Raw genomic sequence first — 115,343 nt, forward strand, 5'->3', positions numbered from 1 at the left:
CGGGGAGCGGTCGTCGGCATGCACACCTACGGCGCCTCGGCCCCGCTGAAGAGCCTGACCACGAAGTTCGGGTTCACCCCGGAGCGGGTCGCCCAGGTCGCGCGCGAGGTGCTCGCGGCCGGCCGGCGCCCCCGGTCCGCCGCCTGACCGCACCCGCCCGGCGCACAGCGCAGAGCGTACGGAGGAACGCCACCATGAAGCGACGGGGAGGCACACCGTGACCACCAACACCCCCATGCAACTCGGCATGGTCGGGCTCGGACGCATGGGCGCCAACCTGGTGCGCCGCCTCATGCGCGACGGCCACACCTGCGTGGTGTACGACCTCGACACCGACGCCGTCGGCAGGCTGGAGCAGGAGGGCGCCGTCGGGGCGTCCTCCCTGCAGGACTTCGTGGGCCGGCTCGACCGGCCGCGGAACATCTGGCTGATGCTGCCCGCGGGCGTCGTCCAGCGGACGGTCGACGAACTGGCCGGCCTGCTCGCCGCCGACGACGCCGTGATCGACGGAGGCAACTCCTACTACCGCGACGACATCGCCCGCTCGCGTCAACTCGCCCCGCAGGGCGTGCACTACGTCGACTGCGGCACCTCCGGAGGCGTGTGGGGCCTGGAGCGCGGCTACTGCCTGATGGTCGGCGGCGACGAGGGCGCGGTCCGGCGCCTCGACCCGCTGCTGCGCACCATCGCCCCGGGAGCCGGCGGCGCGGAGCCCACCCCGGGCCGGACCGCGACCACCGGCACCGCACCCGAGGGCTATCTGCACTGCGGGCCCAGCGGCGCCGGCCACTTCGTGAAGATGGTCCACAACGGCGTCGAGTACGGGATGATGGCCGCCATCGCCGAGGGCCTGAGCATCATCAGACACGCCGACGCCGGGCTGCGCGGGCGGACGGTCGACGCGGAGACGGCCCCGCTGCGCGACCCCGGTGCCTACGCCTACGAGATCGACGTGGCCGAGGTCGCCGAGGTGTGGCGGCGCGGCTCGGTCGTCGGCTCCTGGCTGGTCGACCTGGTCGCCGACGCGCTGGCCCGGTCCCCCGGACTCGACGGCTTCGCCGGCCGGGTGTCCGACTCCGGGGAGGGCCGCTGGACGGTGCTGGCGGCGGTCGACGAGAGCGTGCCCGCACCGGTGATCACCGCAGCGCTGTACGAGCGGTTCGCCTCGCGCGGGCTGGGCGAGTTCACCGGCAAACTGCTGTCCGCGATGCGCGGCGAGTTCGGCGGCCACGCCGAGAAGGCGGGCTGAACGGTGCCCCGGCCGACGTCGACGACGGGCCGCGGGCCGCGCCCGGACGACCATGTGATCGTGCTCTTCGGCGCGACCGGCGACCTGGCCCGCCGCAAGCTGCTGCCCGGGCTGTTCCACCTGGCCCACGCAGGACTGATGCCCGAGCACTACCGGATCGTCGGGTCCGCCCCCGCCGCCGTCGCCCTCGGCGACGACGCGTTCCGCGCCCACGCGCGCGAGGCGGTGACGGAGTTCGGCCGGAGCAAGCCGGAGGGCGAGGCCTGGCAGGCGTTCGAGGCGGCGCTCGGCTTCGGCGCCGCCGACCCCGAGGACCCGCAGCCGCTGATCGCCGCCGTGCGGCGGGCCGAGCAGGCGCTCGGCGGCCGGCCACGCCGGCTCTGCCACCTGGCGGTGCCGCCGGCCGCGTTCGCCTCCGTCGTCGGGACCCTCGGCGACACCGGGCTCGCCGAGGACACGCGCGTGATCGTGGAGAAGCCGTTCGGCACCGACCTGGCGTCCGCCCGCGCCCTCGACGGCCTGCTCCACGCCGTCTTCGACGAGTCGCGGATCTTCCGCATCGACCACTTCCTGGGCAAGGAGTCGGTGGACAACATCCTGGCCCTGAGGTTCGCCAACGGCATGCTCGAACCCGTCTGGAACCGGGACCACATCAGCCATGTGCAGATCGACGTGCCGGAGAGGATCGGGATCGAGGGCCGGGCCGGGTTCTTCGAAGGCACCGGCACCTTCCGGGACATGGTCGTCACCCACCTCTTCCAGCTCATGGGCTTCGTGGCGATGGAGCCCCCGACCGCCCTGACCGCCCACGTGCTGCGGGACGAGAAGGAGAAGGTCTTCCAGTCCCTGCGGCCGGTGGACCCCGCCCACGTCGTCCGCGGCCAGTACACCGGCTACCGCGACGAGCCGGGGGTGGACCCGCAGTCCGACACCGAGACGTTCGTGGCGTTGCGCGTCGAACTGGACAACTGGCGGTGGGCCGGGGTGCCGTTCTTCCTCCGCACCGGCAAGTCCCTCGCCCAGGGCCGGCACATGGTCACCCTCGGCTTCCGCGAACCGGTGCTGCGGATGTTCCCGCAGGCCGCCGGCGCCCGCCGGCCGCGCACCAACGAACTGGCGATCGACTTCGACGACCCCGGGAGCATCACCGCCCGCTTCCTCACCAAGCAGCCGGGACCCGCGATGCGGCTGGAGCAGGCCGAGATGGTCTTCGGCTACGCCGGCTCGTTCAACGAGGCGCACGCGCTGGAGGGCTACGAGCGGCTGATCCTGGACGCCATGCTGGGCGACCAGTCCCTGTTCACCCGCTCCGACGGCATCGAGCGGCTGTGGGAGGTGGCCACGCCGCTGCTCGACGACCCGCCGCCGGCCGAGCCCTATCCGCCCGGCTCCTGGGGGCCCGAGCGGATCCACCGGCTCATCACTCCGTACCACTGGAGTCTTCCGGACCGCTGAGCAGCGGATCCGGCACCAGCTCGCCCCGGGAGTCCAGCCGGTAGAGCAGCACCAGGGCCGGCCCGACCAGCACCACCGCCACCAGCGAGACGATCACCAGCCAGTCCAGCGTGGACGCGGCGCCCGCCCCCTCGGCGACGGTGAGCGAGGTCGGCAGCAGATACGGCCGCTGGGCCAGACCCCAGGCGACGACCACCGCGCCCACGGCGCCGACGGCGGCGGCCCGGGTGAGCTGGGTGGGCGCGCCGCGGACCAGCAGCCAGGCGGCGGCCAGGGCGCACACCGCCGCCCCGCACACCAGCGCCAGCCCCCATCCGCTCGTCAGCCGCTCGTGGACGTAGCGCGCGTCGTCGCGGGTCAGCCCGATCCCCGCACCGGCCAGCACCGCCAGCGCCGCCAGCGTGCCCAGGGCACGCCTGCGGAAGTAGCCGACCAGGTCCGGGGCCCCGTAGGCGCGGGCGTCGCCGGACAGGAAGACCGCGCCCAGGAAGGCCGCGGCCGCCACCGTCATCAGCCCGGCCAGCACCGAGGTCGGGTTGGTCCACGCCGACACCGAGGCGGAACCGCCCGGCGCGACCCGCCCCGAGGCGACCCCGCCCACCGCCGCGCCGAAGAAGTACGGGGTCAGCACCGAGGCGACGGCGAACGCGGCCCCGTACACGCGGCGTTCGGCGAGCCGGCGGGTCGGCTTGCGGAAGGCGAACCCCGCGCCCCGGAGCAGCAGCCCCGCCGCGGCCAGCGTCAGCGGTGCCCAGAGCACGGTGAACACCGCCTGGAACATGACCGGGAACCCGGTCCACATGACCACCAGGACGAAGATCAGCCAGACGTTGTTGACCTCCCACACCGGCGCCATGGAGTGGTCGATCAGCCAGCGCGGACGCCGCCCGCGCCGCGCCCCGCCGGCCACCAGGTCCCAGAACCCGGCGCCGTAGTCGGCGCCGCCCCCGCAGGCGTACGCGACCACGGCCAGCACCATCACCCAGGCGACGAGGTCGGCGGTCACCGGCGGCCTCCCGGGGACGGGGCGTGCGGGGGACGCGGCCCGTACGGTGTGCCGTGCTCCGGCGGCTCGGCGGCCGACGGCCTCGCGCCCTCGCGCACCCCGCTGCCCTCGTCCTCCAGACGCCAGCGGGTGCGCATCCGCAGCAGGACGGCGACGAACACCGCCAGCACCGCGACATAGCCGACGACGACCACGCCGAAGACCCCCCACAGGACGCCGGCGGAGGTGTCGGTGACCGCCTCCGAGACCCGCATGTACCCGTACACGATCCAGGGCTGGCGGCCCACCTCGGTGGTGACCCAGCCGGCCTCGACGGCGGCCAGGCACGCCACGCCGGACCCGGCGGCCGCCCGCAGGAACCAGCGCGACCGGGGCAGGTCGCGGCGGCGCCACCACGCCCAGGCGTACCAGAGCGCGAGCAGCAGCAGCAGGCTGCCGATGCCGACCATCAGGTCGAACGCGGTGTGCGCGATGGTCGCCTGGACCGGCGTCGGCCGGTCCTGCGGCGGCACCGAGGTCAGCCCCGTCACCTCGGTGTCGGGGCTGAACCCGGCGAGGATCGAGTCCAGTTGGGGGATCCTGATGCCCCCGGACACCGAACCGTCCGGGTTCAGCCGGCCGAAGAGGTACTCGGGGACGTGCGTGTCGGTCTTCCACACCAGCTCCATCGCGGCGAACTTCACCGGCTGCTGGTGGAAGACGGCCCGGGCGATGAAGTCCCCCAGGAACATCTGCACCGGCGTGAGCACCGCGGCCGCGGTGAAGGGGACGGTGAAGCCCAGCCGGTGGTAGCGGTCGCGGCGCCCGCGCAGCATCCCGGTGGCGTACACGCCGGCCACGACGAACCCCGCGGTCATGAACATCGCCACCACGAAGTGCCAGTACTCCGGGCCGAACATGGGGGTGAACACCGCGGTGCGCACGTCCACGCCCACCGGATCGCCGCCGGCGCCGAGCCGGAACCCCTGGGGGGTGTTCATCCAGGAGTTCGCGGCCAGAATCCCGAACGCCCCCATCAGCGCGACCAGCGGCAGCGGCACACCGAGCGCGAAGTGGGCGCGCCGTCCCAGCCGCCGCCACCCGTAGAGGTACACGGCGATCAGCACCGCCTCCAGGAAGAAGGCCCACGCCTCGACCCCGAACCCGAGACCGAAGACATCGCCCCAACGCCCCATCAGCCCCGGCCACAGCAGACCGAGCTCGAAGGAGAGCACCGTGCCGGTCACCACTCCCACCGCGAACTGCACGGCCATCACCGCCGACCAGCGGCGGGCCAGCAGCCAGGCCACCGGGTCGTCGGTGCGCAGCGCCCGGTAGTGCATGAGCACGGTGATGAAGGGCAGGGCGACACCGAGCGGCACCAGCAGGATGTGCGTGCCCAGGCTGAACGCCATCAGCTCCCGGGCGGGCAGCATCTGCGGAGGGTCCTGCGCCAGCAGCTGCACCGCCCCCGTCACCGGCGCCGCCCGGCTCCGGCCCGGCCGCACCCGGGGGGTGCGGGCTGAGTGGTCGCATGCCCTGCCAGAACGTCCACCGTGAGGTCCTCCCAGTGAGGTGCGCCGTCGGCGCTCACCCAAACACCGCGGGCGGCGGTCGGGCGGGCTCACCCGGCCGCGTTGCTCCGGATGCCGCCCGAGCCTCCACCGAGCGGGTTCCCTTCCCGCGCGGCGCGTGGCCCCGTTCCCCCGGGGGCCCTGCGGGCTCTCCTAGCCTCGACCGCATGCTGGGGCTTCCTGACCACGTACGTGTCTGCCTGTTCGACCTCGACGGGGTGCTCACCCGGACCGCGAAGGTGCACGCGGCCGCCTGGAAGGAGATGTTCGACGGCTATCTCCGCGAGCGCGCGGAGCGCGAGGGCACCGCGTTCGTGCCGTTCGACGCGGTCGGCGACTACGACGAGTACGTCGACGGCCGGCCGCGTGCGGACGGGGTGCGCACCTTCCTGGCGGCGCGCGGCATCCGCCTGCCCGAGGGCACGCCGGACGACCCGCCGGAGGCGGAGACCGTGAACGGCCTCGGCACCCGCAAGAACGCGCTGGTACTGCGCCGGATCCGGGAGGACGGGGTGGAGCCCTACGACGGCTCGGTTGCCTACGCCCGCGCCGTGCGGGACGCCGGGCTGCGGTCCGCCGTGGTGTCCTCCAGTGCGAACTGCCGGGACGTGCTGGCGGCGGCCGGTATCGAGGACCTGTTCGACGACCGGGTCGACGGTGTGGTGGCGCGCGACCGCGGACTGCGGGGCAAGCCCGCACCCGACACCTATCTGGAGGGGGCTCGCGTCCTCGGCGCCGAACCGGGCGGGGCGGCGGTGTTCGAGGACGCGCTGGCGGGGGTCGAGGCCGGGCGGGCCGGAGCGTTCGGGCTGGTCGTGGGGGTCGACCGGGTGGGGCAGGCCGAAGCGCTGAGAGCCCACGGGGCGGACCTGGTGGTCCGCGACCTGTCCGAACTCCTGGAGCCGCGGTGATCACCCATTCCTGCTTCACGGTCGAGCCGTGGTGCCTGCGCGAGACCGAGCTGAACCCGGACCTGCTCGCCCAGAGCGAATCGGTGTTCGCCCTGTCCAACGGGCACATCGGATGGCGCGGCAACCTCGACGAGGGCGAGCCCCACGGGCTGCCCGGCGCCTACCTCAACGGCGTCTACGAGCAGCATCCGCTGCCGTACGCGGAGGCCGGGTACGGCTATCCGGAATCCGGGCAGACGGTGATCAACGTCACCGACGGCAAGGTCGTCCGGCTGCTGGTCGACGACCACCCGTGCGATCTGCGCTACGGCCGGCTGCTGGAGCACGAGCGGGTGCTGGACTTCCGCTCCGGTGTGCTCGGCCGCACCGCGCGGTGGACCACGCCCGGCGGCCGGACGGTCCGCATCACCTCGCGGCGCCTGGTGTCCTTCACCCAGCGGGCGGTGGCCGCGCTGGTGTACGAGGTGGAGCCGGTCGACGGCCCGGCCACGGTGGCCGTGCAGTCCGAACTCGTCGCCAACGAACAGCTCCCGCGCACCGAGGGGGACCCGCGCGTCGCCGCCGTGACCGACTCCCCCCTCGTGCCGGAGGAGGACTTCGCTCAGGACACCCGGCTGCGGCTGGTGCACCGCACCGAGCGGAGCGGGCAGCGGGTGGGGGCGGCCGCCGACCACCTCGTCGAGGGCCCGGAGAGCACCCGGTGGACGTCCCAGAGCGAGCCGGACGTCAGCCGCTTCACGGTGACCGCGGACCTGCTCCCCGGGCAGCGGCTGCGGCTGGTCAAGTTCGTCGCCTACGGCTGGTCCCGGCAGCGCTCCCTGCCGGCGGTGCACGACCAGGTGGACGGCGCGGTCGCGGCGGCCGTCAGTACCGGCTGGGACGGGCTGGTCGCCGAACAGCGTTCCTTCCTGGACCGTTTCTGGGCGGGCGCGGACGTCGAGGTGGAGGGCGACGCCCAGATCCAGCAGGCGGTGCGGTTCGCCCTGTTCCACGTGCTCCAGGCCGCCGCCCGCGGCGAGGAGCGCGCGATCCCCGCCAAGGGCCTCACCGGAACCGGCTACGACGGGCACTCCTTCTGGGACACCGAGTCCTTCGTGCTGCCGGTGCTCACCTGCACCGCCCCGCGCACCGTCGCCCCGGTGCTGCGGTGGCGGCACGGCACCCTGCCCGCCGCCCGGGAGCGGGCCCGTCAGCTCGGCCTGGCGGGGGCGGCCTTCCCCTGGCGGACCATCGACGGCGCGGAGTGCTCGGCGTACTGGCCGGCCGGGACGGCGGCCTTCCATGTGAACGCCGCCATCGCCCTGGCCGTCGTCCGGTACGTGAGGGTGACCGGCGACGAGGAGTTCGAACGCGGTGAGGGGCTGGAGCTGCTGGTGGAGACCGCCCGGCTGTGGCGGTCCCTCGGCCACCACGACACCGAGGGCGTCTTCCACATCGACGGCGTCACCGGCCCCGACGAGTACAGCGCCGTGGTCCGGGACAACCTCTACACCAACCTGATGGCCCGGCAGAACCTGCTGGCCGCGGCGGACGCGGCGACCCGGCATCCGGACCGGGCCGGGGAACTCGACGTCGACGACGAGGAGGCGGCGTCCTGGCGGGACGCCGCGGACCGGATGGCGGTGCCGTACAACGAGTCCCTCGGCGTGCACGAGCAGGCGGCCGGGTTCACCCGCCTCCAGCACTGGGACTTCGACGCCACCCCGCCCGAGCACTACCCCCTGCTGCTCCACTACCCCTACTTCGACCTGTACCGCAAGCAGGTCGTCAAGCAGGCCGACATGGTGCTGGCGATGATGGAGTGCCCGGACGAGTTCACCGACGAGGAGAAGGCGCGCAACTTCGCCTACTACGACGCCCTGACCGTCCGCGACTCCTCCCTGTCGGCGTGCTGCCAGGCGGTCCTGGCCGCCGAGACCGGGCACCTGAGGCTGGCCTACGCCTACCTCCGCGAGGCCGGGCTGATGGATCTGGAGGACCTGGAGCACAACACCCGCGACGGGCTGCACATCGCCTCGCTCGCCGGGACGTGGATCGCCCTGGTCGTCGGCTTCGGGGGGATGCGCCGCCACACCGGCCGGGACGGCGAGCCGGACCGGCTGGGCTTCGCGCCGCGGCTGCCCGAGGCGCTGTCCCGGGTGGTGTTCACCGTGACGCTGCGCGGGCGCAGGCTGAAGGTGGACATCGGCCACACCGGCGCGCGGTACGTCCTGCTGGAGGGCGAACCGCTGGCCGTGCTGCACCACGGCGAGCAGACGACCGTCACCACCGACGCCCCGGTGGACCTCCCGGTGCCCCAGGTGCCCGCCCGCCCGGAGCCCCAGCAGCCCCGGGGCCGGCGCCCGGAGGGCCTGTCCGAGGAGGAGCCGGGGGGAGCCGTGCAGGAGTAGCGCCGCGGGCGCGGCGGCTCGGGCGGCGACGCGCCGGACGGCGTGCGGCGGGAACGGCGGCGCGGCGGGCGGCGGCGCGGGAAGGGCGGGGCACCGGCCTTCCGGCGTCCTTCGTTCCGTGTCCGTCGCTGGTGTCCGCCGTCCGCCGTCCGCTGTCCGCTGTCCGCTGTCCGCTGTCCGCTGTCCGTCGTGCGCTGTGCGCTGTGCGCTGTGCGCTGTGCGCCGTCCGCCGTGCGCCGTCCGCCGTGCGCCGTGCGCCGTGCGCCGTCCGCTGTCCGTCGTCCGCTGTCCGTCGTGCGCCGTGCGCCGTGCGCCGTCCGCCGTGCGGCGTGCCGCAGGTCGTCGTCGCTCGGCAGCGCGCCGAGTTCGGCGTCCGGCGTCCGGCATCCGACGTCCGGCGCCCGTCGTCCCGCGGTCTGTGGCGCGTGGCGCCCGGCATGTGGCGCGTGGGCCCGGGGGCGGTGCGCCCCCGGGCCGGGCGCCCGCCCGCACCTGCCGTCCGGGGTGAAATCCGGACACCGTGCACGGGGGCGGCCGGCGGTCCGGAAGAATGGGCCGACGATGACGTTCCAGACACCCCGGCCGATGTCCGCGGCCCCCGACGCGTCCGCCGCGTCCCCGGCCGACTACACCCCCTTCGCCCACCTCGCCGCCCCCAACGCACCCCTCTACCGCCAGGTGATGCGGGCCTTCCTCGCCGCCAAGGAGCGGTTCGCGGTGCATCTGCGGCCCGAGGACGTGTACGCGGCCCTGGACGCGGGCAGCCGGCCCGCCGACCCCGACGCGGTGTCGCAGGCGCTCGACAAACTCGTCGAATGGGGCAACCTGCGGGCCGACCCGGACCACGCGCGGGTGACCGCGGTCGAGGACTTCTACCGCAGGCGGTTCATCTACCAGCTCACCCGGGCCGGCGAGGCGGCCGAGGCGGCACTGGGGACGTACGACGAGGTGCTGGGGCGGCGCGGGGAGCTCCAGGCGGTCGCGCTGCACGACATCGTCACGCAGCTGCGGGCGCTCCTGGTGATCGCCGCCGAGGACCAGCCCGACCCGGCCAAGACGTACGTCGCCCTGTCCGTGCTGACGGCCCGGTTCACCGACCTCGCGGACAACGCCCGCGCCTTCATGGGGTCGCTCCAGCGCACCATCGACCTGCACGACATCGAGGTCGAGGCGTTCCTCGCGTACAAGGACCGGCTGATCCAGTACCTGGAGCGGTTCATCCAGGACCTCATCACCCTCGGCGGGCGCATCGCCCTGCTCATCGGGGAACTGGAGGAGCAGGGGAAGGTGGCGCCGCTCCTCTCGCTGGCCGCCGCCCGGGAGGCCGCCGACGCCGCTCCCGAGGACGCCGGGCGCGCGGAGGCGGCGGCGTACGAGCGGTGGGCCGCCCGCTGGACCGGGCTCGCCCGGTGGTTCGTGTCCGAGGAGGGCCGTCAGGCGCAGGCCCGGCTGCTGCGCGGCCGGGCGCTCGGCGCGATCCCGCAGCTCCTGGCCGTCGTACGGCAGCTCAACGAGCGGCGGGCCGGGCGCTCGGACCGGTCGGCCGACTTCCGCACCCTGGCCCGCTGGTTCGCCCAGGCACCGGACGACGCGGCACGGCACCGGCTGTGGCGGGTGGCGTTCGGACTGCACCCCTCGCGGCACCTCACCGTCGACGCCGACACCCTCGCCGAACGGACGGCCTCCCCGGAGCCGGCCGCCACCCCCTGGAGCGAGGCACGCCCCCTGCGGATCAGCCCGCAGCTGCGCCGTACCGGCAGCTACGAACGGCGCGGCAGGCCCCGCCGGGTGGCCGACCGGTCCGAGGCGAAGCGCCTGCTCGCCGAGATCGCCGCCCGCCAGACGGAGGAGACCAGGCGGGCACGGGAACGGCTCGTCACGAGCGGGCCGGTGCGGCTGTCCCGGCTCGGCGAACTCGACCCGCTCGCCTTCCGTCTGTTCCTGCGGCTGCTCGGCGACGCGCTCGCCACCTGGCGGCCGGGCACCACTACCACCGCGGCCACCAGCGGAGACGGCTCGATGGAGGTCCGGCTGACCGCCCTCGACGACGGATCGACGGCCGAAGTGCACACCCCTGACGGCGTGTTCAGCGGCCCCGACCACCTCATCGACATCGTCGACCTCACGGCGGGCCACGGCCACCGCGACGCACCCGTCCCCGCCGTCCCCGCCGTCCCCGCCACTGGTCCTGACGTCCCCGCCGCTCCCGCCGCTCCCGCCGCTGTTTCCGCCGTTCCCGCCGTGCCCGCTTCCGCCGTGCCCGTTCCCGCCGTGCCCGCTTCCGCCGTGCCCGTTCCCGCCGTGCCCGCTTCTGCCCCCGGCCCCGTTCCGGTCCCAGCCTCCGCTCCCGTCCCAGCCTCCGCTCCCGTCCCGGTTCCCGCGCCGCGAGAGGGCGGCCCGGCCCGGCCGACGGAGGACCGATGAGCGGCCCCCTCGCCGAGGTCCTGGACGGCCAGCGCCAGGCCGACCTGCAGAAGGCGGCACGCGCCCTGCTGAAGGAGCCGCTGCTCACCGCCGACGGGCCGTACGCCGACGAGTTCCGGCTGGTGCGCCGGCACACCGTCGAACTGCGTGAGTGGTTCGAGCGCAACGTCGGCTGGTCGCTGCGCACCGACGCCGACGCCGCGCGGCTGCGCAAGACGCCGGGTACGCTCACCGACACCACACACCCGGCGCGCGAGGCCGCCCGCAGCGCCCTGCCCTTCACCCGCCGCCGCTACGTCCTGTTCTGCCTGGCCCTGGCCGCGCTGGAACGGGGCGAGCCGCAGGTGGCGCTCGGACGCCTGGCCGAGCACGTCGTGCTGGCCGCCGCGGACCCCGAACTCGTGGCCGCCGGGATCACGTTCACCCTGGAGCGGCGCGACGAGCGCCTCGACCTCGCGGCCGTCGTGCGGCTGCTGCTGCGGCTCGGCGTGCTGCGCCGGGTGGCCGGCGACGAGGACGCCTACGTCAGCGGATCGGGCGACGCGCTGTACGACGTGCGGCGGCGCGTGCTGGCCGGGATGCCGGCGTCCCTGCGCGGCCCCTCCATGGTCGAGGCCGGGGACTTCGAGGAGCGCCTGACGGAGATGACCGCGCGTACCGCGCTCGACAGCGACGAGCTGAGGTTCCGGGCGGTCCGCTGGAAGCTGACCCGGATCCTGCTGGACGACCCGGTGCTCTACTACGACGACCTCACCGAAGCCGAACTCGCCTACCTCACCCGGCAGCGCGGCTTCATCACCGCGCGGATCCACGAACTGACCGGGCTCGTCCCGGAGATCAGGGCCGAGGGCATCGCCATGGTCGACCCGCTGGACGACCTCACGGACGTACGCATGCCGGAACAGGGCACCCACGGTCACCTCACCCTGCTGCTGGCGGGGCACCTGGCGCGGGCCGCCGGGCCCGTCGCACCGGCGGAGCTGGCGGCCCGGGTACGGGAACTCGCCGTGGAGCACGGCGGGTTCTGGTCCAAGTCGGCGAGGGAGCCGGGAGCGGAGCCCGAACTCGTGGAGAAGGCGGTGGCCAAGCTGGTGGCGCTGGGACTCGCCGAGTCCACCGAGCGGGGCGTCGTCCCGCGGCCGGCCCTCGCGCGGTACGCCGTCGGTGACCCCGTCGTCAGGGAATCCGGCCGGGGCCGCCGGCCCGTCACCACCGCCCAGGCGGCGCAGGCCGGCCGGCCCGCACCGCCGGAGCAGCCCGCACCGCCGGAGCAGCCCGCACCGCCGGAGCAGCCCGCACCGCCGGAGCAGCCCGCACCGGTGACGCCGCCCGCACCGGTGACGCAGGCTGCTCCGGCGGTCCAGCCCGCCCCCACCGCCCAGCCCGTGCGTACCGCGCGGACGCCGCATGCGCCGCATACGCCGCAGACCTCGCAGGACGAAAGGCGAAGCACCCCGTGACCGCGCTCCCCGGCCCCGAGTTCCCCGGCCCCGAGTTCCCCGGCCCCGAGTTCCCCGGCCTCCCCGCTCCCGCCCCCGGCCGGTGGCGGCCCCTGCGCATCGGACTCGTCGACCTCTTCCACTACGACGTGGAGGAGTTCTGGTTCCGCGACGGCCGGCTGCTGCTGCGCGGCAACAACGGCACCGGCAAGTCGAAGGTGCTCGCCCTGACCCTGCCGTTCCTCCTGGACGGCGACCTCTCCGCCCGCCGCGTCGAGCCCGACGGCGACCCGGGCAAGCGCATGGAGTGGAACCTGCTCCTGGGCGGAGCGCACCCGCACCCCGAACGGCTCGGCTACACCTGGATCGAGTTCGGACGGCTCGACGCCACCACGGGCCGGGCGCACTTCCGCACGCTGCTGTGCGGGCTGAAGGCGGTCGCCGGACGCGGTGTCGCCCGCCACTGGTTCGCCGTCACCGACCAGCGGATCGGCGCCGGCCTGGACCTGCTGGACGCGACCGGGACCGCGCTGTCCCGGGACCGGCTCGCCGAGGCCGTCGGCGACCGCGGCATGGTGTACGACACGGCGAAGGCCTACCGCAGGGCGGTCGACGAGGCCCTGTTCGGGCTCGGGGAGCGGCGCTACGGCGCCCTCGTCGACCTCCTGATCCAACTGCGTCAGCCCCAGCTGTCCAAGCGGCCCAGCGAGGCCGCCCTGTCTCGGGCGCTGACCGAGGCGCTGCCGCCGATGGACCAGGCGGTCGTCGCCGACGCGGCCGAGGCGTTCCGCTCGCTGGACGAGGAGAAGGAGGAGCTGCGGGCGGCCCGCGAGGCCGAGCAGGCGTCCTCCGCGTTCCTCGACCACTACCGGCGCTACGCCCGCCTCGCCTCCCGGCGCCGCGCCCGCCTGCCCCGCCGCGAACACGCCCGCTACGAGAACCTCCAGCGGGAGCTGGCCAAGGCGCAGGCGGAGCGGGACCAGGCCGTGCGGGAGCGCGAGGAGGCGCGGGCGAGGGGCGTGGCCCTCGACGAGCGGGCCGCACGGCTGGCTGCCCAGGACGCCGCGCTGCGGTCCCGGCCCGAGATGCGCGACGCCCACGCGCTCGACCGGGCGGCGGACGACGCCGCCCGCACCGCCGGGGAACTGCAGCGGACGGAGGCGGACCGGCGCACGGCGGCCGAGGCGCACACCAGGGCCCTGGGACGGCTCGCCACCGCCGACAACCGGCTCGCGGCCGCCCGGGAGGCCCTGGACGGCCTCCTGGACCGGGTGGCCGAGAGCGCCGCGGCCGCCCGGCTCGACGTCCCCAGGACGGAGGGCGCCTCCGACGCGGTCCTGCGCCGGGAGGCGGAGGAGGCCACGGCGAGCAGGCGGCGCGCCGTCGAGCACGTGGCGGAACTCGCCGCGCAGGCCGAGCGGGCCGGGGAGCAGCACCGGGCCGCCCGGCTGCGCGCCGACGAGGCCGACGAGGAGGCCGTGCACGCCGGGGAACTGCTGGCCGAGACCGAGGAGGGGGCCCTCCGGGAGGGGCGGGCGCTGGTCGCGGCCGTGCGCGAGCACCTCTCGGGCTGCGCCGAGCTGCGGGTGCCCGCACTGGCGGGGGTGCTGGACGCGGTACAGGCCTGGGCGGGGTCCCTGGACGGACCGCCGCCGGCCCGCACGGCCGCGACCGGGGCGCACCGCGCCGCGGCCTCCCGCCTGGCCGACCGGGCGGCCCTGCTGGCCCACCGTGAGGAGGCGGCGGCGGAGCGGCAGCGGCTGGCAGCCGAGGAACTGGCCGCCCTCGAAACGGGCGGAGAGCGCGGCCCCTCCACCCCGCGCACTCGCACCCCCGGCGTACGGGACGGGAGCCCGGGCGCCCCGCTGTGGCGGCTGGTCGACTTCCGGCCGCACGTCACCGAGGCCGACCGCGCGGGGCTGGAAGCCGCGCTGGAGGCGTCGGGACTCCTCGACGCCTGGGTGCGGCCGGACGGCTCCGCGGTCGCGGCGGACGGCCACGACGTGCTGCTCGACCCGGCCGGGCCGCACGGCGGTACCGGGCCGCTCGACCCCGCCGGGCCGCACGGCGGGACCGGCCTCGACCGGGTGCTGTGCCCGTCGGCCGGCCCGGCGGACCCGGGAGCCGCCGCGGTGGCGGAGGAGACGGTGGCGCGCCTGCTCGCGTCGATCGGACTGGCCGCGGACGGCGAGGAGCCCGCGGAGACCGCCCCGGAGGCAGGCGGCCGCGACACCTGGATCCGCGCGGACGGCCGGTTCCGCGTCGGGGCGCTCACCGGAAGCTGGGCCAAGGACACCGCCCAGTACGTGGGGGAAGCGGCGCGGGAGCAGGCCCGGCGCGTCCGGGCCGCAGAACTCCGCTCGGAGATCGACAAACTGACGGCGGAGCGGGAGCGGCTGGCCGGCGAGTCCCGCGCCGTGGCCGGCCGCCGCGCCGTCCTGGACGCCGAACTCGGCGCGCTGCCGGGCGACGACGACCTGCGGCACGCCCACGCCCGCGTCACCGCCGCGGCCGAGGCCGCCCGCCGCGCCCGCGCCCGACGGGACGAACGCGCCGCGGAGCTGGCCCCGGCCGCGCGGGAGGCCGAGCGCACGGCCGCGGAGGCCGCCGACACCGCCGCCGCCCTGAACCTCCCCGCCGACCGCGCGGCACTGGACGCCGTACGCCGGGCGCTCGCCGACCACACCACCCTCCTCGCGGCCCTGTGGCCCGCCTTGCGCGAGCGCGCGGACGCCGCACGCGCGGTGACCGGAGAGCAGGAGGAGACCCGCCGGGCCGAACTCCTCGTGTCCGAACTCGCCCATCGCGCGACGGAGGCGGCCCGGCTGGCCGCGGCGGCGGACGAGCACCTGACGACGCTCCGCTCCACCGTCGGGGCGGCCGTGGACGAACTCCAGCGGCAGCTGGAGGAGACGGCCGCGGCGGCCCGGGAGTGCGGGCACGAACAGGAGCGCACCCGGACGCAGTACGGTGACGCCGACCGGAGAGCGAGCCGCGCGGAGGGACGCATCGAGCGGCTCGCCGAGGACGTCACCGAGGCGACCGGCGCCCGGGAGGAGGCCGTCGCGGCGCTCCAGCGGTTCGCCGCGACGGGCCTGCTCACCGTCGCGCTGCCCGACCTCCCCGTACCGGACGACGACACCGGGACCTGGGCGGCGTCCCCCGCGATCACCCTCGCACGGGCCGTGGAGTCCCGGCTCTCCTCCGTCGACGACACCGACGCGGCCTGGGAGCGGGTGCAGAAACGCCTGAGCGAGGAGTTCGGCAGGCTCCAGGACGCGCTGTCGCGGCACGGCCACACCGCCACCGCCCGTCCCGGCGAGGACGGCATGCGGGTCGACATCGTCTACCAGGGCCGGGAACGGGCCGTGCCCGAACTCGCCGAGGCCCTCGCGGTGGAGGTCGCGGAACTGACCCGCATCCTGTCCGCCCACGAGCGTGAGATCCTCCAGACCCATCTGATCACCGAGGTCGCCGGGACGCTCCAGGAACTGATCGGGACGGCCGAGCGGCAGGTGGCCGCCATGAACAGGGAGCTGGAGGAGCGTCCGACGTCCACGGGGATGAAGCTGCGGCTGGTCTGGAGGGCGTCCCGCCAGGCCCCGCAGGGACTGGCCCAGGCCCGGGAGCGGCTGCGCCAGTCCGCCGACGCCTGGTCGGCCGAGGACCGGGCCGCGGTCGGCGCGTTCCTGCAGGAGCAGATCGCCCGACGGCAGGCCGGCGACAGCGTCGGCAGCTGGCTGGAGGACCTCACCGCGGCTCTGGACTACCGGTCCTGGCACGAGTTCGGCGTGGAACGCCACCAGCACGGCAAGTGGGTGTCGGCCACCGGGCCCGCCTCGGGCGGGGAGCGGGTCCTGGCCGCGTCCGTCCCGCTGTTCGCCGCCGCCTCCTCGCACTACGCGAGCGCGGGCGGCGCGCACGCGCCGCGCCTGGTCACCCTGGACGAGGCGTTCGCCGGTGTCGACGACGACTCGCGCGCCAAGTGCCTGGGCCTGCTGCGGGCCTTCGACCTCGACGTCGTCATGACCAGCGAGCGCGAGTGGGCCTGCTACCCCCAGGTGCCGGGCATCGCCATCGCCCAGCTGTCCCGGGTCGACGACATCGCCGCCGTCCTGGTGACCCGGTGGGAGTGGGACGGCAGCGAGCGGCGCCGGGGCCGCACACCGGGTTCCACGGCACGCCCTGCCGCCGTGCCCGCCCAGGCCGGCGGCCCCGCAGCGGGCGGCGCGTACGCGTCGGCACCGGTCGCTGACGCGGCGGGGGCCGCCGGTACGCAGGGGCGGGGGCGGGAGCCGTCCGGCGACCAGGCACAGGAGTCACTGTGGACATGAACCCCGTACCCGGGGCGGCGGCGACACCGGCGGCACCGAGGGCACCGGCAGCGCCGGCGACACCGAGGGCACCGGGGGAGCGCACCGTACCGGTCGGTGCCGTGACGGGAGAGCCGACCGGCGCGCCCCCGGCCGGCGGCGCCGGGATCGACACCGAACGCCTGGCACGACTGCTCGGGAATCCCGGCGCGGCCTGGCTGCTGGAACGGGTGCGTGAACGCCTCGCCCACGGGCGGCCGCTGTCCGGCACGGTCAGCCTGGCGCGGCCCGACGACGTCCAGCGCCGGGCCGCGGAACACCTGCTGGGGCGCGCCCCGGGTGCCGGCCGCTCACTGACGGTCCGCCTCGACGCCGTGGACGTGGTCCTGCGCCGCTCGGGTGTCAGCCCGGACGGGCTGGAGGCCGCCGTGCTCGCCCTCACCGGGCCCGTCCAACTCCGGTCCCGGACGCGCGAGAGGGAGGAGCGAGCCTGGGCGGAGGCTCTGGCACCGCTCGACCGCCTGGGCCCCGAACTGGCCGACTGGTCCGGACACCTGCGCGGCAGCGGCCTCGTCCGCAGGCTCGCGCGGACGCCGGAGGCCGCCGCGCCCCTGGTGACCGCCGCGGTGCAGGCGCTGCGCGAACTGCCCGCGGACCCGCCGATGCCGCGGGCGGCCTTCGCGGCACGCCACCTCTCCGGCGCCCACGCGCTGGACGAGGGAACCCCGCTGGCCGGCCTCGTACTGTCCGGCCTGCGTGTCCTGACCGGCTTCCCCGAGGGCGACGGCGCCGAGTGGCGGCGGGCCGCCTGGGCGGCGGGAGGCCTGCTCCGGGACGACGTCTCGTCCACCGTGCTGACCCTCAACCTGCGGGGCACACCGGCCCTCGACTGGATGGCCGGGACGGGCGAGCCCGCGGTCCTGACCCTGCGCTCGCTCACCCGCCGCGACCGCCCCGGCGTCACCGCCGCCGGCGGCACCGTCCACGTCTGCGAGAACCCGGCCGTCCTGTCCGCCGCCGCCGACTCCCTCGGCTCGTCCTGCCCGCCCATGGTGTGCCTTCAGGGGCAGCCCTCGGCCGCCGCACTCACCCTGCTGCGCGACCTCTCCGCGCGAGGAGCGCGGATCCGCTACCACGGCGACTTCGACTGGGGCGGGATACGGATCGCCACCGTCCTGGGCCGCGGCGTCCCCTGGCACCCCTGGCGGTACGCGGCTCCCGACTACCGGGCGGCCGCAGCCGGGCTGAGCCACCCCCAGCGTCTGACCGGTGCCCCCGTCCCGACGCCGTGGGACCCGGCCCTGGCCGCCGCCCTCACCGAACACGGCGTCCGCGTGGAGGAGGAGGCGGTCCTTGACAACCTCCTCCGGGACCTGGCGGAACAGGCCCGGTGAGCCACGCCCCGCCCCCAAGAGGAGCTACGGCGTTCGCTGTTCAGCCCCGGGACCGGTCGGCCTCTCCCCCCAGGAAGGCGGCGAAAGCGCTCCACTGCTCCAGGGAGAACGCCAGCACCGCCCGTGCTCGCACCTTGGAGTCCCGGACATGGACGGTGCCCGCGGAGCAGGCCACCTCCACGCAGTCGCCTCCTCCCGACCCGCTGTAGCTGCTCTTGCGCCAAGTGAGGTGCGCTTCGCCGTGGCCGGGGTCCCGATCGACGTTCATGCTGCGGCCTCTCCTGCCAGTCTCCCGAGCAATCGCGCGGACTCCTCCGGAGTCAGCGCCTGCGAGCGCAGCTTGCCATACCGCAGGTTGAACGCGCTGACCTGGGCGGGGTCGGCCACAACAGACCCTACCTCCTGTGTTTCGACGTATCCGATCTGACGGTGTTCCGCCGTCTCAAGCACCACGAAGCCACCGTTGAGACCCGGATGGAAGCCGTGGGCACCGGGCATGACCTGGACGCTCACATTGCGCCGCTCCGCCAGCAGCCCCAGGTGGCGAAGCTGATCGCGCATGACGCCATCCGCTCCGATGGGATTGGTGAGTGCGGCTTCGCCGATCACGAACGACAACTCGACGACGGGCCTGCGGGTCAGCAGTTGCTGTCGGTTCAGACGAGCTTCGGTATGGAGCTCGATCACCTCGTCATCCAGCGCTGGGCAGTGTGCACTGAACAAGGAACGGGCGTACGCCTCGGTCTGCAGGAGCCCGGGAACGAGGAGTGGGTCGTACGAGAAGCGACTGACTGCGTCGACCTCGATGGAGGCGAAGTCCTGGAAGAACTGCGGCAACTTCGCCCGGTCGACATCCTCCTGGAGGACCCTCAGTGCCCCGCCTGCCTCCAGCACCCGCTCCGCGGCATCCGTGAAGGCGGCCTTGGCCGGGCGGCGGCCCCGCTCGACCGAGGCCACCTGCTCCAGTGAGTAGCCGATGGCGTCGGCCAGCGCCTGCTGGGTGAGCCCGGCCCGTTCGCGGAAGAGGCGGACCAGCTTGCCGTACGCCACCCACACCGACGGGTGCTCCCGATCCGCCCTGCGCCGCCCGGCCGCCCGGCACGTACTCTCCTGGCTCCCGCTCATCACGCCCCCTGCCTGGCACGGTTCCTCGTCCGTCGGTAACGAGCGGTCCGCCGCCCCGGTACCGGCCAAAGACCCGTACCGGTTCCGTACCGACCCGTACCGCGCCCGTACCACGGCATCAGGTACGTGCGCCCGACCTGGTCAGGCTATACGCGTGACGGGATCGTCACACCATGGAGTCGACGGAAGTCGTCGCGGAACCACCCACGCGCGTCCCCCAGTTCACCATCCGCCTCAGCGCCGGCAGACGCGGCGCGCGCCTCGCCCGGCGTTTCGTGGCGCAGCAACCGGAGGCCTGGGCAGTCCCCTACGGCACCGAGGCGCCGGACGCCGCCTGCGTCGTGACGGCGGAGCCGGCGGCCAACGCCCTCACGCACGGGCGCCCGCGTCCTCGGACCTCCGTCCGCGGCTGCGTGCGTCGACGTCGCGGAGCAGCGCGCTCGGCAACTCGTCCTGGGCCAGGGGTCGTACCCGGCCCGGGTCGGCGTCCCACCCGACTCGGCGGGTGCCGCGAGGGCCCTTCGTACGGCGGCTGCCGCGGGGCCGGGCCCGCGGGCCGGGACGGGTCAGGCGGTGGCTCCGACGGCGTTGAGGAAGGTGCGGAACTTCGCCGCGGTCTCGGCGGTCTCGGCCTCCGGGTCGGACGCCGCGACCACGCCGGCGCCCGCGTACAGGCGCAGGGCCCGCTCCTCGGCCTCGGCGCAGCGCAGCGTGATCACCCACTCGCCGTTGCCGTCGGCGTCGCCCCAGCCGACCATGCCGGTGTAGAAGCCGCGGTCGAAGGGCTCGGACTCGCGGATCACCTCGCGGGCCAGGCCGGTCGGGGTGCCGCAGACCGCCGGGGTGGGGTGCAGCGCGCAGGCGACCTCAAGGGCCGAGGTCGCGGGGCGGGCGAGGGTACCCGTGACCGTGGTGGACAGGTGCCACATGGTGGCGGTGCGGATCAGCGAGGGCTGGGCGGGCACGTCGATGCCGGAGCAGAAGGGGGCCATCGCCTGGTGCACGGCGTCGACGACCACCGCGTGCTCGTGCCGGTCCTTCGCCGACTCCAGCAGGGCGGCGGCGCGCCGTACGTCCTCGGCGAGGTCGTCGCTGCGCGGGGTGGAGCCGGCCAGCGGGTTGGACACCAGCCGGTCGCCGTGGCGGGAGACCAGCAGTTCCGGGCTGGCGCCGAGCAGGGTCCGGCCGTAGGCGGTGGGCAGCGCGAAGGTGTAGCCGGTGGCGTCCGCGCGGGCCAGGCGCTGGAGCATGCCCCGTATGTCCACCTCGCCGGACTCGGCGGTCAGCTCCAGGGTGCGGGCCAGCACCACCTTGCTGAACTCGCCCTGCCACATGCGGTCCACGGCCGTGGTGACGCTCTTGCCGTACACCTCGGGCTCGGGTTCCGGGCGCACTCTCCAGGCGGTGGGCGCGGCCGGCCGTGCGGCGGGCAGCGCGACCAGCGGGTCGGCGGCGAGGGCCGGCCCGCTGCGGGCGGCCTCCGGTACGACGAGGGCGGCCGGGGCGGACTGGTCGAAGGGGATGGCGCCGATCACGACGGGCGCGGCCGCACGCCGGGAGCGCACCTCGCGGAGGGTGGCCGCGACGCGCTCGGAGACCGGTTCGGGGCCGTGCGGCACCTCGTCCAGGGTGCCGTGGGCGAGCAGCGTACGGGTGGGGGTGGCCAGGAAGCGGTCGCCGGGGCGGTAGGCGTCCAGCAGGGCGGTCGCGGCGCCCACCGGGAACGGGGGCGCGGAACCGGCGTCCCCGGCGGCTCCGGACGGGGCCGGGACGGCGGGTGTGCGGGGTGCGGCGGAGGCCGTGGACGTCGTGGACCCCGAGGGCGTGGCGGAGGCCGTCGCGGGCGTTGCGGACTGACGGACTGTCGGCATGAGGGGCTCCAGGGGGAGTGGGTCGGTGAGGCGGTGTCGCCGGGTTCGGGTTGCGGGCGGGCGTGCGATGGATCGCCGTGCCGGGGTGCGGGACGCGGGGTGCCGTGCGCGGGGTGCGGGCGCCGGGTGGTGACACGGCCGGGTGGTGGGGCGCCCGCCGCGGACGACGGGCGCCCCGGGCCGGTCAGCTGCCGTCCGCGGCGGCCCGCAGCGCCTTGTCGAGCAGCGGACCGATCTCCTCCAGGGCGTGGGGGGACATCAGCTCGTCGTGGGAGCAGTCCAGGACGTGCTCGGTGAGGGCGCCGTCGAGGTACGGCGGCCACACGACGCCCGGGGCGTCCCCGTCGGGCGTGGAGCGCGCGGCGGTGAAGAACAGCACCTCGCCCCGGAAGCGGCGGGTGCGGCTGCGGGACAGCAGGCGCACGCAGTGCACGTTGGTGTCCACCACCGCGTGCAGCAGCGACTCGTCGAAGCCGGCGAGCAGGCCCCGGCTGTCCCGGATCGCCCGGACCGCCTCGGCCCGGTCCGTCACCCGGCCGGCCTCGCCGTCGAGGCCGGCCACCGACAGCAGGAAGCCGCCCTCCTCGCGCTCCAGCCGCTGCCGGAACTCCGCCGATCCGGCGTACGACCAGTCCTCGCGCTCCGGCGGGTAGGCGTCCAGCAGCGCCAGGAACGCCACCTCCTCGCCGCGTTCCTGGAGCAGCGCGGCCAGCGTCTGCGCCACCGTGCCGCCGAAGGAGTAGCCGGCGAAGTGGTACGGCCCCTCGGGCTGCACGGCGCGGATCTCCGCCAGGTACGACTCGCACAGCGCGGCCACGTCGGCGGCCTCGGGCAGCGGCCCGGACAGTCCCGGCGACTGCACGCCGTACACCGGCCGGTCCGGATCGAGGTGGCGCAGCAGACCGGTGTACTGCCAGGCGAATCCGGACGCCGGGTGGAAGCAGAACAGCGGCGGCCGGCCGCCCTTCTCCCGCAGCGGCAGCAGCACCCGCAGCGCGTCCCGGCGGGCGTCGGTGCCGATCCGGGCGGCCACCTGGGCCACCGTCGGCGCCGTCATCACCGTGCCGACCTGCACCGGCACGCCCAGCTCGGCGCGGATCCGGCCAGCCAGCCGCATCGCCAGCAGCGAATGCCCGCCCAGATCGAAGAAGTTGTCCTCCACGCCGACCCGCTCCAGCCCCAGCACCTCCGCGAACAGCCGGCACAGCAGCTCCTCGCGGGCGTCCTTGGGCGGCCGGCCGGCCGCCTCCGCGCCGAACGCGGGCACGGGCAGCGCGGCCCGGTCCACCTTGCCGTTCACCGTCAGCGGCAGCGCGTCCAGCGGCACGAACACCGACGGCACCATGAACTCCGGCAGCACCGCCGCCAGCCGGGCACGCAGCGCCTCGGTGCCGCCGGTGCTCCCGGCGTCCCTGATGTTCCCGGTGTCCTCGGCGTTCCCGGCGTTCCCGGCGTTCCCGGCGTTCCCGGCGTTCCCGGTGTCCCCGGCGGCCTCGGCGGCCTCGGCGTTCCCGGTGTCCGGCGCGGCGACGGTGTAGGCCACCAGGCGCTGCACGCCGTTCGGGCCGGTGTGCACCGTGACCGTGGCCGCGGCCACGGCCGGGTCGGCGGTGAGCGCCGACTCGATCTCGCCCGGCTCGATCCGGAAGCCGCGGATCTTCACCTGGTGGTCGGTGCGGCCCAGGTAGTCGATCCGGCCGTCGGCCCGCCACCGCACCAGGTCCCCGGTGCGGTACATCAGCGTGCCGGGCACCCCGAACGGGTCGGCCACGAACCGCTCGGCCGTCAGGTCCGGCCGCCCGAAGTAGCCGCGGGCCAGTCCGGCGCCCGCCAGGTACAGCTCGCCGGGCACCCCGTGCGGCACCGGGCGCAGCGCGCCGTCCAGCACGTAGGCGCGGGTGTTGAAGACGGGCCGGCCCACGCAGGAGGTGGCGCTGTCGGCGGTGTCCGCGCCGAGCGCGTTGATGGTGTACTCCGTCGGCCCGTACAGGTTGTAGCCCATGATGCCGCCGGTGTCCCTCAGCAGGGTCCACAGCGGGTCGGGCACCGCCTCACCGCCGAGCAGGACCAGCGTCGGGCGGTGCCGGCCGGCGTCCAGCAGGCCCGCGTCGACGAGCTGCTGCCCGTACGACGGGGTGACGTTGACGACGTCGATGCCGACCCGGTCGTAGTGCGCGGTGAGGGCCGCCGGGTCCAGCCTCAGCTCCTCGCCGATGACGTGCACCTCGTGCCCGTCGACCAGCCAGAAGAACTCCTCCCACGACATGTCGAAGGCGAACGACACCGTGTGCGCCACCCGCATGCGGCGCCCGCCGGCCAGCTTCACCGCCGGCTCGAAGATCCGCTCCCGGTGGTTGGCCAGCATGTTGACCAGGCCCGCGTACGGCACCACGACGCCCTTGGGGCGGCCGGTGGAGCCGGAGGTGTAGATCAGGTAGGCGGGGTGGCGGCCGTCGCGCGGCGCGGTCAGCTCCGCCTCGGCGACCGGCGCGCCCGAACGGCCCGCCAGCTCGGTGGCGGTGTCCGGCGCGTCCAGCACCAGCCGCGGCACGCCCGCCACCTCGGGCACCCGGCCGGCCACCGGCGAGGAGGTCACCAGGCACAGCGGCACGGCGTCCTCGACCATGGCCGCCAGCCGGTCCACCGGGTGGTCCAGGTCCAGCGGAAGATACGCGGCGCCGGTCTTCAGCACCGCGAACAGCGCGACCACGAAGTCCGCCGAGCGCGGCAGGCCGAGGGCGACCACCCGCTCCGGCCCGGCACCGCGGGCGATCAGGGCCCGGGCCAGCCGGGAGGCCCGCTGGTCGAGCTCCCGGTAGGTCAGCCGCTCCTCCTCGAAGACCAGCGCCGTGGCGTCCGGGGTGTCCGCGGCCTGCCGGGCGAACAGGTCGACCAGGTGGGTGTCCGGCACCGTGCGGCCCAGGTCGTCGCCGAGCGCGAGCAGTTCCGCCCGCTCCTCGGCGGCCAGCGGCCGCAGCCGGCCCACCGGGGTGGCGCCGCCGGCCGCGAACTGCTCCAGCAGCCGGCGCAGCCGGGCGGCCAGCGCCCGCGCGGCCGGGGCGTCGTACAGGTCGGGCCGGTAGGCCACGCTCAGCTCCAGCGACGGGCCCGGGGTGACGGCCAGCGTCAGCGGGTAGTGGGTGCCGTCCACGCTGTGCGTCCAGCCGATGCCGTACCGCTCGACGGCCTCCTCGCGGGCGGCGTCGTCCAGCGGGGTGTTGCGGAACACGTACAGGGTGTCGAAGAGCGTTCCGATCCCGGTGGCCTGCTGGACGGCGCCGAGACCGAGGTGGTGGTGCGGCAGCAGCCCCGCGTGCTCGCGCTGCATCCGCACCAGCAGCTCGCGCAGCGGCTCGCCGGGGCGCAGCGCCACCCGGAACGGCAGCGTGTTCATGAACATGCCGATCATGTGGTCGACGCCGGGCAGGTCCGCGGGGCGGCCGGACACGGTCGCGCCGAACACCACGTCGTCCCGGCCGGTCAGCGCCGACAGCGACAGCGCCCACGCGGCCGACAGCACGGTGTTCAGGGTCACCCCGCAGCCCCGCGCGAACCGCCGCAGCCGTGCGCTGAGTTCCTCGCCCAGCGGCAGGTCCACCACCTCGGCGGTGACCGGCTGCCGCGCCGGGTCGGCCGGAGCGACCAGGGTCGCCTGGTCCAGCCCGGACAGATGCGCCCGCCAGGCCGCCAGCGCCGCCTCCCGGTCGGTGCCCGCCAGCCGGCGCAGGTACTCCCGGTACGGGGTCACCGCAGGCATCGCGTCCAGGTCGCCGCCGTGCCCGTACAGCGCGAACAGCTCCTCGAAGAACAGCGACTCCGACCAGCCGTCGGTGAGGATGTGATGCTGCGTCACACAGAGCATCCAGCGGTCCTCGGCCAGCTTCAGCAGCGTCACCCGCATCAGCGGCGGCGCCGCCAGGTCGAACCGGGTCGCCGCGTCGGCCAGCGAGAACTCCCGCTGAGCGGCCCGCTGCCCCGCCTCGTCGAGGTGGGTGAGGTCCTCCGTGCGCCAGGGCAGCTCCCACTCCTCGGGAACGACCTGCACCGGCTGCGGCAGCCCCTCGTGCCAGAAGCCCGACCGCAGATTGGGGTGGCGGCGCAGCATCGCGTCGAACGCCGCCCGCAGCGCGGCCGTGTCCACGGTGTGCCGCAGCTCGACGAAGTTCTGCATCAGATAGACGTCCAGCGCCCGGTCGTCGTACACGGCGTGGAAGTACAGGCCCTCCTGGAGCGGCGCGAGCGGCAGCACCTCGGCGACGCCCCGGAACGCCGCCCCGACGGCGGCCTTCCCGGCCTCGTCCAGCACCACCAGGGGGCCCTCGGCGGCAGCGGCGGGCGCGTCCGGCGCGTCCGGCGCGTGGTCCGCGGAGCGGGCCGCGGCGGCCAGCCCGGCCGGGGTGCGCTGCTCGAACACGTCGCGCGGGGTGAGGACCAGGCCCTTGCCGCGGGCCAGCGTCACCAGCCGGATGGAGACGATGCTGTCCCCGCCCAGGGCGAAGAAGTCGTCGTCCACACCGGCCGACTCCAGCCCCAGCACCTCGGCGAACACCCGGCAGACAGCCTCCTCGCGGGCGTCGCGCGGTGCCCGGGACCGCGCGGACCCGGCGAGCCGCGGTGCGGGCAGCGCCGCCCGGTCCAGCTTGCCGTTGACCGTCGTCGGCAGCTCGGCCAGCACGACCACCGCGGCCGGCACCAGGTGGTCCGGCAGGACGGCCGCCAGCGACTCCCGCACGGCCACCGGGTCGGCCGTACCCGTCACATAGCCCACCAGGCGCCGCACGCCCGGCGTGTCCTCGCGCACCACGACCGCCGCCGCGGCGACGCCGTCCAGCGCGGTGAGCGCCGACTCCACCTCGCCCGGCTCGATCCGGAAGCCGCGGATCTTCACCTGGTCGTCGGCGCGGCCCAGGTACTCCAGCTCCCCGTCGCCGCGCAGCCGCACCAGGTCGCCCGTGCGGTACATCCGGCCGCCGGGGGCGCCGTAGGGGTCGGCGACGAACCGCTCCGCGGTCAGCCCGTACCGGCCCAGGTAGCCGCGTGCCGTGCCGTGCCCGGACAGGTACAGCTCGCCCGTGGTGCCGGCCGGCACCGGGCGCAGCTCCGCGTCCAGCACGTACGCGGCGGTGTTGCCGATCGGCCGGCCCACCACCGGGGAGGAGGCCGCGGACAGGTCGGCGGCCAGCGCGTCCACCGTGTACTCCGTCGGCCCGTACAGGTTCACCGACGCCACGCCGTCGGCGGCCCGCACCTCGGACCACAGCGCCTCGGGCACCGCCTCACCGCCGAGCAGCAGCAGCGCGGGCCGGTGCCGGCCGGACTCCAGCAGGCCCCAGTCGAGCAGCTGCCGCGCGTAGGTGGGCGTGACGTCCAGGGCGTCCACGCGCCGCTCACGCACATAGCCGACGACGAACTCCGCGTCCCGGCGGCCCACCTCGTCCAGCACGTGCAGTTCGTGCCCGGCGACCAGCCAGAACAGCTGCTCCCAGGAGGTGTCGAAGCTGAACGACGCGGTGTGCAGGGCGCGCAGGGCGCGGCCCCCCTGCGCGGCGGCCACCGGGCCGAGGATCTCGGCGAGGTGGTTGGCGTACAGACTGGCCAGTCCGCCGTGGGTGAGCACCACGCCCTTGGGGCGGCCGGTGGAGCCGGAGGTGTAGATGACGTACGCGGGATGCTCCGGGGACACGTCCGGGGCTGCGTACGGGCTCGGGTGCGGCGTCGTCTGCGTAGCCGTGTGCGTAGCCGTGTCCGTAGCCGTGTCCGGGGCTGCGTACGGCGCCGTCGCCCGGGGCGCACCGTCCGGCCCGGGGGCGGCCGGGGCGCGCGCGGTGTCCGGCGCGTCGAGCAGCAGCCGCGGCGGCCCGCCCGCCTCCGGCAGCAGGCCGGCCGCCCGCGAGGTGGTCAGCACGCACACCGGGGCGGCGTCGCGGAGCATGTGCTCCAGCCGGCCCGCCGGGTGGTCCAGGTCCAGCGGCAGATAGGCGCCGCCCGCCTTCAGCACGGCCAGGATCGCCACCACCGAGTCCGCCGACCGGGGCACCGCCAGCGCCACCACCGACTCCGGGCCCACCCCGTACCGCCCGGCGAGCAGCCCGGCCAGCCGCGCGGCCCGCCCGTCGAGTTCCGCGAACGTCAGCGACTCCTCGCCGGAGACCACCGCGACCGCGTCCGGGGTGCGCGCCGCCTGCTCGGCGAAGCGGTCCGCGACCGTGCCGGCGGGCACCTCGCGCACCGGGCCCCGCCAGCCGTCCCGCAGCCGCCGCAGCTCCGCCTCGGGCAGCAGCCCCAGCCGGCCGACCGGGCTGTCGTCCGCCTCGGTGAGCCGCTCCAGGGCGAGGGCCAGCCGCTCCGCGATCCGCTCCGCACGCCGTGCGCCGACCAGGTCGGGGCGGTACTCCAGGCGCAGCAGGGCCCGTTCCTCCAGCGACACGGCGAGGGTGAGCGGGTAGTGGGTGGCGTCCCGGGCCTCGATGCCCGCCACCCGCGGGCCGTCGCCGGTGCGCCGCCGGGCGTTCGGGTCGACCGGGTAGTTCTCGATGACCACGAGGGTGTCGAACAGCTCCCCGCCGCCCGCCTGCTTCTGGATCGCGCCGAGCCCGAGGTGATGGTGGGCCAGCAGGGCGTTCTGCTCGTCGCGGAAGCGCCGCAGCAGTCCCTCCACGCTCTCCCCGGGGCGCAGCGCCATCCGCACCGGCACCGTCGTGATGAACAGCCCGAGCATCGACTCCACGCCCGCGATCTCGTCCGGGCGTCCCGACACCGTCAGGCCGAACACCACGTCCCGGCGGCCCGTCAGCTGGGCGAGGACCAGGCCCCAGGCGGCCTGGACCAGGGTGCTCGGGGTGGTGCCCAGCCGCCGAGCGGCCGCCGTCAGCGCGGCCGTGGCCCGCTCCGACAGCTCCAGCTCGCGCACGGCGGGCCGCACCGCCGGCCGCGCCGGATCGGCCGGCGCCACCAGGCACGGCTCCTCCAGGGAGGCCAGCGCCTGCCGCCAGGCCGCCTCGGCGGCGGGTCCGTCCTGCCGCCTGAGCCACTTCAGGTACTCCCGGTACGGGCGCACCGGGGGCAGCGCGGAGAGGTCGCCGTCGCTGCCGTACAGCGCGAGCAGGTCGCCCACCAGCAGCGGCATCGACCAGCCGTCGACCAGGATGTGGTGCACGGTGATCACCAGACGGTGGTCGTGCTCGCCGAGGCGGGCCAGCACCAGCCGCAGCAGCGGCGGCCGGTGCAGCTCGAAGCGGCGGGCCAGCTCGGCCCGCTGCAGCCCGGCCAGCGCCTCCGCCCGCTCCCGGCCGTCCGGCAGCCGGGTGCGTTCCACGGCGAGGGACACCTCGGCCGGCACGAACTGCACCGGCTGCGGCACGCCCTCGTGCCAGAACCCGGCCCGCAGGTTGGGGTGGCGGCGCAGCAGCGCGGCGGCGGCCCGCTCCAGCCGGTCCGCGTCGATCTCTCCCGCCAGGGACACCGTCACCTGCACGGTGTAGACGTCGGTGCCGCCGCGGTCGGCGTCGTACACCGAGTGGAACAGCATGCCCTGCTGCAGGGGGGACAGCGGGAGCATGTCCTCGATACGAGCCTGCTTCACTGCTGGGCCCTCCACATCTCTTCGAGCATCGTGATCTGGTCCTGGTCGAGGTCGAGCAGGTCGAGGTCGGACGGGGTGTGCCCGGCGGTCGTCCCGCCGTCCGCCCAGGCGGCGAGCGCCTCCAGGGCGTTCAGCCAGCCGTCGGCGAGCGCGCGGACGGTGTCCTCGGACAGGGCCTCGCCGGCCCAGTGGAACCGCGCGGTCAGCTCCGGGCCCCCGGCGCCGTGCGCGACCTCCGCGACGACCTCCAGCGGATGGGAGAGCGGCATCGCCGGGTCCGGGCCCACGGCGAGGGCGTCGGACTCCTCGGCCGGACCCCAGTCGGAGGCGGTCCGGGCGGTCTGCCGGCCCAGGTAGTTCCACAGCACCTCCGGCCGCGGACCGTCCGCGAACCGGGCCGCCGCGGCGGCGTTCATGCGGCGCAGCAGGCCCGCGCCCACCCCGCCGTCGGGCACGCCCCGCAGCAGCTCCTTGACCTCCTTCAGGGCGCCGCCCGCGTCCTCGGTGCCCGCCAGGACGGCGGCCGGGTCGTAGCCGCGGGGGGCCAGCCGGAGCGGGTACACGGAGGTCAGCCAGCCCACCGTGCGGGTCAGGTCGGCCCCGGCCACGAGGTCCTGCTCGCGGCCGTGGCCCTCCAGGTCGACGGTGAACCCGGCGGCGGCGCCGGCCCGCCCGGAGCGGGCCGCCCGGTCGCCGACCGCGAGGGCGAACGCGGTGAGCAGCACGTCGTTCACGGTGCCGTGCACCGCCTGCGGGACCTGGGCCAGCAGCGGCGCCGTACGCTCCGCGGGCAGCCGCACCTGGAGCCACCGCGCGGTGGCCGCGGTGTCCCGCTCCGGGTCGAGCGCCCGGTCCGTCAGCACCCGTCCGCCGTCCGCCTGGGCCAGCCAGTGGTCCAGCTCCGCCAGCCGCCGCGCGGTGTGCGCCTCGGCGAGCAGTCCGGCCGTCCAGGTCCGCAGCGACGTCGGCACCGGATCGAGTTCCGGGGTGCGGCCCGCGGCCGCCGCCTCCCAGGCCGCTCTCAGGTCGGGCAGCAGGATCTGCCAGGACACCTCGTCGACCACCAGGTGGTGCGCCACCAGCAGCAGCCGGCCCGGCGCACCGGGCCCGGCGTCCAGGAACACCGCGCGTACGGTCGCCCCGGTGACCGGGTCGAGCGTGCCGGCCGCCCGGTCGGACTCCCGCGCCACCAGCTCGCGCAGCGCGGCGCCGTCCGCGCCCGTGGCGTCCACCGTGCGCAGCACCGTGTCGGCGGTGAGCGAGCCCGCCGGCCGCACCTCGGCGCTCCACAGGCCCGGCCGGGTCACGGTGAGCACCTGGCGCAGCCCGTCGTGCCGGTCCAGGACCGCCTGGAGCGCGGTCCGCAGCTCCGCCTCGCGGACGGACCCGGGCAGCCGCACCAGCCGCGCCTGGCAGAACCGGGCGAACGGGCCGCCCCGGGAGGCCAGCCAGTGCGCCGCGGGCGGCAGCACCAGCGGGCCGGTGGCCACGTCCGCGGGGCGTGGTGCGGCCTCCGCCTCGGGGGCGACGACCGCGGCGAGCGCGGCCGGGGTGGGGTGCTGGAACACCTGGCGGGCGGTGACCGTCAGCCCCTCCTTGCGGGCCAGGCTCACCAGCCGGATGGAGACGATGCTGTCGCCGCCCAGCTCGAAGAAGTTGTCCCCGGTGCCCACCGAGGGCACGTCGAGCACCTCGCCCATCAGCCGGGCGAGCACGTCGGCAGGGGACCCGGAGGCCGGCACGGCCCCGGTCGTGGTGGCCGCGGCCGGCACGGCCCCGGTCGTGGTGGCCGCGGCCGGAGCGGAGCGCCGCCCGGCGGCCGCGCCCTCCTCCGCCGGCCGTGGTGCGGGCAGGGCGCGGCGGTCCAGCTTGCCGTTGGCGGTCAGCGGCAGCGCGTCCAGGGCCAGGAACAGCACCGGGACCATGTACGCGGGCAGCCGCTCTGCCGCGTGGGCGCGCAGCGCCCCGGTGTCCAGGGTCGTTTCGGGCGCGGGCACCGTGTAGGCGACCAGCTGCTGCACTCCGGGGTGGTCCTCGCGTACGTGGGCGACGGCTTGTGCGACGTCGGGTGCCTGTGCGAGGACGGTTTCGATCTCGCCGAGTTCGATGCGTTGTCCGCGGAGTTTGATCTGGTGGTCGGTGCGGCCGAGGTAGGTGAGGGTGCCGTCGGGGTTGCGGCGGGCGAGGTCGCCGGTGCGGTACATGCGGGTGCCGGGGGTGCCGTGGGGGTTGGCGGTGAAGCGTTCGGCGGTGAGGGCGGGTTGGGTGAGGTAGCCGCGGGCGAGTTGGGTTCCGGCGAGGTAGAGCTCGCCGGGGGTGCCGATGGGGCAGGGGTTGAGGTGGTGGTCGAGGACGTGGGCCTGGGTGTTCCAGACGGGGGTGCCGATGGGGACGGTGGTTGCGGTGCCGGGTTCGCCGGGGGCGCGGGTGACGTCGACGGCGGCCTCGGTGGGGCCGTAGAGGTTTTCCAGCACGACGGGCCGGCCGGCCGCCGAGTCCCGGAACCGGGTCGCGAGGTCCGTGGTCAGGGCCTCCCCGCTGCACACCACCAGCCGCAGGCTGGGGCAGGTGGTCAGCTCCGTCTCGGTGAGGAAGGCGGCGAGCATGGAGGGGACGAAGTGGCAGACGGTGACGTTGTGTCGGCGGATGAGGGTGGCGAGGTGGTGGGGGTCTTTGTGGGTGTCGGGGGCGGCGATGACGAGGGGGGTGCCGGTGGCGAGGGGCCAGAAGAGTTCCCAGACGGAGACGTCGAAGGTGGTGGGGGTCTTGTGCAGGACGCGGTCGTGGGAGGTGAGGCGGTAGGTGTGCTGCATCCAGTGCAGGCGGTTGACGATGGCGGCGTGTTCGATCTGGACGCCCTTGGGGCGTCCGGTGGAGCCGGAGGTGAACAGGACGTAGGCGGGGTGGGAGGGCAGGAGAGGGGTGGTGCGGTCGGTGTCGGTGACGGGGTGGGCGGGCAGTTGTGCCAGTTCGGCGGTCACCTCCGCCGAGTCCAGCAGGATCGTTTCGTCCGGGAGGATTCCCGGCGCCGCGGCGAGGGTGGCCCGGTCGGTGAGCACACACCGGGGTGTGGCGGTGGTGGTCATGTGGGTGAGGCGGTCGGTGGGGAGGGTGGGGTCGAGGGGGAGGTAGGCGGCGCCTGCGCGGACGACGGCGTGCAGGGCGACGAGGAGGTCCGGGGAGCGGGGGAGGGCGACGGCGACGACGGTCTCGGGGCCGGCGCCGCGGTGGATGAGGAGGCGGGCGAGGCGGTTGACGCGGTCTTCGAAGGCGCCGCGGGTGAGGTGTTCGCCCTGGAAGACGAGTGCGGTGCCGTGTGGGTCGTGGGCGCCGTCGGTGACGAGGGCGGCGAGGGTGTCCGGGCCGTCCAGGGGGTGGTCGGTGTCGTTCCACACCCGCAGCACCCGGTCCCGCTCACCGGCGTCCATCACGTCGATCGCCGACAGCGGCAGCGCCGGGTCCTCGGCGACCGCGTCCAGCAGCCGCACCAGCCGCCCGGCCAGACGCTCCGCGCCCGCCCGCTCGAACAGGTCCGTCGCGTAGCGGACGCCGCAGTCGAGCCGGCCGTCGGCGGCGGACCCGCCGAAGGCGAACTCCAGGTCGAACTTGGACCCGCCCGTCTCCACGGTCAGTTCCTCGGCCGGCACCCCGAACAGCTCCGACACCTCGGTGGTCACCGAGTGGTACGTCACCATCGCCTGGAACAGCGGGTTGCGCGCGTCCGTACGGGTCTGCCCGACCGCCTCCGCCACGCTCTCCAGCGGCAGATCGCCGTGCGAGAACGCGGCCAGCCCCACGTCCCTGACCCGGCCGACCAGCTCCGTGAAGCCCGGGTCGCCGGACAGGTCGGCCCGGAGCACCAGCGTGTTGAGGAAGAAGCCGACCAGCCGGTCCACCTGCTCGTCCTCCCGCCCGGAGACGGGGGTGCCGAGGGGGATGTCGTCCCCGGCGCCGAGCCGGTGCAACAGGGCCGCGACCGCCGCGTGCACCACCATGAACAGGGTCGCCCCGTTCTCCCGGGCGATCCGGGCCAGCCCGGCAGCGGTCCGCGGCGACACCTCGAACAGCACCACGTCCCCCCGGTGGGTGGGGACGGCGGGGCGGGGCCGGTCGGTGGGCAGGGGCAGTTCCTCCGGCAGTCCGGTGAGGGTCTCGCGCCAGTGGCCGGCCTGGCGGGCGGCCAGGGAGCCGGGGTCGGCCGGGTCGCCGAGCAGGTCGCGCTGCCAGAGCGCGAAGTCGGCGTACTGCACGGGTGGTTCGGGCAGGTGGGGGTCGCGGCCGTCGAGCCGGGCGCGGTAGGCGGTGTCGAGGTCGGCCAGCAGCGGGCCGGTGGACCACTCGTCGGTGGCGATGTGGTGCAGCAGCAGCACCAGTACGTGGTCGTCCTCGGCCGCGCTCAACAGTGCTGCCCGGAAGGGCAGTTCGACGGCCAGGTCGAAGACGTGCCGGCTCTCGGCCGCCGCCCGGGAAGCCAGTTGGCCGGCCGGGACCCGCCGCACGGTGAACGGCACGGCGGCCTCGCCGGGTGCGAGGACGTGCTGCCAGGGCTCGCCGTCGGCCTCGGTGAACACCGTCCGCAGCGCCTCGTGGCGGGCCACCACGTCGGCCAGCGCCGCGCGCAGCGCCTCCGCGTCCACCGCCCCGCGCAGCCGCACCGCGACCGGCACGTTGTACGAGGTCCCCGGCCCCTGCACGCGGTCGATCAGCCACAGCCTGCGCTGGGCGTAGGACAGCGGCAGCAGGGCGGGGCGTTCCGGCGCCCGCCGCAGCGCGGGCCGGCCCGAGGCGGACCGCTCCGCGAGCCGCGCCGCGAGCGCCGCCGCCGTACGCGCCTCGAACAGGTCGCGCACCGTGCACTCGGCGTCCAGGGCCGCCCGCAGCCGGCTCACCGCCCGCACGGCCAGCAGCGAGTGGCCGCCCAGCGCGAAGAAGTCGTCGTCCACGCCGACCGGCGTCCGCTCCAGCACCGCGGCGAAGACCCCCGCGACGACCTCCTCCCGGGCGTTGCGCGGCGCCCGCGACACCACCGCCTCCGTCGGCCGTGGTGCGGGCAGGGCGCGGCGGTCCAGCTTGCCGTTGGCGGACAGCGGCAGCTCCGCCAGGGTCACGAAGGCGGCGGGCACCATGTACTCCGGCAGCCGCTCTGCCGCGTGGGCGCGCAGCACGGCCGGATCGGCTCCGGCGCCGGCCACCGGGACGACGTACGCCACCAGCTGCTGCACTCCGGGGTGGTCCTCGCGTACGTGGGCGACGGCTTGTGCGACGTCGGGTGCCTGTGCGAGGACGGTTTCGATCTCGCCGAGTTCGATGCGTTGTCCGCGGAGTTTGATCTGGTGGTCGGTGCGGCCGAGGTAGGTGAGGGTGCCGTCGGGGTTGCGGCGGGCGAGGTCGCCGGTGCGGTACATGCGGGTGCCGGGGGTGCCGTGGGGGTTGGCGGTGAAGCGTTCGGCGGTGAGGGCGGGTTGGGTGAGGTAGCCGCGGGCGAGTTGGGTTCCGGCGAGGTAGAGCTCGCCGGGGGTGCCGATGGGGCAGGGGTTGAGGTGGTGGTCGAGGACGTGGGCCTGGGTGTTCCAGACGGGGGTGCCGATGGGGACGGTGGTTGCGGTGCCGGGTTCGCCGGGGGCGCGGGTGACGTCGACGGCGGCCTCGGTGGGGCCGTAGAGGTTCTCCAACGCGATCCGGCGGTCGCCCGCGGAGGCGTGGAACCGCGCTGCCAGAGACGCCGGGAGCGCCTCCCCGCTGCACACCACCAAGCGCAGGCTCGGGCAGTCCGCCAGCTCGACGCCGCTGTCCGCGAGGAAGGCGGCGAGCATGGAGGGGACGAAGTGGCAGACGGTGACGTTGTGTCGGCGGATGAGGGTGGCGAGGTGGTGGGGGTCTTTGTGGGTGTCGGGGGCGGCGATGACGAGGGGGGTGCCGGTGGCGAGGGGCCAGAAGAGTTCCCAGACGGAGACGTCGAAGGTGGTGGGGGTCTTGTGCAGGACGCGGTCGTGGGGGGTGAGGCGGTAGGTGTGCTGCATCCAGTGCAGGCGGTTGACGATGGCGGCGTGTTCGATCTGGACGCCCTTGGGGCGTCCGGTGGAGCCGGAGGTGAACAGGACGTAGGCGGGGTGGGAGGGCAGGAGAGGGGTGGTGCGGTCGGTGTCGGTGACGAGGTGGGCGGGCAGTTGTGCCAGTTCGGCGGTCACCTCCGCCGAGTCCAGCAGGATCCGTGCCTCGTCGCCGGCCGTGCCGGTGCCCAGCCGCGCCGCCGAAGCGCTGTCCGTCAGGACGGTGACCGGTGTGGCGGTGGTGGTCATGTGGGTGAGGCGGTCGGTGGGGAGGGTGGGGTCGAGGGGGAGGTAGGCGGCGCCTGCGCGGACGACGGCGTGCAGGGCGACGAGGAGGTCCGGGGAGCGGGGGAGGGCGACGGCGACGACGGTCTCGGGGCCGGCGCCGCGGTGGATGAGGAGGCGGGCGAGGCGGTTGACGCGGTCTTCGAAGGCGCTGCGGGTGAGGTGTTCGCCCTGGAAGACGAGTGCGGTGCCGTGTGGGTCGTGGGCGCCGTCGGTGACGAGGGCGGCGAGGGTGTCCGGGCCGTCCAGGGGGTGGTCGGTGTCGTTCCACACCCGCAGCACCCGGTCCCGCTCACCCGGCTCCAGCAGGTCCAGTTCCGCCAGCGGTGTGCCGGGCTGCGCCACCGCCCGGGTCAGCAACCGGACCAGACGGGTCATCAGACGCTCTGCGCCCGCCCGCTCGAACAGGTCCGTCGCGTAGCGGATGCCGCAGGTCAGCACCGGGCCGTCGGCCCCGGCCACCCGGCGGAACAGGATCTCCAGGTCGAACTTGGCCGCACCCGTGCGGACCGGGTGCTCCGCGGCGTCCGTGCCCAGCAGACGGCTGAGGTCGGGGCCGCCGCCCTCGTACGCCACCATCGTCTGGAACAGCGGGTGCCGGGCCAGTGTCCGGTGCGGGTCCACGGCCTCGACGACCGCGTCGAACGGCAGGTCGGCGTGGTCGAGGACGGCCGGATGGGCGGCGCTCACCCGCCGCAGCAGCTCGTCGAAGCTCGGCTCGCCGGACAGGTCGGTGCGCAGCACGAGGGTGTTGACGAAGAAGCCGACGACGTCGTCGAGCGCGGTGTCGGAGCGCCCGGCGACCGGGGTGCCGAGGGGGATGTCGTCGCCCGCGCCGAGGCGGTGCAGCAGGGCGGCGACCGCCGCGTGCACCGCGTTGAACACCGTCGCCCCGGACTCCGCGGCGAGCCGCTCCAGCCCGGACAGCACCTCGCCGGGCAGCTCCACCGTCAGCGTCTCCCCCCGGTGGGTGGGGACGGCGGGGCGGGGCCGGTCGGTGGGCAGGGGCAGTTCCTCCGGCAGTCCGGTGAGGGTCTCGCGCCAGTGGCCGGCCTGGCGGGCGGCCAGGGAGCCGGGGTCGGCCGGGTCGCCGAGCAGGTCGCGCTGCCAGAGCGCGAAGTCGGCGTACTGCACGGGTGGTTCGGGCAGGTGGGGGTCGCGGCCGTCGAGCCGGGCGCGGTAGGCGGTGTCGAGGTCGGCCAGCAGCGGGCCGGTGGACCACTCGTCGGTGGCGATGTGGTGCAGCAGCAGCACCAGTACGTGGTCGTCCTCGGCCGCGCTCAACAGCGCCGCCCGGAAAGGCAGTTCGACGGCCAGGTCGAAGACGCCGCCCGCGGCCTCCTCCACCTCACGCTCCAGGTCCGACGCCGGGACCCGCCGCACGGTGAACGGCACGGCGGCCTCGCCGGGAGCGAGGACGCGCTGCCAGGGCTCGCCGTCGGCCTCGGTGAACACCGTCCGCAGCGCCTCGTGGCGGGCCACCACGTCGGCCAGCGCCGCGCGCAGCGCCTCCGCATCCACCGCCCCGCGCAGCCGCACCGCGACCGGCACGGTGTAGGTGCTGCTGGGGCCCTCCACCCGGTGCAGGAACCACAGCCGGCGCTGGGCGTGCGACACCGGCACCAGCGCGGGCCGGACCCCCGCGCGGGTGAGCGTGGGACGCACCGGAGCGGAGCGCTCCGCCAGCCGGGCGGCGAGCGCCGCGACCGTGCGGGTCTCGAAGACGTCCCGCACCGAGCAGGCGGCACCGAGGCCGCGCGTCCGGGCGACGACCTTCGTGGCCAGCAGGGAGTGCCCGCCGAGAGCGAAGAAGTCGTCCTCCGCGCCGACCCCGTTCAGCCCCAGGACGTCGGCGAAGACCGCGGCCAGCCGCTCCTCCGCCGCGCCGCGCGGCGCCCGGGACGGCTCGTCGGCGGTGCGGGCGGGCGCGGGCAGCGCGGCCCGGTCCAGCTTGCCGTTCATGTTCGTCGGCAGCACGTCCAGCACCACGACCGCGGCCGGGACCAGGTACTCCGGCAGCTCACCGGCGAGGTCGCGGCGTACCGCGGCGGGGTCGGCCGTCCCGGTGACGTAGGCCACCAGGCGGGGCGCGCCCGGGGTGTCCTCGCGCACCACCACGGCCGCCGCGCCCACGTCCGCGCGGGCCGTCAACGCCGCCTCGACCTCGCCGGGCTCGATCCGGAAGCCGCGCAGCTTGACCTGGTCGTCGGCCCGGCCCAGGAACTCCAGCAGGCCGTCCTGCCGCCACCGGGCGAGGTCGCCGGTCCGGTACATGCGGCTGCCGGGGGCGCCCTGCGGGTCGGCGACGAACCGCTCGGCGGTCAGCGCGTGGCGGCCCAGATAGCCGCGGGCGCTCTGCACGCCGGACAGGTACAGCTCCCCGGGCACCCCCGGCGGCACCGGACGCAGCCGGGCGTCCAGGACATGGGCGCGGGTGTTGTCCAGCGGGCGCCCGACGACCGGGACGGCGGCGTCCGACACCCGCGCCACCAGCGCGTCCACGGTGAACTCGGTCGGCCCGTAGTAGTTCACCGTCTCCACGTCCGGCACGGCGCGCAGCCGCGTCCACAGGTCCTGGCCGACGGCCTCGCCGCCGAGCAGGAACAGCGGCGGACGCCACGCGCCGTCCAGCAGCCCGGCGTCCAGCAGCTGCCGGGCGTAGGACGGCGTCACGTCGAGAGCGTCCACGCGGTGGGCGCGCACGTACGCCACCACCGCGTCCGCGTCGCGGCGGCCGTACTCGTCGAGGAGGTGCAGTTCGTGGCCGGCGACCAGCCACAGCAGCTGCTCCCAGGAGGAGTCGAACGCGAACGACGCCGTGTGCAGGGCCCGTACCCGGCGGCCGAGGCGTTCGGCGAGAGGCCGGTACAGCTCGCGCTCGTGGTCGCGGCAGAGGTTCGTCAGGCCGGCGTGGTGCAGGCCCACGCCCTTGGGGCGGCCGGTGGAGCCGGAGGTGTAGACGACGTACGCCAGGTGGTCCGGCCCGGCGCGGCGGGGCTCGGGCAGCTCCCCGGCCGCGGCGAGGCGCGCGGCGAACGCGGGCTCGTCCAGCACCAGCCGGGCGGCGCCGGGCAGTTCGGGCACCGATCCGGTGGCCGTGCCCGCGGTGAGCACGCACACCGGGGACGCGTCCCGCAGCATGAACTCCAGCCGGTGCGCGGGGTGGTCCAGGTCCAGCGGAAGGTAGGCGCCGCCCGCCCGGAGCACGGCGAACGCGGCGACCACCGAGTCCGCCGACCGGGGCAGGCCGAGCGCGACCACGCTGTCCGGGCCGACGCCCTCGGCGGCCAGCACCCGGGCCAGCCGGTCGACCCGCCCGGCCAGGGCGGCGAAGGTCAGCCGGTCCTCGCCGCAGACCACGGCCGTGGCGTCCGGGGTGCGGGCCGCCCGCCGGGCGAGCAGCGCGCTCACGTCGTCCGCCGGGACCGGGCGGCGCGTGTCGTTCCACGCGGCGAGGCGGTCCCGGTCGGCGTCGTCGAGCAGTTCGTACCCGGACAGCGGGCGGGACGGGTCCGCCACCGCCTGGGCGAGCAGGGCGAGCAGACGGTCCGTCAGCCGCTCTGCCGTGGACCGCTCGAACAGGTCCGCGCAGTAGAACAGCTCCAGGTCCAGCTCGTCGCGGTGCGCGGTGTCGGAGAAGGTGAAGTCGAGGTCGAACTTGGTGGTGCCCGGGTCGATGCGGTCCACCCGGGTGTCCCGGCCGAACAGACGGCGCACGTCGCTTGTGACGGTGCTGTGCGACACCATCGTCTGGAACAGCGGGTGGCGGCCCACGGTCCGGTGCGGGTTGACGGCCTCGACGACCGCGTCGAACGGCAGGTCGGCGTGGTCGAGGGCGGCGAGGTCGGTGGCGGCGACCCGCCGCAGCAGCTCGTCGAAGCCCGGGTCGCCGGACAGGTCGGTGCGCAGCACGAGGGTGTTGACGAAGAAGCCGACGACGTCGTCGAGCGCGGTGTCGGAGCGCCCGGCGACCGGGGTGCCGAGGGGGATGTCGTCGCCCGCGCCGAGGCGGTGCAGCAGGGCGGCGACCGCCGCGTGCACCACCATGAACACACTGGTGCCGCTCTCCCGGGCCAGCCGGCGCACTCCGGCGGCCAGCGGGGCCGGCAGCTCCCGGTGCACCATGCCGCCCGCACCGGACGGGACGGCCGGCCGTGCCCGGTCGGCGGGCAGCGGCAGCTCCCCGGGCAGGCCGGCCAGCGCGTCCCGCCAGTACTCCTGCTGGCGGGCCGTCAGTGATTCGGGGCCGGCGTCGTCGAGCAGGGCGCGCTGCCACAGTGCGAAGTCCGCGTACTGCACGGGCAGTTCCGCGAACCCCGGCGCCTGGCCGGCCGTGCGGGCCGTGTACGCCTGCTCCAGGTCCCGCAGGAAGGGGCCCATCGACCACTCGTCGCTCGCGATGTGGTGCAGCAGCACCACCAGCGCCTGGGCGCCGGTGGCGGCGTCGCGCAGCAGGGTCACCCGGATCGGCGGCTCGGCCGCCAGGTCGAAGAGGTGGCCGAGGGTGCGCTCGCCCTCCGCCGTGAAGCGCTCCCGGGGCGCCTCCACGGTCCGCAGGCGCACATCGGCCTCCGCGGGCGCCAGCACCCGCTGGTACGGCTCTCCGTCCGCCTCGGCGTACACCGTGCGCAGCGCCTCGTGCCGGGCCACCACGTCGCCCAGGGCCGCGTCGAGCGCGGCGGCGTCCAGCGGCTCGGCGAAGCGGGCCGTGAACGGGATGTTGTAGGTGGCGCTCGGGCCCTCCATCTGGTGCAGGAACCACAGCCGTCGCTGGGCGTGCGACAGCGGCAGCGGCTCCGGGCGGGCGGCGGCCGCCAGCCGTGGCCGTGTGCCGGCGCCGCGTCCGGCGAGCCGTTCGGCGAGCGCCGAGGCGGTCCGCGCCTCGAACACGTCGCGGATGCCGCACTCCGCGCCCAGCGCCCGGCGCACCCGGGCGATCACCCGGGCGGCGAGCAGCGAGTGCCCGCCGAGGGAGAAGAAGTCGTCGTCGGGCCCGACGGAGGGCAGGCCCAGCACGTCGGCGAGGATCCCGGTGAGGATCTCCTCGCGGGCGCCGCGCGGGGCGCGGGCGCCGGCCGTGGTCAGCCCGGACAGGTCGGGTGCGGGCAGCGCCCGCCGGTCGACCTTGCCGTTGGCGGTCAGCGGGAAGGCGTCGAGCACCACCACCGCGGACGGCACCATGTACTCCGGCAGCCGCTCGGCGGCCAGGGCCCGCAGGGCGGCCGGGTCGGGTGCGGGGCCGTCCCCGGCGGGGGTGACGTAGCCGACCAGGTGCTGCGAGCCGGGCGTGTCCTCCCGGACCGCCACCACCGCGCGGCCGACCGGCTCCGCGGCCCCCAGCACTTGCTCGATCTCGCCCGGCTCGATCCGGAAGCCGCGCACCTTGACCTGGTCGTCGGCCCGGCCGAGGAACTCGATCCGGCCGTCGGCGTGCCGGCGCACCAGGTCGCCGGTGCGGTACATGCGGCTGCCGTCGGGACCGTAGGGGTCGGCGACGAACCGCTCCGCGGTCAGCCCGTGGCGGCCCAGGTAGCCGCGCGCGAGCTGCGCCCCGGCCAGGTACAGCTCGCCCGGCCGTCCCACGGGGGTGCGGCGCAGCGCGCCGTCCAGGACGTGGGCGCGGGTGTTCCAGAACGGGGTGCCGATGTCGGGTGTGCCGGTGTGGCCGGACTCCAGCCGGGAGGACGTCGCCCACACGGTGGCCTCGGTGGGCCCGTACACGTTGGTGACCCGGCGGGCGGTGCGGGCCAGGCGCTCGGCGAGCGCGGCGGGCACCGCCTCACCGCCGACCAGCACCGAGGTGCCGGTGAGCGCGGCGGGGCGGCCGTCCTCCAGCAGGGCGTGCCACAGCGAGGGCGTGGCCTGCATGACGGCCGGCCGGTGGGCGTCCACCAGCGCGGCGAGCGCGGCCGGGTCGCGCACGGTGTCGCGGTCGGCGAGGACCACGGTCGCACCGCTGACCAGCGGCACCCACAGCTCCAGCGCGGCGATGTCGAAGGAGATCGTGGTGACCGCCACCAGGGTGTCGCCGGGGGCGAGGGCCAGTTCGTCGGCCTGCATCCGCAGGAAGTTGGCGAGCGCCGAGTGCGGCACCACCACGCCCTTGGGGCGGCCGGTGGAGCCCGAGGTGTGGATCACGTAGGCGGGGTGGGCGCCGTCCAGCGGGGCACGCAGCTCGTCCCCGGCGACCGGGCCGCAGGGCAGCGCGGCGAGGGCGGCCAGGGTGTCCGGCGCGTCCAGCACGAGGGGGTCGCTGCCCGGCACGTCGGGCGCGGCGGGCGCCGCGGCGAGCGAGGTGAGCACACAGGCCGGGCGGGCGTCGCGGACCATGAACTCCAGCCGGTCGGCCGGGTAGTCCAGGTCCAGCGGCAGATAGGCGCCGCCCGCCTTCAGCACGGCGAGCAGGGCGACCAGCAGGTCGTCGGTGCGGGGCAGCGCGATGCCCACATACGTCTCGGGCCCCACGCCCCGGCCGATCAGCAGCCGGGCCAGGCGGCAGGCCCGTTCGTCGAGTTCGGCGTAGCGGACCTCGCGTCCGGCGGCGATGAGCGCGGTGCGTCCGGGGTGGGCGGCGGCCTGCTCGGCGAAGGCGTCGGCGACCGTGCCGGGCGCGAGCGCACGGGTGGTGGCCTCGGCGTCGCGCAGCAGGGCGCGCCGGGCGGCGGCGTCGACCAGCTCGGGCCCGCCGACCGGCGTGTCCGGGCCGCTGGTGGCGGCCTCGGTGAGGAAGCGGTTGAACTCGGCGCACCGCGCGGCGAGCGTGTCGGCGTCGTAGGCGCGCGGGTTGGCGTCCAGCTCGAAGCGGATGTGGCCGTCGGCGGCGTCGTAGTACAGCTGGAGCGTCAGGTCGTCGACGGGGCCCGCGGCGAGGTTGCGGGTGGTGCCGGGGCTGCCCGCGAAGTCCAGGGCGTAGTCGAACGCCTTGATGTTCACCATCGGGCCCGCGAGGCCCTGTCCGCGGTCCACCGCCTGGAGGTCGCGGCGGATGTCCTCCGCGCGGTAGCGGTGGTGGGTGCGCAGCTCGCGCACCCGGCCCGCCACGTCGGCGGTCAGGTCCGCCAGGGTGCGGTCCGGGCGGACCGGGACCCGCAGCGGCAGCACGTTCACCACCATCGCCGGCACCCACAGCGCCGCGGAGCCCAGGCGGGACATCGCCGGCATGGACAGCAGCACGTCGCGGGAGCCGGTGGAGCGGTGCAGGAACGCGGCCCAGGCCGCCGTGACCGCGTCGGCCCAGCTGGCGTGCGCGGCCCGTCCGACGGCGTGCAGCCCGGCCGTCGCCTCGGGGGTGAGGACGGCGCCGTCGCGCAGGAAGGTGTGGGAGGCGGGGTGCACGGCGCCGGCCAGCGGTTCCGGGCCGGGCCGGCCGGCGAGCAGGTTCAGCCAGTACTCCCGGTCGAGGGAGCGCCGTTCGGAGTTCCGGTAGGCCTCCTCCTCGGCGATCACGTCGGCCAGCGTGCCGAACGGCGACGGCTCGGGCTCCGTGCCCGCGGCCAGCGCGGTGTACACCCGGGCGACGCGGCGGGCGATCAGCGAGAACGCGTAGGCGTCCAGCGCGATGTGGTGGGCGCGCTGGTACCACAGGGACCGGTTCGGGCCCACCAGGTGCAGCGCGTACGTGAACAGCGGCTCGGTGGCGGGGTCGGCGGGCCGGTCCATGTCGGCGCGCATCAGCTCCAGCGCCGCCGCGTCCGGGTCGGCCGCCTCGCGGTGGTCGACGACCTGGAACCCGGTGCCCGCCGCGGCGTCGGGGTGCGGGGAGAGCACCTGCCAGGGCTCGCCCGCCTCGTCCTCCTCGAACCGCACCGTCAGCGCCTCGCACTCGCCGACGGTCCGCAGCACGGCCTGCTCGAGGAGCGCGGCGTCCAAGGGGCCGTTGATCTCGACGTACTGGCCGACGTTGTAGACCGGGGAGTCGGGGGCCAGCCGCTGGCCGTACCAGACACCGGTCTGGGCCCCGGTGAGGGGGAGTCGCCGCTGGGCACGCTCGGACATGGATCTCGCTCCAGATGGGGGCGCGGTGCGGCCGGGAGACCGGCCGCGGGAGGAACAGGGGGAAGAAGAGGGAGGAAAGGGGTGAAGGGAGAGGGAGGGGGAGGGGGAGAAGGGAGGGGGAAGAGGGGAAGAGGGGAGAAGGGGAGAAGGGGCAGGGAGGGGCAGGGAGGGGCAGGGAGGGCAGGAGGGAACGGCGAGGGGGCCGGACGGGGCGGCGGGCCGGGGAGGCGCGCGGCGCCGTCGGGGCGGGCCGCGTTGCCGGCGGTCCGGCTCGTGCGGCCGGGCGGTTCAGCCGGTGCCGGCCGGCACGTCCCGTCCGGGGCCGGGTTTCGCCGACGGGCCGGGGGCTTCGCGGTCGGTGTCCTCGGCGGCGCCGTGGGCGCCGTGGGCCTCGCGGACCCCATGGGCGCCGTCGTGCCCGTCCGGCCCTCGCGGGGTGTCCGGGCCGGTCGGGGTCTCGGGGCCGGGCGGGCCGTCGGCGTCGGCGTCGTCCTCGGCGTCCCGCGGGAGAGCGGCGTTGCGCAGGCCCGGCACCAGGACCGCGACCAGGGCCGCCGCCGCGGCGCACACCACGCCGTTGACCACGGCCGCGCCGGCCGGGTTGAACCAGCGTGCCACCAGGGCGACTTCCACGTCGCCCAGCACGTTGCCGGTGGTGCCCTGGGCGGTGATGACGCTGACCACGCGGCCGCGCAGCCGGTCCGGAGTGTTGTGCTGGACGAGGGCGTACTCCAGGATCTCGTACACCGTGCCGGCCGCGCCGCCGACCGCCAGCATCAGCACCGCCACCCAGACCTGCCCGCTGAGGCCGAAGCCGACGGTCGCCAGGCCGCCGGTGAAGCCGGCCGTCAGGAGCAGCCGGCCGGGCCGCGCGGCCCGGGTGATCCAGCCGCTGGTCGAGGAGACGATCACGGCGCCCACCGCCGGAGCGGTGTACAGCAGGCCGAGGACGACCTCGCTGCCGCCGAAACGGGTGGCGACCAGCTCCGGGAAGAGCACCGTCGGCAGGCTGAACAGGACGGTCACCCCGCCCAGTCCGAGCAGCGCGCCGACGACCGGGTTGCGCAGCGCGAACCTGAAGGCCACCAGCGGGGAGCCGTTGTCCGGGCCGTGCCCGCCGTGGCCGCTCCGGTCCTCGTGCCCGTGCTCGCCGTGCCCGTGCTCGCCGTGCCCGGTCTCGTACCCGGTCTCGGACGCGGCCGGCGGCAGCGGCCGGACGCGCAGGATGAGCAGGGTGGTCACCCCCGTGGTGAGGGCGGTGAAGGCGAACACCGGGCCGGGGCCGGACGCGGCGAGCAGCACGCCTCCGAGCAGCGGGGCGGAGATCGAACCGATCTCGCCGGTGAGGGAGATCAGCGCGCCGGCCGCCGGCAGCTGGTCCGGCCGCACCAGGGTGGGCGCCACCGCCATCAGGGCGGTGACGCTCACCCCGGTGGCCAGCCCGTCCACCGCGACGCACGCGTAGACGGCCCCGAGGCTCGGCTCCGCGGCGAAGGCGTTGACCGCGAGCCCGGCGAAGGCGAGGGCCGCGGTCGCGCGGGCGCCGACGATCAGCCGCCGCCGGTCCGTGCGGTCCGCCATCCATCCGCCCCACAGCGACCCCAGCAGCACCGTGACACTCATGATCATGCTGGCGACGGCGACGCTGAACGTCGACTCCGTCAGGTCGTACACCTGCGCGGACAGTGCCACGGTCGCCATGCCGAGGCCGAACAGCGACACCACGCGGGCCAGGAAGATGGCCCGGAAGTCCCTGCTGGTGCGCAGGGGTTCGATGTCGATGAGAAGGTCACGCGTCCGCACGGGGCGCTCCGGCCGGGTTGAGCAGCACGACCCACTCCTGGAGCGTCGGACGCTGCGCCAGTTCGGCGAACCCGGCCTCCGCCGCCCCGGCCGCGCGCCACCCCTCCACGAGGGTCATCATCCGGATCGAGTCCAGCCCCAGGTCGAACACGTTCTCGTCGGCCGCGACGTCCTCGGCGTCGGTGTACAGCAGCGCGGCGACGTCCTGGCGCAGCCGCTCCAGGGTGAGGGGCCGCGTTCCGGGGGTGTCGGTCATGGTGTGCGTCGTCTCCTGATCGGGAGGTCGAGGGGGCTCGATGATGCGGCTAAGGTGAGTTAGGTAAGGCTTACCTAACAATCTATTCTTGGTGGGGTCAAGTCGGATCGTCCGGGCCGCCGTTCCCGGCGGACCTTCGCCGACTCCCCCCCCCCCCCCCCCCCCCCCCCCCCCCCCCCGAGTGAGAGGCCGATGACCACGGTGACCCCCCGTTCCGGACTCCGTCCCGCGCCCGCCGCCCCCGCCCGTTCGCACGCCGTGGTCGTGCGGGCCGCAGGGCCCGGTGACGTGCCGGCGCTGCACCGCCTCTCCAGCGCCTTCGCCCGCAGCGGGGAACTGCGGGCGCGCTCCCTGGAGCAGTACGCCCGCGACGCCGGGGACTTCCTGGTCGCGGAGTCGACGGCGGGTGCCGTCGAGGGCTGTGTGGGGCTCCGCTGTCATCCGCGGTCCGCCGGTCCGGGCCGGGCACGGGACGCGGTCGTCTTCAACTTCTGCGTCTCGGCGGCCAGCCAGGGCCGGGGGGTCGGTACCGCGCTGCTCGGCGCGCTGCTCGACGAGGCGGCCGCCCGCGCGGTGGGGACGGTGTTCACCGCGACCAGCGGCGGGGCGGCGCTGTTCCTCCGCCACGGGTTCACCGTGGTCGAGGGCGCAGCCGCCACCTGGCCGGCCGCGCTGGACCCCCGGGAGGGGTCCCGGGTGCTGCGGCTGGCGCTCTGACGCGCGGCGGCCCGGGGGTCCCGACCCGTCGGGCCGCCGGACCCCCGGGCCGCGGAGCGCCGGGCCGTCGGGTCAGGACCGGGCGACCAGGCTCGCGGGGCGCATGTCGGTCCAGTGCTCCTCCACATAGGCGAGGCAGCTCTGGCGGGAGTCCTCGCCGTGCACCACCCGCCAGCCGGCGGGGACTTCGGCGAAGGCGGGCCACAGCGAGTGCTGGTTCTCCTCGTTCACGAGCACCAGGTAGCGGGCGTCGTCGTCCTCGAAGGGGTTGGTGGCAGCCATGTCCGGTCTCCCTGTCTGTGGGTGGTGAAGCGGGTCTGATCGGTTCGCGGGGTCGGTTCGCGGGGTCGGTTCGCGGGGTCGGCCTGCGGAGCGGGCCGGTGGAGCGGGCCGGTGGAGCGGGCCGGTGGAGCGGGCCGGTGGAGCGGGTCTGTGGGGTGGGTCTGTGGGGTGGAGGTGTGCCGGGCGGGCGGGGCGTGCCGCCTCCGGCCCGCCGGGACGGCGGCCGGATGCGGCCCGGCCGGGCGGGGTGCGGTGCCCTCCGGCGCTGTCAGGCTGCCGGTACGGCGACGTCGCCGGTCCCGGCCGGTGCGGTGCGCTCGGTGCGGTCCAGCAGCAGCGCGTCGCGCAGTTCGCCGGCCCGTACGGCGAGGGTGGACAGCAGGGACGAGGTGATGCCGTGCGAGTGCTCGGTGACGGCGCCCTGCACATAGATGCCGGCACGGATCCGCGAGGTGGTGGCGACCCGGTGGTCGCGGCCGACGCGCAGCCGTCCCCGGCCGTCCGTCAGGCACTCCTCGGCCAGCGGGCCGAGCAGGTCGCGCGGGTCGGTGGGCCGGTAGCCGGTGGCGAGCACCACCGCGTCGCAGTCGAGCGGGTACGTCTCGCCGGTGATGAGCGGACGGAGCACGGCCCGTACGCCGTCCGCCCGCTCCTCGACCGCCGTGAGCGCCGTGGTGTTGAGGATCCGCAGCCGCTCGGTGCCGGCCACCTTCTCCCGGTAGACGGTCCGGTACAGCTGGTCGATCAGATCGCCGTCCACGACCGAGTAGTTGGTGTTGGCGTGGTAGTCCAGCAGCGACTGCTTGACCTCGTCGGGAGCGGCGTAGAAGTCGTCCACCGCGGCCGGGTCGAAGATGCGGTTGGCGAACGGGCTGTCGTCGGCGGGGCTGTAGCCGTACCGGCTGAACACGGCGCAGACCTCGGCGTCGGGGAACTCCCGGTACAGGAAGTCCGCGATCTCCGCGGCGGACTGGCCGGCCCCGACCACGGCGAACCGGCGGTGCGGGCGGTGCGTCAGGGATCCGGCACGGAACAGCAGGTCCCGGCTGTGCCACACCCGCGGGCCGGTGCAGACGCCCTCCGGGGTGCGCGGGGTCAGCCCGGTGCCCACGGCGACGTTGTGCGCGCGCAGCACCGACTCCTCGCCGGGGGCACCCTCGGCGGGCCGGGTGAGCACCTCCAGCGTGGTGACCGGGCCGCCGGTCCCGGCCGGCCGGACGGCGTGCGCCTGCCGGCCGTAGTGCACCTGGTCCGCGACCATGCCGGCGCACCAGCGGAGGTAGTCGTGGAACTCGATGCGGGTCGGGAAGAACGACTTCTGGTTGATGAAGTCCGCGAGGCGGCCCCGCTCGTGCAGATAGCGCAGGAAGGTGAAGCGGCTGCCCGGGTCGCGCAGGGTGGCCAGGTCCTTCAGGAACGACACCTGCATGGTCGCCCCGGCCAGCAGCATGCCCCGGTGCCAGCCGAACTCCCGTTGCCGTTCCACGAACGCCGTCCGCAGCGCACGGTCCCCGCCGCGGTGTGCGTTGTGCTCGTCGACCGCCAGGGCCAGCGCGAGGTGGGCCGGGCCGAAGCCGATGCCGACGAGGTCGTCGGCCGCTCCGTCGGCGTACCGCCCCGCGCCTGCGTGTCCTGCTGACATGCTCGTCCTTTGTTCGGTTCCCGTCGGAGCCGGGGGTGTGGCCGGCCGCCGCCGGGACGGTCGGGCCCGGGCGTGCACCGCACGAGATCAATGCTTAGGTAAGGCTTGCCTAAGATTGCTCATGGGTGGGTGGGTGTCAAGTCGGGCCGTCCCGGGCCGCGGCGGCGCCGGGAGCGTGGCGCCCCGTCAAGTGCCCTGCGCCCAGGCCCGGGAGGGCTCCGGCGGGCGGCGCCTCCGGCCGCGACCGGGGCGGGTCCGGGGCGGGTCCGGGGGGTCCGGCGGGTCCGGGGCTCCGGGGGCGGACGGCCGTGGAGCGGTGGCGGGCGGCACGGGCGGCACGGGCGGGACAGGCGGCACGGGCGGGACAGGCGGCACGGGCGGGGCCGTGCGGGCGGCCGGGGGGACGGTGCCGGATCAGGCGGCGGGTCCGGCCGCGGAGGCGGAGCCGGATCCGGCGGCCTGTCCGGCGGCGGGCCGGGCCGCGGCGCGGACCGGGTCCGGCGTCACCGTCGTACCGCCCCCGCCGCCGGAGAAGGCGCTCAGCAGCGCGTGCGGCACCCGTCCGTCGACCACCTGCGCGGTGCGCACCCCGTGGCGCACGGCCCGCAGGCAGCCCTCCATCTTCGGTGCCATGCCGTCCGTCAGCCCCGGCATCAGCGCCTCCAGTTCGGACGCGGTCAGCCGCTCGACGACGTCGGTGCCGGCCGGCCAGTCGGCGTACAGTCCGGCCACGTCGGTGAGCACGACCAGCCGCTCGGCACCCAGCGCTCCGGCCAGGGCGGCGGCCGCCAGGTCCGCGTTGACGTTGAACACCTCCCCGCCGGCGCCCCGGGCGAGCGGCGACACCACCGGGATGCGTCCCCGTTCCAGCAGTGCGCCCACGGTCTCCGGGTCGACCTGGACGACGTCGCCCACCAGGCCGATGTCCACCGGCTCGCCGCCCACCCAGGCCGGGCGGCGTACGGCGGTGAGCGTGTGCGCGTCCTCCCCCGTCATCCCCACGGCGAACGGGCCGTGTTCGTTGACCAGTCCGACGATCTCCCGCTGGACCCGGCCGGCCAGCACCATCCGCACCACGTCCAGCACGTCCGGGGTGGTCACCCGGAGCCCGGCGGTGAACCGGACCTCCAGGCCCAGCCGAGAGAGCAGCGAGCTGATCTGGGGTCCGCCGCCGTGCACCACCACGGGACGGACGCCCGCCTCGCGCAGTGCGACCACGTCCCGGGCGAAGGCCCGCTTCAGCTCCTCGCCCGCCATGGCGTTCCCGCCGAACTTCACCACGACGGTGCTGCCGTGGAAGCGCCGCAGCCAGGGCGCCGCGGCGGGCGGGGCGGCGTCCGCGATTCCGGCCGGACCGTCCTGAGGGGTGCCGGGGGCGGGCGCGGCCGGGGGCGCCGCCGGGGAGGAACCCGGTGCGGCGGGGGTCGGGGTCATCTCGTGGTCCATCCCTTCGCCGGACCACCTGGCGGGGTCCGTGCGGTCGTCCTGAACGTGCGGGAGGCGCGCCCGCGCGGTGCTGCGGGGCGGGCCGGTGAGGCGCTCGGCGCGAGCGGGCGAGCGGGCCGGGGGAGTGGGCGGGCAGGCGGGCGGCCGTGACGGGACTCAGGGGTGCCGGGCCGGGCGTCGTCGCACGCCGCACCGCGGCGGGTGCCGGGACGGCACTCGCGCGTCATCGTGCGGCCCGCGGGTTGCGCGCCGCGGGCCGGGAGGTGCCGTCGGCGTGGCGTGCGGGGTGCCGGACCGTGCCTCCCGGCGGCCGCGGCCGGCCCCGCCCGGGCGGCGGACGGCCCCGCTCCCGCACCGCACCTGCACCACCCCGCCCGCGCCGCCTGTCCGCCCGCCTACTCCGCGCCGCTCTCCAGGCGCGCGCGGACGTGGGCGCCCGGGGTGCGGCCGAAGTGCTTGCGGAAGGCGAGGATGAAGCCGTTCGCGCTCACGAACCCCACCCGTGCCGCCACGGCGCCCACCGGGAGCCCTTCGGCCAGCAGATCGAGGGAACGGTTGAGCCGCACCCGGGTGCGCCACTCCGAGAACGCCAGCCCGGTCTCCGTGCGGAACGCGCGGCGCAGGCTGGTCGAGCTGGTGTACAGCTCCTGCGCCCACTCGGTCGCGGTCCGCGGGTCGGCCGGGTCGCGCAGCAGCTCCCCGGCCACCGCGCGGGCCGCCCGCCCGGTCGGCCGGGGTACCGGCAGACGCCGCTCCCGGCCCCCGGTCAGCTCGGCGAAGACCGTGGCGTCGCAGGGGCTCGTGCGGTCGCTGCGCACCCGTGCGAGCAGCAGCCGTCGCCGCGCCTCCCCGACCGGGACGACCGTGGCCCGCCCGTACGGCAGGTCGTGACGCTCCCCGTCGAAGGACTCGCTGATCACCAGCGAGTCCGCGTCGAAGCGCGCACTGTGCGGCACGCCCGCGGGCACCCACAGGGCCACCGCGTCCGACAGGACGTGGTCCGTGCCGGAGGCTGTGACGACGATGCGCCCCAGCGGCGCGTACAGCAGCTGGTGGAAGTCGTGCACATGGACGGGGTGCCCCTGCGCCGCGACGAAGGCGGCGTCCTCCGGACCTTCCGGGCCGGCGGGCTCCGGGCCGACGGGCTCCGGATCAGCGGGCTCCGCATCAGCGTGCGCCGGATCGGCAGGCTCCGGATCGACGGATCCCGCTCGTGCCACCGGTGTCGCACCGTGCATCACGATCCCCCTCCACAGGGACAAAGAGGTGCCGGCCGGACAGGCCGGCCTCTGAATTCGACGTCAGGGCCTCTGCGTTGGATTGCGTCCAAGCAAGGTAAGGGTAACCTAACTGACCGTACGACCGTGAGGAGCGGAAGAGAACCATGACAACCACGTCCCCACCGGTGGCGGCGTCGCCCCCGCCGGCAAGGACCCGCTTCTCGCGAGGTGCCGTCTGCCTGCTGCTGGCCGCGGTCGCGGTGGCGGGGGTCCTGGTCGCCAGCGTCGGACTCGGCTCCCGCGACATCTCGCCGCTGGAGATCCTCCGCATCGTGCTGCACCCGGGCGGCGAGGCCTACAACTCCCATGTGCTGTGGACCGAGCGCATCCCGCGCACCCTGCTCGGCCTGCTGGTCGGCGCGGGCCTCGGCGCGTCCGGGCTGGTCATGCAGGCGCTCACCATGAACCCGCTCTCGGACCCGGGCATCCTCGGCATCCAGCAGGGCGCCGCCATGTTCGTGGTGCTCGGCATCGTCCTGTTCGGCGTCAGCGACCTGCAGAGCTACTTCTGGCTGGCCCTGGCCGGCTCCGCCGTCAGCGCGGTCCTCGTCTACCTCATCGGCACCCGCACCAACACCGGCAGTTCCACCATCGGCCTGGTGCTGGCCGGGGTGTCGCTCGCGGCGGTGATGTCCTCGCTGGTCACGCTGCTCGTCGTGCGGGACACCGCGGCCTTCTCGCACCTGCGCTTCTGGTCCGTCGGGCAGCTGACCGGGCGGGCCGCCGTGCTCGGCCAGGCCTGGCCGTTCCTCGCCGCCGGGCTGCTGCTGGCGCTGCCGCTCGGCCGCACCCTCAACGTCCTCGGCCTCGGCGACGACACCGCCCGCTCCCTCGGCGTCCGCGTGGAACGCGCCCGGCTCGCCGCGGCCGCCGTCGCCGTACTGCTGTGCGCCGCGGCGACCGCCGCCGTCGGACCGGTCGCGTTCGTCGGGCTCGTCGCACCGCACTGTGCGCGGATGCTCGTCGGACCGGACCACCGGTGGTCGCTGCCGATGTCCATGGCCCTGGGGGCCGTCCTGCTCACCGGCGCCGACGTCGCCGGACGCCTCGTCCTCGACCACGGGGAGATCCAGGTCGGCGTGATGACCGCCGCGATCGGCACCCCCTTCTTCGTGTGGCTCGCCCGCCGCCGCGACCTGGTGCGCGTGTGATGACGACCGCGACACGACAGCGCCGGCCCGGCCCGGCCGCACCCCCTCGGCCCGCCGCCGTGTCCTCGCGGTCCACCGCCGCGCGGCTGCGGGCCGGCCGCCGCGCCCACAACCGCCGGACCGCCCTCGTCACCGCCGTCCTGGTGGTGCTGCTGCTCGGCCTGACCGCCGCCTCGGTCCTGCTCGGCGGTGTCGGCGACGTCGCCCCCGGCGACGTGCTGCCGGCCGCCCTCGGCCTGCGCGACGGACTCGCCGACTACCTCGTCTTCCAGCTCCGGATGCCGCGTGCGCTGGCCGCGCTGCTGGCCGGCGCCCTGTTCGGGCTGGCCGGCGCGCTGTACCAGCGGCTCATCCGCAATCCGCTGGCCACCCCGGACGTCGTGGGCATCTCGGCCGGCGCCTCCGCGGGCGCCGCCACCGTCCTGCTGCTCGCGCCCACCGCGTTCACCCACGGGCCGTCGCTGGCGGCCGTCGCCGGAGCCTTCGCCCTGGTCGCCGCGGTGCACGCGCTCAGCTGGCAGCGCGGGGTGGACACCTACCGTCTCGTCCTGGTCGGCATCGGCCTCAGCGCCGTGTGCACCGCCTACGTCAACTACCTCTTCACGGTGTCCCGCCAGGGCAGCATGGACGCGGTGATGCGCTGGATGATCGGCAGCATCAACGGCGCCGACTGGGCGGGCGTGCGCACGCTCGCCGTCGGACTGGCCGTGTGCCTGGCGGGCACCGCGCTGCTGAACCGGCCGCTGGCCGCGCTGTCCCTCGGCGACCAGCTCGCCGCCGGGCTCGGCACCCGGATCACCCGGGCCAGGATCGCCGCGCTGCTGGTCGGCGCCACCGCGGCCGCCCTGGCCACCAGCGTCGTCGGGCCGATCGCCTTCGTCTCCCTGGTCAGCGGACCCATCGCGGTCCGGCTGGCCGGCGGCGACCGGGGCATCGCCCTCGCGCCCCTGGTCGGCGCCGTCATGGTGATCGGCTCGGACGTGCTGGCGCAGAACGCGCCTCTCATCAGCCCGGTGCCGACCGGGGTCCTCACCGCGCTGACCGGCGCGCCGTACTTCGTCTGGCTGATCCTTCGGCGCAGGCAGGGAGCCGTCTCGTGAACGAACCGACCGTCGTGGACGAACCGACCGCCGCGGACGCTGCGACCGCCGTGGACGCTGCGACCGCCGCGGCGCCCGGCTCCGTGCAGGCCGACCCGGCCGCCGCGTCCGTCGCCATCGGGCTCCAGGCGCGCGGCATCGCCGCCGGCTACGGCGACCGCCACGTCATCGAGGACCTGTCGCTCGGCATCGAGACGGGCCGGATCACCGCACTGGTCGGCCCCAACGCCTGCGGCAAGTCCACCCTGCTGAAGGCGATGGCGCGGCTGCTGCCGGTGGCGGCGGGCTCGGTGCTGCTGGACGGCGCCGACATCCACGCCCTGCGCACCCGCGACGTCGCCCGCCGACTGGGCATCCTGCCCCAGTCCCCGGTCGCGCCGGAGTCCATCACCGTCGGAGACCTCGTCTGGCGGGGCCGCCACCCGCACCGGAGGTTCGGGCAGCGCCGCACCGGGGCCGACGAACGCGTGATCGCCGAGGCGCTGACCGCCACCGGCACGGCCGAGCTGATCGACCGGCCGGTCGACGAACTCTCCGGCGGCCAGCGGCAGCGCGTGTGGATCGCCCTCGCCCTGGCCCAGGACACCCCCGTCCTGCTGCTCGACGAGCCCACCACCTACCTGGACGTCGCCCACCAGATCGAGGTGATGGACCTGCTCGCCGACCTCAACGAGGCGACCGGCCGGACCATCGTGCTCGTCTCCCACGACCTCAACCAGGCGGCCCTGTACGCCCACACGATCGTCGCCCTGCGCGACGGCCGCATCGTGCGCCAGGGGCCCCCGGCAGATGTGCTCGACGCACGCACCGTGGCCGAGGTCTTCGGCCTCGACTGCGTCGTCGTGCCCCACCCCCGCACCGAACGGCCCCAGATCTTCCCCCTGGGCCGCCGTCACCGCACCGAGGAGAACAGCAAGTGAACCGCCTTCCCAGACCTGCCGGCCGCCGTGGCGCCGTCCGCGCCCTCGTGGCCGCGGCCGCCTGCCTCGCGCTGGCCACCGGCTGCTCCGGCTCCGGCGACGACGCCGCTCCGGCGGCGAAGTCCGGCAGCCCCGCCGACGCCTCCGCGGCCTTCCCCGTGTCGCTCACCAACGCGTGGGGCACCACCGAGGTCGAGGAGAAGCCGGTCAAGGTCGCCACCGTCTCCGACGGCGACACCGACATCGCCCTCGCCCTCGGCCTGGTCCCGGTCATCACCCCGGACGCCGAGGACGGCGGCGACGTCCCCGAGTACAAGCAGCGCGCCGTCGACCGGCTCGGGGCCGGCAAGCTCAAGACGTACGACGACACCGACGGCACCGACTACGAGGCCATCGCCTCCGCCGCCCCTGACGTCATCCTGGGCATGAACACCTGGTCGATGGACGCCGACTACGCCAAGCTGTCGCCCATCGCGCCGGTCGTCACCTACGCCGACAAGGCCGACGCCGACACCCTCACCTGGCAGGAACGGCTCACCACCGCCGCCAGGGCCCTCGGCATGACCGAGAAGGCCGAGCAGGTCGTCGCGGCCAACGAGAAGGCGTTCGCCGACGCCGCCGCCGCGCACCCGGAGTTCCAGGGCAAGACGTACACGTACGCGGTCGTCCACCCCGAGCAGATCACCTACATGTCGTACGCCGACCAGGACCCGGGCGTCTTCGAGGGGCTCGGCCTGACCAAGGCCGCCAACGCGAAGAACTACTCCGCCGACAAGAACGCCGTCAGCCTGGAGAACCTGGACGAACTGGAGGCGGACGTCCTGCTGATGACGTATCCGTTCGGCGACAACGGCCTGATCTCCGCCTCGGAGCTGGAGAGCAACAAGCTCTTCAAGGCCCTGGACGTCGTCAAGGGCAAGCACTACGCGATCGTGCCCTCGGAGAACACCCTGGCCTCCGCCGTCGCCTACCCCGACGCGCTGAGCTCCCCGTGGGTGGCCGAGCAGCTCACCCCGATCCTCGCCGACGCCGTCGCCGGCAGGTAGCCACCGGCCGGTCCGCCGCTCCGGCCGCCGGGCGCACACCGCCCGGCGGCCGGCCGCCACGAGGACGGCACCTCACCCGTGTCCCGTCACCCGTGTCCCGTCACCCGCCGCCGTCCCGTCACCCGCGTGTCCTCGCACCCGCGTCCCCCGCACCGGCGTTCCCCGCACCCGCGCGGGACCGCCCCCATGAAGGAGCGTCACATGCCCACCCGCAGCCCCCGTTCGGTCGTCACGTTCCCCATCGTGCTCAGGGAGCTGACCGTGCTGCGCGCCGAGAACGTCACGCCGGGGATGCGCCGTCTGACCCTCGGCGGGGAGCAGCTCCACGCCTTCACCCGCGACGGTCTGCGGCTGCCCGGGCTGCGCACGGAGGGCTTCGACGACCATGTGAAGTTCTTCTTCACCGACGACACCGGCCGGCTCGTGCTGCCCCGCCAGGACATCGGCCGGCTCGACTGGCCCGAGGACGCGCGGCCGGTCACCAAGGACTACACGCCGGTCAGTTTCGACCCCGAGGCCGGAGAGATCGTCTTCGACTTCGTCCGGCACGAGGGCGGCATCGCCTCCGGCTGGGCCGAGCGCGTCAAGCCCGGCGAGAGCGCGTGGATCGCCGGCCCCAAGATGTCCCACAGCCACCCCGAGGGCACCGACTGGATCCTGGTCGCCGGTGACGAGACCGCGCTGCCCGCCATCGGCCGCTGGCTCGCCGAGATGCCCGAGGGCACCCGCGCCAAGGTGCTCATCGAGATCGGCGACGACAGCCACCGCCAGGACCTGCCCACCCGGGCCGACGCCGACATCGTCTGGCTGTCCCGCGACGGCGCCCCGGCCGGCACCACCGGCCTGCTGGAGCAGGCCGTACGGCAGCTGGAGTGGCTGCCGGGCACCGTCTTCGCCTGGGTGGCCGGCGAGGCCGTCACCCTCAAGGGCATCCGCCGCCACCTGCTGAACGAGCGTCAGGTGCCGCGCGAGCACCTCGACGTCACCGGCTACTGGCGGCGCTCCGGACGCCCCGCGGCCGAGGGCCCTGCACCGGCCGCCGAGACCGCCGAGACCGCGGAGAGCGCGGAGAGCGCGGAGAGCGCGGAGGAGGACGCCCACGAGCGGCTGCACCGGCTCACCGACCTGGCCCCCGGCCACGCCATCCGCGCCGCGGTCACCCTCGGCCTGTTCGACCTGGTCTCGTCGGGGGTGCACGCCCCCGCCGAACTCGCCGCGCGCACCGGCTCCGACCCCGCCGTCCTCACCCCGCTGCTGGCCTACCTGGCCCACCTCGACGTGCTGGCCGAGGACGGCGCCGGCGGCTACCGGCTCGCCGCGGTCGGCGAGGAACTCGTCGAGGACGACCACTCCGCCTACGAGTACCACCTCGGCGGCGCCCAGGCCGCCTTCGACGCCTCCTTCAGCGGTCTGCTGGACACCCTGCGCACGGGTGCGGCCGGCTACCGCACCCGGGACGGCCACACCTTCGCCGAGGCCGTGCACGACGACCCCCGCCTGGCCGGCACCGCCCGTGTCGCGGTCGAGGACGAGACCCGCTGGGCCGCCCCCGGAGTGACCGGCGCCTACGACTGGTCCTCGGTGCGGACCCTCACCGCCACCGGGCACGGCTCGGCCACGCTCGTCAACGCGCTCGTCAAGGCGTTCCCGGAGCTGGACGTCCGGATCGCGGCGATGCCGTCGGCGCTGCGCGTGCTGCGCGAGGAACTGCTCGACACCGACGTCCTGCCGCGCGTCGAGCTGGTGCCGCGCGCCGCGGGCGTGCCGGAAGGCACCGGGACGCTGCTGATGTCGCGTCAGCTGGAGTGGCTCGCGGACGACGACGCGGTCCAGGTGCTCGCCGAGGCGGGCGCCGCGCTGACGCCCGGCGGCACGCTGGTCCTGGTCGAGCGGGTGACGCCGGCCGACGCCGACGACATCGACGCGGTCCTGGAGCACCTCCGCCTGAAGTGCGTGTTCGGATCCGGTGTCCGCGCCACCACCGAGGTGGAGGGCCTGGTCGGCGGCGCCGGACTGCAGGTGCACGCCTGCCACGACATCGGCTGGGACCACCGGCTGTGGGTGATCGGACGGCCTGACACCCCGGCCGACCCGGCCGACCCGGCCGACCCGGCCGACCCGGCGGACCGCTGACCGCACAGCCCGTACCGCCTGCCCCTCCGGAAGCTCCTCCTCCTACGGCCCGGCCGCGCCCACTTCGAGCGCGACCGGGCCGCCGTGCGTACTTGAGGGGGAGCCGGAAGCCGGGGCCGTGCCTCGCCTCGCGAGCCGCGGCCGGGCGCCGGGACCGCGAGCGGGCCGGACGGTGTGCGGACGGTGCGGGGGCCGTGCCGCGGATGCCGTCCGGTCCGGTCCGGCCTGGCCTGGTCACCCGAGAGTGAAATGGATTAGGTTAGGCTTACCTAAGTAATACTGCTTCAGGAGGTTCTCCGGATGCGTCGCTCAGCTCACCGCGCCAGTGCACCGACCGCTGCCGAGCGTGTCCGGTCGATCCTGGCGGCCGCCCACTCGATGACCGTCGTCAGCGACGGATGCCACAGCGAGGTGCGCCGCCTCGACGGGACCGGGGCCCTGGGACACCTCCACCTCCACGAGCCCTACGAGGGCACCGGCTCCCGCCCGGAGGGCCGGGTGCCGGTCCGGGTGGAGCTGACCGACATCGCCCCCACCCCGGTCCGGGACCGGCTCCGGGCCCGGGTGACCCTCACCGGACTGCTCGCCGCGCCGTACGACGCCGAGTCCGCGCAGAGCACCTGCATGGAGTTCGGGCAGGCCGTCCTGGAGGACGCCGCCGGCCGCAGCTTCGTGACCCTCCACGAACTGGAGGCCACCGAACTCGACCCGCTGGCGACGAGCGAGGCCGGCCTGCTCGCCCACCTCGCCGCCGAGCACCCCGACCTCGTCCCGCTCCTGCTGCGCCTGGTCCGGCCCGTCCCGGACGGCGGATTGCAGCGCGCCGTCCCGGTCGCCGTCGACCGCTACGGACTGACCCTGCGCCTCGAACACCCCGGCAGCCACCGCGACGTCCGGCTGCCCTTCGCCAAGACCGTGCGCCACATCGACCACGTCGGCCCGCAGATCCGCAGCCTCCTCGCGGCGGCGCGCCGCCTCGCCCACCCGGGCCGTCTGCCGGCCTGACGCTGCGGCGGCCGCGGACCCCGGCGCCGCGGCCCCCGACGCGGAGCGTTCCCCCCGTCGGCGGCGCCGTGCGAGGGCCCGGCCGGGACCCGGCTGCGGGGCGGACGCCGGCCCGGCCGCGGGGCGGACGCCGGCCGGGCCGCGGCCCGGCCCCCTTCCGGGTGCCGGGCCGCGACCGCATGTGACGCAGCGTCAGTCCGTCTCGGCGGCGCCCCCGTCGAACACCGCGTCCGTGGTGGTCACCACGGCGCAGCGGCCCGCGGACCAGCGCAGCGCCATCGCGTGCTCCTCCGCCGAGAAGTCGGCGACGGCGTCGGCCACGACGAAGGCCCGCAGGTCGCGCATCCACGCGTCGCAGGCCGTCATCATCACGCCGATGTGCGCGTAGACCCCGGCGATCACCAGCTGGTCGCGGTCCCAGCCGCGCATCCGCTCCGCGAGGTCGGTGCGCGCGAACGCGCTGTACTTCCACTTCGTCAGCACCGTGTCCCCGGGCGCGGGCGCCACCTGCCCGGGCACGGCGAGAGCCGCCGGGTCGTCGGCGACGCCCGGCCCCCAGAAGTCGAGCTGGAGCCCGCGCTCCTGCGGTGTCTGGCCGCCGCGCTGCACCGAGTAGACGACCGGTACGCCCAGCCGGCGGGCCTCTTCGAGCAGCCGGGCGGTGTTCGCCAGCATGCCGGTCAGGGGCTCCTGGCCGGCCGGGAACGCGGACAGGAAGTGCTGCTGCAGGTCGTGCACCAGCAGCACCGCGCGGGCCGGGTCCACGGTCCAGGAGACGCGGCCCGGGGGCAGCAGGTCCGCGGTCGGGAGCGGATAGGCGGCGATGGACGGGAGTGCCATGGTGGGGTGCGGCCCTTTCAGTGCTGCTCGGTACCGGCCGCGGCGGACCGCAGCCCCTTCTTGCTGACCTTGCCGATCCCGGTCCGCGGGAACGCGTCGACGAAGCGGACGAGGTCGGGAACCTTGTAGGCGGCCAGACCGCGTTCGCGGACGAACGCCTTGACCTGGGACACCGTCAGCGGCTCGGCGTCCTCGCGCAGGATCACCCAGGCGAGGGAGCGTTCGCCGAGGTACTCGTCCGGCACGGACACCACGGAGGCGTCGTGCACGGACGGGTGGGCGAGGAGGATGTTCTCGACCTCCTCGGGGGCGATCTTCTCGCCGCCCCGGTTGATCTGGTCCTTGGCCCGGCCCTCCACCACCAGGTGGCCTCCGGGGGTGCGGCGCACGATGTCGCCGGTGCGGTAGAAGCCGTCGGCGGTGAACGCGCTCCGGTTGTGCTCCGGGGCCCGCCAGTAGCCGCGGACGGTGTACGGGCCGCGGGTGAGCAGATGCCCGGGCGTGCCGTCGGGCACGTCCCGGCCGGCGTCGTCGACGACCCTGATCTCGTCGTCCGGGGAGATCGGGCGGCCCTGGGTGGTGACGACCGTCTCGTGGTCGTCGTCCAGCCGGGTGTAGTTGACCAGGCCCTCGGCCATGCCGAAGACCTGCATCAGCCGGCAGCCCAGGGCCGGCTCCAGCCTGCGCGCCGCCTGCTCGCTGTACTTGGCGCCGCCGACCAGGACCAGCTCCAGAGCGGACAGGTCGTGCCGGGTGTGCGACGCGGCGTCCGTCCACAGCAGGGCGAGCGGCGGGACCAGGCCGGTCATGGTGATCCGTTCCCGCTCGATCAGCGCGAACGCGGTCGCCGGGTCGGGCGCCGGACACAGGACGACGGTGCCGCCCGCGTACAGCGTGCCCAGCCAGCCGGGTGAGCTCATCGGGAAGTTGTGGGCGGCCGGCAGCACGACCAGGAAGCGGGTGCCGGCGCCGACGCCGCAGATCTCGTTCGAACCGCGCACGGAGCAGAGGTAGTCGTCGTGGGTGCGCGGGATCAGCTTGGACAGCCCCGTCGTGCCGCCCGACAACTGGAGGAAGCCCACCTCGTGCGGGAGCGGGCCCGCCACCCGCCCGGTCCGCGCCCCCGGGGCGTCCGGCTCGCAGGGCACGTCGGCGAGTGCCGTGTGCCCGCCCGGCTCGCCCGCCACGAACACGTGCCTCAGGGCGGGGACGCGCTCGCGGACCCGGTCGGCCAGAGCGCGGTGGTCGAAGCCGTCGTGCACGTCGGGCACGACGTACGCCACGGCCTCCGAGAAGGAGCAGAAGTGCACGATCTCGCTCTCCCGGTGGGCGGGCAGCGCGTAGACCGGCAGGGCGCCCAGCCGGAACAGGGCGAAGACCACCTCGAAGAACGCGCCGGTGTTCGGCAGCTGCACCACCACGCGGTCACCGCGGCCGATGCCGCGCGCGGCGAACCCGGCGGCCAGCCGGTCCGCCGCCTCGTCGAGCTCCCGGTAGGTCCAGGTGCGCCGCACGGGTGCCGGGTCCACCACGGCGATCCGGTCGGGGTGGGCGGCGGCCCGCTCACGCAGCACGCCGCCGAGCGTCTCGCCGCGCCAGTGTCCGGCCGCGCGGTAGCGCTCGGCGAACTCGACGGGCCAGGTGGGTGCGTCGACGCCCGGGGTGAGCGCGTCGGCGGGCGCGCAGGACCCGGCGGCCTCGGCGGCCTCGGCGCCCGCGGCGGGCGGGGCGGGTGCGGCGGGCCGGACGGGCACGGCGGCGGATGGCGGATCGACGGTCACGGCGAGGCTCCCACGGTGTCCAGGAAGGGTGACGGAGTGAAGGGGCGGCGGGGCGGAGGGACGGGGGATGAGGGATGAGGCTGAGGGATGAGGCGGGAGAGAAGAGCAGGGGTGAGGGCGGTGAGGGCGGTGTCGGCCGTGGTGGGGCGGCGCGGTGCCGGGGCCGGCGCGGGCGGCGCCGCGTGGCGTGGTCAGGCGCGCAGGGTCGCGCCGCCGTCGACGTACAGGTCGTGCAGCGTGATGTGCCGGGCGCGGTCGGAGACCAGGAAGGCCACGGCGTGTGCGACGTCGGACGGCTCGGCGATCCGGCCCAGCGGGATGCCGGTGCGGTACGAGGCGAGGTCGCCGTCGATCACGGACCGCCGTCCGCTCTCCTCACCGCCGGGCGACGCCTGCCACATGGCGCGCTGCATACCGGTCAGGGTCGAGCCGGGGGAGACGGTGTTGCAGCGCACCCCGTACGGGGCGACCTCCAGGCCGAGGCACTTGGTGAACATGACGGCGGCCGCCTTGGACGCCGCGTACGCGGCCATGCCGCCGCGGGGTATGCCGGCCGCGTTGGAGGCCACGGTGACGATGCTGCCGCGGCCCCGGGCGGTCATCCGGCGGGCGGCCGCGCGCGAGACGTGCAGCACGCCGTCGGTGTTGACGGCGAAGACGGCCGCCCAGTCGGCGTCGTCCAGGTCGACCACGGCCGACCCGCGCAGGATCCCGGCCACGTTGACCACGGTGTCCAGTGGGCCGAGGTCGTGCTCCGCCCCGGCGACGGCGCTCTCCACCGCCGCCGCGTCGGTGACGTCCAGGGCGGCGGCGGTCACCCGGTCCCCGCACCGGGCCGCCACCGCCTCGACGGCGCTCCGGTCGACGTCGGTGGCGAGGACCCGGGCTCCCTGCGCGGCCAGTTCCTCCACCACGGCCGCGCCGATGCCCCGGGCGGCCCCGGTGACCAGGGCGAGCCGCCCGGCCAGCTCCTGCTCCGCGCTCACCGGGCCGGCCTCCCCACGGCGCCGGTACGGCGGGTGGAGCGCGGGGGTCTGGTGGGCGTCATGGCCTCTCCGGGGGTCGACGGCGACGGCCGGGGTGACGGCCGAAAGTTAGGTAAGCCTCACCATATCTTTCCCGTCGCCCGGTGTGCCAGGCAGGTGGGTGCGGGAGGCGGCGGCCGGCCCTTGGGGGGAAGGCGGAGGGCGAGAGCCTCGTAGCGGCCGGGGTGGACGAGGGGTGGGCGGGCGGCGCCGGGGTTGGCGCCGGGGCGGCCGGGGGCGGGGCCCGGCCGGGAGCGCGGGTTCCGGCGGCGCACGGGGTGCGTGTGCGTGTGGCGGGTGCGACGGGTCCGGCGGCCGGGTTCCGGTGGGGCCCGGACGCGGTGGACCCCCGGTGCCGCGGGGCCTGTTCGGCCCGGCGTCGCCGGGGGCGTGGCGCGGGGGTGCGGTAGGGGTGCCGGAGCGGGTTGGGGGAGGGGGCGCGTCGCCGCGCGGACCGGATCCGCGCGGCGACGGCGGCCGGACGGGGCCGCGGCGGGCCGCGGGTCAGGGACGGTCGGTCAGATAGCCGCCCATCGCGGAGAAGTACGCGGTGGCGGGCAGTTCCCGGCCGTCCTCGGTGCGTACGCGCTTCACCGCGAGGCCGCGGTTGCGGCCGGTGCGGGCGTCCGAGCCCGCCACGATCACCACGCTGTCGCCCTCCCGGTAGAAGATGCGGCCGGGGGTGCCGCCGTAGCGGCCCCGGGACACCGTCGCGGAGAGCACGTCGAGGCGCCTGCCCCGGTGAAAGGTGTAGGCGCTCGGGTAGGGCTCGGACTGGGCGCGCACCAGCCGTTCGAGGGCCTCGGCCGGCCAGGACCAGTCGATGCGGCCGTCCTCCACGGACCTCTTGTGGAAGAAGCTGGCCCGGGAGCGGTCCTGGGGGGTGAACTCCTTCTGCCCTGCGGCGATCAGGCCGAGCGCGCCGAGCGTGACCGGGGCGATCAGGCCGACGGTCTTGTGGAAGAGGTCGGTCGCGGTGTCGTCCGGCCCGACCGCCACGGCCTCCTGCCGCACGATGTCGCCCGCGTCGAGTTCGTCGTTCATCAGATGTGCGGTGACGCCCACTTCGGACTCGCCGTTGATGAGTGCCCAGATCAGCGGGGAGAACCCGGCGTACTTCGGCAGCAGCGAGTCGTGCACGTTCAGCGTGCCGTGGCGGGGCAGGCCGAAGACGCGCGGGGGGATCCAGGTGCGCCAGTTGTTGGCCACGATGATGTCCGGACCGGCCTGCTTCAGCCGCTCGAACAGGGCGTCGTCGTCGGGCCGGTTGCGCAGCAGCACCGGGACGCCGTGCGCCTCGGCCAGGTCGGCGACGGAGTCGCTCCAGATCTTCTCGTACGCGTGCTCACTCCTGGGGTGGGTGACGACCAGGACCACGTCGTGCTCGGAGTCCAGCAGGGCTTGCAGGGTGCGGTGCCCCCAGGTCTGGTAACCGAACATGACGACCCGCATAGGGTTCCTCCTCGCGCAGGGACTGACCACGGGCTAGTAAAGCAAGGCTTACCTAAGTGGTCAACGGGGCTTGTCCCGGGGTGTGTTCGCCTCCAGCGCGCTCTCCTGTCCGGCAGTCCTAGCGGTGGCCCTCGTGGTGGCTCCGCGGTGGCCCCGCGGTGGACAGGGTGCGGTGAATGAGATTAGCCTTCCCTAAGTTGAAGCCCTCTGGGTCTCCGATGGAAAGCCCTCCGGACCTCACGACCCCACGATCCCCGGGCCGATTGCCCGGGCCGATTGCCCGGACCGATTGCCCGGACCGATCCCCCCGTCGCGGTGTCCCTGCGATCCCCGGCGGTCTCCCCGGTCTCCCCGCACATTCCTCCGCCCTCCCCGCGACTTCCCCCCCGATCCCCGACCCCTACGGCCGCCTGCCCGCACGGCGGCCGGCCCGCACGATGGGAGTGACATGGCACAGGCTCGTCCTGGCGGCGCCCCTCTGGTCCACGACGTCATCGGCATCGGCTTCGGCCCGTCCAACGTGGCCATGGCGATCGCACTCAGCGAGCACAACGCGAGCGCGGACGGCGAAGACGCCCTCAGCGCCCGCTTCTTCGAGCAGCAGCCGCGCTTCGGCTGGCACCGGGGCATGCTCATCGACGACGCCACCATGCAGGTGTCCTTCCTCAAGGACCTGGTGACACTCCGCAACCCCGCCAGCGAGTTCAGCTTCCTGTGCTACCTCAAGAGCCGGGGGCGACTGGTCGACTTCATCAACCACAAGAACCTCTTCCCGCTGCGGGTCGAGTTCCACGACTACTTCGAATGGGCGGCGGAACAACTCGGCGACCTGGTCTCCTACGGCCACGAGGTCGTCGGCGTCATGCCCGTGCTCCGTGACGGGGCGGTGGACCACCTCGACGTGACCGTCCGCTCGGCGGAGGGGCTCGCCGTCCACCGCGCGCGCAACCTCGTCATCGGCACCGGGCTGCGCCCGCTCATGCCCGAGGGGGTGGAACGCACCGACCGCGTCTGGCACAGCTCCGACCTGCTGACCAGGGTCGACGCGCTGGACGGCACCGCACCGTCCCGCTTCGTCGTGGTGGGCGCCGGGCAGAGCGCCGCCGAGACCGTCGCCTACCTGCACCGCCGCTTCCCCCGGGCCGAGGTCTGCGCCGTCTTCTCCCGCTACGGCTACAGCCCCGCCGACGACAGCGGCTTCGCCAACCGGATCTTCGACCCCGCCGCCGTCGACGACTACTTCTCCGCGCCGGACGGCGTCAAGCGCCGGCTGATGGACTACCACGGCAACACCAACTACTCCGTGGTCGACCTCGAACTCATCGACGACCTGTACCGGCGGATGTACCGGGAGAAGGTGCTCGGCGCCGAACGCCTGCGCTTCCTCAACGTCTCCCGGCTCACCTCGCTCACCGCGGCGCCCGACCGGCTGCGGGCCACGGTCACGTCCCTCGTCACCGGGGAGGAGGCACTGCTGGACGCGGACGTGGTGGTCTTCGCGACCGGGTACGGACCGGCCGATCCCGTGGGGCTGCTGGGGGAGGGCGCGGACCTCTGCCTGCGGGACGGGGAGGGCAGGGTGCGGGTGGAGCGGGACTATCGCGTCGCGACGGAGGCGGGGGTGCGGTGCGGGATCTACCTCCAGGGCGGTACCGAGCACACGCACGGGATCACCTCGCCGCTGCTGTCCAACACGGCGGTGCGGGTCGGGGAGATTCTGGACTCCGTCCTCGGGCGCAGGGTGAAGTCCGGGGCGGACGAGGTGCGGGCGGGGCGTGCGTAGCGCTCCGCTTGTGGAGGTCGTTCGGCTGCGGGTGTGTCGTGGCTGGTCGCGCAGTTCCCCGCGCCCCTTGGGGGGTTGGGGTGGGGCCGGTTGTGGGGTTCGGGGTGGCTTCCCGGCCTCCTTGTGGCTGCGGGTGCGTCGTGGCTGGTCGCGCAGTTCCCCGCGCCCCTGGGGGGGGGCTGCGGGTGTGTCGTGGCTGGTTGCGCGGTTCCTCGCGCCCCTTGGGGGGTTGGGGTGGGGCGGGTTGTGGGGTTCGGGGTGGCTTCCCGGCCTCCTTGTGGCTGCGGGTGCGTCGTGGCTGGTCGCGCAGTTCCCCGCGCCCCTTGGGGGGCTGCGGGTGTGTCGTGGCTGGTTGCGCGGTTCCTCGCGCCCCTTGGGGGGTTGGGGTGGGGCCGGTTGTGGGGTTCGGGTGGTGTACGGGGCCTGAGGGCGGGGCGGGGACGGTGTTCGAGGGGTGGGGTGCGGCGGGATGGCGGTGAGCGCGGTGGGGCGGTCCGCCTCCGCGGAGGCGGTGGAGCGGCAGCGGCGGCGTCGGGCCGGGGGGCTGGCACTGCTTCTGGCGGGGCTGGCGGGGCTCGGGCTGCTGTCGCTGGTCGTCGGGGCGCGCGCGCTGAGCCCGGCCGAGGTGTGGCACGGGCTGTTCGCGTCCCCGGACGCCGACCGGCGGCTGACGGAGATCAGGCTCATCGTGCAGACCGTACGGGTGCCCCGTACGGTGCTCGCGGTCGTGGCGGGTGTCGCCCTCGGGGTCGGCGGCGCGCTGATCCAGGGGTACACGCGCAACCCCATCGCCGACACCGGGCTGCTCGGGGTGAACGCCGGGGCGTCGTTCGCGGTGGTGTCGGTGATCGCGCTGTTCGGGCTCTCCGACCCGTTCCAGTACGTGTGGTTCGCGTTCCTGGGGGCGGCGGCGGCCGGTGTCGTCGTGTTCGGGCTGGCGAGCATCGGCGGGGGAGCGGGCAGTCCGCTGACCCTGGCGCTGGCCGGGCAGGGCGTCACCGTGTTCCTCGCCGCGATGACCACGGCGATCGCGCTGTCGGACCAGCAGTCGCTGAACGTGCTGCGGTTCTGGAACGCGGGATCGGTGGCCGGCGCCGGCTTCGACGTCATCTGGCCGGTGACCGGCTTCGTCGCGGCCGGACTGGTGCTGGCCCTGAGCACCCTGCCCGCCGTCAACCTGCTCAACCTGGGCGAGGACGTCGCCCGCGGACTCGGGGTGAACATCGCGCTGTGCCGCACCGTCGGCATCCTCGCCGTCACCCTGCTGGCGGGCGCGGCGACCGCCGCGTGCGGCCCCATCGCCTTCGTCGGGCTCATGGTGGGCCATGTGGCCCGCCGGCTGACCGGGCCGGACTACCGCTGGCTGGTGCCCTACGCCGGGCTGCTGGGCGCCCTCGTCCTGCTGGCCTGCGACATCGTCGGACGCCTGGTGGTGCGGCCGGGCGAACTGGAGGCCGGGGTGCTGGTGGCCCTGCTGGGCGCGCCGTTCTTCGCCGCGCTGGTCCGGTTCGGAAGGTTCAGGAGCGTATGAGCGGGGCGGACGTGCGGGAGCGGCAGACGCGGTGGGGGCCGTCCCCGCTGCCGGGCGTACGGCTCGGCGGGGTGTCGTTCGTGTGGCGGCCCCGGCCCGTGCTGGTCGCCCTGGTGCTGGCGGTGGCGGCGTTCCTGGCGTTCTGCCTGTCCATCGCCGTGGGGGACTTCCCCATCGGACTGCCCCGGGTGATCGCCACGGTGTTCGGCGGCGGCGAACGGGTCGACGAGTTCGTGATCACGGACCTGCGGATGCCGCGCGCGCTGGCCGGGCTCGTGGTGGGGGTCGCACTCGGTGTGTCCGGCGCGCTCACGCAGTCCGTCGCCCGCAACCCGCTCGCCAGCCCCGACATCCTGGGCGTCACCGGGGGCGCCGGCGCGACCGCGGTGTTCCTGGTGACGGTCTCCGGCGGCACCGCGGCGACGGTCACCGGCACGGTCGGCGTGTCCACGGCGGCCCTGGCGGGCGGACTCGGCACCGGACTGCTGGTGTACTTCCTCGCCTGGCGGCGCGGCATCGACGGGCTGCGGCTCGTCCTCATCGGCATCTCGGTCAGCGCCGTGGCGGAGGCCGTCACGACCTGGCTGCTCGCCACCGCGGACATCAGGGACGTGGCGCAGGCGCAGGCGTGGCTGGTCGGCTCGCTGGACAACCGGTCCTGGGGCGAGGTCGGCGTGGCGCTGTGGGGCACGCTGGTGCTGCTGGTCGTGGTGGCGGGCGCCGCCTTCCAGTTCAGGCCGATGCACCTGGGCGACGACGTCGCCGCCGGACTCGGCGTCCGCCACACGGCGGTGCGGGCGGTGCTCCTGCTGTGCGCGGTGCTGCTGGCCGGAGTGGCGGTGAGCGCGGCCGGTCCGGTGCCGTTCGTGGCGCTGGTGGCGCCGCAGGCGGCGATGCGGCTGGCGCGCTGCCCGACACCGCCGCTGGTGGCCTCCGGGCTGCTGGGCGCGGTGCTGCTGACCGGCGCCGACCTGGTGGCCCGTACCGCGCTGCCGGTGTCCCTCCCGGTCGGCGTGGTCACCGCGGCGACGGGCGGCCCGTTCCTCGTCCATCTGCTGGTGCGGGCCAACCGCGCACAGCTGCGCCATCGCCGGTGAGCACGAACAAGCACGAACAAGCACGAACAAGGGGGCCCCGTGGTCGCTCAGTCCAGCACCGATCCCGACGCCGCGTCCGATCCCGACGCCGTGTCCGACAGGGGCGCCCCGGCCGATGCCCCGGGCGATGCCCCGGCCGGGGACGCCGGCGCCCGGCTGGCGGCGCGCGCCGTCACGGTCGGCTACGGCTCCCGGACGGTGCTCGACGGTCTGGACGTGACGGTGCCGCCCGGTGTGGTCACCACGCTCATCGGCCCCAACGGGTGCGGGAAGTCCACGCTGTTGCGCACCCTGGCGCGGCTGCTGCGGCCGTCCGGCGGCACGGTCGTGCTCGACGGCCAGGACATCGCCGGGCTGCGCACCAGGGACGTGGCCCGCAGGCTCGGCCTGCTGCCGCAGTCGCCGGTCGCGCCGGACGGGCTGACGGTGGCCGACCTGGTCGCCCGGGGCCGCCACCCGCACCAGAGCTGGCTGCGGCAGTGGTCCTCGGACGACGCCGAGGTGGTGGCGCGGGCCCTGGCCATGACCGGGGTGTCCGACCTGGCCGACCGGCCCGTCGACGCGCTCTCCGGGGGCCAGCGCCAGCGCGTGTGGATCTCCATGACGCTGGCTCAGGGCACCGATCTGCTGCTGCTGGACGAGCCCACCACCTATCTGGACCTCGCGCACGCGATCGACGTACTGGATCTGGTCGACGAGCTGCACGAGTCCGGGCGCACCGTGGTGATGGTGCTCCACGACCTCAACCTGGCCGCCCGCTACAGCGACCACCTCGTCGTGATGCGGGAGGGGTCGATCCTGGCGCAGGGGCATCCCCGCGACGTGGTCACCGCCGAACTGCTGCGGGAGGCCTTCGGGCTGCGGGCGCGGGTGATCGACGACCCGGTGAGCGACCGCCCGCTCGTCGTACCGATCGGTCGTACGCATGTCCAACTCGGGCTCGCCACAGGATCGTTGCAATGATTAGGGTAGGCTAACCTAAGCTCAATGGGTTACGGTGTGCAGACCCTCTCACGAGGGCGGACGCGAACGGCGCGACAGCAAGGGGAACCCCGGATGCTCCTCCACGGAACGACCACCAGGAACCCAGGGCGGCGGTTCAGGGCGGCCCTGGCCGCCCTGGCGCTCGGCGCCGGCCTGCTCGCCGGATGCGGTTCCGGCCCGGACCCGGCGGACCGGGCGGGAGAGAGTGCGGCCGGCCGCGCGGCGGGGGCCTTCCCGGTCACCGTGGAGCACGCGTTCGGTACGACGGAGATCACCGAGGCCCCCGAACGGGTCGTCACCGTCGGCTACACCGACGACCAGACCGTCCTGGCGTTCGGCGTCAAGCCGGTCGGCATGGTCGACCAGTACCCGAACCCGCCGGGCCGGAGTCCCGACATCAACACCCAGTGGCCCTGGGTGAAGGACAAGTGGGGCGACACCCGGCCCGAGGTCGTCATGCGCAACGGGGACTCGGGCCCCAACTTCGAGAAGATCGCAGCCCTGCGCCCGGACCTGATCATCGCGGTGTACTCCGAGGTCGACCGGGCCGCCTACGACAAGCTCTCCCGGATCGCTCCGACCGTGGGCCGGACCAAGGGGGAGAAGGAACTGTTCAGCGCCCCCTGGCAGGACAACGCCCTGCACATCGCCACCGCGCTCGGCAGGGCCGACGAGGGCCGGAGGATGATCGCGGACATCGAGGGCAGCCTGGACGCCGCCAAGCGGGAGCATCCCGAGTTCGCCGGCCGGACCGCGGTGGCGCTGTCCTGGTACGAGGACTCCGTGGCCCCGTTCACCTCCACCGACGTGCGCGGACGACTGGTGTCGGGCATCGGCTTCGACTACCAGGACGAGATCGACAAGGTGGCCGGCGGCAGCTTCTACACCAAGCTGTCCCCCGAGCGCGTCGACCTGGTCGACGTCGACCACCTCTTCGTCATCAACGACGCCGCCGACACCGAGGCGCTGAAGAGGTTCGAACTGTTCGCCAACCTGGACGCGGTGCGGAAGGGCAACGTGTCGTACCTGCCGGACAGCGAGGGACCGGCGGTCGGCGCCGCCATCTCCCAGGGCACCCTGCTGTCCATGCCGTACGCCGTCGACCGGCTCGTCGCGGCGGCGGCCGGCCGGTGACCCGCCCGCACCCGGCACCCGCTTCGCCCGGGCGGGGCACGGGGTGAGCGCCTCCGCCACCACCCGCCCCGCACCCGCGGCGGCCCTGCGAACGGCCGGGGGGCGCGAGGCGGCCCGGTGGGTCGCCGCCCGCTGCCGCGAGACCCCCTGGCTGACCGCGGCCACCGTGCTCACCACCGTGGCCGGGGCGGCCCTCCAGGTGCTGCCCGTGCTGCTGCTCGGCCGGGTCGTCGACGGCGTCGCCGACGGCTCCTCCCGGTCCGTCCTCGTCACGGTCGGCGCCCTGACGGCGGCCGCCGCACTGCTCGGCGCCGCCGCCACCGCCGCGTCGGCCTACCTGACCGGACGGCTGGGCGCGGATCTGCTCGCACGCCTGCGCGAGGGCGCCGTACGGGCGGTGCTCGGCATGCCCAGCACCCGCGTGGAGCAGGTCGGCCGCGGTGACGTGCTCTCCCGGGTCGGCGACGACGTGGCCGTCATCTCCCGGGGCATCCGCACGGCGGTGCCCACCGTGTTCTCCGCGGGAGTGCTGGTCGCCATCGCCACGGCCGGCATGTTCGGCCTGGACTGGCGGCTGGGACTGGCCGGCGCCGGCGCGCTGCCCGCGTACGCGCTGGCCCTGCGCTGGTACCTGCCCCGCTCCGCGCCGCTGTACCGCAGGCAGCGCGCCGCCCAGGCCGATCGCGCCCAGGCGCTGATCAGCGGCCTCGACGGGATCGACACCGTCCGGGCCTACCGCCTGGAGGACGCCTTCCGCGACCGCGTCACCCGCGCGTCGTGGCGGGTGCGCGACCTCGGCATCGAGGTGTTCCGCTTCTTCGGCCGGTTCGTCGGCCGGGAGAACCGGGCCGAGTTCATCGGGCTCGTGCTGATCCTCCTGACCGGCTACGCGCTGCTGGAGGCCGGCGCGGCCACCCTGGGCGAGGTGGCGGCGGCCCCGCTGCTGTTCCACCGGCTGTTCACCCCGCTCGGCCTGATCATGTTCACCTTCGACGAGGCGCAGAAGTCCGGCGCCAGCCTGGCCCGCCTGGTCGGCGTGCTGGGGGAGGCCACGGAGGGCCGGCTGGTGGGCGACCCCTCGGCCGGGGAGGCGGGCCGGTCCACGGCGGCAGGACACCCGGCGCCGCTGCCGGTGACCGTGACCGGGGTGACCTACCGTTACCCCGGCACCGAGCGGCCCGTCCTGCGGGACGTCAGCCTCTCCGTCCCGGCCGGGGGATCGCTCGCCCTGGTCGGCGCGACCGGCGCGGGCAAGTCCACCCTGGCCGCGCTCGTCGCGGGCATCGGCACCCCGCAGTCCGGGTCGGTGCGGATCGGCGCGACCGACCTGGCCGGGCTGGACGAGGCCGGGGCGCGGGCCCTGGTCACCCTCCTCACCCAGGAGACCCACGTCTACTCCGGCCCGCTCGCCGACGACCTGCGGCTGGCCGCCCCCGACGCGAGCGACGCCGAACTGACCCGCGCGCTGCGCACGGTCGGCGCCGACGCCTGGGTCGCCGCGCTGCCCGAAGGGCTGCGGACCGAGGTCGGCGAGGGCGGCGAGCGGCTGGACGGCACCAAGGCCGCCCACATCGCGCTGGCCCGGCTGGTGCTGGCCGGATCCCCGGTGGTGGTCCTCGACGAGTCGACGGCCGAGGCGGGCAGCGAGGGCGCCGCGGAGCTGGAACGGGCCGTACAGGCCGCCTGTGCCGGCCGCACCACGCTGTTCGTGGCGCACCGGCTCACCCAGGCGACCGCGGCGGACCGGATCGCCGTACTGGACGACGGCCGCGTGGCCGAACTCGGCACGCACCGGGAACTGGTCGCCCTCGGCGGCCGGTACGCGCGGCTGTGGCGGGCGTGGCGAGAAGGAAGTCAGACAGACCCGAGTCAGGCTGAGCCCAGGGGCGGCAGCCAAGCATGGAAGGGGCGTTGAGTCGCCGATGGAAGCGAGCGCTCGTCACCTGAAGCTGTCCGCCGCACGCCTGGCCGGTGTACGGCGTCGGATGGGAGACCACGGCGGCCACGGCGGCCACGGCGGCCACGGCGGCCACGGCGGCCACGGCGGCCACGGCGACCGCTCCGACCGCACCGTCGCCGAAGCGTGCGCCGTCGCACTGTCGTACTGGGCGACGGGCCGCAGCCCCCGCGGCGTCGACCTCACCCCGGACACCCTCTTCGCCGACGTCCTCGGCTGGGCCGGCAGCGGCGGCACGGCCCCCGACGGCTGGCGGGTCCGGGCGGACGGCTCCGGCATCGCCCTTCCGGACGGCGTCGACCCCGCCGCCGCGCAGCTCGCGCTCGACGACCTCACCGACTTCCCCGACCGGCCCCTCGGCACCATCACCCCGTCCGGCCCCGCCGACCGCCTGGCCACGCTCGCCGCATGGAACGACACCGCCGCCGACCGGGTCCGGCCCACCCTCGTGGAGATGTTCCTCGAACAGGCCCGCACCCGCCCGGACGCCGTCGCCGTCGTCGACCCCGACCGCACCCTGACCTACCGTCAGACGGACGAACTGTCGGCACAGTTGGCCAACTCCCTGGCCGCCCGGGGAGTCACGGCCGAGCAGGTCGTGGGGATCTCCCTCGACCGGTCCGCCGACCTGGTCGTCGCCCTGCTCGCGGTGCTCCGGGCGGGCGGAGCGTTCGTCCCGCTGGACCCGCAGTGGCCCGCCGAACGCCGCGCCGTCGTCGTCGAGGACGCCCGGGTCGCGCTCCAGCTCAACCGCTCCGGGCGGCACGCCCCGGGCGAACCCGCCGCCGTCCCCGTCGACCTCGCCCACTGGGCGCACGGCTCCCGCCCGGCCCACGCACCCGACGCCGGCCTCCCCGGCGACGCCCTCGCCTACGTCGTCTTCACCTCCGGCTCCACCGGACGGCCCAAGGGGGCCATGATCCGGCACGCCGCGATCAGCGAGCGCCTGCTGTGGCAGGCCCACGAGATCCTCGGCTTCGGCCCCGACGACGCCTCCCTGTTCAAGGCACCGCTGTCCTTCGACATATCCGTCAACGAGATCTTCCTGCCGCTGGTGACCGGCGGCCGCCTCGTGGTGCTCCGCCCCGGCGGCGAACGCGACCCGCACCACCTCCTCGGCGTCATCGCCGAACAGCGCGTCACCTTCGCCTACCTCGTCTCCTCCATGCTCGACGTGCTGCTGGAGATGGCGGGCGACACCGGCCGGCTGGACAGTCTGCGGCACGTGTGGTGCGGCGGCGAGGTCCTCACCCCGGAGCTCTACGACCGGTTCCGCGCCAGGCTCGACATCCCCCTCTACCACGGCTACGGCCCCGCCGAGACCACCATCGGCGTCTCCCACGTGATCTACCGGGGCGCCGCGGAACGCCTGTCGACGTCGATCGGCCGCGCCAACCCCAACACCCAGCTCTACGTCCTGGACCCGGAACTGCGCCCCGTCCCCGTCGGAGTCGGCGGCGAACTCTACGTCGGCGGCTTCCTGCTGGGCCGCGGCTACGCGGGCGCCCCCGGGCTGACCGCCTCCCGGTTCGTCGCCAACCCCTTCGCCGGCGACGGCTCCCGCCTCTACCGCACCGGCGACCTCGCCCGCTACGCGCCCGACGGATCACTGGACTTCCTGGGCCGCGCCGACAACCAGGTCAAGATCCGCGGCATGCGCCTGGAGACGGAGGACGTCGAGGCCGGCCTCGCCGAACACCCCGGAGTCCGGCACGCCTGCGTGGTCGCCCGCACGAACACCGCCGGCGGCACCTCCCTCACCGGCTACGTCGTCCCCGCCGCCGGGCACGAGGACCTGCGCGCCGAGGACGTCCGGGCCTGGGCGGGCGCGCACATGGTGGAGTACATGGTGCCCGCCCGCCTCGTCGTCCTGCCCGAGTTCCCGCTCACCGCGAACGGCAAGCTCGACCGCGGCGCCCTGCCCGAACCCGCCACCGGCGGCAGCGGCCCGCTCACCCCGCCCGCCACCGACGCCGAACGCACGGTGTGCGCCGCCGCCGCCCGGGTGCTCCGCCTCGACGAGGCCGGCACCGACCAGGACTTCTTCGCCCTCGGCGGCGACAGCATCCTCGCCATCTCCCTCATCGGCGCCCTGCGCGAGGCCGGACTGCGGGTGACGGCGAGCCAGATCTTCACCCACCCCGTCCTCGGTGCCCTCGCCGCCGTCGCCGCCCGCGAGGACGCAGCCCCCGTCGACCACCACGACATCCCCACCGGCCCCGTCGCCGGACCACCGGTCCTGCAGTGGCTCGGCGAGACCACCGACGCCGTCGACGGGTTCGTCCAGTCGGTCGTGCTGAACACCCCGGCCGGGCTGACCGGCGAGGCCCTCGACGAGATCCTCACCGCCCTGCTGCGCCGCCACCCCATGCTGCGCGCCCGGCTGGTGCGCGGGGAGCGATGGAGCTTCGACGTCCCCGACGCCGTCCCCGCCCCCGTACGGCACGACAGCGATCTGCCCGTGGACGCGTGCCTCGCCCGGGCCACCGCCCGGCTGGACCCCGACGCAGGGGTGATGCTGAGCGCCGTACGGCGGCGCGCGGCACGCCAACTCGTCCTCGTCGCCCACCATGTGGTCGTCGACGGCGTGTCCTGGCGGATCGTCATGGACGACCTGGCCACCGCCTGGCGGCAGCTCTCCGCGGGCGACCCCGTCGAACTCCCCGCCACCGGAACCTCCTTCCGCCGCTGGACCCAACTGCTGGAACGCGCCGCCCGCGACGCGGACGGCTCCGCCCACCGACGGCCCCTGCCCGCCCCGGACCAGCCGCTCGGCCGGCGCCCCCTGTCGGACGCCGACACCGTCGCCGCCGAACGGACCCGCACCGTACGCGTCGGCCCCGCCGCCACCGCGGCCCTGCTCGGCGAGGTGCCCGCGCGGTTCCACGCGGGCGTCGACGACGTGCTGCTCACCGCCCTCGCCGTCGCCCTCGCCCGGCTGCGCCGCGACGGCGGGCAGCGGCAGACCTACGCCCACATCGAGCTGGAGGGCCACGGCCGCGAGGCCGCCTTCGTGGCGCCCACCGCCGGCTTCGAACCCGACCTGTCCCGCACCGTGGGCTGGTTCACCACCCTCTGGCCGGTCACCGTCGACCCCGGCGACACCACCGACTTCACCGCCCCCGGCTACCTCGCCGCCGCCCTCAAGTCGGTCAAGGAGGACCTCGCCCGCATCCCCGCGGGCGGCATCTCCTACGGCGCCCTGCGCCACCTGGCCGGCGCCGAACTCGACGTGCCCGCACCGCAGGTGCTGTTCAACTACCTGGGCCGGTTCGACGCGGGCGCCCCCGGCGACTGGCAGCTCTCCCGCACCACCGGACAGCTGGGCGAACGGCGCGACCCCCGGATGCGGCTGCCGCGCCCCCTGGAGTTCAACGCCATCGCCGAACCCGCGCCGGCCGGCGGCTACGAACTGGCCACCACCCTGTCCTGGCCCGACGGCGTGTTCACCGACGACGACATCACCACCCTCGCCGAGTACTACCGCACCGCCCTGACCGGCCTGGCCGCACTCGACCGGGGCGGCCACACCCCCAGCGACTTCGCCCCGCTCGTGCTCACCCAGGCCGACGTCGACGCGCTGGACGGCCCGCGGCTGACCGACATCCTGCCGCTGACACCCCTTCAGGAAGGCCTCTACTTCCACTCCGTCTTCGACGACGACTCCGCCGGCGCCTACGTCGAGCAGCAACTGCTCGACCTGGACGGCGAGCCCGACCCCGACCGCCTCGCCGCGGCCGCCACCCGCCTGCTCACCCTGTTCCCCAACCTGGCCGCGCGGTTCACCGCCCTCGACGACGGCCGGGTCGTGTCGGTGCTGGAGAGCGGAGCGCGAACCCCCTTCACCGTCCTGGACCGCCCCGGCATGACCGACGCCGAGATCCGCGCGTACGCCGAGCAGGACCGCCGCGCCGGATTCGACCTCGCGACCGGCCCCCTGATGCGCTGCACCCTGATCCGGGCCGGCGCCGGACGCACCGTCCTGGTGCAGACCGTGCACCATCTCGTCGCCGACGGCTGGTCGGTGCCGCCGATGCTGCGCGCGCTGCTCGCCGAATACCACGAGCCCGGCAGCGGCCGCCCGGCCGGCGGCTTCGCCGACCACGTCCGCCGCCTCGCCCGCCGCGACGACACCGCCTCGGACCGCGTCTGGAGCGAGCAGCTCGCCGGACTGCCCGGACCCACCCTGGTCGCCGAAGGCCGTCTGCCCTCCGGCCGGTTCGCCGACGCGGCCGTGGCGGCCGACGACGGTCTCGACGCCGCCGCCCGCGCCGCCGGGGTCCCGCTGAGCGTGGCCGTGCACGCCGCCTGGGCCCTCACCCTCGGCTCCCTCCTGCACCGCGAAGACGTGGTGTTCGGCTCGACGGTCTCCGGCCGCGACGCCGACGTCCCCGGCATCGCCGACCTGGTGGGCCTGCTCATCAACACCGTGCCCGTACGCGTCCGCCCGGCCCCGGCGGGCACGGCCCGGGACCTGCTCACCGCGGTGGCCGCCCACCACGACGCCGTCCGGCCCCACCAGCACGTCCCGCTCTCCCGGATCGCCCGCCGGACCGGCACCGGCCCCCTCTTCGACACCCTGGTCGTGTTCGACGTGGCGACCGACCCGGACGCCCTGCGGCGGCCCGGCGACACCCTCACCGTCACCGGCATCACCAACGAGGGCGCCCCGCACTACCCGCTCACCCTGGCCGTGGAACGCACCCCGGACGGCGGGCCCCGCTTCCGCCTCATCCACGACCGGGCCCTGCTCCGCGAGGCGGACGCCCGCTCCCTGCTGCACACCTTCACCCGTGCCCTCACCGGCCTGCTCACCCGGCCCGACGCGCCCGTCGGCGACCTGGCGGGGGCCCCCGGCCGGCGCCCCGCCCTCCGCCCCGCCCGCACCGGGCCGGACACCCTGCACGGCCTCTTCGACGCCGCCGCGCTCCGCGACCCGGCCGCCCCCGCCGTCACCGGGTGCGGGCTGGACGGCAGCGTACGGTCCCTGACCTACGGCGAACTGGCCGAGGCCAAGAACGACCTGGCCGCCGCCCTGCGCGCGGTGGGGGTCGGCGCGGGCCGCCGCGTCGCCGTCGCCGTCCCCCGCGGACCGGAGCAGATCGTCGCCCTCGTCGCGGTCGTCAGCGCCGGCGGCGCCTACGTCCCGCTGGACCCCGCCTACCCCGACGAGCGCCTCGCGTACGTCCTCGCCGACACCACCCCCGAGGTCGTGCTCGTCCACCGGGAGCAGCACGACCGCGTCACCGCCCTGCTGGCCCGCGCCGGGGTGCCCGCCCGCGTGCTCGTGCCGGGCGGGACGCCACCGGCCGCCGGGCGGCCCGGACCCTCTGCCCCCGGACTGCCGGAACCCGCCGGACCCCACGACCCCGCCTACGTGATCCACACCTCCGGCTCGACCGGCCGGCCCAAAGGCGTCGTCGTCCCGCACTCCAGCGTGGTCGCCCTGCTCGACGGCACCCGCCCCGTCCTGGAGTCCGGTCCGCACGACGTCTGGGTGCAGTTCCACTCCTTCGCCTTCGACTTCGCCGTCTGGGAGATGTGGGGCGCACTGGCGCACGGCGCCGAACTGCTGGTGCCCGACCACGCGCTGACCCGCTCCCCGGTCGACTTCCACCGGCTGGTCCGCGAGCGCGGGGTGACCGTGCTCAACCAGACCCCGTCGGCCTTCCACCGGTTCGCCGAGGCCGACCGGCACTGCGGCGAGCCACTGCCCGCGCTGCGCCGGATCGTCTTCGGCGGGGAGGCGCTGGACCCGGGCCGGCTGCGCGGCTGGGTCGCCCGGCACGGCACCCGCCGCCCCGAACTCGTCAACATGTACGGCATCACCGAGACCACCGTGCACGTCACCCACCGGGTGCTCACCGACGAGGACTTCGCCGCCGGACACGCCGCCAGCCCGATCGGCTCGGCCCTCCCCGGCCTGGTCACCCACCTCCTGGACGACCGGCTCCGGCCGGTGCCGCCCGGCCGCGTCGGTGCCGTCTACGTCGCCGGGGACCAGGTGTCCCTCGGCTACCTGGGACGGCCCGGACCGACCGCCTCCCGGTTCGTGGCGGACCCGTTCGCCGCCGACGGCTCCCGCATGTACCACACCGGCGACCTCGCCCGCCGCACCCTCGGCGGTGAGCTGGAGTTCGCCGGCCGGGCCGACGACCAGGTCCAGCTCAAGGGCTTCAGGATCGAACCGGGCGAGGTGGAGAGCGCCCTGCGGGAACTCGACGGCGTCGCCGACGCCGCCGTCACCGTCGCCGACACCGGCGACCACCTCGTCGCGCACCTGGTGGGCCGGCCGGCCACCGACCCGGACGCGCTGCTGTCCGCGCTCTCCGCGAAACTGCCCGCCCACATGGTGCCCGGCCGCATCCTGCCCGCCGACGCGCTGCCGCTCACGGTCAACGGCAAGCTCGACCGCGCCGCCCTCGCCGAACGGGCCCGGCACACCCCCGACACCCCCGACACGCCCGACACCCCTGACACTCCTGCCTCCACCGTCCCGTACGACGACGCCCCCGGGGCCCCGTCCGGCACACCCGCCGCCCCGTACGGCACCGCCCCGTACGGCACCGCCCCGTACGAGGACCCCGCGGCGGGCGGGCCGGCGCTCGACGCCCTGGTCGGCCTCTTCCGCCGGACCCTGCCCGGCGCCGAGGCGGGCGCCGACGCCGACGGGGGCGCGGGCATCCACGCGGACACCGACTTCTTCCGCGCCGGGGGCGACAGCATCATCGCCATCACCGTCATCAACCGGGCCAGGGCGCTCGGCCTGCGCATCGCCCCCAGGGACCTCTTCCTGCTGCGCACCCCCCGCGCCCTCGCCGCGCACCTCGGCCGTAAGGCCCCGCGGCCCGCCGGGCCTCCCGCACCCGCCCGCCCCGCCGACGGCCCCCTCGCCCCGACCCCGATCGTCCTGCGGCTGCGCGAACGGGGCGCCGGGCTCGCCCGGTTCGCGCAGGCCCGCACGGTGACCGCGCCCGAGGGCACCGTACTCGCCGACGTGCGGCGCGCCGCCGACGCCGTGGTCCGCGCCCACCCCGCGCTGCGCACGCGGCTGCGCACCGACCACGCGGTGTGGACCCTGCGCACCGGGCCCGCCCGCGAGGCCACCGTCCTGCGGCCCGCCACCACCGATCCGGCCACCGCCGCCGAGGAGGCGGCCGGCCTGCTCGACCCCGCCTCCGGGGACGTCATCGCCTTCTCCTGGCTGGAACCGGCCCGCACCCTGGTGATCACCGCCCACCACCTCGTCGTGGACGCCGTGTCCTGGCTGATCCTGCTCGACGACATCGAGGCCGCCCTGCGCGGCGCCGCCCCCGCGCCGCCCACCACGCCGTACGCCGAGTACGCCGAGGCGCTCGCCCTGCCCTGCGAGCGTACGCCCGACGACCTGCAGCACTTCCGCGCCGTGCTCCAGGCGCCGCCGCTGCTGCCCGCCGAGCCAGCCCGGACCACCCGCACCGTCACCGTCGTGCTCCCGCCCGGTCCCAGCGCCCGGGTGACCCGGGACGCGCCCGCCGCGCTCGGCGTCGACGTCACGGCGCTGCTGTGCGGCGCGCTGCGGGCCGCCCTCACCGCCGTCCAGCCCGTACCCTCCGACCTCGCGGTCGACCTGGAGCGGCACGGCCGCGTCCCGGTCCTCCCGCACCACGACTACACCCGCACGGTGGGCTGGTTCACCGCCATCGCGCCCCTGCGGCTCACCGCGCACACCGACCCGGTCGAGGCGGCCCGCGAGGTTGCCGCCCGGACGCCCGACGAGCGCACCCACCTCGCCTACGGCCGGCTCCGGTACCTCGACCCGCAGACCGCGCCGCTGCTGACGGCCCGGCCGCAGGTGCTGTTCAACTACCTCGGCCGGGGCAGCGAGTCCAGGGCCCTGCCCGTCACCGGCGCCGACCCCGGCACCCCCTACGCCGTCGAGGCCGACGCCTGGCTCGACGAGGCCACCGGCAGTCTGCACGCCGCGTTCACCCTCGCCGACGGCGTCCCCGACACCGTCACCGGCCACTGGCGGGACGCGCTGCACCGCATCGCGGACGCCTCCGCCACCGCCGAGCGCACCGCACCCGTCACCCCCCTCCAGCGCGGTCTGTTCTTCCAGGCCCAGCTGACCGGACCGGCCGGACACTACGTCGCCCAGAGCTGGTTCACCTTCGACCGGCGGCTGGACACCGGGGCGCTCGCCGAGGCGATGGCGTACGTCATCGCCCGGCACCCGGTGGTCGGCGCGGGCTTCACCACCGCGGACGACGGCAGCCCCGTGCAGGTCCTCGCCCCGGACCGGCGGGTGACGGTGCGCACCGCCGAGGCGGCGACGGACGCCGACGCGGCGGCCCTGCGGGCACGGGACCGCGCCGCCGGGTTCGACCCGGCCGAGCCGCCGCTTATCCGGCTGACCGTGGTCCGCCTGCCCGGGGAGCGCGACGGACTGCTGCTCAGCTACCACCTGCTGCTGTGGGACGGCTGGTCCCGCGAGATCGTGCTGCGCGACCTCTTCGACGCCTACGCGGCGGCCGTGGCGGGCCGTCCGCTGCACCCGGCCCCGGCCGTCCCGGCCTTCGAGGACCACGCGCGCGCCCTGCACGCCCGGGACACCTCGGCCGCGGAGCGGTTCTGGGCGGAGCACCTGGCGGGCCTGTCCGGGCCGACGCTGCTCGCCGCCCCGGCCCCGGCCCCGGACGACGCACTGCCCCGCGCCCTGGTGCACACCCTGACCGAGGAGCAGTCCGAGCAGGTGCGCCGGGCCGCCCGGGAGCACGGCGTCACCCTCAACACCGTCCTCACCGGGGCGCTCGGCCTGCTGCTGGGCGCGCGCACGGGCCGTGCCGACGCCGTGTTCGGGGTGACCGTCTCCGGCCGCGAGGGCGAGGACCTGGCCGGCGTCGTCGGCGTGCTGCTCAACACCGTGCCGGCCTGGACGCGGCCCCGGCCGGACGACACCGTCGCCGCGTACCTGTCGGCCGTGCAGGCGGACCGGGTCGCGGCGATGGAGCACGAGCACCTGGGGCTGGGCGAGATCCAGCGGGCCGCCGGCCACGACACCCTGTTCGACAACCTGTTCGTGCTGCAGAACTTCCTGGACCCGGACGCGTTCGCCGCGATGAACGCCCGGCACGGCATCACCTCGGTGACCGCCGAGGACTCCACGCACTACCCGTACACCTGGGTGGTCACCCCCGGCGACCGGCTCACCGTCAAGCTGGAGCACCGCACGGGCGAACGGCAGGACGCCCGCCTCCTCCTGGACGACTACCTGACCGTGCTCGACGCCCTGACCCGCTCGGCCGGGCCGGTCGGCGCGCTGCCCGGCCTCGGCGCCCGGCCGGAGCCCGCCCCGCGCACCGCCATCGGCACCGACACCGTCGTCGACCGGTTCGACCGGGCCGCCGGCCGGGCCCCGGAGCGGACCGCGCTCGTCGCCGGGACCGCGAGCCTGACCTTCGCCGCGCTGCGGGACCGCAGCCGGGCCCTGGCCGGCGTCCTCGCCGCACGCGGCATCGGCCCCGGGGCGACGGTGGCGCTCGCCGTCCCGCGCTCCCTCGACTCGATCGTGGCGCTGTTCGCCGTGCTGCGGACCGGAGCCGCGTACCTGCCGCTGGAACTGGACCACCCCGACCCGCGGATCGCCGCGATCCTCGCCGACGCCCGGCCGGACCTGGTCCTCACCGTCAGCGCGGTGTCCCCCCGCCTGAGCGGCACCCCGTACGGCCCCCCGGGCTCCGGTGCGGGCGCGGGCCCCGGCGGCGGGCCGATCGAGCTGGACCGGCCGCTGCCCGAGGCGGAGCCGTTCACCACGTTCGACCCGGACGACCCCGAACGGCTGCGCCATCCCGCCTACGTCATCCACACCTCGGGCTCCACGGGCCGGCCCAAGGGCGTGGTCACCGAGTACGCCGGACTCACCAACATGCTGATCAACCATCAGCGCCGCATCTTCGAACCGGTCCTGGCCGCCCACGGCCACCGCCTGTTCCGCGTCGCGCACACCGTGTCGTTCGCGTTCGACATGTCGTGGGAGGAACTGCTCTGGCTCGCCGACGGGCACGAGGTGCACCTCTGCGACGAGGAGCTGCGCCGGGACGCGCCCCGGCTGGCCGCGTACTGCCGGGAGAACGCCGTCGACGTCGTCAACGTCACCCCCACCTACGCGCAGCAACTGGTGGCCGAGGGACTGCTCGACGACCCGGACCGCCGCCCCGCCCTGGTGCTGCTCGGCGGGGAGGCCGTGAGCCCGGCACTGTGGCGGCGGCTCGCCGCCACCGACGGCACCGTCGGCTACAACCTGTACGGGCCGACCGAGTACACCATCAACACCCTCGGCGTGGGCACCTTCGAGTGCCCGGACCCGGTGGTCGGCACGCCGGTCGACAACACGGACGTGTACGTGCTCGACCCGTGGCTGCGCCCGCTGCCGGACGGCGTCCCCGGCGAACTGTACGTGTCGGGCACCGGCATCGCCCGCGGCTACCTCGGGCAGCCGGCGCAGACCGCGCACCGGTTCGTCGCCTGCCCGTTCGGCCCGCCCGGCGCGCGCATGTACCGCACCGGGGACCTCGTACGGCGGCGGCCCGACGGCCACCTGGTGTATCTCGGCCGCACCGACCAGCAGGTCAAGATCCGTGGCCACCGGGTCGAACTCGCCGAGGTCGAGGCCGCGTTCACCGCGCACCCGGCGGTGCGCCTGGCCGCCGCGGTCGCCCGGCGCGACCCGCGGGCCGACGGCGCCCACCAGCTCGCCGCCTACCTCGTGCTGGACGGCTCCGACCTGGCGACGGTCGCCGCCGAGGTGGGCGCCGGGCTGCCCGACTTCCTGCGCCCCGCCCACTACGCCCGGGTGACGGACATCCCGCTCACCGTGAACGGGAAGGCCGACCCCGCGGCCCTGCCCGAGCCCAGGCCGCTGGGCGTCCTGACGACGTCCGGCGAACGCGGCCCGGCCACCGCGACCGAGACCACCGTGTGCGCACTGTTCGCCGAGGCGCTGGACCTGGACGACGACGAGGTGAGCGCCGTGAGCGACTTCGTGTCCCTGGGCGGACACTCCATGCTGGCGGTGCGGCTGACCGGCCTGCTCCGCCGCGAGTTCGGCCCGGTCGTCACCATCCGCGACCTGTTGACCCTGCGCACCCCGGAAGCGATGGCCCGCCACCTCGATGACCAGTCCTGACACGCGGCGCCGCCGCACCGGAAACGCCGTCCTGCGCACCGCGCTGCGCCGCAACGCCGGTGCGATGGCCGCGGGTACCGCTCTGATGGGCCTGTACCAGGCGGCGGAGACCGCCTTCCCCGTCGCGCTCGGCCTGATCGTCGAGCACGCCCTGCGCGAGCGCAGCCCCGCCCGGCTCGGCCTGTCGGTCGCCGCACTCGCCGTGATCGTCACGACCGTGTCGCTGTCCTGGCGGTTCGGGATGCGCATCCTGCAGAAGGCCAACACCACCGAGGCGCACCGCTGGCGGGTGCGGGTGGCCGGCTGCGGCCTGACGCCGACGGCCCGGGACACCGGCCTGAAGTCGGGCGAGGTGCTCACCATCGCCACCGAGGACGCCGACCAGACCGCCGACATCGTCGAGGTGGTGCCGCTGCTGGTCAGTTCCCTGGTCGCGGTGGCCGTCGCGGCCGTCGCCCTGGGGCTCGCCGACCTCCGCCTCGGGCTGCTGGTGATCCTCGGCACGGTCGCCATCCTGTCGGTGCTGAGCGTGCTCTCCCGCCGGATCGGCACCAGCACCCGCGAGCAGCAGGCCCGGGTGGCGCGGGCGGGTGCCAAGGTCGTCGACCTGATCGGCGGGCTCCGCCCCCTGCACGGCTTCGGCGGCAACCACGCCGCGTTCCGCTCCTACCGCCGGGTCAGCGGCGAGGCCCGGCTCCAGGCGGTCACCGTCGCCCGGGTCAGCGGCGTCTACGCGGGCACCGCCCTGGCGCTCAACGCCGTACTCGCCGCCGCGGTCACCCTGACCGCCGGGTGGCTGGCCTTCGAGGGCCGGATCACGGTGGGGGAGCTCGTGATGGCGGTGGGGCTGGCGCAGTTCGTGATGGAGCCGCTCAAGCTGTTCTCGGAGATGCCCAAGTACGTGATGGTGGCGCGGGCCTCGGCGGAGCGGATGGCGCTGCTGCTCGACGCGCCGCCGGTCGCCTCCCCGGGCTCGCTGCGTCCGGTGCCCGGCGGCGACCTGGAGCTGGACGGCGTCCGCCACGGGGCGTTGCGCGGACTCAGCTTCCGGGTGAAGGCGGGAGAGTTCGTGGCTGTCGCCGCCTACCGGCCGCGCGCGGCGGCCGACCTGGCGGCCGTGCTGGCCCTGCGCGTGCCGCCGGAGGCGTACGAGGGCGTGGTGCGGCTCGGCGGGCATCCGCTCGCCGGCCTGTCCGTCACGGCGGTCCGGGAGCTGCTGCTGGTGAACCCCTACGACGGGGAGGTCTTCGCCGGAACGCTGCGCAGCAACATCGACCCGTCCGGCACCAGCCGGACGGTGTCCGAGGCCGTCGAGGCGTCCCTGCTGACCGACGTGGTGGCCCTGCACGCCGAAGGGCTGGACCACGCGGTGCGGGACCGGGGCGCCGACCTGTCCGGAGGGCAGCGCCAGCGGCTCTCCCTGGCCCGCGCGCTGGCCGCCGACGCCGACGTGCTCGTGCTGCACGACCCGACCACCGCCGTGGACGCGGTGACCGAGCAGCTCATCGCCCGCAACGTGGCCGAGCTGCGCCGGGGCCGCACCACCGTGGTGATCACCAGCAGCCCGGCCCTGTTGGACGCCGCCGACCGCGTCCTCGTCCTCGACGACGGCGTCGTCGCGGCCGAGGACACCCACCGCCGCCTGCTGGCCGCCGACGAGGGCTACGGCCGCGCGGTGGCCCGCTGAGCCGCCGCCCGCCGCCCGCCGCCCGCCGCCCGCCGCCCGCCGCCCGCCGCCCGCCGCACGGGGCCGCGGCGCCGCGGCCCCGTGCGGCGCCGTCCCTCCGGTGCGGCCGCCCGGGGCCGGGGCTGCCGCACCGGAGGCCGCCCCTGCGGGGCGGTGCCCGGCCGGCGTCACCCCAGCGCCCAGGCCACGTCCCGGAGCAGGGCGTGCCGCCAGCCCGCCCGGTCGTGGCCGGACGGGGACCGCGACACCCGCACCCGGGCCCCGGACCGCCGAAACAGCTCCTCCGCCAGCGCGCAGTGGGGCAGCATCCGCCTCTCGTGCTCGCCCACGTCGAAGGCGATCCGCAGGCCGGGCGGGGCGGGGCGCTCACGCAGCCGGGCGGCGACCGCCCCGCCGACCGGGCCGGCCAGGGGGTCCGGCCGGTCCGCCGCGTCCGCGGTCCACCACAGCGACGGCGACTGGCAGGCCACGCGGGACACCAGCCCGGGGAACTCCAGGGCCGCGTACAGGGCGCTCAGCCCGCCCAGGCTCTGCCCGGCGACCACGAGCCGGCCGGGGTCGGCGGGCACGCCGCACTCCGCGACCAGCGGCAGCAGTTCGCCGCGGACCGCCTCCCACAGCCCGGGCCGGCAGGCGAACTCCGCCGCCCGGTCCTTCGCCGGCAGGAACACCAGGGTGACCGGCGGCATCCGGCCGGCGGCGACGGCGGAGTCGAACGCGGACATCGCCGGGTGCAGATACAGCCAGTCGTCGCCGTCGAGCAGCAGGACCACAGGACCGCCGCCGCCCGCCGGATGGACGCGCACGGTGCGCCGGCCGAGCCCGCCGCCCGCCCACCGGATACGGGTCCGCGGCAGGGGCAGCACCTCGTCGGGGGCCACCGCGGGCCAGTCCGGCTGCTCCGGGGCGTCGGGGGTGGCGGCGACGGAGCGGTCGCCGCCCGCGCCGACGGGGTTGAGCGGATCGGCGTACGCCGCCCCGTCCACGAGAAACCGGTAGGTCACCCGGAGCCGGGCGGGCATGGACACCGTCGCGTACCAGCAGTCGGTGTCCCCCCAGCGGCGCAGCGGCACCGGCTCCGACCAGCTCTCGAAACCGACCCGCGCGGGGGACTGCCCGCGCCACAGGAACAGCGTCGTCCAGCTGTTGCTGTTGCTGTTGCTGTTGCTGTTGCTGTTGCTGTTGCCGTCGCTGTCGGTGTCGCCGCCGCCGCCGGTGTCGCCGCCGCCGCCGGCGACGTGGCCGTCGGAGGCCACCGGGACCGGTGACCGGGCCGCCGCCCAGAACGCGTCGGTGCCCGGAACGCCGGACAGCCCGAACCCGGCGAACACGTCCGCCGGTTCGGCCGCATGGCCCCGCATGAACGTCTCCTTGTCGCAACGGATCGGGAAAGCCCGCCTCTTCGATGAGGCGAGGCTAACCTAATCAAACGGCAGGCGGGAGTCGTCCGCAACGAACACCGACCCGTCCGACGAGGACGAGGGCCGCTTCCCGGTCCTCGCGTACGACGGTCCGGGCCGGCGGGCGGTACCGGGTACCGCCTGACGCCGCGCCCGCCGGGGCGGCGGCGCCGGACGGTACCCGGAGGGGGCCGGGGCGAAGCCGCCCCGGCCCCGGCGCGTCACGGACCGGGGTCAGGACGCGGGGAGTTCCCCGCGGACGGTGCGGGCCGCGGCGACCAGGCTCTCCAGCGAGGCCCGCGTCTCGGGCCAGGCGCGGGTCTTCAGACCGCAGTCCGGGTTGACCCAGAGCCGTTCGGCGGGGAGGGCCTTCAGCGCGGTGCGCAGCAGGCCGGCGATCTCCCCGGCGTCCGGCACGCGCGGCGAGTGGATGTCGTACACGCCGGGGCCCGCCTCACGCGGACAGCCGTGCGCGGCCAGCTCCCGGGCCACCTGCATGCGGGAGCGGGCGGCCTCCAGGCTGATCACGTCGGCGTCGAGGTCGTCGATGGCCTGCACGATGTCACCGAACTCGGCGTAGCACATGTGCGTGTGGATCTGCGTGCCGGGCCGCACCCCGGAGGTGGTGAGCCGGAACGCCTCGGTGGCCCAGGCCAGATAGCCGGGGCGGTCGGCGCCGCGCAGCGGCAGCGTCTCGCGCAGCGCGGGCTCGTCCACCTGGATGACGGACGTGCCGGCGGCCTCCAGGTCGCCCACCTCGTCGCGCAGGGCGAGCGCGACCTGCCGGGCGGTGTCGCCGAGCGGCTGGTCGTCCCGGACGAAGGACCAGGCGAGCATGGTGACGGGCCCGGTGAGCATGCCCTTGACCGGACGGCCGGTCAGGGACTGGGCGTAGGCGGTCCAGCGCACCGTCATCGGCCCGGGGCGGGAGACGTCGCCGGCCAGGATCGGCGGACGCACGTAGCGGGTGCCGTAGGACTGGACCCAGCCGTGCCGTGTGGCGAGGTATCCCGTCAGCCGCTCCGCGAAGTACTGGACCATGTCGTCGCGTTCGGGCTCGCCGTGCACCAGGACGTCCAGGCCGGTCCGCTCCTGGAAGGAGATCACCTCCCGGATCTCCGCCCTGATCCGCTCCTCGTAGCCGGCGCTGTCGATGCGGCCGGAGCGCAGGTCGGCGCGGGCGGTGCGCAGTTCGCCGGTCTGCGGGAACGAGCCGATGGTGGTGGTCGGCAGCAGGGGCAGGCCGAGGCGGGCGCGCTGCGCGGCGGCCCGCTCGCCGTACGGCTGCGGGCGGCGGGAGTCGGCCTCCGTGACGGCGGCGGCCCGGGCGCGTACGGCCGGGTCGTGTGTCACGGGGGAGTCCGCCCGGGAGGCCAGGTCGGCGCGGTTGGCGGCCAGTTCGGCGGCGATGGCGCCGGTGCCCCGGGCGAGGCCCCGGGCCAGGGTGACGATCTCGGCGGTCTTCTGCCGGGCGAAGGCCAGCCAGCGCAGGATCTGCGGTGCGACGTCCCGCTCGGCCGCCGTGTCGAGCGGCACGTGCAGCAGGGAGCAGGAGGCGGCGACGTCGACCCGGCCGGCCAGACCCAGCAGGGTGCCCAGCGTGGCGAGGGACCCCGCGAGGTCGTTGACCCAGACGTTGCGGCCGTCGACCACTCCGGCGACCAGACGCCTGCCGGGCAGCCCGCCGACGGCGGCGAGCGCGTCGAGGTTGGCGGCGGCGGCCCCGGTGAAGTCCAGCGCGAGACCGTCCACCGGCGCCCCGGCGAGCACCGACAGCGCGTCGCCCAGCCGGTCGAAGTACGAGGCGGCCAGCAGCTTCGGCCGGTCGGTGAGGGTGCCCAGGGTGCGGTAGGCCCGCCCGGCCGCGGCCAGTTCGGCAGGGGTGCGGTCCTGGACCAGGGCGGGTTCGTCGAGCTGCACCCACTCGGCGCCTGCGGCGCGCAGATCGGCGAGCACCTCGGCGTAGACGGGCAGCAGCCGGTCCAGCAGGGTCAGCGGGTCGAAGTCCGCGGGGGCGCCGGGGGCGGGCTTGGCGAGCAGGAGGTAGGTGACCGGGCCGACGAGCACCGGGCGGGCGGAGAGGCCCAGCGCAAGGGCCTCCGTCAGCTCGGCGACCTGCTTGCCGGAGTCGGCGGCGAACACCGTGTCCGGGCCCAGCTCCGGAACCAGGTAGTGGTAGTTGGTGTCGAACCACTTGGTCATCTCCAGGGGCGCCACCTCCTGGGTGCCGCGCGCCATGGCGAAGTAGCCGTCGAGGGCGTCGGCCTCGACGGCGGCACGGTGCCGCTCGGGGACGGCGCCGACCATGACGGTGGTGTCGAGGACGTGGTCGTAGAACGAGAAGTCGCCGGTCGGCACCTCGTCCAGGCCCGCCTCGTCGAGCTGCCGCCAGGTGGCCCGGCGCAGTTCGGCGGCGGTGGCGCGGAGCGCGTCGGCGGTGACGCGGCCCTTCCAGTAGCCCTCGACGGCCTTCTTCAGTTCCCGGTTCCGTCCCTGACGGGGGTAGCCGTGCACGGTGGCCCGTGCTGCCGCGGCTGCGGACTTCGCTGTCACGGAGATCTCCTTCGCGAGATGAATCCCTGAGATCCCGGAGACGGGACGAGAGCGCGAAGGGACGACGAACCGGGCGGACCCGGCTCCGCGCGGCGGGGCACGGTCGTCCGCCTGGTGTGTACGCCGACCCGCCCTCGAGGTCACCGGGATGTCCGCGCACGAGTGGTTCGCACGCGGGCAGTTGGCAGGTCTTCGGACTCGCGGGCCCGCCCTGACGTCGTCAGGGCACCTACTGGCCGTCGCTTCCCGGGCCCTTCCGGACCCAGTGCTCATGACGGCGGTCGTTCCCGCTCACCGCTGCGGGGCAGTCCCGGATTCCCACCGGGTTCCCTCTTGCGACGCTCCCGCCTGGCGGACGGGGCGAACCAGCTGCTGCGAGCAGCCTACGGCAGTGCGGCGGGGCCGAGAGCACGACGAGGGGCGGGAAGCGCGTGGGTGCGCTTCCCGCCCGTTCCCTGTGTCACCCCGCCGGGACCCTCACCCCGGCGGTGTGGCGGGCCCCTCAGCCCGCGTCCGGCCGGGTCCTCACCCTGGGACCCGGTCGTCGTGGTGGACCCCGCGCCCGGTGCGGCCGGGGGGTCCTGCATGCGCCGTCCGCCGGGGCGGCGGCGCGGGCGCGTGCGGCGGCTCGCCGGACCCGCGGTGGAGGGATGCGGTGGCGCCCGCGCCCCTCCGCCGGCCGCCGGCCGCGCCGCCGCGGTGGATCGCTGCGGTCACCCCGTGGACCCGGTCCGCCGGACCAGGTGGCGGGCGTAGGCGTCCGGCGTGAAGAACAGGGGCAGTTCCCCGGCCAGCGCCGTCCGCTCGAACAGGTCCCTGACCTCGGCGGCGGGGGCGTAGGGGTGCTCGGCGGTGAGCGCGGCGAGTTCGTCGTCGAGGAGCCGCAGCACCGTCTCGCGGTCGGTCACCCGGTGCCGCAGCCACTGCCAGATCTGCACGCGGGCGATCTCGGCGGTGGCCGCGTCCTCCATCAGGCCGTCGAGGACGACCGCGCCCTGCCCGTGCAGCCAGGCGGCGAAGTAGCGCAGTGCGACGGCGATGTTGGTGCGCACACCCTCCGGGGTCGGCGGGCCGCTGACCCGGCGCACGGACAGCAGGTCGGCCGGGGTGACCTCGACGTCGTCACGGGTGCGGTCGAGCTGGTGCGGGTGACGGCCGAGGACCCCGTCGAACACCTCGCGGCAGACCGGGACCAGGGCAGGGTCGGCGACCCAGGAGCCGTCGTAGCCGTCCTCGGCCTCCCGCTCCTTGTCCAGGCGGACCGCGGCGAGCAGCGCCTCGTCGGCGGCCGCGTCCCGGCCGGGCACCTGGGCGGCCATGGCCCCGATGGCGTGCGCCCCGCGCTTGTGGCAGGTGCGCACCAGCAGTTCGGTGTACGCCCGCATGAAGGGGGCGGTCATCGTCACCTTGGCCCGGTCGGGCAGCAGGAAGTCGGTGCGGTGGCCGAAGGTCTTGATCAGGCTGAACAGGTAGTCCCAGCGGCCGGCGTTGAGGCCGGCGCTGTGCTCGCGCAGCTCGTGGAGGATCTCCTCCATCTCGAACGCCGCGGTGATGGTCTCGATGAGCACGGTGGCCCGGACCGTGCCGCGGGGGATGCCGAGCAGTTCCTGCGCGAGCAGGAACACGTCGTTCCACAGGCGGGCCTCGTAGCGGTTCTCCAGCTTGGGGAGGTAGAAGTACGGGCCGCGTCCGGCATCGATCTGCCGCTGCGCGCAGTGGAAGAAGTACAGGCCGAAGTCGACGAGCGAGGCGGGCACGGGCCGGCCGTCCAGCTCCAGGTGCTCCTCGTCGAGGTGCCAGCCGCGGGGGCGGACCATGACGGTGGCGACCTGCTCGCCGAGGCGGTGCTCCTCGCCGTCGGGGCCGGTGAAGGCGAGACGGCGTTCGACCGCGTCGAGGAGGGTCAGCTGACCGCCGACGACGTTGTCCCACAGCGGGGCGGTCGCGTCCTCGAAGTCCGCCATCCACACCGAGGCGCCGGAGTTGAGCGCCTCGACGGCCGTCCTGCGGTCCGGCGGGCCGGTGATCTCCACGCGCCGGTCGGACAGGCCGGGCGCGGGCGGGGCGATCTGCCAGCTGCTGTCGGCCCGGACGGCGCCGGTGACCATGGGAAAGCCGAGCGGCGATCCCGCCGCCAGCCGCAGCGCCTGCCGGCGGCGCTCCTTCAGCAGTCCGTCGCGGCGCTCCCCGAACGCGGCGGCCAGCCGGCCGACGAAGTCGAGGGCCTCGCGGGTGAGGATCTCGTCGTGCCGGTGGCCCGGAGCGGCGAGGACACGGATGTGGTGGGGCGGGGCGAGGGTGGTCATCGGGTCTCCTGAGGGAAGGGAGCGATGGGCGGGCGGAGACGGTCGCCCGTCCTCCGTCCCGCCGCGGCCCCGCGAGGGGCGCGGGGAACCGCGTGACCGGCCGCGACGGTGTCGCGGCCGGTCACCGGGCCGGGTGCGGCACCTCGCACAAGGTGCCGTCCGGCCCCCGGCGCCCTGCAAGGGGCGCGGGGAACTGCGCGGTCGGCCGCGACGGTGCCGAGGACGGTCACCGGGCGCAGCCCGTCCGCCGCGGCGGGGGCGGCGCCCGCCGCGGACGCTCTGCAAGGGGCGCGGGGAACTGCGCGCTCAGCCGCGACGGTGCCGAGGCCGGTGCCGAGGCCGGCCGACGACACCCACCACACCCCTCGGCGGAGCGCCTAGAAGATCACTGAAAATCTTCGGTTCTGGCCCCGCGTGTGCTGACGCGGGGCCAGACTGTTGTGTGTGCAGGGGGAATGGGCCGGGGAGCCGGTCGGGCCGGATGTATGGGAGACCTGCCGGGAGCTGATCCCGGCGGGGAGTGTGTTCGCGTTCCTGGCCGAGCACCGCGAGCGGTTGCTGCCGCCGGAGATGTTCGCGGACATGTACCCCTCGGCCAACGGCCGGCCGTCGTTGCCGCCGCAGGTGCTGGCGGCGGCGGTGGTGCTGCAGAGCCTGTTCGGGACCTCGGACGTGGAGACTGTGCTGGAGCTGCGGTGCGACCTGCGGTGGAAGGCGGCATGCGGGCTGGGCCTGTACGACACCGCGTTCGACCCCTCGCTGCTGACCTACTTCCGGCGCCGTCTGCAGCGCTCGGCGGACCCGGGGCGGATCTTCACCCGGGTCAAGGAGGTCGTGGCCGCCACCGGCATCCTGCGCGGGAAGCGGCGCCGCGCGCTGGACTCCACGGTGTTCGACGACGCGGTGGCCACCCAGGACACGGTCACCCAGCTGATCTCGGCCATCCGCCGGGTGATCCGCGAGGTGCCCGGCGCCGGCCAGGTCGCCGCCACGTACTTAGCCGCGCACGACTACGCCGATGCGGGCAAGCCGAGGATCGCCTGGGACGATGAGCAGGCCCGCGCCGAGCTGGTCGACGCGCTGGTGAGCGACGCGCTCAACCTGCTGGGCCGTCTGCCTGAGCAGGAGCTGGGCGAGCGGGCGGCGAACGCGGTCGGCCTGCTGGCACTGGTCGCCGGCCAGGATGTCGAGCCCGCCGAGGACTCCGACGGCCGCGACGGCCGCTGGCGCATCACCCGCGGCACCGCCCCTGACCGGGTGGTCTCCACCGTGGACCCCGAGGCCAGACACATCCACAAGAACCGCACCCGCCACCAGGAGGGCTTCAAGGGCCACGCTGCCGTGGAGCCGGAGACCGGCCTGTTCACCGAGGTCGCCCTGGCCCCCGGCAGCGGGCCCGCCAACCACGAGGCGAGAGTCGCCGAGGACCTCCTGGCAGACGAGACCGAACCGGTCGAAGTGCTCGGCGATTCCGCCTACGGCACCGCCGGCCTGCGCGAACACCTCGAACAGGCCGGCCACGACGCGATCCTCAAACCGCCGCCGCTCCGGATGGCGGTCCCCGGCGGCTTCACCAGCGACGACTTCCACATCGACACCGAGACCAGCCAGGTCACCTGCCCGGCAGGGCACACCCTCCCGCTCGGCAAGCCCCTGAAGGGAGGGTTCCGTCAGGCCCAGTTCAAGACGCTGTGCACCGGATGCCCGCTGCGCGAACGCTGCACCACCTCCAAGACCGGCCGCGTCCTGCGGGTCCACCCCCAGCACCGGCGCCTGGCCGACGCCCGTGCCCAGGCCGCCGACCCCGTCTGGAAGGACACCTACCGCCGCTGGCGGCCACCCGTCGAACGCGGCATCGCCTGGCTGACCGCCAAAGGCAACCGCAGACTCCGCTACCTCGGCACCCTCAAGAACGACACCTGGCTCCGCAACCGAGCCGCCGCCCTCAACCTCCGCCGACTCATCAACCTCGGCCTCGAACCCGCCAACGACGGCACGTGGACCCTGACCCCGGCCACACCATGAAGCACGGAGGGCGGCCCCGCCACCGGCGGAACCACCCTCACAGCAAGATTTTCAGTGATCTTCTAGGGCGTGTTTCGAAAGTAGCGTCGTCTGCCCGAAGGGCAGGCCTGGCGGCGTCTGGTGCGTGCGATCGCAAGGCGGAGGGTCGCCCCGATACTGGTTGTATCGGGGCGAGCCCGACAACGCGGCGAGCGTGCGTGCCAGACGCCGCCAGGCAGGCGGGACTTTCGAAACACGCCCTAGTGGAACTGCTCCTCCTCCGTGGAGCCGGCCAGCGCCGTCGTGGAGGAGGCCGGGTTGACGGCGGTCGACACCAGGTCGAAGTACCCCGTACCGACCTCGCGCTGGTGCTTGACCGCGGTGAACCCCTGCGCCTGCGCGGCGAACTCCCGCTCCTGCAGGTCGACGTAGGCGGTCATGCCGTGCTCGGCGTAGCCGCGGGCCAGGTCGAACATGCCGTGGTTCAGGGAGTGGAAGCCGGCCAGCGTGATGAACTGGAACTTGTAGCCCATGGCGCCCAGCTCGCGCTGGAACTTGGCGATCTGGTCGTCGTCGAGCGCCGCCTTCCAGTTGAAGGACGGCGAGCAGTTGTAGGCCAGCATCTGGTCCGGGTACTGCGCGTGGACGGCCTCGGCGAACTCACGGGCCTGGGCCAGGTCCGGCGTACCGGTCTCCACCCAGATCAGGTCGGCGTACGGGGCGTACGCCAGACCGCGGGCGATCACCGGCGCCATCCCGTTGCGGACCCGGTAGAAGCCCTCGGCGGTGCGCTCGCCGGTCACGAACTCGGCGTCGCGCTCGTCGACGTCGCTGGTGAGCAGGTTGGCGGCCAGCGCGTCGGTGCGGGCGATGACGAGGGTGGGCGTGTCCGCGATGTCGGCGGCGAGGCGGGCCGCGTTCAGGGTGCGGATGTGCTGCGAGGTCGGCACGAGGACCTTGCCGCCGAGGTGGCCGCACTTCTTCTCGGACGCCAGCTGGTCCTCGTAGTGGATGCCGGCCGCACCCGCCGCGATCATGCCCTTGGTCAGCTCGAACGCGTTCAGCGGGCCGCCGAAGCCGGCCTCGGCGTCGGCCACGATCGGGGCGAGCCAGTCGGTGGTGTCGCCCGCGTCCTCGGCGGTCGCGATCTGGTCGGCGCGCAGCAGCGCGTTGTTGATGCGGCGCACTACCTGCGGCACCGAGTTGGCCGGGTACAGGCTCTGGTCCGGGTAGGTGTGCCCGGCCTGGTTGGCGTCGGCGGCGACCTGCCAGCCGGACAGGTAGATGGCCTGGAGACCGGCCTTGACCTGCTGGACGGCCTGACCGCCGGTCAGGGCTCCGAGGGCGTGGACGTAGTCGAGCTCGTGCAGCTGGCGCCACAGCCGTTCGGCGCCGCGCCGGGCCAGGGTGTGCTCCTCGCGGACGCTGCCGGAGAGCCGGACCACGTCCTCGGCGCTGTAGGTCCGCTCGATGCCCTGCCACCGCGGGTCGGTGGCCCAGCGCCGCGCGAGTTCCTCGGCCGCCTGCGTCCTCGCCTGTGCCATGACTGTCACCGTCTCCTCGGGATGTTGCGTCTGCCAAATCCGAGGCCTCGCGGCCCTGGGTGGCACTGCGTGTCATTGATGAATGCGGCCCGCCGTCATCCATGGTGGACGAACGTGAGCAATGTTGCCGGAAGGGAACTCCGCCGCCGCCGGGATCTCCGACGTCAGGGCTTGAATCGCGCCCGATGGCGAGCGATGTCCGCGCCGGTTCCGGCGGGCCGCACTAAGACTGTGGCACTGGCACTGAGTGTCATCAACTGTGGATGCATGCCAAGTTCTGCGAATCTTCTCACTGTGTTTTGCCAAGGTTGCGAAGGGTGCAGACCGCGTCGGGGCCCTTACGCTGACCGCACCCGGGTTCCTGGCACGAGGGAGTGTGTGCGGTGAGCAAGACGTACGCGGGCGCGCGGCTGCGGCGACTGCGCGAGGACCGCCGGATGAGCCAGGCCGAGCTCGCCCGGGTGCTCGGCATCTCCCCGAGCTACCTCAACCAGATGGAGCACGACTCCCGGCCGCTCACCGTGCCGGTGCTGCTGCGGCTGACGGAGACCTTCGGTGTCGATCCCGGCTTCTTCTCGGAGCGCGACACCAGCCGGCTGGTCGCCGACCTGCGCGAGGCCCTGGCCGGGGAGATCGACGAGGCCCGGGTCACCGCCGCCGACCTGGCCGACCTCGCCTCCCGGATGCCCGCGGTGGCCCGTGTGTTGCTGGACCTGGGCCGCCGCAACCAGGACCTGTCCGAGCGCCTGGTCGGCGCCGTGGACGGCCGGGAGGGGCCCCGGCCGGCGGCGTCCTCGCCGCACGAGGAGGTGCGGGACTTCTTCTACCGGCGGCAGAACTACCTCCACGACACCGATCTGACCGCCGAGCGGCTCGCCGCGGAGATCGGGGTCCGGCCCGGCGAGGTGATCGGCGCCCTCACCACCCGGCTGGCCGGCGCCCACGGAGTCCACCTCGCCGCGGAGACCGGGGACCGGCTGCACCACTACGAGGCGCCCACCCGCACCCTCCACCTGTCCACCCGGCTGCGGCCGGGGCGCCGGGCCTTCCGCATGGCGACCCAGCTCGCCCTGCTGGAGTACGGCGACGAACTCGACCGCCTGGCCTCCGAGGACTTCCCCGCGGGCTCGCCCGCCCACGGCCTGACCCGTATCGGCATCGCCAACTACTTCGCCGCCGCGCTGATCCTGCCGTACACGGCCTTCCACGCCGCGGCCGAGGAGACCCGCTACGACATCGAACGGCTCACCGACCGCTACGGCCTCGGCTACGAGACCGTGTGCCACCGGCTGAGCACGCTGCAGCGCCCGCGGCTGCGCGGGGTGCCCTTCTCCTTCGTCCGCGTCGACCGCGCGGGCAACCTCTCCAAACGGCAGTCGGCCACCGGATTCCACTTCTCCCGCGCGGGCGGCACCTGCCCGCTGTGGAACGTCTACGAGGCGTTCGCCGTACCGGGCCGCATCCATGTGCAGATCGCCGCCATGCCCGACGGCCAGCGCTACCTGTGGACCGCCCGCTCGGTCACCCGGCACCGCGGCGGCTGGGGCGAGCCCGGCCGGACCTACGCGATCGGCCTCGGCTGCGAGATCCGCCACGCGCACCGGCTGGTCTACTCCGACGGCCTCGACCTCGACAACGCCGCGGCCGCCACGCCCATCGGCATGGGCTGCCGCGTCTGCGAGCGCCTCGACTGCTCCCAGCGGGCCGCACCCCCGCTCGGCCGGACCCTGCTCATCGACCACAACCACAGCACCTTCGTGCCCTACCCGGTCCAGCGCGGCGGGCCGTCCGAACCGGCCTGAGGCGGGCACCCCGGCCAGGGCGGTGACGTCCCGGGGGACGGCGGGTAGGCGGATCGACGGAAGGGAAGGACGCCCTGGACCGCCCTGGACCGACAGGGCGGACGCGTACGGCGGGCAGGACACGCCGGACGGGCAGGACACGCGGCACGGGCGGGTCGCACGGGACGGACCGGACGGGCGCGACGGAGGAGCACGGCATGGACGCGGAGGACTGGGACGAGCGCTACCGCGGTGCGGAGCGGGTGTGGTCGGTGGAGCCGAACCGCTGGGTGGCCCGCGAGACCGCCGGGCTCCGCCCCGGGCGGGCGCTCGACCTGGCGGCGGGGGAGGGCCGCAACGCGGTCTGGCTGGCGAGCCGGGGCTGGCAGGTGGACGCGCTCGACTTCTCGCCGGTGGCGGTCGCCAGGATCGAGGAGGCGGCGCGGGCCCACCCGGGTGCGGTGCACGCGCTGGTCGCCGACGTCACCCGGCACACCCCCGAGGCGGAGGCCTACGACCTGGTCCTGATCTCCTACCTCCAGCTGCCCCGGCCGGAGATGGACGAGGTGCTCGCCCGTGCCTGCCGGGCCGCCCGGCCGGGCGGCACCCTGCTGCTGGTGGGGCACGACGTCAGCAACCTGGAGCACGGTCACGGCGGCCCGCAGGACGCGCGCGTGCTGTCCGACGCCGGCCAGGTGCGGGCGGCCTGGGAGCCGTGCGCCGCCGTCGAACTCGCCGAGGTGGCCCGCCGCCCGGTCGGGGACGCCGTGGCCCTGGACACGGTGGTCCGCGCCGTCCGCCTCTGACCGGCACCGCACCCCACGGCCGGGCACCGGGGCGCCGGCGGCGCCGGGCGGCCCGGCCACCGTCCGGCGGGTGACGTCCGCTCCGGCCGGGTACCCCGACGGGCAGGCACGGTTGCCGTCGGGGTACCCGGCCGGAGCGGTGGGGCGGAGGTCATCCGACGTGTCGGCGCAGGGACGCGAGGACGGCGTCGAGGCGGCGGGTCGCCTCCTCGGCGACCGGGGCCATCGCCGCGCGCCCGGTGAGCGCGACCATGGTGCCGGGGTCGATCGCCTGGACGACGACCTCGTCGCCGTCCGCGCGCACCACGACGTTGCAGGGCAGCAGCAGCCCGACGGAGGGGTCGGCCTGAAGGGCCTGCCGGGCCAGTGGCGGATTGCACGCGCCGAGAATCAGGTACGGCTCCATGGCGTGGCCGAGCTTCGCCCGGAGCGTCGCCTGCATGTCGATCTCGGTCAGTACACCGAAGCCCTGCTCCGCCAGGGCGCGGCGGACGGCGTCCGCGATCTCCCCGAAGGCGCCGTTCAGTCTCACGGTGCGGTCGTACGACACGGTTTCCCACCTGGCCTCTCTCGGTTCCCTCGCCGTCGGCGAGCCTGCCGGGCGCCCGCCGCAGGAGGCGGCCCGCTACCGTCGAATATACCCCCGGGGGTAAAGGTGCTAGGGTGGAGGGCATACCCCGGGGGGTAATTCACGTACGAAGGGAGCAGCGGCGTGTTCTTCGTCGACACCATCGCGCTGGAAGGGCTCGGCAACCGCAGCTACCTGGCCGGGGGCGAGCGGACCGCGGTGGCGGTGGACCCGCCCCGCGACATCGACCAGGTGCTGGCGGCCGCGGCGCGCCGCGGGGTGCGGATCTCCCACGTGGCCGAGACCCATGTGCACAACGACTACGTCACCGGCGGCCTGGAGCTGGCGCGGATCACCGGCGCCGCCTACCTGGTGCCGGCCGGGGCGCGCGTGTCGTACGCCCGCACCCCGGTCGTCGACGGCGACACCGTCGATGTCGACGCCGGCGCGGAGCTGGCCCTGACCGCGGTCGCCACACCGGGACACACGCCCCACCACACCGCCTACGTGCTGAGCGAGGCGGGCGCCCCGGTGGCCGCGTTCACCGGCGGCTCGCTGCTGATCGGCACCGTGGGTCGGCCGGACCTGGTCGAGCCACGGCTGACCGGGGAACTGGCCCGCGCCCAGCACGCCTCGGCGCACCGGCTCGCCGACGCCCTGCCGGACGAGACCGCGGTGCTCCCCACCCACGGCTTCGGCAGCTTCTGCTCCTCGGCGCAGGCGGACGGCGACGCGACGACGATCGGCAAGGAGAAGGCCGTCAACCCGGCCCTCATCGCGGACGTGGACACCTTCGTCGCCGAGCTGTTGGCCGGCCTGGACGACATACCCGCCTACTACGCGCACATGGGCCCCGTCAACGCGGCCGGCCCCGCCCCGGTCGACCTGACCCCGCCGGCGCTCGCCGGCCCGGACGAGATCGCCGCGCGGCTCGCGGCGGGGGAATGGGTGGTCGACCTGCGTCACCGCGTGGCCTTCGCCGAGGGCCATGTGGCGGGTTCCTTCAACTTCGAGGCGGACGGCCGGCTCGCCACCTACCTGGCCTGGCTGATCCCCTGGGGCAAACCGGTCACCCTGCTCGCGGAGTCCGCCGGGCAGCTCGCCGACGCCCAGCGGGAGCTGGTCCGGGTCGGCATCGACCGCCCGGCGGCGGCCGCCACCGGCGGGCCCGGCCGCTGGCTGCGCGAGGGCGAGCGGCCCGCGTCCTTCCCGCGCTCCACCTTCGCCGGGCTCGCCGCGCTCGCCGGGCCGGACCGGGACGGGATCGTGCTGCTGGACGTGCGCCGGGACTCCGAGCGCGCGGCCGGTCTCATCGAGGGATCGGTGCACATCCCGATCCACCAGCTGCACCGCAGGAGCGCCGAGGTGCCCGAGGGCACGGTGTGGGTGCACTGCGCCGGTGGGACGCGGGCGGGCATCGCCGCCTCGTTGCTGGACGCGGCGGGACGGGACGTGGTCGCCGTCGACGACGCGTTCGAGTCCGCCGCCGACGCGGGGCTGCCCGTCGTCACCGCCTGACCGGCAGCCGGTCCGTGCGGCACGCGGGCCGGGCCGGCTGCCGGAACCCGGGCCCGGAACCGGGCCCGGGGAACCGCACCGGCAGGCCCGCCCCACGGCGGACCGGCAGGCGGACCGGGAAGTACACCGGGAACTTCACCAGGAACTTCACCAGCAAGTCCATCAGCAAGTTCACCAGCAAGTCCATCAGGAAGCAGAAGGGTCACCTCGACGATGTTCCTCTTCCGTAGAAGTGAAGCGCGGCTGTCCGTGGCGGACGCCCGCGCCCGCACCGGCGGCGACCGGCCCGAGGCGGTGCTGATCGACGTGCGGGAGAAGCCGGAGTGGCGGGCGGGCCACGCGCCCGGCGCCGTGCACGTGCCGCTGACCGCGCTCGCCGCGGGCGGTGCGCTGCCACGGACGGCCGAGGGCCGGCCGCTGGTGGTGATCTGCCGCAGCGGTCACCGTTCCCAGCAGGCGACGAAGCTGCTGGCCGCGCGGGGTGCCGACGCGGTGGACGTCAAGGGCGGCATGAACGCGTGGGCCGCCGCCGGATACCCGGTCGTCGACGAGCGCGGGAACAGCGGCTCGATAGCGTGAGCGCGGTCATCCTCGCCCTGGTCGCCGGGGCCGTCGTCGGCCTGGCTCTGGGGGCCCTGGGCGGCGGGGGCAGCGTCCTCGCCGTCCCGGCCCTGATCTACCTGCTCGACTTCTCGCCCGTGGCGGCGACCACGGCCAGCCTCGTCATCGTCAGCGCCACCTCCCTCACCGCGCTCGCCGCCCACGCCCGCGACGGGAACGTCGCCTGGCGCACGGGCACCCTGTTCGCGGCGGCGGGCATCGTCCCGGCGTTCCTGGCCGGGGCCGTCGCCGGACACCTGCCCGAGGCGCTCCTCACCACGGCCTTCGCGGTCATCGCCGGGCTCGCCGCACTGCGGATGCTCAGGCCTTCCGGCGCCCGGACCGCCCCCACCGTACGGCCGCTGAAGGCCGTCGGCGCGGGCGCCGGGCTCGGCGCGGTGACCGGGTTCCTCGGGGTCGGCGGCGGTTTCCTCGCGGTGCCGGCCCTGGTCGGTGTGCTGGGACTGCGGATGCGGCAGGCCGTGGGGACCAGCCTGCTGGTCATCACCGTCAACTCGCTCGCCGCGCTCGCCGCGCGCACCGGCACCGGCGGGGACCTGCGCTGGGAGCTGATCGGCCCGTTCGCCGGTGCCGCCGTCCTGGGGGCCTGGGACGGCAAGCGGCTCGCCGCCAGGATCAGTGGGGGCGCGCTGCAGCGGATCTTCGCCTACGTCCTGCTGGGCGTCGCGGCCTTCATGCTCATCGATGTGATCGTCGGAGCGTGACCGAACTGGCGTGACCGACCGGGCGTGACCGTGGGGTGGTGGGGGCGCGGGGACGGCTGCCGGGAGGCGCCTCGGGGCAGCCGCCCGGGCAGCCGTCCCGCCCCGGTGGCCTCGTGCGAGGGCGGCCGGGCGCGGGGCGGCGACGGTGGCGAGCCGGGCCCGGGCGGGTGCCGGTGCGCGCGGCTCAGGCCAGTGAGAGGAAGAGCTTCTCCAGTCGGCCGCGCATCTGTTCACGGTCCTCTCCCGTGTACTCGCCGTCCGACAGCCCGGTCAGGCACTGCTGGAGGCCGGTGGCGATGATGGCGAACCCGGCCCGGTCCAGCGCCCGCGACGCGGCCGCGAGCTGCGTCACGACCTCCTCGCAGTCGCGCCCCTCCTCGATCATCCGGATCACCCCGGAGATCTGGCCCTGTGCCCGGCGCAGCCGGTTCAGGACCGCCTTGAGTTCGGCGCCCGCCAGATCAAGCTCCATCACCACTCCTCAGAAAATACCCCCAGGGGTAATCTACTCCGCCATTGGGGTGCACCGTCGACACCCAAGGATGACACCTGGGGCGACCCGGCCCGCTCCGCCCGCCGCGCCCGGTACCGGCCGGGTGCGGCGGGCGGTCGCCGGGGTGTGCCGTGGGCGGTCCGAGTCCGCGGGCGGAGCCCGGGTGGGCCGGCTCTCGGGGTGCGGTGCGCGCGGGTGTGCCGGAGCCGGGCGGTGGTGGTGCGGAGGTCGCCATAGAAAACAAGGCGAGCGGTTTCTTATTGATCACTCCGGAGTGAGGCGGATCGCCCGGTTCGCTCCTTGGCGGACCGATCGGTTCGGGCGGGCGTGGAGGTCATGCGGGGCGGGCCGCCGCCGCGGCCGGCCTCCGTGCCGGTGCCGCCGGGGGCACCGAGGGCGCCGGGGGCACCGAGGGCGCCAGGGGCACCGGGGGTGCCGGGGATACCGGGGATGCCAGGGGCGGCCGTGCCTCCGGGTGGCTCCCGTCGGCGGCGGCCCGGGTCCGCGGACGTGCGGGGGCCGCCGACCCGGACGGGCGGAAGCGGTCCAGCTGCCCGGCGGGCACCAGGGCGGGCAGCAGTGCGCCCCAGGCGCCCGTGACGACCGGTGCGGCCAGCCAGTCCCGGTCCTGGCGGGAGAGCAGCTCGATCCCGGCGGTGGTCGCCGTCAGCGTCTGCGCGGTCTGTGCCAGGTCCAGGCCGGGCAGCAGCTCGCCCCGCCGGGCGGACCGGGCCAGCAGCAGCGTGACGGCCCGCCGCCAGTCCGGGTACGGGCTGCGGCGCCGGTCCTCGCCCGGCCAGGGCTCGCCGCACAGCCGCAGTCCGGCCCGGAAGACCACGTCCTGGTGCATCCGGCGGGCGAGGCCGTGGGTGAGGTCGATCAGTACCTGCAGGGCCGGACCGCCGGGTGCCCTGGCCTCCCGCAGGATCTCCCGCCAGTCCGCGCCCAGCCGTGCGACGACCGCCTCGCCGAGCTTCTCCTTCGAGCTGAAGTGGAAGTACAGGGCTCCCTTGGAGACCTCGGCCCGCTCCACGATGTCGTTGAGGCTGGCCGCGGCGAAACCCGTGGTGTCGAAGCATGCTGCTGCGGCCCGGACGACCAGCTCGCGCGTGCGTTCGGCTCGTTCCTGGCGTGGCATGGCACCTCCCCCTCGTCCCCCTGGTGGCGGCTCGCCGGTCGGTGGTGGCCGGAGGCCTGGGAAATCGATTCGTCTCCACTCTAGCAAACCAACCAAGCGGTATTTTATGGTCTCGCATGTCGGCCGAAAGTGTGCGGAAGGCCGGGTGAAGGAAGTCTATAAAACCAACTGCCCGGTACGGTATGGTCCTCGGTGGATGGTGTTCCGGTGCTCTGGCGGTCCGCGGTCCGGCGTCCGCGTGCGGCCCCGGCCGCACCGCTGCCGACAGCAAGGCCGCCTGCCGGGCGGCCGGGGGAGAAGGAGGGGGAGCCGTGGAAGGCGTGCAGAGAGAAGCCCTGGCGCAGTCGTGGGGCGACGTCGCGGACGACTTCGTCACGGAGTTCTGCGGGCGGATGCTGGCCTCGCTCAAGCGGCGCGACCAGCGGACCCGGGGTGAGTGGTACGTCTCCGGGCTGCTGTCCGTGCCGGGGCGCAAGTCCATGCGGGCGCTGGCGGCGGTGGCCGACCGCGGCGCCGCCGAGCAGAGCCTGCACCACTTCATCAGCAACTCGTCCTGGGGCTGGCAGCCCGTGCGGCAGACGCTCGCCCGCCACCTGGACCGGGTGCTGCTGCCGCAGGCCTGGGTGATCGACTCGATGGCGATCCCCAAGGCGGGGGCGCACTCCGTCGGCGTGGCGGAGTCGTTCCGCCTCGATCTCGGCCGGGTCGTCAACAGCCAGCAGGCCTACGGTGTCTCGCTGGCCACCGAACACGTCAGCGCACCCGTCAACTGGGGTCTCACCCTGCCCCCCGAGTGGCTGGAGGACGAGGAGCGGCGGCGCCGGGCCCGCATCCCGGACGACGTGGCGGCGATGAGCGTGGAGGCCGGGGTGGTGCACACCGTGGCCGAACTGGCCGACGCCGCCTGGGGGCTGCGGCGCCGTCCCGTCGTGGTGGACGCCCGCACCCTGGACCAGCTGGCCCTGGTCGAGCAGTTCACCTGCCGGCACATCCCGTTCGTCATGCGGGTCGACGGCACCACCCAGGTGGTCGGCTCCGACCCGGCGCACCCCGGCTCGGGGGGCCGGCTGTTCCGGGCCCAGGAACTGGCCGAGCGCGGGAAGCGGCTGGCGAAGCCGGTCTGCTGGGTCGACCCGGAGTACGCGATCACCCGGTCCGGGCTGGTCGGCGCCACCCGGGTGACCATGCCGGCCGCCCGCAGGCCCGGTCTTCCGCCGCTGTCCGACCGGCCCCTGACGCTCGTCGGCGGCTGGCCGCTGCAGAAGGGCCGGCCGGGTGAGGTCTGGCTGTCCAACCTGCTGGACGTTCCGCCGGCCGCGCTGCTGCGGCTGGGCCGGCTCACCCGCCGGGTCGGCCGGGACTTCGCGGAGATCAGCGCCCGGGTCGGCATGCGGGACTTCGAGGGCCGCTCCTACGCGGGCTGGCACCGGCACGTCACCCTGTGCTCGGTGGCCCACGCCATCCTGGTGCTGTCCTCGGCGCGACGGCAGCGCCTCACGGCGTCAGGAGGTGAGAGGTCGGCATGAGCGGGCCGGCTCGGCGTCCCGGGCCGCCCGCCCGGTCAGTCCGGCCAGGGCGGCCCGGCGCATCGCCGCCGGCGGCACGTCCTTCCGGCCGGTCAGCAGCTCGACCTGGCGGGCCGTCCGGTGCAGCAGCACGGACACCCCGTCGACCGCGGTGCCCCCGGTGAAGCCGGCCGCCTTCACCAGCCGGGTCGGCCAGGCCGAGCACACCGAGTCCAGGACCGCGGCGCCGGAGCGCGCGACCGCGGGAGCGAGCGCGTCGGCCGCCCCGGCGGGCAGTGTGGAGACCACCACCGCCACGTCCCGCAGCAGCCGGTGCAGTGCGCCGAAGTGGTGCAGCTCGACCGACACGCCGAGCCGGGCGGCCGCCGCCTCCACCTCCGTGGCACACGTGCGCTCCTCGACCACGACCACCGGCTCCCGCACCCCGACCTCCCGCAGCGCGGCCAGCGCGGCACAGGCCTCGGCCCCGCCGCCCAGCACCACCGCGGACCCCGGTGCCTGAAGCCCCGCCCGGTGCGGTCCGGCGCGCTGCAGTCCGGCCTGGAGCAGGCCGGCCGTGATGGCGTGCACGCCCGTGTGGTCACCGAAGCTGCGGCCGCGGCGCAGGATCACCGTGTCCGCGCCGCCCACGTCCATCGCCAGGTCGGACACCTCGTCGAGCAGCGGCAGCACGGCCCGCGTCAGCGGTACGGCCAGACAGAGTCCGGTCCGGTCGCGGCCCAGCGATCCGAGCAGTGCGGGCAGCGCCGGCTCCTCGCACTCGACCGCCTCGCAGCTTCCCCCCAGTCCCATGGCCGCGTAGGCGGCACGATGCAGCGCGGGCGACAGCCGGTCGCCGGCCGGCGGCCCGAGGACCGCCGTACGGACGACTCCGCCGCCCCCGGGCGCCGCGCGGGCCCCGGGCGTCTGGTCCGCATACATGGATCGGGGACGCTCCTTCCGCGTCAGAGACGGATTCCGGATATCGGAACAGCCTAGAACCCGGGTCCCGGCAGTCCGACGCCGAGTTGACATAGACCCGGGGCCGATCACCGCATGTCTCGAAACACCCTCTTCGCGGCCCCGAGGCGGACCCCTCGCCACGGCAAGGTGATGAAATCGCGGCGGATCGTTTGCCGCCGCCGCGGGCTCCCGGCAACAGTCGGACACGCGAGTCCCGCCCGCCGGGCTCGCCCGTATGCCAGCCAGTCCAGGGGAGTTGCGACCGTGGCCGACGCCGCCGACCCGTACCGCCCGTCCGCCGGGCAGCCGTCCACCGGACCCGCGCCCCGGCCGGCCCGCCCGGCCGTCGCCGCGTCCGGCCCGGCCGGTGGCGGGGTGCGGCGGAGCAGACGTGCGCCGCGGCGGCCCGGGAGAGCGTGAACGACCGCCGGGGAGACGTCCGCACGCCCCGTCCACCCCTCGGCCCCCTGCCGCCCCCTCCCCCCCCCGTCGGCGCAGGCCGCCACCGGCATCCGCCGGAACGCTCCGCCCGCCGACCGCCTCCCCGGCCCGACCCACCGCCCCCGACCCACCGCCACCCAAGCCCGCCGCCACCCGGGACACCGTCCTGCGCGGTTCCGCCCGGCCGGACCGTCCCGCGGGGCAGCGGCCCGGCGCCCGCCAACGGCCCCGGCCGCGGCGCGGCCGGACCCGCCCGGCAGACCATGCGGCAGACCGATCCAGACCGGTGCAGACCACCGCAGATCCACCGCAGGCCGGCGCACACCGGCGCAGACCAATTTCGGCAGACCAATTCGGCAACTCGGCAGACCATTTCCGCCGACCAGATCGGCACAGTGACCAAGGGGATGCAGAAGCAATGAACATCATCAGCTGGAACGGCACGGAACCGGAGAACCCGCTGGTGCCGGGAGACGCGACCGAGCGCGACAGTGTGAAGATCGTGAACGCGCTGTTCACCGGCCTCGTCGAGTACGACCCGGAGACGGCCGAGCCGCGCAAGGCGGTGGCGAAGTCGATCGAGTCGGCCGACTCCCGCGTGTACCGGATCACCCTGAACCCGGGCTGGACGTTCCACGACGGCACCCCCGTGACCGCCGCGAGTTTCGTCGACGCCTGGAACTACACCGCGTACGGCCCGAACAGGCTCCAGGGAGCCGAGTACCTCTCCCACATCGAGGGCTACGAGGCCGCCCAGAGCGGCACCGCCGAGACGCTGTCCGGTCTGAAGGTGATCGACGACGCCACCTTCGACGTGACGCTGTCGGCGCCGTTCTCGGCGTTCGTGACCCAGCTCGGCTACGCCGCGTTCTTCCCGCTGCCGGCCGCCTTCTTCGCCGACCGCCTGGCCTTCGAGACCCGGCCCGTCGGCAACGGACCGTTCCGCTTCGCCTCGCACACGCCCGGCGAGAACATCGTCCTGCTGCGCTACGACGCCTACGCCGGAGTCCGGCTGCCGCGTGTGGACGGCGTGGAGTTCCGGTTCTACCGGATGCTGGAGGACGCCTACGCCGACGTCGTCGCCGACAAGCTCGACTACCTCGACTTCGTCCCGGCGGACGCGCTCGACGGCGGCCGGTACAAGGAGGAACTGGCCGGACGCTGTGTGTCCAAGCCGTACATGGGCGTGCAGTCGATCTCCTTCCCGCTCTACGACCCGCGGTTCGGCGACCCCCGGCTGCGCCAGGCCCTCTCCATGGCCATCGACCGGCAGTACGTGATCGACAAGGCCTTCGACGGCGACAAGATGCTGCCGGACGGACTGGTGCCGCCGATCGTTCCCGGATACGGCGGCGACGCCAGCGGAGACCTGTGCACCTACCAGCCGGAGAAGGCCCGCGAACTGTTCGAGGCCACCGGCTTCGAGGGCCCGATCGAGCTGTGCTCCAACGACGACTCCGCCAACCAGGTGTGGATCGAGGCCGCGTGCCGCACCATCACCGCGGCCCTCGGAGTCGAGGCCCGGTACGCGCCCGTGCCGACCTTCGGCGAGTTCCGCAAACTGGTCAACGAGCAGAAGATGACCACGGTCTTCCGCTCCGGCTGGGTCGCGGACTACCCGTCGATCGAGAACTTCCTCAACCCCGTCTTCCGTACCGGCGCCGCCGTCAACGGCTCCGGCTACTCCAGCCCGGAGGTCGACGATCTGCTCGCCCGGGCGGACGCGGCCCCCACCGAGCAGGAGGGCTGGGAGCTGTACCGGGAGGCGGAGAGGCGGATCATCCAGGACATGCCGGCGATTCCGCTGTGGTACCAGAAGGTCGAGTCCGGCTGGTCCACCCGCACGAAGAACGTCACGGTCACCCCGCTGCTGCAACTGGACCTGTTCGACGTGACGATCGAGGACTGACCGGCCGGTCGGCCGGCCGGCCCGCCGCCGGGCGCACCGGGCGTCGAGCGCATCCGTTGCCGGTGACCCGGTGACCCGGTGACCCGGTGACCCGGTGACCCGGTGACCCGCAACCGCGGGGGCGACCGGCCGTCAGACCCGCGACGCGAGCAGCCCGCCGCGGCCGTACCGGCCGCGGCGGGCTGCCGCGCGACCGGTCCGCGGTGCGCACGTGCGGTGTGCCGGCAGCGGTGGACGGGCGCGGCCGACGGGGTGCAACGGGCAACGGCCGGTGGCCCGGCGAGTCATCACCGGGCCACCGGCCACCGGCCGCCGGCGCGCCGTCGGCCGGTCACCGGCCGGGTTCCCCACCGCCCGCCGGTCCGGACCGGTACGCCGATCGCGGTACGCCGGCCGGACGCCGCCGGTCGCCGGACGTGGTTCCGGGGCGGGCCGTGGCACGGCCCGCCCCGGCGGGTTCAGCGGACGGGGTGCGTCACCGCGTACGGGGCCGGCCCTGCCAGGCGGCGGCGACCTCCAGCGCCTGGGCCGGGTTCAGCCGCGGGTCGCAGAAGGTCGTGTAGCGGGCGCCGAGGGTGTCCATCGCGTGCGCGTGGGCGACGCACTCGGCGACGTCGTCGGGGGTCGTCTCCAGGTGCAGACCGCCCGGGACGGCCCCGGCCCCCACGACGGCCCGCTGGAACTCCCGTACCTCCCGGGCCACGGTCTCCACCAGCCGGGTCTTCAGGCCGCCCGGACCACTGACCGTGTTGCCGTGCATGGGGTCCGACAGCCAGACGACCGGGTGCCCGGCGGCCTGTACCGCCGTGGCCATCGCGGGCAGCTCGTCGGCGACGGCGTCCGCGCCCATCCGGGCGATCAGTGTCAGCCGGCCCGGCTCACGGTCGGGGTCGAGCCGTTCGCACAGGGCCAGCAGACCGTCCGTGCCCATGCCGGGACCCACCTTGCAGGCCACCGGGTTGGTCACCGAGGCCAGCAGCGCCACATGCGCGCCGTCGAGCTGGTTGGTGCGGTAGCCGATCCAGGGCCAGTGGGTCGAGGCGAGGTAGCGGCGGCCGCTGCCGTCGACGCGGACCAGCGGTGCCTCGTAGTCGAGCAGCAGGGCCTCGTGGCTGGTCCACACCGGGGTCACGAACGCCTCCGGCTGGAGGGCGATCCGGCCCCGCAGCGCCTCCATGGCCCGGCCGGCGGCCTCGTAGCCCGCCCGCAGCCGCAGCGGGTCGGGGCGCCGCAGTCGCGCGTCCGGCTCGGGGCTGTTCACCATGTGGCCCCGGTAGACGGGAAGTTCGACACCGTCCACGACCTCGGTGGGGCGGGAGCGGGGCTTGGCGAACTGGCCCGCCATCCGGCCGACCCGGAGCGTGGGCAGCAGCGTGTTCATGGACATCACGCCGGCCAGCGCCTCCAGCAGCGCCACCTTGCGGGTGATGGGCCCCGGTGCGCATTCGGCCGGGTCCTCGGCGCAGTCGCCGGCCTGCACCACGTGGAACCGGCCTGCCACCACCTCGGCGAGCAGGCCCCGCAGTTCGGCCACCTCCTCGGCGCCGACCAGGGCCGGCCGGTCGGCCAGGTCGAAGGTGACCTCGGCCAGGAGGTCGAGGTCCTCCCACTCCGGCTGCTGCCGTGCGGGAAGCGCTCTCCAGAGCTCGCCCGTGCCCTCCAGGAGGGCGGACCCGGCCGGGACCGGCCGGGTCGCGATCGCGTCGCTGGTCACGAAGAACCTCCGTGGTCGTGATTGGTTGCGGTCAACTGCGTCGGATGCCCGGGACTTCGTCATGCGCCGGAATGCCGAGCCATGCGGAGAGATCGGTGGCCGTCCAGCACGCCGCGGAAGGGAACGGACGCCGCGCGAACGGGCAGGTGCCGTGCGAACGAGCAGGTGCTGTCGGGAACCCAAGGGTGCCGTCGGGGACGGGCAGGTGCCGTCGGGAAGCGGGTGCTCCCGGGAGCGAGCGGATGCCGTCGGGGCGGTCCCCTGCCCTGAGCGGCGGCCGGGCCCCACGCGGTTCCCGCGGAGCCCGTCCGCACGGGCGGATGCGGTCCGCGACGGCGGATGCCGCTCGAAGCGATCAGCGGCACCGCACCACCGTGCGGAACCGGCCAGGGGAATCCTTGCCGACTCCACACCCGCCGAGGGCACTTCGCCGAAAGTGCGCACGGGACTCCGTCAGGTCCGGCTGGGCCAACCCGTTTTGGGGGACGGGTCCGGGAACGGCCGACGCGCCGGACTTGATTGCCTTTCCCGGCCAAGGCTCGCGATCAACCCGCAGCTCGGATGGACTCGGACCGACGCGGACGCCGCCCCGCCCGACCGGCGGGTGCCAGCAGACCACCAGAGAGAGGGCACCGTGAACAGCGAACTCCTTGTCTCCGACGCCGGCCACTTCCGGGTCGCCTACGAGATCAACCCGTACATGGACACGGCCGTCCAGCCCGACACCGAGGCGGCGCTGGCCGAGCACCAGGCGATCGTGGCCGCGCACCTCGCGGCCGGCCGCAAGGTCGAGTACGTGCCCTCCGCGCCGGAGTGTCCGGACATGGTGTTCACCGCCAACGCCGCCGTGATCCGGGGCGAACGGGCCGTGCTGGGCAACCCGCCGGCCGAACGGCAGGCGGAGATACCGTACTTCAGGGCCTGGCTGACCGACCGCAAGTACGAGGTCGTCCAGGCGCCGTACGCCTTCAGCGGCCAGGGCGACGCCCTGGCCTGCGGAGACCTGCTGCTCGCGGCGTACGGACAGCGCACCGACGAGCGGATGCTCGGCGTGCTCGCCCGTGAACTCGACTACGAGGTCGTTCCGTTGCGGACGGCCGGCCCCCGCTGGTACGACCTCGACCTGGCCGTCGGCGTCATCACCCCGGACCTGCTGGCGTACTGCCCCGAGGCACTCGACGCGGTCGGCGTGCGGACCCTGCGCGGACTCGGCACCGGCCTGATCGAGGTGTCCGTGGAGGAGGCGGCGCGGTTCGCGCTCAACCTGGTCAGCGACGGCACCACCGTCACCATGACCCGGGGCGTGCCGCGACTGGCGGCGGCGCTGCGCGACCACGGCCTGGACGTCGTCGAACTCGGTACGACCGAACTCGCCAAGGGGGGCGGCGGGGTCCGCTGCACCGCGCTGACACTCGACAACCCGCCCGCGTAGAGCGGCACTTAGACTCGGAGCGGGATCACCTTCCGAGGGGGAGCAGACAGGGATGACCAGGGGAGGAGCCGTCCGTGCACGGCGGGCCGCCGGCGTGCTGGTCGCGCTGTTCGCGGCTCTGCTGGCCGTGCTCGGCGGCGCGGGTGCGGCACACGCCCACGGGACGCTGGAGGGCTCCGACCCGGCCGAGAACGCGGTCGTGCCGGAGCCGCCGGCCGGCGTCACGCTCACCTTCGACGAGTCGGTGACGCTGCCCGCGGACGCGGTACGGGTGTTCGACCCGGCGGGCGAGCGGGTCGACACCGGCGAGCCGGTGCACCCCGGAGGCGACGGCAAGCTCACCCGGGTCGCCCTGCGCGACGGCGTCTCCGACGGCACGTACACGGTGGCCTGGCAGGTGATCTCCGCCGACTCGCACCCCGTCGGAGGGGCCTTCACCTTCTCCATCGGTGCGCCCTCGGCGACCGCGGTGTCCGCCGAGGAACTCCGCGGCACCCGCACCGACGGCCTGATCTCCTTTCTGTACGACACGGCCGCCGCCGTCGCCCACGGCGCCTTCGCGCTGCTCGCCGGGGCCGTCGCGTTCGTGCTGATCTGCTGGCCCGGGGGTGCGTCCGCACGCCCGGTGCAGAAGATCCTGGCGGCCGGCTGGGTCGGCCTGCTGGGCTCCACCGTGGTGGTGATGATGCTGCGCGGCCCGTACGAGCAGGGCAACGGCATCGCGCCCTCGGACGATCCGGCGCTGGCGTCTGCGCATGTCCCGGTGGACGAGCGGATCTACTTCGCGCTGGCGGCCCGGCTGCTGCTGCTCGTCGCGAGCGGGGTGTTCCTCGTCCTGCTGGTGGGCCAGCTGGGTCAGGCGGGCCGGCCGGATCAGGACGGCCCGTCCGGCCCGCCGGGCCGGCCGGGGCCGGCGGACCGGGACGGCGACGGGACGACCCGGCGGGTGCGGACCCGGCTCGGTGCGGCCGGGCTGCTCCTGGCGGTCGGCCTGTCGGCGACCTGGGTCAGCACGGACCACGCCTCCGAGGGGCCGCAGGTCTGGCTGGCGCTGCCGCTGACCGCGCTGCACCTGCTGGCCATGGCGGCCTGGCTGGGCGGGCTGGCGACGCTCGCAGCAGGACTGCGTGGCGGTCTGGGCGCCGAGGCGGTGGGCCGCTTCTCCGTGCTGGCGCTCTGCTCGGTGGCGGTCCTGGTGCTGACCGGCACCTACCGCTCCTGGCGCGAAGTGCGCACCTGGGACGCCCTGTTCGGGACCACGTACGGACAACTGCTGCTGGTGAAGGCCGGCGCGGTGGCCGTGATGGTCGCGGCGGCATGGGTGTCCCGCACCCGCCTCGGCCGGCTGCGCGGGGCGGGCCGGGAGTCGGACACCACGGCGGTGCGGGCCGGGCTGCGCCGCTCGGTCCTCACCGAGTCGGCCGTGGCCGTCGTCGTGCTCGCCGTGACCACCGTGCTCACGTCCTCACCGCCCGGCCGCACCGCGGACCAGGACGCCTCGGCGCGGGTCCCGGCCGGATCCGCGGCGAGCGCCGGCCCGGCCCGCACGGTCACCGCGCGGATCCCGTACGACACCGGCGGCACCACCCCGGCCGCCGCGGGTACGGCGACCCTCAGCCTCGCCCCTGCGCAGTCCGGCCACACGGTCCGGCTGGAGCTTCGTGACACCGGCGGTGAACCCGCCGACGTGCCGGAGGTACGGCTGGCGCTCACCCTGCCCGCCCGGGACCTCGGGCCGCTCCAGGTGGAGCTGCGGCCGGCCGGCACCGGACGGTGGACGGGCGCCGTACGGCTGCCGCTGCCGGGCGAGTGGACCGCCGCGGTGACCGTCCGCTCCTCCGACATCGACCAGTCGACGGCCCGGAGGAAGCTCACCCTCGGAGGCTGAGACACCGGCCCTGGCACCGTAGGTGACACCGGCCCCGGCACGGGACGTGACGCCGGCGGAAGCCGGCCGGGGCACCGGTCCGGACACCGGTCCGGACACCGGTCCGGACACCGGTCCGGGCACCGGTCCGGACACCGGTCCGGGCACCGGTCCGGGCACCGGTCCGGGCACCGGTCCGGGCACCGGTCCGGGCACCGGTCCGGACACCGGTCCGGGCACCGGTCCGGGCACTGGTCCGGACTCCGCCTCGAACGGCGGCCCGAACGCCCGAACACCGTGGAACCACCCCAACAGGCGCTTGCCGAAAGGGACCTGACAAGGTGTCCCGGTGGCGCTTTCCGCTCTGCCGACGCCTCGATCACGCTGTGCGTATGATTCGTCAGAAGCAAGTGTGGCCGTGGATGATCGCGGCCATCGGGTTTGTCGCGCTGGTCGCGGCGGCTGGGTTCCGGGCGACCCCCGGTGCGCTGGTGGAGCCGCTGCAACGCGAGTTCGGATGGTCCACCGGGGTCATCGGCCTGGCCATGTCCGTCAATCTCGCCCTCTACGGGATCACCGCGCCGTTCGCCTCCGCGCTGATGGAGCGCTTCGGTGTGCGCAAGGTGACCGCCGCCGCCATGTCACTGATCGGCCTCGGCAGCGGCCTGGCCATCTTCATGACCGCGTCCTGGCAGCTGGTGCTGCTCTGGGGTGTGCTGGTCGGCCTCGGCGCGGGATCGATCTCCCTCGGGTTCGTCGCCACGCTCGGCACCCGCTGGTTCGTCAAGCGGCAGGGCCTGGTCACCGGTGTGCTGACGGCGGGCGGCGCGACCGGCTCGCTGGTGTTCCTGCCGCTGGTGGCCAAGCTCTCGGAGGCGCCCGGCGGCTGGAAGACGGCCGCGATCGTGGTGTCCCTGGTGGCGTTCGCCACGGTGCCGTTCATCCTGCTGTTCTTCCGGGAGCACCCCGCCGACCTCGGCATCCCGCCGTACGGCGCGGACGAGGTCGTGCCCGTGCCGCCGCCCACCGGCAGCGCCGCCCGGCTGGCCGTCGACGGGCTGAAGAAGGCCGCCCAGAGCCGGGTGTTCTGGATGCTCGCGATCGCCTTCGCGATCTGCGGTGCCACCAGCAACGGCCTGGTCAACACCCACTTCATCCCCGCCGCCCACGACCACGGCATGGCGTCGGTCACCGCGGCCGGCCTGCTCGCCATGATCGGCATCTTCGACCTGATCGGCACCGTCGCCTCCGGCTGGCTCAGCGACCGCTACGACTCCCGCATCCTGCTGCTCGCCTACTACGGGCTGCGCGGGATCTCCCTGCTGGTGCTGCCCTCCCTGTTCGACGAGACGGTCACCGGCCCGATGATCATCTTCGTGATCTTCTTCGGTCTGGACTTCATCGCCACCGTGCCGCCCACCGTGGCCCTGTGCCGGGAGCACTTCGGGATGTCCGCGCCGATCGTGTTCGGGTGGGTGTTCGCCGCGCACCAGCTCGGCGCCGCCTTCGCCGCCACCATGGCCGGCGTCACCCGGGACAACTTCGGCACCTACGCGCCCGCCTGGTACGTCGCCGGCGCGCTCAGCATCGGCGCGGGCCTGCTGTCCATCTCGACCCGGCGTGCCGCGCCGGACAAGCCGATGGTCGCCGAACCCGCGGGCGTCTGACCGGCCGCATGCCCGCGTCCGCCCGCCGCGCACCGAGAGGTGGCGCCCCGCCGTGCTCCACGGTGGCGCCACCTCGGCCGTCGTCCCGCCCGCGGGCGGTCCGGCCTGGGGGGCGGTGCCCCGTCCGGCGGCGCCCGGCGGCCTCCCGGGGCCGTCGTCCCGCCCGCGGGAGGGGCCCGGCGCGGTCCCGGCCGCCGTCCCGCCCCCGGGTGGCGCCCAGCGGTGGTCCCCGGCGCCCGCGGGATGTGCCGGCGTCACCGGAGGCGCTGTCCCGCACGCCGCGGGCCGGCGCGCCGGGCGTCGTACCGTCCGGCGACCCGGCGCCGCCGCGCACCGCGCCGCCCGCCCACGCGGCCCGGGCACCCCCTCGGCCGTCGTCCCGCCGGTGGACGCGGCCCTGCACGCCCCCACCGGTCCGCCCGCCGCGGGCCGCCCGGGCCTCGGACCGGCGCCGCCGGCCCGACGTGACGGAGTCCCCAGGGACTCCTTCCCCTGCTTCTCCCGAAATCGGCATTATGTCGAGTAGTTACCGTTTCCTGAAAGGTACTTCCGCAATGGCGAACAGCCAGCAGACCAAGGCCGTCACCCTCCGCGGCCTGCACGACCAGGGCATTCTGGTGCTGCCGAACGCATGGGACGCCGGCAGCGCCGCGCTCATCGCGCAGGGCGGCGCCAAGGCCGTCGCCACCACCAGCGGCGGCGTGTCCTGGTCCGCCGGGAAGCCGGACCAGCAGGCCCTCACCCGCGACGAGATGGCCGCCCTGGTGCGCCGTATCGCCGACGCCGTGGACGTCCCCGTCACCGCCGACATCGAGGGCGGCTACGGACCCGCCCCCGAGGACGTGGCGGCCACCGTCACCGCCGTCATCGAGGCCGGAGCCGTCGGCGTCAACCTGGAGGACTCCCGGCCCGACGGCCGGCTGTTCACCGCCGAGGAGCAGGCCGAGCGCATCCGCGCCGCCCGCCGGGCCGCCGAGCAGGCCGGGCTGCCCGAGCTGGTGATCAACCTGCGCACCGACGTCTTCCTCTTCCAGATCGGCGAGCCCGAGGGCCGCCAGGCCGACGTCCTGGCCCGCGCGGCCGCCTACGCCGAGGCCGGTGCGGACAGCCTGTTCGTGCCGGGCCTGCTCGACCTCACCGTGATCGCCGAGATCGTCAAGGGCCAGCCGCTGCCGGTCAACGTGATGGCCGGTCCCGGCGCCCCCACGGTCGCCGAGTTCGAGGCGGCCGGCGTGCGCCGGGTCAGCGTCGGCACCGCCGTCGCCCAGGCCGCCTACTCGCTGGCCCGGCGGGCCGCCGCCGAACTGGTCGGCAAGGGCACGTACGACGAGCTGGCGGGGGCGCTCGACTTCGGTGCGGTGAACAGCAGCTTCAGCCGCTGAGGCATGCGGCAGCGCCTCACGGTCTGACAACGTGCACCACCCACGGGGCGGGCCGGCCCGTGACCTCGGACCGGCCCGCCCCTCGCGTGTTCCGAATGGACGAATCATCCGTATTTCTACCGGAGATGAGGGGATGACAATGGGGAGGCCGGAGAAACCGGTGGACGCCTCGGGCGGAGCGGTGGCGCGATTCGCGAGCGACCTGCGCCGCCTGCGGACCCAGGCCGGGAGTCCGACGTACCGGGACATGGCCAGGACCGCGATGTACTCGGCCTCGGTGCTGTCGAGCGCGGCCAACGGCCATCGGATGCCCACGCTCCAGGTCGCGCTCGCCTATGCGGCCGCCTGCGGGGGAGACCGGGAGGAGTGGCGCCGGCGCTGGCTGGAGGCCGCGGCCTCACTGCCCGGTGCCGCGCCCCGCCCGACCGCGGCACCGGGGGCACCCGCACCCCCCGAACCCGAGGCCGAGCAGATACCCGGGGGCCGCGGCAGCGCCACGCCGACGCTGCCCAAGCCCTGCCAGCTGCCGCCCCGCCCGCGCGGACTGGTCGGCCGCACCGCGGAACTGGACCGCCTCGCCACCGTACCCTCGGGCACGGTGGTGATCAGCGGCCCGGTCGGCGTCGGCAAGACCGAACTGGCCCTGCACCACGCGCACGACCTGGCCCCGTCGATGGCCGACGGCCAGCTCTACGCCGACCTCGGCCCGGTGCCCGACGGCGGCTACGACGTGTCCGCGCTGATCGCCGAGTTCCTCGCGGCCCTC

Annotated in this window: 64 protein-coding genes and 1 riboswitch (2 of these 65 cut by a window edge); of the genes, 37 read left to right on the forward strand and 27 right to left on the reverse strand. The window is 75.2% G+C overall.

All coding sequences use genetic code 11. The annotated features are described in order from the left end of the window. The 3 genes from tkt to zwf form a co-directional block, all read left to right on the forward strand. Positions 1-147: the end of a transketolase gene (tkt, locus tag AC5K6T_RS09380; protein WP_493207500.1), read on the forward strand. 1,968 nt of this gene lie to the left of the window's left edge; only the last 147 of its 2,115 coding nucleotides appear in the window; its start codon lies off the left edge, out of view; its stop codon occupies positions 145-147. Positions 148-217: 70 nt separating this feature from the next. Further along, entirely contained in the window at positions 218-1,249 is a 1,032-nt protein-coding gene (gnd, locus tag AC5K6T_RS09385; protein ID WP_493207501.1) for a phosphogluconate dehydrogenase (NAD(+)-dependent, decarboxylating), read from the forward strand. A gap of 57 nt (positions 1,250-1,306) precedes the next feature. Beyond that, positions 1,307-2,704: a glucose-6-phosphate dehydrogenase gene (zwf, locus tag AC5K6T_RS09390; protein ID WP_493209251.1), complete on the forward strand. Its 1,398-nt coding sequence runs from the start codon at positions 1,307-1,309 to the stop codon at positions 2,702-2,704. On the opposite strand, the gene AC5K6T_RS09395 is transcribed toward zwf, so the two are convergent. Then, the gene (locus AC5K6T_RS09395) at positions 2,670-3,710 is read right to left on the reverse strand and encodes a cytochrome d ubiquinol oxidase subunit II (protein ID WP_493207502.1); all 1,041 of its coding nucleotides are present in this window, start codon (positions 3,708-3,710) and stop codon (positions 2,670-2,672) included. The genes zwf and AC5K6T_RS09395 overlap by 35 nt on opposite strands. Then, a complete protein-coding gene (locus tag AC5K6T_RS09400; RefSeq protein ID WP_493209253.1) occupies positions 3,707-5,125 on the reverse strand; it encodes a cytochrome ubiquinol oxidase subunit I in 1,419 nt (472 codons plus the stop codon). Before AC5K6T_RS09400 ends, AC5K6T_RS09395 begins: the two co-directional genes overlap by 4 nt. A 305-nt stretch (positions 5,126-5,430) precedes the next feature. Between AC5K6T_RS09400 and AC5K6T_RS09405 the strand changes: the two genes are divergently transcribed. The 6 genes from AC5K6T_RS09405 (at position 5,431) to AC5K6T_RS09430 (ending at position 18,134) form a co-directional block, all read left to right on the forward strand. Next, positions 5,431-6,174 (forward strand): HAD family hydrolase, encoded by a 744-nt coding sequence (locus tag AC5K6T_RS09405; protein ID WP_493207503.1) that lies wholly within the window; start codon positions 5,431-5,433, stop codon positions 6,172-6,174. Further along, complete coding sequence (locus AC5K6T_RS09410) at positions 6,171-8,564, forward strand: glycoside hydrolase family 65 protein (protein WP_493207504.1); 2,394 nt, start codon at positions 6,171-6,173, stop codon at positions 8,562-8,564. The genes AC5K6T_RS09405 and AC5K6T_RS09410 overlap by 4 nt, the downstream gene beginning before the upstream one ends. A 561-nt stretch (positions 8,565-9,125) precedes the next feature. After that, complete coding sequence (locus AC5K6T_RS09415) at positions 9,126-10,988, forward strand: TIGR02677 family protein (protein ID WP_493207505.1); 1,863 nt, start codon at positions 9,126-9,128, stop codon at positions 10,986-10,988. Continuing rightward, the gene (locus tag AC5K6T_RS09420; RefSeq protein ID WP_493207507.1) at positions 10,985-12,448 is read left to right on the forward strand and encodes a TIGR02678 family protein; all 1,464 of its coding nucleotides are present in this window, start codon (positions 10,985-10,987) and stop codon (positions 12,446-12,448) included. Before AC5K6T_RS09415 ends, AC5K6T_RS09420 begins: the two co-directional genes overlap by 4 nt. Further along, the gene (locus AC5K6T_RS09425; RefSeq protein ID WP_493207509.1) at positions 12,445-16,761 is read left to right on the forward strand and encodes a TIGR02680 family protein; all 4,317 of its coding nucleotides are present in this window, start codon (positions 12,445-12,447) and stop codon (positions 16,759-16,761) included. The genes AC5K6T_RS09420 and AC5K6T_RS09425 overlap by 4 nt, the downstream gene beginning before the upstream one ends. 101 nt (positions 16,762-16,862) lie before the next feature. Beyond that, complete coding sequence (locus AC5K6T_RS09430) at positions 16,863-18,134, forward strand: TIGR02679 family protein (protein WP_493207510.1); 1,272 nt, start codon at positions 16,863-16,865, stop codon at positions 18,132-18,134. A 40-nt stretch (positions 18,135-18,174) separates the two neighbouring features. Here AC5K6T_RS09430 and AC5K6T_RS09435 read toward each other — a convergent pair whose 3' ends face one another. The 7 genes from AC5K6T_RS09435 to AC5K6T_RS09465 all read right to left on the reverse strand — a co-directional run bounded on the left by AC5K6T_RS09435 (position 18,175) and on the right by AC5K6T_RS09465 (position 45,101). Next, positions 18,175-18,402 carry a DUF397 domain-containing protein gene (locus tag AC5K6T_RS09435; protein ID WP_493207512.1) on the reverse strand — a complete coding sequence of 76 codons (228 nt, stop codon included), beginning with the start codon at positions 18,400-18,402 and terminating at the stop codon, positions 18,175-18,177. Then, positions 18,399-19,190, reverse strand: a complete 792-nt coding sequence (locus tag AC5K6T_RS09440) for a helix-turn-helix domain-containing protein (RefSeq protein ID WP_493207513.1) — start codon at positions 19,188-19,190, stop codon at positions 18,399-18,401. The genes AC5K6T_RS09435 and AC5K6T_RS09440 overlap by 4 nt, the downstream gene beginning before the upstream one ends. Positions 19,191-19,825: 635 nt before the next feature. Further along, positions 19,826-21,130 carry an isochorismate synthase gene (locus tag AC5K6T_RS09445; protein ID WP_493207514.1) on the reverse strand — a complete coding sequence of 435 codons (1,305 nt, stop codon included), beginning with the start codon at positions 21,128-21,130 and terminating at the stop codon, positions 19,826-19,828. A 184-nt stretch (positions 21,131-21,314) separates the two neighbouring features. Continuing rightward, positions 21,315-28,688, reverse strand: a complete 7,374-nt coding sequence (locus AC5K6T_RS09450) for an amino acid adenylation domain-containing protein (RefSeq protein WP_493209254.1) — start codon at positions 28,686-28,688, stop codon at positions 21,315-21,317. 20 nt (positions 28,689-28,708) lie between these two features. Then, positions 28,709-43,042 carry an amino acid adenylation domain-containing protein gene (locus tag AC5K6T_RS09455; RefSeq protein ID WP_493207516.1) on the reverse strand — a complete coding sequence of 4,778 codons (14,334 nt, stop codon included), beginning with the start codon at positions 43,040-43,042 and terminating at the stop codon, positions 28,709-28,711. Positions 43,043-43,330: 288 nt separating this feature from the next. After that, positions 43,331-44,845, reverse strand: a complete 1,515-nt coding sequence (locus tag AC5K6T_RS09460; RefSeq protein ID WP_493207518.1) for an MFS transporter — start codon at positions 44,843-44,845, stop codon at positions 43,331-43,333. Continuing rightward, complete coding sequence (locus AC5K6T_RS09465; protein WP_493207520.1) at positions 44,832-45,101, reverse strand: phosphopantetheine-binding protein; 270 nt, start codon at positions 45,099-45,101, stop codon at positions 44,832-44,834. Before AC5K6T_RS09465 ends, AC5K6T_RS09460 begins: the two co-directional genes overlap by 14 nt. A gap of 192 nt (positions 45,102-45,293) precedes the next feature. Here AC5K6T_RS09465 and AC5K6T_RS09470 point away from each other — a divergent pair, with 192 nt between their 5' ends. Then, positions 45,294-45,818, forward strand: coding sequence for a GNAT family N-acetyltransferase (locus AC5K6T_RS09470; RefSeq protein ID WP_493207522.1), 525 nt, complete (start codon positions 45,294-45,296; stop codon positions 45,816-45,818). A 72-nt stretch (positions 45,819-45,890) separates the two neighbouring features. Here the strand turns inward: AC5K6T_RS09470 and AC5K6T_RS09475 are convergent, their stop codons facing one another. From AC5K6T_RS09475 to AC5K6T_RS09490, 4 genes are all read right to left on the reverse strand, one after another. Next, on the reverse strand, positions 45,891-46,100 hold the full coding sequence (locus tag AC5K6T_RS09475) for an MbtH family protein (RefSeq protein WP_493207524.1): 210 nt from the start codon (positions 46,098-46,100) through the stop codon (positions 45,891-45,893). 268 nt (positions 46,101-46,368) lie between these two features. Continuing rightward, complete coding sequence (locus AC5K6T_RS09480) at positions 46,369-47,742, reverse strand: lysine N(6)-hydroxylase/L-ornithine N(5)-oxygenase family protein (protein WP_493207526.1); 1,374 nt, start codon at positions 47,740-47,742, stop codon at positions 46,369-46,371. A 414-nt stretch (positions 47,743-48,156) separates the two neighbouring features. Continuing rightward, positions 48,157-49,176, reverse strand: coding sequence for an acetylglutamate kinase (argB, locus tag AC5K6T_RS09485; RefSeq protein ID WP_493207528.1), 1,020 nt, complete (start codon positions 49,174-49,176; stop codon positions 48,157-48,159). Between the two features lie 407 nt (positions 49,177-49,583). After that, positions 49,584-50,408 (reverse strand): helix-turn-helix transcriptional regulator, encoded by an 825-nt coding sequence (locus AC5K6T_RS09490; RefSeq protein WP_493207530.1) that lies wholly within the window; start codon positions 50,406-50,408, stop codon positions 49,584-49,586. Between the two features lie 164 nt (positions 50,409-50,572). On the opposite strand from AC5K6T_RS09490, the gene AC5K6T_RS09495 reads away from it, so the two are divergent. From AC5K6T_RS09495 to AC5K6T_RS09520, 6 genes are all read left to right on the forward strand, one after another. Next, positions 50,573-51,619: a FecCD family ABC transporter permease gene (locus AC5K6T_RS09495; RefSeq protein ID WP_493207532.1), complete on the forward strand. Its 1,047-nt coding sequence runs from the start codon at positions 50,573-50,575 to the stop codon at positions 51,617-51,619. After that, complete coding sequence (locus AC5K6T_RS09500; protein ID WP_493207534.1) at positions 51,619-52,719, forward strand: FecCD family ABC transporter permease; 1,101 nt, start codon at positions 51,619-51,621, stop codon at positions 52,717-52,719. The genes AC5K6T_RS09495 and AC5K6T_RS09500 overlap by 1 nt, the downstream gene beginning before the upstream one ends. 83 nt (positions 52,720-52,802) lie before the next feature. Then, positions 52,803-53,639: an ABC transporter ATP-binding protein gene (locus AC5K6T_RS09505; protein WP_493209255.1), complete on the forward strand. Its 837-nt coding sequence runs from the start codon at positions 52,803-52,805 to the stop codon at positions 53,637-53,639. Further along, positions 53,636-54,685: an ABC transporter substrate-binding protein gene (locus AC5K6T_RS09510; RefSeq protein ID WP_493207536.1), complete on the forward strand. Its 1,050-nt coding sequence runs from the start codon at positions 53,636-53,638 to the stop codon at positions 54,683-54,685. Before AC5K6T_RS09505 ends, AC5K6T_RS09510 begins: the two co-directional genes overlap by 4 nt. A 201-nt stretch (positions 54,686-54,886) precedes the next feature. Further along, the gene (locus tag AC5K6T_RS09515) at positions 54,887-56,818 is read left to right on the forward strand and encodes an SIP domain-containing protein (protein WP_493207538.1); all 1,932 of its coding nucleotides are present in this window, start codon (positions 54,887-54,889) and stop codon (positions 56,816-56,818) included. A gap of 300 nt (positions 56,819-57,118) precedes the next feature. Then, positions 57,119-57,823: a DUF2470 domain-containing protein gene (locus AC5K6T_RS09520; protein WP_493207540.1), complete on the forward strand. Its 705-nt coding sequence runs from the start codon at positions 57,119-57,121 to the stop codon at positions 57,821-57,823. Between the two features lie 192 nt (positions 57,824-58,015). Here AC5K6T_RS09520 and AC5K6T_RS09525 read toward each other — a convergent pair whose 3' ends face one another. The 4 genes from AC5K6T_RS09525 to AC5K6T_RS09540 all read right to left on the reverse strand — a co-directional run bounded on the left by AC5K6T_RS09525 (position 58,016) and on the right by AC5K6T_RS09540 (position 62,921). After that, positions 58,016-58,663, reverse strand: coding sequence for an isochorismatase family protein (locus tag AC5K6T_RS09525; RefSeq protein WP_493207542.1), 648 nt, complete (start codon positions 58,661-58,663; stop codon positions 58,016-58,018). A gap of 17 nt (positions 58,664-58,680) precedes the next feature. Continuing rightward, positions 58,681-60,444 carry a (2,3-dihydroxybenzoyl)adenylate synthase gene (locus AC5K6T_RS09530; protein ID WP_493207544.1) on the reverse strand — a complete coding sequence of 588 codons (1,764 nt, stop codon included), beginning with the start codon at positions 60,442-60,444 and terminating at the stop codon, positions 58,681-58,683. A gap of 191 nt (positions 60,445-60,635) precedes the next feature. Further along, positions 60,636-61,430, reverse strand: a complete 795-nt coding sequence (locus tag AC5K6T_RS09535; protein ID WP_493207546.1) for a 2,3-dihydro-2,3-dihydroxybenzoate dehydrogenase — start codon at positions 61,428-61,430, stop codon at positions 60,636-60,638. A gap of 543 nt (positions 61,431-61,973) precedes the next feature. Beyond that, the gene (locus AC5K6T_RS09540; protein WP_493207548.1) at positions 61,974-62,921 is read right to left on the reverse strand and encodes a methionyl-tRNA formyltransferase; all 948 of its coding nucleotides are present in this window, start codon (positions 62,919-62,921) and stop codon (positions 61,974-61,976) included. A gap of 448 nt (positions 62,922-63,369) precedes the next feature. Here AC5K6T_RS09540 and AC5K6T_RS09545 point away from each other — a divergent pair, with 448 nt between their 5' ends. From AC5K6T_RS09545 to AC5K6T_RS09580, 8 genes are all read left to right on the forward strand, one after another. Continuing rightward, the gene (locus AC5K6T_RS09545) at positions 63,370-64,704 is read left to right on the forward strand and encodes a lysine N(6)-hydroxylase/L-ornithine N(5)-oxygenase family protein (RefSeq protein ID WP_493207550.1); all 1,335 of its coding nucleotides are present in this window, start codon (positions 63,370-63,372) and stop codon (positions 64,702-64,704) included. Between the two features lie 469 nt (positions 64,705-65,173). Beyond that, positions 65,174-66,235: a FecCD family ABC transporter permease gene (locus AC5K6T_RS09550; protein ID WP_493207552.1), complete on the forward strand. Its 1,062-nt coding sequence runs from the start codon at positions 65,174-65,176 to the stop codon at positions 66,233-66,235. Further along, positions 66,232-67,332: a FecCD family ABC transporter permease gene (locus tag AC5K6T_RS09555; RefSeq protein ID WP_493207554.1), complete on the forward strand. Its 1,101-nt coding sequence runs from the start codon at positions 66,232-66,234 to the stop codon at positions 67,330-67,332. Before AC5K6T_RS09550 ends, AC5K6T_RS09555 begins: the two co-directional genes overlap by 4 nt. A gap of 90 nt (positions 67,333-67,422) precedes the next feature. Continuing rightward, positions 67,423-68,295, forward strand: coding sequence for an ABC transporter ATP-binding protein (locus AC5K6T_RS09560; protein WP_493209256.1), 873 nt, complete (start codon positions 67,423-67,425; stop codon positions 68,293-68,295). Between the two features lie 93 nt (positions 68,296-68,388). Continuing rightward, positions 68,389-69,450, forward strand: coding sequence for an iron-siderophore ABC transporter substrate-binding protein (locus AC5K6T_RS09565; RefSeq protein WP_493207556.1), 1,062 nt, complete (start codon positions 68,389-68,391; stop codon positions 69,448-69,450). A gap of 43 nt (positions 69,451-69,493) precedes the next feature. Continuing rightward, the gene (locus AC5K6T_RS09570; RefSeq protein ID WP_493207558.1) at positions 69,494-71,365 is read left to right on the forward strand and encodes an ABC transporter ATP-binding protein; all 1,872 of its coding nucleotides are present in this window, start codon (positions 69,494-69,496) and stop codon (positions 71,363-71,365) included. 7 nt (positions 71,366-71,372) lie between these two features. Continuing rightward, a complete protein-coding gene (locus tag AC5K6T_RS09575; protein ID WP_493207560.1) occupies positions 71,373-82,574 on the forward strand; it encodes a non-ribosomal peptide synthetase in 11,202 nt (3,733 codons plus the stop codon). Further along, on the forward strand, positions 82,561-84,261 hold the full coding sequence (locus tag AC5K6T_RS09580) for an ABC transporter transmembrane domain-containing protein (protein ID WP_493207562.1): 1,701 nt from the start codon (positions 82,561-82,563) through the stop codon (positions 84,259-84,261). Before AC5K6T_RS09575 ends, AC5K6T_RS09580 begins: the two co-directional genes overlap by 14 nt. Before the next feature lie 167 nt (positions 84,262-84,428). On the opposite strand, the gene AC5K6T_RS09585 is transcribed toward AC5K6T_RS09580, so the two are convergent. The 3 genes from AC5K6T_RS09585 to aceB form a co-directional block, all read right to left on the reverse strand. Next, positions 84,429-85,622, reverse strand: coding sequence for an alpha/beta hydrolase-fold protein (locus AC5K6T_RS09585; RefSeq protein WP_493207564.1), 1,194 nt, complete (start codon positions 85,620-85,622; stop codon positions 84,429-84,431). Positions 85,623-85,895: 273 nt separating this feature from the next. Next, positions 85,896-88,214 (reverse strand): 5-methyltetrahydropteroyltriglutamate--homocysteine S-methyltransferase, encoded by a 2,319-nt coding sequence (gene metE / locus AC5K6T_RS09590; RefSeq protein ID WP_493207565.1) that lies wholly within the window; start codon positions 88,212-88,214, stop codon positions 85,896-85,898. Between the two features lie 166 nt (positions 88,215-88,380). Next, positions 88,381-88,599: riboswitch (cobalamin riboswitch) on the reverse strand. A gap of 328 nt (positions 88,600-88,927) precedes the next feature. Next, the gene (aceB, locus tag AC5K6T_RS09595) at positions 88,928-90,520 is read right to left on the reverse strand and encodes a malate synthase A (protein ID WP_493207566.1); all 1,593 of its coding nucleotides are present in this window, start codon (positions 90,518-90,520) and stop codon (positions 88,928-88,930) included. A 444-nt stretch (positions 90,521-90,964) separates the two neighbouring features. Here aceB and AC5K6T_RS09600 point away from each other — a divergent pair, with 444 nt between their 5' ends. Continuing rightward, positions 90,965-92,545 carry an IS1182 family transposase gene (locus AC5K6T_RS09600; protein WP_493206409.1) on the forward strand — a complete coding sequence of 527 codons (1,581 nt, stop codon included), beginning with the start codon at positions 90,965-90,967 and terminating at the stop codon, positions 92,543-92,545. A gap of 239 nt (positions 92,546-92,784) precedes the next feature. Here the strand turns inward: AC5K6T_RS09600 and aceA are convergent, their stop codons facing one another. Further along, positions 92,785-94,068, reverse strand: coding sequence for an isocitrate lyase (gene aceA / locus AC5K6T_RS09605; protein ID WP_493207567.1), 1,284 nt, complete (start codon positions 94,066-94,068; stop codon positions 92,785-92,787). A 383-nt stretch (positions 94,069-94,451) separates the two neighbouring features. Between aceA and AC5K6T_RS09610 the strand changes: the two genes are divergently transcribed. After that, on the forward strand, positions 94,452-95,870 hold the full coding sequence (locus AC5K6T_RS09610) for a short-chain fatty acyl-CoA regulator family protein (protein WP_493207568.1): 1,419 nt from the start codon (positions 94,452-94,454) through the stop codon (positions 95,868-95,870). A gap of 197 nt (positions 95,871-96,067) precedes the next feature. Further along, on the forward strand, positions 96,068-96,655 hold the full coding sequence (locus tag AC5K6T_RS09615) for a class I SAM-dependent methyltransferase (RefSeq protein ID WP_493207569.1): 588 nt from the start codon (positions 96,068-96,070) through the stop codon (positions 96,653-96,655). Positions 96,656-96,806: 151 nt separating this feature from the next. Here the strand turns inward: AC5K6T_RS09615 and AC5K6T_RS09620 are convergent, their stop codons facing one another. Continuing rightward, complete coding sequence (locus AC5K6T_RS09620; protein WP_493207570.1) at positions 96,807-97,205, reverse strand: DUF302 domain-containing protein; 399 nt, start codon at positions 97,203-97,205, stop codon at positions 96,807-96,809. 162 nt (positions 97,206-97,367) lie between these two features. Between AC5K6T_RS09620 and AC5K6T_RS09625 the strand changes: the two genes are divergently transcribed. Continuing rightward, positions 97,368-98,741 (forward strand): MBL fold metallo-hydrolase, encoded by a 1,374-nt coding sequence (locus AC5K6T_RS09625; protein ID WP_493207571.1) that lies wholly within the window; start codon positions 97,368-97,370, stop codon positions 98,739-98,741. Here the strand turns inward: AC5K6T_RS09625 and AC5K6T_RS09630 are convergent. Then, positions 98,731-98,928 (reverse strand): hypothetical protein, encoded by a 198-nt coding sequence (locus AC5K6T_RS09630; protein ID WP_493207572.1) that lies wholly within the window; start codon positions 98,926-98,928, stop codon positions 98,731-98,733. The genes AC5K6T_RS09625 and AC5K6T_RS09630 overlap by 11 nt on opposite strands. 26 nt (positions 98,929-98,954) lie before the next feature. Here AC5K6T_RS09630 and AC5K6T_RS09635 point away from each other — a divergent pair, with 26 nt between their 5' ends. Both AC5K6T_RS09635 and AC5K6T_RS09640 read left to right on the forward strand, forming a co-directional pair. Further along, positions 98,955-99,320: a rhodanese-like domain-containing protein gene (locus AC5K6T_RS09635; protein ID WP_493207573.1), complete on the forward strand. Its 366-nt coding sequence runs from the start codon at positions 98,955-98,957 to the stop codon at positions 99,318-99,320. Then, on the forward strand, positions 99,317-100,066 hold the full coding sequence (locus AC5K6T_RS09640) for a sulfite exporter TauE/SafE family protein (RefSeq protein ID WP_493207574.1): 750 nt from the start codon (positions 99,317-99,319) through the stop codon (positions 100,064-100,066). Before AC5K6T_RS09635 ends, AC5K6T_RS09640 begins: the two co-directional genes overlap by 4 nt. Before the next feature lie 184 nt (positions 100,067-100,250). Here AC5K6T_RS09640 and AC5K6T_RS09645 read toward each other — a convergent pair whose 3' ends face one another. Next, positions 100,251-100,538 (reverse strand): metal-sensitive transcriptional regulator, encoded by a 288-nt coding sequence (locus tag AC5K6T_RS09645; protein ID WP_493207575.1) that lies wholly within the window; start codon positions 100,536-100,538, stop codon positions 100,251-100,253. A gap of 355 nt (positions 100,539-100,893) precedes the next feature. Then, positions 100,894-101,697, reverse strand: coding sequence for a ScbR family autoregulator-binding transcription factor (locus AC5K6T_RS09650; protein ID WP_493207576.1), 804 nt, complete (start codon positions 101,695-101,697; stop codon positions 100,894-100,896). Between the two features lie 311 nt (positions 101,698-102,008). Here AC5K6T_RS09650 and AC5K6T_RS09655 point away from each other — a divergent pair, with 311 nt between their 5' ends. Then, a complete protein-coding gene (locus tag AC5K6T_RS09655; protein WP_493207577.1) occupies positions 102,009-103,223 on the forward strand; it encodes an IS701 family transposase in 1,215 nt (404 codons plus the stop codon). Here the strand turns inward: AC5K6T_RS09655 and AC5K6T_RS09660 are convergent. Next, positions 103,200-104,144, reverse strand: coding sequence for a shikimate dehydrogenase (locus AC5K6T_RS09660; RefSeq protein WP_493207578.1), 945 nt, complete (start codon positions 104,142-104,144; stop codon positions 103,200-103,202). The two genes, AC5K6T_RS09655 and AC5K6T_RS09660, sit on opposite strands and share 24 nt — an antisense overlap. Positions 104,145-105,024: 880 nt before the next feature. On the opposite strand from AC5K6T_RS09660, the gene AC5K6T_RS09665 reads away from it, so the two are divergent. Then, complete coding sequence (locus AC5K6T_RS09665; RefSeq protein WP_493207579.1) at positions 105,025-106,515, forward strand: peptide ABC transporter substrate-binding protein; 1,491 nt, start codon at positions 105,025-105,027, stop codon at positions 106,513-106,515. A gap of 475 nt (positions 106,516-106,990) precedes the next feature. On the opposite strand, the gene AC5K6T_RS09670 is transcribed toward AC5K6T_RS09665, so the two are convergent. Continuing rightward, the gene (locus AC5K6T_RS09670) at positions 106,991-108,229 is read right to left on the reverse strand and encodes a 3-deoxy-7-phosphoheptulonate synthase (RefSeq protein ID WP_493207580.1); all 1,239 of its coding nucleotides are present in this window, start codon (positions 108,227-108,229) and stop codon (positions 106,991-106,993) included. Between the two features lie 634 nt (positions 108,230-108,863). Between AC5K6T_RS09670 and AC5K6T_RS09675 the strand changes: the two genes are divergently transcribed. From AC5K6T_RS09675 to AC5K6T_RS09695, 5 genes are all read left to right on the forward strand, one after another. Beyond that, the gene (locus AC5K6T_RS09675; protein WP_493207581.1) at positions 108,864-109,661 is read left to right on the forward strand and encodes a dimethylarginine dimethylaminohydrolase family protein; all 798 of its coding nucleotides are present in this window, start codon (positions 108,864-108,866) and stop codon (positions 109,659-109,661) included. 52 nt (positions 109,662-109,713) lie between these two features. Beyond that, the gene (locus tag AC5K6T_RS09680) at positions 109,714-111,549 is read left to right on the forward strand and encodes a FixH family protein (protein ID WP_493207582.1); all 1,836 of its coding nucleotides are present in this window, start codon (positions 109,714-109,716) and stop codon (positions 111,547-111,549) included. Positions 111,550-111,920: 371 nt separating this feature from the next. Beyond that, positions 111,921-113,195: an MFS transporter gene (locus tag AC5K6T_RS09685; RefSeq protein ID WP_493207583.1), complete on the forward strand. Its 1,275-nt coding sequence runs from the start codon at positions 111,921-111,923 to the stop codon at positions 113,193-113,195. A 554-nt stretch (positions 113,196-113,749) separates the two neighbouring features. Further along, positions 113,750-114,577, forward strand: a complete 828-nt coding sequence (locus tag AC5K6T_RS09690) for an isocitrate lyase/PEP mutase family protein (RefSeq protein WP_493207584.1) — start codon at positions 113,750-113,752, stop codon at positions 114,575-114,577. Positions 114,578-114,716: 139 nt separating this feature from the next. Continuing rightward, positions 114,717-115,343: the start of an XRE family transcriptional regulator gene (locus tag AC5K6T_RS09695; RefSeq protein ID WP_493207585.1), read on the forward strand. Its footprint extends 762 nt past the window's final position; the window shows 627 of its 1,389 coding nt (coding positions 1-627); it begins with the start codon at positions 114,717-114,719; its stop codon lies off the right edge, out of view.

The organism is Streptomyces sp. B8-7 (assembly GCF_058833805.1).

What these genes read in the sequence shown, in the direction of transcription:
- AC5K6T_RS09420 (WP_493207507.1), top strand. Translation starts at nt 10,985, where the DNA reads ATGAGCGGCCCCCTCGCCGAGGTCCTGGACGGCCAGCGCCAGGCCGAC.
- AC5K6T_RS09405 (WP_493207503.1), top strand. Translation starts at nt 5,431, where the DNA reads ATGCTGGGGCTTCCTGACCACGTACGTGTCTGCCTGTTCGACCTCGAC.
- AC5K6T_RS09690 (WP_493207584.1), top strand. Translation starts at nt 113,750, where the DNA reads ATGGCGAACAGCCAGCAGACCAAGGCCGTCACCCTCCGCGGCCTGCAC.
- AC5K6T_RS09645 (WP_493207575.1), bottom strand. Translation starts at nt 100,538, where the DNA reads ATGGAGCTTGATCTGGCGGGCGCCGAACTCAAGGCGGTCCTGAACCGG.
- AC5K6T_RS09495 (WP_493207532.1), top strand. Translation starts at nt 50,573, where the DNA reads ATGACAACCACGTCCCCACCGGTGGCGGCGTCGCCCCCGCCGGCAAGG.
- AC5K6T_RS09525 (WP_493207542.1), bottom strand. Translation starts at nt 58,663, where the DNA reads ATGGCACTCCCGTCCATCGCCGCCTATCCGCTCCCGACCGCGGACCTG.
- AC5K6T_RS09630 (WP_493207572.1), bottom strand. Translation starts at nt 98,928, where the DNA reads ATGGACTTGCTGGTGAACTTGCTGATGGACTTGCTGGTGAAGTTCCTG.
- AC5K6T_RS09465 (WP_493207520.1), bottom strand. Translation starts at nt 45,101, where the DNA reads ATGACCGACACCCCCGGAACGCGGCCCCTCACCCTGGAGCGGCTGCGC.
- AC5K6T_RS09555 (WP_493207554.1), top strand. Translation starts at nt 66,232, where the DNA reads ATGAGCGGGGCGGACGTGCGGGAGCGGCAGACGCGGTGGGGGCCGTCC.
- AC5K6T_RS09550 (WP_493207552.1), top strand. Translation starts at nt 65,174, where the DNA reads ATGGCGGTGAGCGCGGTGGGGCGGTCCGCCTCCGCGGAGGCGGTGGAG.
- AC5K6T_RS09445 (WP_493207514.1), bottom strand. Translation starts at nt 21,130, where the DNA reads ATGCCGACAGTCCGTCAGTCCGCAACGCCCGCGACGGCCTCCGCCACG.
- AC5K6T_RS09540 (WP_493207548.1), bottom strand. Translation starts at nt 62,921, where the DNA reads ATGCGGGTCGTCATGTTCGGTTACCAGACCTGGGGGCACCGCACCCTG.
- AC5K6T_RS09415 (WP_493207505.1), top strand. Translation starts at nt 9,126, where the DNA reads ATGACGTTCCAGACACCCCGGCCGATGTCCGCGGCCCCCGACGCGTCC.
- AC5K6T_RS09500 (WP_493207534.1), top strand. Translation starts at nt 51,619, where the DNA reads ATGACGACCGCGACACGACAGCGCCGGCCCGGCCCGGCCGCACCCCCT.
- AC5K6T_RS09580 (WP_493207562.1), top strand. Translation starts at nt 82,561, where the DNA reads ATGACCAGTCCTGACACGCGGCGCCGCCGCACCGGAAACGCCGTCCTG.
- AC5K6T_RS09520 (WP_493207540.1), top strand. Translation starts at nt 57,119, where the DNA reads ATGCGTCGCTCAGCTCACCGCGCCAGTGCACCGACCGCTGCCGAGCGT.
- AC5K6T_RS09480 (WP_493207526.1), bottom strand. Translation starts at nt 47,742, where the DNA reads ATGTCAGCAGGACACGCAGGCGCGGGGCGGTACGCCGACGGAGCGGCC.
- aceA (WP_493207567.1), bottom strand. Translation starts at nt 94,068, where the DNA reads ATGGCACAGGCGAGGACGCAGGCGGCCGAGGAACTCGCGCGGCGCTGG.
- AC5K6T_RS09680 (WP_493207582.1), top strand. Translation starts at nt 109,714, where the DNA reads ATGACCAGGGGAGGAGCCGTCCGTGCACGGCGGGCCGCCGGCGTGCTG.
- AC5K6T_RS09665 (WP_493207579.1), top strand. Translation starts at nt 105,025, where the DNA reads ATGAACATCATCAGCTGGAACGGCACGGAACCGGAGAACCCGCTGGTG.
- AC5K6T_RS09635 (WP_493207573.1), top strand. Translation starts at nt 98,955, where the DNA reads ATGTTCCTCTTCCGTAGAAGTGAAGCGCGGCTGTCCGTGGCGGACGCC.
- AC5K6T_RS09475 (WP_493207524.1), bottom strand. Translation starts at nt 46,100, where the DNA reads ATGGCTGCCACCAACCCCTTCGAGGACGACGACGCCCGCTACCTGGTG.
- AC5K6T_RS09515 (WP_493207538.1), top strand. Translation starts at nt 54,887, where the DNA reads ATGCCCACCCGCAGCCCCCGTTCGGTCGTCACGTTCCCCATCGTGCTC.
- AC5K6T_RS09575 (WP_493207560.1), top strand. Translation starts at nt 71,373, where the DNA reads ATGGAAGCGAGCGCTCGTCACCTGAAGCTGTCCGCCGCACGCCTGGCC.
- AC5K6T_RS09585 (WP_493207564.1), bottom strand. Translation starts at nt 85,622, where the DNA reads ATGCGGGGCCATGCGGCCGAACCGGCGGACGTGTTCGCCGGGTTCGGG.
- AC5K6T_RS09435 (WP_493207512.1), bottom strand. Translation starts at nt 18,402, where the DNA reads ATGAACGTCGATCGGGACCCCGGCCACGGCGAAGCGCACCTCACTTGG.
- AC5K6T_RS09685 (WP_493207583.1), top strand. Translation starts at nt 111,921, where the DNA reads ATGATTCGTCAGAAGCAAGTGTGGCCGTGGATGATCGCGGCCATCGGG.
- aceB (WP_493207566.1), bottom strand. Translation starts at nt 90,520, where the DNA reads ATGACCACCCTCGCCCCGCCCCACCACATCCGTGTCCTCGCCGCTCCG.
- AC5K6T_RS09650 (WP_493207576.1), bottom strand. Translation starts at nt 101,697, where the DNA reads ATGCCACGCCAGGAACGAGCCGAACGCACGCGCGAGCTGGTCGTCCGG.
- AC5K6T_RS09450 (WP_493209254.1), bottom strand. Translation starts at nt 28,688, where the DNA reads ATGCTCCCGCTGTCCCCCCTGCAGCAGGGCATGCTGTTCCACTCGGTG.
- AC5K6T_RS09660 (WP_493207578.1), bottom strand. Translation starts at nt 104,144, where the DNA reads ATGTATGCGGACCAGACGCCCGGGGCCCGCGCGGCGCCCGGGGGCGGC.
- AC5K6T_RS09545 (WP_493207550.1), top strand. Translation starts at nt 63,370, where the DNA reads ATGGCACAGGCTCGTCCTGGCGGCGCCCCTCTGGTCCACGACGTCATC.
- argB (WP_493207528.1), bottom strand. Translation starts at nt 49,176, where the DNA reads ATGACCCCGACCCCCGCCGCACCGGGTTCCTCCCCGGCGGCGCCCCCG.
- AC5K6T_RS09470 (WP_493207522.1), top strand. Translation starts at nt 45,294, where the DNA reads ATGACCACGGTGACCCCCCGTTCCGGACTCCGTCCCGCGCCCGCCGCC.
- AC5K6T_RS09565 (WP_493207556.1), top strand. Translation starts at nt 68,389, where the DNA reads ATGCTCCTCCACGGAACGACCACCAGGAACCCAGGGCGGCGGTTCAGG.
- AC5K6T_RS09615 (WP_493207569.1), top strand. Translation starts at nt 96,068, where the DNA reads ATGGACGCGGAGGACTGGGACGAGCGCTACCGCGGTGCGGAGCGGGTG.
- AC5K6T_RS09400 (WP_493209253.1), bottom strand. Translation starts at nt 5,125, where the DNA reads ATGCTGCCCGCCCGGGAGCTGATGGCGTTCAGCCTGGGCACGCACATC.
- AC5K6T_RS09455 (WP_493207516.1), bottom strand. Translation starts at nt 43,042, where the DNA reads ATGTCCGAGCGTGCCCAGCGGCGACTCCCCCTCACCGGGGCCCAGACC.